Raw genomic sequence first — 89,213 nt, 5'->3', positions numbered from 1 at the left:
CAGCGGCTGTGAGTTGGACGGCTACGGTCCCATCCCGGCTGCGGTGGCGCGGGAGATCATGACCAATACCGACAGTGTGTGGCGGAAGGTGGTCTGCGAGTGGGCCGCCGACAACGGGCCCACCTCCGCCGCTAACACCGCACCACGGTGTCGACGGCATCATCGAATGAAGAACGCGCCCGGGTGGATCACCCGCTACGACCCGCGTCACGGCACCTCGTCCATCACCACACCCCACGGCTCCACCTACACCGGCAGACGCCGACACGTGCTCGCGCCGACACAACCGCTCCCCGACGACCCGCCGTTCTGACGGCACCGTGTCGGCTGCCGCGCCCGGCGGCTACTCGATGCCGCCCTCGGCCGCAGGCTTGAGCAGGGGAGCGCCCGGGCCGAAACGGGCCAGGCGGTCGTCTACGTTGTGCAGGCCGCAGGAACGCAGCGACAGACAGCCGCAGCCGACACAGCCCGTCAGCTGGTCGCGGAGCCGCTGCAGGGCGTCGATGCGGGCATCGAGCTCATCGCGCCAATTGCGGGACAGGCGAGCCCAATCGGCCTTCGTCGGCGCGTGGTCGTTCGGGAGGGTCGCCAACGCCTCGCCGATGTCCTCCAAACTCAAACCTACGCGCTGAGCAGCACGAATGAACGCGATCCGGCGCAACACCGTCCGCGGATAACGCCGCTGGTTCCCGCTCGAACGCTCCGAGGAAATCAGCCCGCGCTCCTCGTAGAACCGCAGCGCCGTGTGGGGCACGCCGCTGCGCTGAGCGACTTGCCCAATGGTCAGATGATCGGCGAGCCTCGTGGTCACGAAACCCACAGTAACCGCACCGACCCGCCGACTTCCACCTAACTCGAGGTAACCCCGGTCCGGGCGGAGTCGGCGAGCCGGCCGCGGTCAGCGGGCCGCGACGTGCTCACGGTAGGCCTCGATCACCTGGTCGAGCACCTGGTCGCCGGGCTGGCGCCACAACTCGGCGTCGAACACCTCGACCTCGATCGGCCCCTGATAGCCCGCGGCCTCGACGCACTCGCGCAACCGACGATGCTCGATCGGCCCGGTCCCCGGCAGCGAACGGGCCATCAAACCGTCGGTGATCGGCACCTGCTGATCGCACACGTGGAACCCGACGATGCGCCCCGCAGCCTTCGCGATCGACTCCTCGACCCGCGGATCCCACCATACGTGGAACTCGTCCACCACCACTCCGACGGCGTCCGACGGATGTTCCTCGGCGATCGCCAGCGCCTGATCCACAGTGGACAGCACCGAACGCTCCGCGCACTGCATCGGGTGCAGCGGCTCCAAGCCGAGCCGGACACCCCGCTCGCGCGCGTAGGGGGCGAGCTCACCGACCGCGTCCGCCACGCGCTGACGCGAGCCCACCAGATCGCCGCCCGCGATGCCACCCACCACCAGCACGAGCACCTCGGCCCGGACCGTGGCGGCCTCGTCGATCGCCTCGCGGGTCTGGGTGAGGCCGTCCACGGCGGCGCCCTCGGGTGTCACGCCGGTGAAGAAACCACCGCGGCACAACGACGACGCCCGCACGCCGTGCTCGCGCAGCAACCGAGCCGTCTCGTCGGCGCCCACCTCCGCGACCTTGTCGCGCCACAGGCCGATCCACTCGACGCCCCGCTCGGCGCACCCACGCACGGCCTCGGGCAACGACCAGCTCTTCGTCGTGATCTGATTGAGACTGAGGCGGTTCATCGGCGCACCCCCGCCACGTCGAGCAGCGCACCCATCCGCGCCACCGCGCGATCCGGATCCGTGATCAGACCCGCCGCATCGGCCAGGCGCAGCACCTCGGACAGATGCACGATCGACCGCGCCGACTCCAAACCGCCGACCATGCGGAAATGATCCTGGTGCCCGTTCAGATAGGCCAGGAACACCACCCCGACCTTGTAGTGCTGCGTCGGAGCGCGGAAGATCTCCCGGGACAACGGCACGGTCGGGGCGAACAACTCGTGGAACCGCGCCACATCGCCCGCGTCCAACGCCGCCAGTGCCGCACCCGCGACCGGCGCGATCGGATCGAAGATGCCCAGCAACGCCTCGCTGTGGCCCTGGTCATCGCCCGCGATCAGCTCCGGATAGTTGAAATCGTCGCCCGTGTAACACGCCACGCCCTCGGGAAGGGACCGCCGGAACTCCCGCTCCACGTCGGCGTCCAGCACCGACACCTTCACGCCCGCCACCGTCGACGCATGCTCGGCGCACAACCGCGCAAGCTCCCGCGCCGCAGCGCGCACGTCGGAATGCCCCCAGTAACCGGCCAGCGCCGCGTCGAACGGTTCGCCCAGCCAGTGCAGCAACACCGGGCCGTCGGCCTCGGACAGCAGCTTGCCGTAGGCGTCGTGATACGCCTGCGGACCGTCGGCCTGCGCCGCCAGCGCACGACTGGCCATCACGACCGGAACCGCGCCCTCACCCGAGACCAACTCCAGCTGCTCACGCCACGCGTCCACGACGGCGTCCACAGTGGCCGGACCGGGAGGCAGCTGGTCCGTGCCGACCCCCGCCACCCACGGCCTGCCCTCGGCGCGCGCCGCGACCCCGGTACGGCGGATCAACTCCTGGGTCGTCGCCCAGTCGAGGCCCATGCCGCGCTGCGCGGTGTCCATCGCCTCGGCGACGCCGAGACCGCACGACCACAGGTGCTCGCGAAACGCCAGCGTCGCGTCCCAATCGACCCGGACCACGTGCGTCGGATCGCCCGCGGACAACGGATCCGCGACCACGTGGGCCGCCGCGTAGGCAACCCGCGAGGTCGGGGCGGTGGTCGGCGGCGTGGGTGCGCTCGCGCCGGACGGGCTCCACTGCTCGAGCGTGCCGTCGGCGGACGGGAGCGGCAACGAACTCATGATCACTCCTTCGTGGCCGGGACGTCTGTGGCCTGGCATCGACGCGGCCGACCCCGCGGCCGCATCGCGGCCGTCGGGCGCGCACCACGCCAGCTGAAAGCGCTAACTGAAAGCGTTTTCAGGCAACCATAGACGTCGCCGCAACCGCCGACAAGGCGTGCCCGCGGACCGGTCCCAGTCGTCGATCGGTAGCAGCCGCCTCGGTCTCAGCCGGCGATCGGGCGGGTGCTCTCCCGGACGACGACCTCGGCGGGCATGCGGAGGATGCGCCTGCGCTTGCCGTGGTTGTCGCGCACGGCAAGCTCCATTGCCCGCTCGCCGAGCTCCTCGAGGGGCAGCGCCACGGTGGTCAGCGGGGGAGTCAGGTCGCGCACGACCGGGATGTCGTCGAAACCGGCGAGCGAGACGTCCTCCGGCACCGACTTGCCCGCCTCTCTCAGTGCGGTGATCGCGCCGATCGCCATCACGTCGGTCACCGCGAACACGCAGGTCGCCTCGAGTCCGCGGGCGAGCAGCTCCGACATCGCGGCGTGCCCGCCGTCGCGGGTGAACGTGCCCTCGACGATCTGGTCCTCGGCGAGGTCGATGCCCGCCTCGGCCAGACCCTCCCGGAAACCCTTCAGCCGGTCGACCACCGTGGTGAGTGCGTGCGGGCCGGTGAGGACGGCGAACCGCCGGTGGCCCTGTGCGGCGAGCGTGCGTGCCAGCTGCGCGGCGCCCTCGCGGTTCTCCGGCTGGACGCTGTCGACCCGGAGGGTGCGGTGCCTGCTGACCACCGCGACCTGGCCACCGCCGCGCTGGTACGGCTCGATCTCGGCCGCGAGCGCGCGTTCCCACTCCTTGTCCTCGAACCCGGAGCCGACCAGCAGGATCGCCGAGGCGCGCTGGGCCCGCAGCATGGAGATGTAGGCGATCTCCTTCTGCGGATCGCGGAACGTGCTGGCCAGCATCACCAGCAGCCCCGCCTCGTCGGCCGCGCGCATGACGCCGCGGGAGATGGCGGCGAAGTACGGGTCGCTCACGTCGTGGCAGATGACGCCCACCGTCCGGTGCGCGCCGCCGGCGAGCGCCTGGGCATGCGCGTTCGGCGTGTAGGAGAGCTGCTGGGCGGCCGCGAGGACACGTTCGCGCAGGTCGGGCCGCACTTTGGTGGTGCCGTTCAGTGCGCGTGACGCGGTGGCGAGGGAGACCTCAGCCTCGCGTGCGACGTCCTCCAGTGTGACGTGCGGCCGACCGTCCATTCGCGACTCTCCAGGTTCGTCTCGTGAGCACCGGCCAGCGTAGGCCATCCGGTGGTCGGACTCGGTGCTTGACCGGCTGAGTCCGCTCTGCCTACGCTGTGCCCACCTTAGCGTGAAAGCGCATTCAGAAAGCGCATTCACACACGTGTGCCGGATCTCGATCAGGTGCTGGTACTGACACGTTCGACGGTGAACGGAGGGTCATGGTCACGCACACACAGTCCGCGCGAGCCGGGCAGCAGGAGCGGGACGGCGAGTCCTCCGGCATCGCCGAGCGCAGCCGCCCGGGGACGCTGCAGCGGCTGGGCGGTTTCCTGGAGCGGTCCTGGCGGCCGTTCGCGCTGCTCGCGGCGTTGTTCGTCGCGTGGTGGGCGGTGACGGCGGCCGAGCTCGTCGAGCCCTATCTCGTGCCCTCGCCCGCCGACACCTTCGACGCGATCGCCCAGCGTCCCGAGTACTTCTGGGAACACACCTGGACGACCTCGTACGAAACACTGCTGGGCTTCGCCATCGCGATCGCGATCGGCGTCATTTCGGCCGTGTTGATGGTGCAGTCGTCGACGCTGGAGAAGACGCTGTACCCGCTCCTGCTGTTCGCACAGGTGATCCCGAAGATCGCGATCGCACCGCTGTTCGTGGTGTGGCTCGGGTTCGGACTGGGGCCGAAGATCCTGGTGGCCGTGCTGATGGCGTTCTTCCCCGTCGTCATCTCGATGGTCACCGGGCTGAAGTCGGTCGACCCGGAGATGCTGCAGCTGTCGTCGACGATGGGTGCCAAACCGGGGCAGACGTTCTGGAAGATCCGTTTCCCCGCGTCGTTGCCTCATCTGTTCTCCGGACTGAAGGTCGCGGCCACGATGGCCGTGACGGGCGCGGTCGTCGGCGAGTTCGTCGGCGCGGACGCCGGCCTCGGGTTCGTCATCCTGCAGGCCAACGGCAACCTCGACACCCCCGTGCTGTTCGCGGGGCTGCTCATCATGTCGCTGCTCGGCGTGCTGCTGTTCGTGCTCGTCGAGTGGCTCGAGCAGCTCCTGCTGCCGTGGCACGCCAGCCGCCGGGACGAGGGCGCGACCACGACGATGTGATCGCCGGCCTCCCGTCGTCCCGGAACGTTCCACCGTTGGTTTCTCATCCCTGAGTTCCCCACCAAGAGCCCTGTGAGTCAAAGGAGAGCAATGAAGCTACGCGCACTCACCGCCGGCACCGCCTCCGTGGCGCTGCTGCTGGCCGCCGGATGCGGCGGCGGATCCGAAGGCGAGACGGTCACCGGTGCCGACGGGCAGGAATTGGACAAGGTCACGCTGACCCTGAACTGGTACCCGTACGGCGAGCACGCGCCGTTCTACTACGGCAAGGCGAAGGGGATCTTCGAGGAACACGGGATCTCCCTCGACATCCGCGCGGGCCAGGGCTCGCAGAAGACGGTGCAGGCGACCGCGGCCGGGCAGACCGACTTCGGCTGGGCCGACACCCCCGCGGTGCTGTCCGGCGTCTCGCAGGGCCTCGACGTCAAGAGCGTCGGCGTCTACCTGCAGACCACGCCGTCGTCGGTGCAGTTCTTCTCCGAGGAGGGCATCTCCTCGCCCGACGACCTGAAGGGCAAGACGGTCGCCAGCACCGCGGGAGATGCGCTGACGGACGTGTTCCCGTTGTTCCTCAAGGAGAACGGTCTGTCCGAACAGGACGTCGAGGTGCAGAACACCGACGCCGCGGGCAAGATGGCCGCGGTCATGTCCGGCCAGACCGACGCGCTGCTTGGCTACGCGACCGACCAGGGCCCGACGATGCAGGAGAAGGCGGGCAAGGACGTCTCGTACCTCAAGTGGGCCGAGCACGGCCTGAACTTCTTCAGCAACGGCCTGCTCACCGCCCAGGACGTGCTGGACGACCAAGGCGACCTCGCCCAGCGCATGGTCGCGGCGACGACCGAGTCGTGGGAACAGGCCGCCGAGGACCGCAAGGCCGCCGTCGATGCGATGGAGGGCTCGTCCGAACAGCTGCCTTCCAAGCAGGTGCTCACCGAACAGTTCGACGAGACGCTCGAACTGCTCCACACCGACGCCACCGAGGGCGAACGTCCCGGCGTGAACACCGCCGAGGACTGGAAGAAGACCATCGGCATCTTCGCCGACGCCGGGGTCATCGACGAGGCGGGCCAACCGTCCGAGTACTGGGTGAGCGACGTCGCCCCCAAGGCCAAGGAATAAGGCCCCCACGGCCAAGGAGTAGCGCCTGCAGGCCGAGCAACAGGTCGCGGTGAGAGCAACGAGGCCCCCGAGGAGTAGGGAAGGCACATGGCTGGCTACGCGGTCGAGATCGAGGACGTCTCGGTGCGGTTCCGCAGCAAGAAGCGGGACGTGACGGCGCTGGCCGACGTGACGATGCGCGTCGAGCCCGGCGAGTTCGTCTCCATCGTCGGACCGTCGGGATGCGGCAAGTCGACGCTGCTCAAGCTCTCGTCGGGGTTGCTGAAGCCGTCGACCGGCGACGTACGCCTGTTCGGTGAACGGGTCGACGGTCCACGCAAGGACATCGGCTACGTCTTCCAGAAGGCCGCACTTCTGGAGTGGCGTTCGGCGCGCAAGAACATCCTGCTGCAGGCGGAGATGCGCAACATGCCGTCCAAAGAAGCAGCCGCGCGCGCCGACGAACTCATCGAGATGACCGGACTCTCCGGGTTCGAGGACGCGTTGCCGCACGAGTTGTCCGGGGGTATGCAGCAGCGCGTGGCGCTGTGCCGCGCGCTGCTGCATCGCCCTCCGGTACTGCTCATGGACGAGCCCTTCGGCGCACTCGACGCGCTGACCAGGGAGCAGATGAACGTCGAGCTGCGGCGGATCTGGCAGGAGACGGGCACGACGGTGCTGCTGGTGACGCACTCGATCGCCGAGGCCGTGTACCTGGCCGACCAGGTCGTGATGATCTCCGCCCGTCCCGGCACGGTCGCGGGCGTCATCGACGTCAATCTCCCCGTCGAACGCGACTACGGCCCGACGATGGCCGAACCGGAGTTCGCGAAGGCCACCCGGCACATCCGGGAACACCTCGGAGCCGCCGCCGCGTCCGAATAGGACGGCTTCCGAACACGAGGTATCGCGTCACCGCGCGGGGTGTCCGCAGTGGACACCCCGGCGGCACGACGTCCAGCACACCGAATCGAGAAGGGGCCATCATGGTCAACGAGCAGCGATCCATCGGGATCGTGATGAACGGCGTCACCGGCCGCATGGGGTACCGGCAGCATCTCGTCCGGTCGATCCTCGCGATCCGGCAGCAGGGCGGACTGAGCCTTCCCGACGGCACGGTGCTGTGGCCGGAACCGATTCTCGTGGGCCGTAGCGAGTCCAAGCTCCAGACGATCGCGAAGGAGCACGGACTCGACCGCTGGACGACGGACCTGGACGAGGCCCTGCGTTCGGGCGCCGAGATCTACTTCGACGCGCAGGTCACCAGCATGCGCTCCGAGGGCGTGCGCAGGGCGATCGACGCCGGATTGCACGTCTACACCGAGAAGCCGATCGCCGAGGACACCGAGGGAGCGCTCGAACTCGGCCGCCTGGCCAGGTCGGCGGGCATCAAGGCAGGTGTGGTGCAGGACAAGCTGTTCCTGCCGGGGCTGCGGAAGCTCAAGCGGCTCGTCGACGGCGGGTTCTTCGGGCGCATCCTGTCGGTGCGCGGCGAGTTCGGCTACTGGGTGTTCGAGGGTGACTGGCAGGAGGCCCAGCGCCCGTCGTGGAACTACCGCGCCGAGGACGGCGGCGGGATCATCGTCGACATGTTCTGCCACTGGCGCTACGTGCTCGAGGACATCCTCGCCCCGGTGCGTTCGGTCCAGGCGCTGGCGGCCACGCACATTCCCGAACGCGTCGACGAACAGGGCAGGACCTACCCGGCGACCGCCGACGACGCCGCGTACGGGATCTTCGAGCTCGACGGCGGCATCGTCGCGCAGCTGAACTCGTCGTGGGCGACCCGGGTGTTCCGCGACGAGCTCGTCGAGTTCCAGGTCGACGGCACGGAGGGCAGCGCGGTCGCCGGCCTGCGCCGTTGCCGGGTGCAGCACCGGTCCATGACCCCCAAACCCGTGTGGAACCCGGACCTGCCCGCCACGGAGGACTTTCGCGGCCAGTGGCAGGAGGTGCCCGACAACACCGAGTTCGACAACGGGTTCAAGGTGCAGTGGGAGATGTTCCTGCGCCACGTCGCCTGCGACGAGCCGTTCCCGTGGGACTTCCTCGCGGGCGCGCGCGGCGTGCAGTTGGCCGAGCTCGGACTGGAGTCGGCCGCCGAGGGCCGCCGCGTGGAGGTCCCCGAGCTGACCCTGTAGGCAGGCGTGCGGGCAGACTGCGGGGTATGCAGCTCGTTTCCCTCGACGACATCCGTGCCGCGGCCGGCCGCGTCCGTGGCCAGGTCCTGCGTACCCCGCTCCTGCCCGCACCCTGGGCCGACTCCGACCGCCCACTGTGGCTGAAACCCGAGCTCCTGCAGGTGATCGGCGCGTTCAAGCTGCGCGGTGCGGTCAACGCCCTCGCGGCGCTCGGCGAACGCGCCACGGGGCAGGGTTCCGCGCGCCAGCACGTCGTGGCGTACTCGAGCGGGAACCACGCGCAGGCGATGGCCTACGCCGCACGGCAGCTCGGCGCTCCCGCCCACATCGTCATGCCGGAGGGCACGCCGCAGGTGAAGGTGGACGGCACCCGCCGGTACGGCGCCGAGGTCGTGCTCGTGCCGCTGGCCGAACGCGAGTCGACGGCCTATCGCCTGGTGGACGAGCTGGGCGCGGTGCTCGTACCGCCGTTCGACCACCCCGACATCATCGCCGGTCAGGGCACTGCCGGCCTCGAGATCGGCGAGGACCTGCCGGACGTGGAACTCGTGCTGGTGCCCGTCAGCGGTGGCGGGCTCGCCTCGGGCGTCGGCACGGCCGTGAAGGCGCTGTGCCCGAACGCCACCGTCATCGGCGTCGAACCGGAGCTGGCCGCCGACGCCGCCGACAGCCTGCGGGCCGGACACATCGTCGAGTGGCCAGCGCAGGACCGTGCCAGGACCATCGCCGACGGCCTGCGCGCGCAGCCCTCGGAGCTGACGTTCGCCCACCTGCAGGCCGTCCTCGACGACATCGTCACCGTCAGCGACGACGAGATCCGCGAGGCGATGCGCGTCCTCGCCACCGGCAGCCGCCTGATCGCCGAGCCGTCCGGTGCGGTACCGCTCGCCGCCTACCTTTACCGAGCCGACGACCTGCCGCGCGGTCGCACCGTCGTGGTCCTGTCCGGCGGCAACGTCGACCGCGCGATGCTCGCCGACGTCCTAGGCTGACGAAGGACCAGGCAGTCGAGGTGCGACGAAGGGGCCAGTGATGAGCGACGTGCTGTTCGGTGACGAACACGTCCGCAAGTACGAGGAGACCGACGGCGAGGTCGGGCACGTCTGGCAGGACGGGGTGCCGACCCTGGTGCTGACCACGACCGGCCGGAAGACCGGCCAGCCGCGCAAGTTCGCGCTGATCTACCAGACCCACGGGGATTCGTACGTCGTCGTGGCCTCCAAGGGCGGCGCGCCGGACCACCCGGGCTGGTACAAGAATCTCGTCGCCGACCCGCACGTCACGGTGCAGGTGGGCGCCAAGAGGTTCGACGCCGTCGCCCGCACCGCGAGCGCCGAGGAGAAGGCCGAGCTGTGGCCCACGATGGCCGCCGTGTGGCCCGCGTTCGACGACTACCGGGCCAAGACCAACCGCGACATCCCCGTCGTCGTGCTGGACCCGGCCTGACCTGCTGATTCGCTCCGCCGGGCGCCCGGGTGGCCCGGCGGAGCGACTCACGTCACGCCCGTGGCCGGGGTGGCGGCCACGACGTGTGGTGCGGGGCATAATCGCGACCATGAGCGAACACTTCGACGTTGTGGTCCTGGGTGCGGGGCCCGGCGGATACACCGCCGCCGTCCGCGCGGCCCAGCTCGGGTACGACACCGCGATCATCGAGGAGCGCTACTGGGGCGGTGTGTGCCTGAACGTGGGCTGCATCCCGTCGAAGGCGCTCCTGCGGAACGCGGAGCTGGCGCACCTGTTCCACACCGAGGCCAAAACCTTCGGTATCCAGACGACCGGCGAGGTCACGTTCGACTACGGCGCCGCGTACACGCGCAGCCGCAAGGTCGCCGACGGCCGCGTCAAGGGCATTCACTACCTGATGAAGAAGAATGCCATCACCCAGTTCAACGGCAGGGGCAGCTTCACCGGTCCGAACGCCATCGACGTGCGCCGGGAGGACGGGCAGGTCGACACGGTGACGTTCGACCACTGCATCATCGCCGCCGGCGCGAGCCCGAAGCTGCTGCCCGGTACGCAGCGCAGCCAGAACGTCGTCACCTACGAGGAGCAGATCCTCGCCGAGGAACTTCCCGGCAGCGTCGTCATCGCTGGTGCGGGTGCCATCGGCGTCGAGTTCGCCTACGTGCTGCACAACTACGGCGTCAAGGTCACGATCGTCGAGTTCGCCGACCGCATGGTGCCCGCCGAGGACGAGGAGGTGTCGGCCGAACTGGCGCGCCGGTACCGCCGTCTCGGTGTGGAGGTCCTCACGTCCACGAAGGTCGAGTCCATTGAGGACAACGGGACCGGCGTGCGCGTGACGGTGTCGGCCGATGGCGAGCAGAAGGTGCTCGAAGCCGACAAGGTGCTGCAGGCCATGGGATTCGCGCCGAACGTCGAGGGCTACGGGCTCGAGAACACCGGCGTGCGGCTGACCGAGCGGGGCGCCATCGACGTCGACGGCAGGGGCCGCACGAACGTGCCGCACATCTTCGCGATCGGTGATGTCACGGCCAAGCTGATGCTCGCGCACGCCGCCGAGTCGATGGCGATGATCGCGGCCGAGACGATCGCCGACGCCGAGACGATGGAACTCGACTTCCGCATGATCCCGCGTGCGACGTACTGCCAGCCGCAGGTCGCCTCGTTCGGCCTCACCGAGCAGCAGGCCCGCGACGCGGGACACGACGTGCAGGTGCAGAAGTTCCCGTTCACCGCGAACGGCAAGGCACACGGCCTCGCCGACCCGGTCGGCTTCGTCAAGATCGTCGTCGACGCCAAGTACGGCGAGTTCCTCGGCGCGCACATGATCGGCCCGGAGGTCACCGAGCTGCTGCCCGAGCTCACGCTTGCCCAGCAGTGGGATCTGACGGTGCACGAGGTGGGACGCAACGTGCACGCCCACCCGACCCTGGGCGAGGCCGTGAAGGAAGCGGTCCACGGCCTCGCCGGCCACATGATCAACATGTGAGCGGTCCGGAGCGAAACGACACGGGAGCGCGGGCACGCCGCGCTCCCGTGTCGTGTTCCCAGGGCCGCGTGTTGCGCCCTGGGGGACGCGTGTTGCGTTCTCAGGGGCCCGTGTTGCGCCCTCGGGGGCTCGTGTTGCGCCCACGGGTCGCTGGGACACCGCGTCCAACGGTGCCGGCGCGCAAGCCGCCCGCGCCGTGGCCGGCCCTCCGGGGCGGCTCAGTAAGCCACCCGGCGCACGGACTCCGGATGGAGGACGACCCGTAGCCACTGGACCGTTCGCATCTCGGCGAGTTCGGCGGCGCGTGCGGGATCGCGAAGATCCCAGTAGCGGGCGGCGAGTCGTTCCAGAAGATCGCCTGCGCCCTCGGTCGTCGTGGTGGTGCCCGCGACCGAGACCCAGTGTTCGCGTTCCCCCACCGGGGACGCGACGACGATCGACGCGCGTGGATCCCGGCGCAGCGCGCGCACCTTGGGTGCGTTCCGGTCGGTGAACAGCTCGATCGTGCCGTCGTCGGTGGCCTCGAACCACACGGGCCGGGGCTGCGGCGGCACCGGCCCGGCCGCGACGGACAGGAAACCCTGCAGCGGGCGCCGGAGGAATGCGAGGTCGTCGGCCGTCAGCAGCGAGGCCTGCGTGGTGGATTCGGTCGTCATGTCGACGAGTCAACCGCAGTGTTCCGGACGATCCCATAGGTAAGACGCCGAACCGCCTGCGTATTCGTCTACGCTCGACAGGGTGGACGTCTTCGACGATCTGATCCGCGGCGTGCGGGCACACGGTTCGTTGTTCGGCAGTGCGATGTTGACGCCGCCGTGGTCGTTGGACTTCGTCGACGGCGCGCCGCTGACCCTGTGCACCGTGCTCGGCGGGTCGGGGTGGATCGTGCCGTCGCGCGGCAGGCCCGAACCGTTGCGTGACCGCGACACCGTCGTCGTCCGCGGACCCGTCACGTTCCGCTTCGTCGACGAGATCGGCACCCTCGCCGAGCCGGTCGCGTGCGGGCAGCACTGTGCGGTCCCCGAGCAGGGCGGCACGCGCCATCGCCGCGGATGGCACGACGCGGGGGAGGGCGGCGGCGCGACGCTGATCGTCGGTTCCTACCCCGCGCACGCCGAGACCAACCGCCGCCTGCTGGACGCCCTGCCCGATGTGTTGCGTGTGGACGGTGGCGGGAGCGGCGATGCCGTGCTGGACCATCTCGCGGAGGAGGTGCTCGTCGACCGTCCCGGTCAGCAGGTGGTGCTCGACCGGTTGCTGGACTGGATGCTGGTCTGCACCTTGCGGGCGTGGTTCGGCCGGCCGGGCGGGGAGGCTCCCGCGTGGTGGGCCGCGCAGCGGGACCCGGTGGTCGGTGACGCGCTGAGGCGGATGCACGCCGAGCCGCAGCGGCCGTGGACGGTGGCCACGCTGGCGCGCAGCGTCGGCGTGGCGCGGTCGACCCTGGCGAAGCGGTTCGCCGACGTGCTGGGCGAGCCGCCGCTGGCCTACCTCACCCGTTGGCGCATGACGCTGGCGGCCGAACTGTTGACCGAACGCGACTCGGCCACCGTCTCCGACGTCGCCCATGCGGTGGGCTATGCCGATCCGTTCGGGTTCAGTGCCGCGTTCAAGCGTGTGCGCGGTGTCAACCCCAGCGAGTTCCGCAGGGCCGCGCTGGGTGCCGGTGGTGTGGACCCTCGACCGGCGCCCGCGCCGGGTGCCGACCGTACGCAGCACACCCACGGCTGAGCGCGGCGCTCGCGGGCATCGGCGCACGTCGCGCCGGGCTGGTTGGCAGGTCGGCTCAGCGGGTAGCCCTGCCGGGCAGAATCCGCCCACGGTTAGGAGGAGGCTGTAGATGTCCGGCTTCTTCGGCGAACCCGGTCCGAGCCCGTTCGACCAGTTCCTCGCCCAGTTCTTCGGTGGTTCCGTGCCGGGCAGGCGGGCAGGGCCGGTCGGTATCACGCGGTTGATGAGCGAACAGGCACTCGCGCTCCTGTCGGCCGCGGTGAAGCAGGTCGGCGAGCAGGGACGCGCCGAGCTCGACACGACGCACCTGCTCTGGGGCGCGACCCAGGTGCCGAGCAGCCGCGAGCTCATCCAGCGTGCGGGCGGCGACCCCGACGCGCTCGCCACGCAGATCGGCGGTCAAGGCACCGACGACGAGACCCGTAGGCAGAGTGGTCCGGCCACGGCACCGATTCTGACGCCGGGGGCCAAGCGCATCCTCATGGATGCGCACCAGATCTCGCGCCAGTTGCGCAGCAGCTACATCGGCCCCGAGCACATCCTGCTGTCGCTCGTGGCGCATCAGGACTCGGCGGCGGGACGCATGCTCGGGGACGCGGGCGTGACCCCCGAGACGATCCGCAGGGCGCTGGCAGGTCCCGAGCCGGGTACGACGGCGCAGGCCGGCGCGAGCGCCGGGCGCGGATCGTCGGGCACGAGTGCGACGAGCGGGGGCGGCGACACCCCGACGCTGGACCAGTACGGCCGCGATCTGACGGCCATGGCCGCGGGAGGCGAGCTCGATCCCGTCGTCGGTCGCGACAACGAGATCGAGCAGACCATCGAGGTGCTGTCGCGGCGCACGAAGAACAACCCGGTACTCATCGGCGAGGCAGGCGTCGGTAAGACGGCCATCGTCGAGGGGCTGGCCCAGCGCATCTCCGACCGCCAGGTGCCCGACATCCTCGGCGATCGCCGGGTGGTGCAGCTCGACCTCACCGCGATGGTGGCGGGAACGCGCTATCGCGGCGACTTCGAGGAGCGGATGACGGCGCTGCTGGCCGAGATCAGGGAGCACCGCGACGAGCTCATCGTGTTCATCGACGAGCTGCACATGGTGGTCGGCGCCGGTTCGTCGGAAGGATCAATGGGCGCGGGCAACATGCTCAAACCCGCGTTGGCGCGCGGTGAGCTCCACATCGTGGGTGCGACGACGCTCGACGAGTACCGCTCGAACATCGAGACCGATCCGGCGTTCGAACGGCGGTTCCAGCCGATCCTCGTGCCGGAACCGAGCGTCGAGGACGCGTTGACGATCCTCTACGGCCTGCGTGACCAGTACGAGGCGCACCACCAGGTGCGGTTCACCGACGAGGCACTGAGCGCGGCGGCCACCATGTCGGATCGGTACATCACCGACCGGCACCTTCCGGACAAGGCGATCGACCTGATCGACCAGGCGGGCGCGCGGGTGCGCATGCGCTCGGCGCAGCGTCCGGAAGGGCTGACCGAGCTGCAGGACCGCCTCGACCAGCTCTCGCGGGACCGCGACCAAGCCGTGAGCGAGGAACACTACGAACGGGCCTCGGCGCTGCGGGACGAGATCAACGAGTTGCGGGAACGGATCGAGCAGACGCGCAACCAGGACCGGCCCGCGGGCGAGGCGGAGGTCGGCCAGACCGACATTGCCGAGGTGGTCTCCCGGCTCACGGGCATTCCGGTCGCGCAGTTGACGCAGGAGGAGCGCGAACGGCTGCTCAAACTCGAGGAACACCTGCACAGCCGGGTCGTCGGCCAGGACGAGGCGGTGGAGGCGATCGCCGAGGCCGTCCGCCGCACGCGAGCGGGTCTGGCCGAGCCCGACCGTCCCTCGGGCAGCTTCCTGTTCCTCGGGCCCACGGGTGTGGGCAAGACGGAACTGGCCCGCGCGCTGGCCGAGGCACTGTTCGGCGGGGACGACCGCATGATCCGCCTCGACATGTCGGAGTACGGCGAGCGGCACACGGTCTCCCGGCTGATCGGTGCGCCGCCCGGTTACGTCGGCTACGAGGAGGCCGGTCAGCTGACCGAGGCGGTGCGGCGCACGCCGTACTCGGTGGTGCTGCTCGACGAGATCGAGAAGGCCCACCCCGAGGTGTTCAACGTCCTGCTGCAGGTGCTCGACGACGGCAGGTTGACCGACGGCCGGGGCCGCACGGTGAACTTCACGAACACGGTGCTGATCATGACCAGCAACATCGGCTCCGAACTCGTGCTCAGCGGCACGCAGGGCGCGCTGGGCTTCACCGCCGCGGCCGGCGACGAGGACGAACAGCCCCTGCGGGAGCGGTTGATGCGGCGGCTGAGGGAGAATTTCCGTCCCGAGTTCCTCAACCGCATCGACGAGATCATCGTGTTCCGCAAGCTGAGCTCGGAGCAGTTGGAGCAGGTGACGTCGCTGCTGCTCGAGGAGACGCGGCGCAAGGCCAGGGCGCAGGACGTCGAGGTCGAGGTCGGTCAGGACGCGGTGCGCTGGCTCGCCGACGCGGGATACCAGCCCGAGTACGGTGCTCGCCCGCTGCGGCGCACGATCCAGCGGGAGGTCGACAACGTGCTCTCGCGCATGTTGCTCGGCGGGCAGATCACCGAGGGGTCGACCGTGCGGATCGACGCGGGCGACGACGGCCTGACCTTCGACGTCGTCTCGCGCGCATCCGCCGGGGCCGAGTGACTACGGTGAGGACGTGTCCATCGCCGACGAGCACGTCCGCACCTTCGAGGCGGCGCGGCCTCGGCTGCAGGCCATCGCCTACCGCATGCTCGGCACGGTGGCCGACGCCGAGGACGCGGTGCAGGACACGTACGTGCGCTGGTCGGGTGCGGACCACGGCGGCGTGTGCGAGCCGGCCGCGTGGTTGACGCGGGTCCTGACCAATGTGTGCCTGAACCGGTTGACGTCGGCCAGGGCCCGGCGTGAGGAGTACGTCGGGCCCTGGCTGCCGGAGCCGGTCGTCACCGAGCACGCACTCGCGACGCTCGCCGAGCGCGAGTCGGTGTCGATGGCGATGCTCGTGGTCCTCGAACGCCTGACTCCGCCCGAGCGCGCGGTGTTCGTGCTGCGGGAGGCCTTCGGGTATCCGCACGCGGAGATCGCGGAGATGCTCGAGGTGACCGAGGCGCACAGCCAGCAGCTGTACCGGCGTGCCCGCGGGCACGTGGCGCAGGGCAGGGCGCGGTTCACCACGTCGGTCGAGCAGGCGCAGCGGATCACCGACCGGTTCCTGGAAGCAGCGCGGGGCGGCAATCAGGAGCGGCTGCGCAGCCTGTTCGTCGACGACGTCGTGGCGTGGGCCGACGGCGGAGGCCGGGCCACCGCGGCGCGCAAGCCGGTGTCGGGTGCCGACCGGGTCGCTCGCTACCTGGGCTGGATGAGCCGCGACATCCCCGGGCTGGGCGTGCATCGACTCGAGGTCAACGGTGCGCCCGGGATCGTGGCGACGTTCGACGGCGTTCCCGCGCTCGCGGTGTCGCTGCACGTCGTGGAAGGCCGGATCGCCGACATCTACCTGGTGGCCAACCCCGACAAACTGGCGCGGCTGACGCTGCCGTGACTCGCCGCGGTTCGTGAGGTAGCACACACTCCGGAGGTGTCAGCTTCCGGGCCGCTGCGCGGTTCATGAGGTGACGTCTTCGGGTGGAAGGAGTCCCTCATGGGGCATCGGATCGTGGTGATCGGCGGCGGCTACGCGGGGGTGACGGCGGCGAACCGGCTCGCCCGCAGGATCGACGGTGCCGAGGTCATGCTGGTGAACGAACGTGCCACGTTCGTCGAACGGGTGCGGTTGCATCAGGTGGCGGCGGGGGAGTCGATCGTCGTGCGCCCCCTGCGTGAGCGGGTGCGGTCCGGCGTGTCCGTTGTCGTGGACCGGGTGCGGGGCATCGACCTCGACCGACGTGAGGTCGCTCTTGCCGGCGGCGGGGGAAATAGCGCCGGGGGAAATGGCGCCGGGGGCGGTGGGGCCGAAGGTGCCGGTGGCGGGGGAAATAGCGCCGGGGGAAATGGCGCCGGGGGCGGCGGGGTGCTGCGTTACGACACGCTCGTGTACGCGCTCGGCAGCGCGGCCGCGCCTGCGCCGGACGCGGCGATGGCACTGGCCACGGCGGAGGACGCCGAGCGGATCCGCGATCGTCTCGTCGAACTCGCTGCCGAACGCGCCGCCGTCGCGGTCGTCGGCGGGGGACTGACGGGCATCGAGGCGGCCAGCGAGATCGCGGAACGGTTCCCGTCCCTGCGGGTCCGCATGGTGTCCGAAGTGGACCCGGGGCCAGGACTGTCCCCGCGTGGGCGCAGGCACGTGCGCGCCGTGCTCGACCGCCTGGGCGTCGAGGTGATCTCCGGATCGGTCGCCGACGCGCGGGACGGGGCGGTGCGGCTGTCCGACGGGCGTAGTGTCGGGGCGGCGTTGACGGTGGCGTGCACGGGCTTCGTGGTGCCCCCGCTGGCTGCCTGGGCCGGGCTGGCCGTCGACGAGGCGGGTCGTGTCCGCGTCGACCGAACGCTGCGGTCGGTGTCGCATCCGGACGTCTACGCGGTGGGGGACGCTGCGGTGCCGGATCTGCCGAGTGGCCGCATGCTGCGCATGGCCTGTGCCACGGCGTTGCCGATGAGCGGGGCCGCGGGTGCGGCGATCGCCGCACGGCTGGCGGGACGGAAGGCCTCAGGCCTGCGTTTCCGCTACGTCAACCAGTGCGTGAGCCTCGGCAGAAGGGACGGGGTGATCCAGGCGGTCGACGCCGACGACCGTCCTCATCGGATCGCGCTCACCGGCCGCAGTGCTGCCTGGTACAAGGAGGCGGTGGTCAAGGGCGCGTTGTGGTTCGCGGCGCACCCCGGGCCGTACCGCCCCGTTCGCCCGGCCGCCGTCTGAGGAGCGAGGACCACGCCGCGAGGCCGTGATTGCGCCGATGTGTATCGGAGCAATCGGGACGTCGTCAGGAACGGTCTTCCTGGGGGCAACGCCGGCCTTCGCCACTGATGCGGTGCAATCAGAGCATTGATCTCGGTGCAATAATCTGCGACGGTGCGAGCATGGTCGGTTCGCAGATCGAGGACTATCGAGCCATCGCCGACGCCGTCGCCGCCGACATCCGTGCGGGCCGACTGCGCGTGGGGGAGAAGCTTCCGCCGCAACGCCGGTTCGCGCGCAGTCGCAGCATCGCCGGATCGACGGCGTCGCGGGTGTACGCCGAACTGGCGCGGCGCGGACTCGTCGTCGGCGAGGTGGGCCGCGGCACGTTCGTTCGTGCGTCCGGACCTGCGGTGGATCCGTCCGGGGGCGAACCCGCGCGGGCACGGGTCGATCTCGAGCTGAACTTCCCGTTGTTACCAGGACAGGACGATCTGCTCGCGAGGGGGCTGTCCGGGCTGTTGCGGCCGGAGGCGTTCGGGGCGGCCTCGGCGCCGGTGCCCGTCGGTGGGACCGCGGAGGCACGCCGGGTGGTCGCCGGTCTGCTCGGTGACGCCGATCCCGACGGGATCACGTTCGCGGGCAACGGCAGGCAGGCGATCGCCGCGGCTGTGTCCGCGCTCGTGCCGCGCGGCGGCCGGTTGGGGGTCGAAGCGCTGACCTATCCGATCGTGCGAGGTATCGCCGCGAACCGTGGCGTGACGCTCGTTCCGCTCGAACTCGACGACGACGGCATCCGTCCCGACGCGCTCGACGGCGCCGGTCTCGACGCGGTGTACGTACAGCCTGCGTTGCACAATCCGCTCGGGCTGACGATGCCGGAAAGCCGGAAACGGGCATTCGCCGACGTCGTGGGCCGCCTCGGGATTCCGGTGATCGAGGATGGCGTGAACGCATTTCTCTGTGACGAACCGCGATTGGCCGACCACATTCCGGAGTATTCGATCGTGGTCGACAGTATGTCGAAACGTCTCTCGCCCGGCTTGACGCTCGGGATCCTCTCCGTGCCCGAATCGCGAAGGGAGGACATCGCGAGGGCGCTGCGGTGCGGGGGATGGGCGGCAACGGGTTTCGCACTGGAGGCGGTCACGCGCTGGATCGCCGACGGCACGGTCGGTGAACTCGTCGCGGGCAAGCGCGCCGACGCGGCCCGACGCCAGGAACTCGTGCGGCGCAAGCTCGACGGCTTCACGGTGCAGGCGGATCCGCGTGCCTACCACTGCTGGTGGGAACTTCCGTCGCCATGGCGGGCGGACACCTTCGTCGCCGCCGCGGCGCGGCACGGCATCGCCGTCAGCCCGGCGGCCTCGTTCGCGGTGGACGAATCGCAGGCACCGTCGGCCGTTCGCTTGGCACTGGCCGCCCCCACCGAGTCGGCGCTGGCCGCCGCGCTCGACACCCTGGCGAAACTCGCGGCCGGGCGGCCCGACGACACCGATCCCAGCTGACGACGGGTCTCACACACGGCTCGCACACACGGGTCTCACACACGCGATTCGACGCGGGGTGGCGCCGGTGGAATCCACGGAATTCGATCTTCACGGCGCAACTTGAGCTTCGCCACACCGGGGCAGGAAATCGGCTACCGCGGCGTTAACGTGGGACGAGACCGGATTTACCGGAAAATGCGTCCGGTTCGGTCGAGTTCACGCTTTTCGTTTTCGTCATCCGTAGAGGGATCCGTCATGACCGCATCCGGCAACGCCGAGCAGAGCAACGCGAGCACCCCGGCAGACCCCGGCGTGCTGGCCGCTCGCGCCGAGGACGCGACGCGCACCCTGCAGCAGTGGGCGGCGCGCCGCGGCACGCAGGAGCGCGCCGAGCACGAGTCGGAGCTGCACGAGGTGCTGGCCTCCCTGCGGCAGCTGTCGGAGAACCTCGCCCGGTTCCTGCCGGAGGCGGGATCGTGGCTGGAACAGCAGCTGTGGTCGGGAAACCTCGGGGACGACGCGGCCTACTCGGAACTCACGCAGTCGACCTTCGAGGCGGCGGCTGCGCTCGCGCGCGCCCAGCGCATGGCCTCGCAGCTGGGCCGGGAGCTGCACACCGCCGAGCTGGCGAGCAGGAGCCTCATCCGCCAGTGACGGGCGCCGGTGGATCGACGGCTTCACCTTCGGCGCGCAGCACCGCGTTGGTTTCGCGTTGTTGCCGAATGGCCTCGATCAGTTCGGCCTCGCTCATGTGGGCCGTCGAGATGATTCCGAGCTTGCGCGCCAACGCAGCGAGTTCGGCCATGTTCGTCTCGTCACGAAGCGCGCCAGGCTGCCGAAAAGCGTCCGTCTGCTGAAACGCGTCCGTCTGCTGAAATACGTCCTGCTGAAATACGTCCGTCTGCCGAAGCGTATCGGCCTGCCGGGGAACATCCACCATGCCCTGCGCATACCCGGTAGACGGACCGGTAAACCCACCTCGTTCCGAACCATCCACAACGGACAGAAGGGGCGGGGGGGGGGGGGGGGGCCCCCCCCCCCCCCCCCCCCCCCCCCCTTCGTGGATTCTCACGCGCTCACGAGATCTCGATCCGGCGCGTTCCGGTGTCGGGCCGCTTCGGTACGTTGACCGTCAGCACGCCGTCGGCCAACTCGGCACCCACCTGCTCGGTGTCGATGCCCTCCGGCAGGCTCACGGAGTAGCGGAACTGCCCCGTGCGGCGCGTGCGGCGGCGGAACCGTCCCTCACGCTCGTTGACCTCGCCGCTGACCGTGAGCACGTTGTCGGCCAGGTCGACGGTGATGTCGTCCCGCTTCACGCCGGGAACCTCGACCTCGACGACGTAGGCCTCGTCGGTCTCGCGGACGTCGGCCGCGGGCGCGAAGGCGTGCGACTCGCCGTTCGGGCCCGTGGTCAGCAGTCGGGTCAGCTCGTCGAACTCCCGCAGGCTCCAGCCCGGGTTCCAGACGTCGAACGGGCGCAGGGTGCGGTTGTTCCGCAGAACCGGCAATGCCATTGCTCATCCCTCCTGTGACTTCGGCCCGCGGCTCGGGCCTGTCATCCCGTCCAACGGAGTTGAGGGGTCCTTTGTTCCCAAAGTTGAGTGCTGATTACTCAAGTTGGTGTTCGCCGAGGTGGAAGACCTGTGGTTGCCGCATACGGGTAGGGGGTATACGGTGGAGGCGTTGGACAGAGAAGGAGAGGTCATGCGGGGCTACAGCGGCGACAAGGACGTCTACCTGAAGAGGCTGCGCCGGATCGAGGGGCAGATCCGCGGGCTGCAGCGGATGATCGACGACGACGAGTACTGCATCGACATCCTGACGCAGATCTCCGCCGCGACGAAGGCGCTGCAGTCGGTCTCGCTCGGCCTGCTCGACGAGCACCTCAAGCACTGTGTCGCCGAGGCCGTGGCCGAGGGTGGCGACGCGGCCGAGGAGAAGGTCCGCGAAGCCAGTGAGGCCATCGCGCGGCTCGTGCGCTCGTGAGTGCCTGTGTCCCGGCGGACCCCGCCGAGTTCTTCCTGTCGCGTCCGGAAGCTCTCTGATCGGAAAGGCGGAAGCGATGTTCGAGAAGACCTACACCGTCAGTGGAATGACCTGTCAGCACTGTGTCGCCTCGGTGACCGAGGAGGTCGGCGAGCTCGCCGGCGTGCGTGGGGTCGACGTCGACCTCGATTCCGGGGCCGTGACCGTGACCAGTGACGACGAACTGTCGACCGACGCGGTGCGTGCGGCCGTCGAGGAGGCCGGGTACACGCTGTCCGTGTGACCCGGCCGCGACACCCACGCGACCATGAGGAGGCGGCCATGACGGCCGATGCCGGAACCCCGGTGCCGGGGCCAGCGCGTGACGGGCAGGCGGCTGCCGACGCCACGACGGCGGCCGATCGGGAGATCGAACTCGCCATCAGCGGCATGACGTGCGCCTCGTGTGCGCATCGCATCGAACGCAAGCTCAACAAACTCGACGGCGTGTCCGCCTCGGTGAACTACGCCACCGAGAAGGCCCGGGTGGCATACCCGGAGGGGGTGTCGCCGGAGCGGCTTGTCGAGACGGTGGAGGCCGCCGGATACCAGGCTGTTCTGCCTGCTGCGCCCGAGTCGGGGCACGCGGGTGCGGAACACGGCGACACCCCGGAGTCCGCCGACCGGGAGGCCGACACGCTGCGGACGCGGTTGATCGCCGCGCTGCTGCTGTCGGTGCCGGTGATCGTGCTGGCCATGGTGCCGCCGCTGCAGTTCGACAACTGGCAGTGGGCCTCGCTCACCCTCGCCTCGCCCGTCGTGGTGTGGGCGGCGTGGCCGTTCCACCGCGCGGCACTGGTCAACCTGCGCCACGGCGCCGCGACGATGGACACCCTCGTGTCGATGGGGGTGTCGGCGGCGTACGCGTGGTCGGTCTACGCGCTGTTCTTCGGGCACGCGGGCATGCCCGGAATGACCCACGCCTTCGAGTTCACGATCGAGCGGGGCGACGGCGGTGCCAACATCTACCTCGAGGTCGCCGCGGGCGTGACGACGTTCCTGCTCGCGGGGCGGTACTTCGAGGCACGCGCCAAACGGCGTGCCGGTGCGGCGTTGCGTGCCCTGCTCGAGCTCGGCGCCAAGGACGTCGGGGTGCTGCGCGACGGCAGGGAGGAGCGGGTCCCGGTGGACCGGCTCGCCGTGGGAGACCGGTTCGTCGTGCGGCCGGGGGAGAAGATCGCCACCGACGGCGTGGTGGTCGACGGTGTCTCGGCGGTCGACGCGAGCATGCTGACCGGCGAGTCCGTCCCGGTCGAGGTCACCGAGGGCGACAGCGTCGTCGGTGCGACCGTCAACCAGGGCGGCCGTCTGGTCGTCGAAGCGACCCGCGTCGGCGGGGACACACGGCTGGCGCAGATGGCCAAGCTCGTCGAGGACGCGCAGGCGGGCAAGGCCGAGGTGCAACGACTGGCCGACCGGATCTCGGGCGTGTTCGTGCCCGTGGTCGTGGTGCTGGCGCTGGGAACGCTGATCGGCTGGCTGGTCGCGAACGGGGACGTGCAGGCGGCGTTCACGGCGGCCGTGGCGGTGCTGATCATCGCCTGCCCCTGCGCGCTCGGGCTCGCGACGCCGACCGCGTTGCTGGTCGGCACGGGCCGCGGGGCACAGCTGGGCATCCTGATCAAGGGCCCCGAGGTGCTGGAATCGACGCGCAGGGTGGACACCGTCGTTCTCGACAAGACGGGCACGGTGACCACGGCGGCAATGGCGCTCAGCGCGGTGCACGTCGCCGGCGGCGCCGATCGCGCCGAGGTGCTGCGTCTGGCGGGTGCGGTCGAGAACGCCTCGTCGCACCCGGTGGCCCGCGCGGTGGCCGACGCAGCCGAGCGGGAGGTGGGCCCGCTGCCCGAGGTCGTGGAGTTCGCGACGTCGAACGGCCTCGGCGTGCACGGCGTGGTCGAGGGACACGCCGTGGTCGTCGGGCGCGCGGCGCTGGCCAGGGACTGGGCGTTGACGGTGCCGGATGAACTGGCCGCCGCGCAGGACGCCGCGGAACGCGACGGCGGCACGGCGGTGATCGTGGGCTGGGACGGCCGCGCTCGCGCCGTGCTCGTCGTGCGCGACGAGGTGAAGGCGACCTCGGCCGAGGCCGTGCGCCGGATGCGCGCGTTGGGACTGCGTCCGGTGCTGCTGACCGGCGACAACGAGGCCGTCGCGCGGTCGGTGGCCACGCAGGTGGGGATCGACGCACCCGGCGACGTGATCGCCGAGGTGCTGCCCGAGGACAAGGTCGCCGTCGTACGGCGGTTGCAGTCCGAGGGACGGGTCGTGGCGATGGTCGGCGACGGTGTCAACGACGCCGCGGCACTCGCCGCCGCCGACCTGGGCCTGGCGATGGGCACCGGCACCGACGTCGCGATCGAGGCGGGGGACCTGACCCTGGTGCGCGGCGACCTCACCGCCGCGGCCGACGCGATTCGGCTCTCGCGCCGAACACTGCGCACCATCAAGGGAAACCTGTTCTGGGCGTTCGGCTACAACGTCGCCGCCCTGCCGCTCGCCGCGGCGGGCCTGCTGAACCCGATGCTCGCCGGTGCCGCCATGGCCCTGAGTTCGGTGTTCGTGGTGACCAACAGCCTCCGCCTCCGCCGGTTCTCCTGAGCGCGGCCGGTTCCACCGAGGTGACTTCGGCTATGTCCGGCGCAGCCGAAGTCACCTCGGTGCCACGTCGATCAGGTCGGTGCGACGTCGATCAGGTGCTGCGCCAGTGCGGTACGCCGACGAAGATGAGCCGGAGGGTGCGTTCGGCCGCGGCCACGATCTCGGTGTCGGCGCCGGGGCGGGCCTCGAGCAGTTCCAGCACCGTGGTGAACATGGCCGACACGATGAGGTCGGCGAGCAGGCGCAGGTCCTCTGTGGACCAGTCGCGCAGTCCGTCGAACCGGGCCAGATCGACCGCGAGTTCGCTCGTCAGCAGTCGCAGTTCCACGCCGATGGTCTGCCGGACCGCGCCGGTCCCGCCGTAGCGTTCGCGCACGAGGAACCAGTAGTGCTCCTCGTGTGAACGGACGTGCTCCGAGAGGGTGCGCACCGAGGCCCGGATGAGGTCGGAGGAGGCGCCAGGCGTTCCGCGCGCCTCGCGGATCATCGTCCGCAGCGTGCGCATCGACTCCTCGACGAGCGTGACGCCGAGCTCGTCCATCGACGCGAAGTGCCGGTAGAACGCGGTCGGGACGACACCCGCCTGCTTTGCGACCTCGCGCAGGCTCAGACCGGCGAATCCGCGTTCGGATGCCTGGCGCAGCGCGGCGTCGAGCAGCGCGCGGCGCGTCCGTTCCTTGCGCTCGTTCCTGGTCTCGGGTGCCGTCATGGTCGCCCAGCTTACGTCGGTGCCCACCGCCGCCGTCGGTGTAAGCCCGTTCACATCGCTTCCGCTCACCTTGCGCCTCCGACCTCGCGTCTCCAAGATTGAGTGTACATCCGTTCACCGAAATCGAGAGGCGCTGACGAAGATGGCCGCACTGCCCTCGATCCCCGCGCTGCGCACGCTGCCCCGCCTGGCCGAGCGGCTGCTGACCCCGCACGGGTTCGACCGGTACGTCGAGCTGATCGACCCGATGCTCGTACGCCGCGAGATCCGCGGGCAGGTCGTCGGGTTGCGCAGGCAGACCGCCGACTCGGTGACGCTGACGGTCCGGCCGAACAGGGCGTGGCGTGGATTCGCGGCGGGTCAGTTCGTGCGCGTGACCGTCGACATCGACGGGGTGCGGCGCACCCGGTGCTACTCACCGGCCGGTAGCGCACACCGCGACGACACACTCGAATTCACGATCAAGGCTCACGAGGACGGGCTCGTGTCCCGGCACCTGCACCGCTGCGCACACGTCGGCATGGTGCTCGGCCTCTCGCCCGCCGACGGCACCTTCACGCTGCCGTCGCCGCGGCCGGAGGCGATCGTGCTCATCGCGGCGGGCAGCGGGATCACCCCCGTGCTGTCGATGCTGCGCACCCTCGTCGACGAGCGGTACCGGGGCGAGGTGTCGCTGCTGTACTACGCGCGCACCCCCGACGACGTGCCGTACGCCGACGAGCTCGCGCGGTTGGCGGCCCGCCGCGGCGTCCGTGTCCACGTGCGACACACCGCATCCGACGGCCACTTCACCGCCGCGCACCTGTCCGACGTCGCCCCGTGGTTCGCCGAGGCGCCCGCCTACCTGTGCGGACCGCCCGCACTGAGGGACGCGGTCGGCGAGCTGTACACGCGCTCCGGTATCGGCGATCAGCTGCACACCGAGGAGTTCACTCCGCCCGTGCTCACCGTGCCCGCGGCCGGCGTGGGCGGGCGCATCCGGTTCGTGCGCAGCGGGGTCGAGGTCACCGGCGACGGGCGCACCCTGCTCGAGCAGGCGGAATCGGCGGGCCTGACGCCCGAGCACGGGTGCCGCATGGGCATCTGCTTCTCCTGCACCCAGCGCAAGGTCTCCGGCCTCGTGCGCACCGCCACGGGTGAGGAGTCCGCCGAGGACGACGAGGAAATCCAGCTGTGCGTCACCGCCGCGGCCGGTGACGTCGAGATCGACTGTTAGGAGCCACCCATGACGGGCTTGCAGGACCGGCTCACGCCGGAACAGGTCGAGGAGTTCGGCCGCGAGATGGACGAGCTGCGCAGGCGGATCGTCGACGACCTCGGTGCCGAGGACGTCGAGTACATCCACAACATCATCAAGACCCAGCGCGGTCTCGAGGTCACCGGCAGGGCGCTGATGTACGCCGGGTTCTTCCCGCCCGCATGGCTCGCGGGCGTGGGCGCGCTGTCCCTGGCGAAGATCCTCGACAACATGGAGATCGGCCACAACGTGATGCACGGCCAGTACGACTGGACGCGCGATCCGGCGCTGAGTTCGCAGCGTTTCGAGTGGGACAACGTGGCACCCGCCGAAAACTGGCGGCACTCCCACAACTACATCCACCACACCTACACCAACATCGTCGACAAGGATCGCGACGTCGGCTACGGCATCCTGCGGATCGACCCCGCCCAGAAGTGGCACCCGTACTACCTCGGCAACCCGGTGTACGCCACGCTGCTGGCGATCTTCTTCCAGTGGGGCGTCATGCTGCACGACCTCGAGGTCGACCGGCTCGTGAAGGGCGAACGGAAGTGGTCGGAGTTCGCCGAGGAACGCCGCCGCATCGCGCGCAAGATGGGCAGGCAGATCGGCAAGGACTACGTGCTGTTCCCCGTGCTCACCGGCCCGTTGGCGCCGCTGACGCTCGCGGGCAACGCCACGGCCAACCTGGTGCGGAACCTGTGGGCGTTCGGGATCATCTTCTGCGGCCACTTCCCGGCCGACGTCGAGAGTTTCAGCGAGGAGGAGACCGAGCAGGAGAGCCGAGGACAGTGGTACCTGCGGCAGATCCTCGGCTCGGCGAACATCACCGGCGGCTCGCTGTTCCACATCCTGTCGGGCAATCTCTCGCACCAGATCGAGCACCACCTGTTCCCCGACATCCCCGCACGCCGCTACCCGCAGATCGCGGGCGAGGTGCGCGCCATCTGCGAGAAGTACGGCCTGCCGTACAACACCGGGCCCTTGCGCAAACAGCTGTGGTCGGTGGCCAAGAAGATCGTGAAGTTCGCGCTGCCGGGCAGCGGGGACGACAAGCAGGAACCGGCTACGCTCGAGCGTGACCGGAAACCCGCGGCCGCGTGACGTGCGGCCCGCGGATCGGCAACCCAGCAGGGAGCGGTGACATGGTCGGGCGGTTCGAAGCGGGCAAGGACACCGTGCAGGTGCTCACCGAACAGGCGGCCACGCACGTCGGCAACATCGCGGGGATCATCACCGGCGCCGTCCGCGACGTCGCGCGCGAGACCGGCGAGTGGATGACCGAACTCATCGAGATGCGCGAGGCCTCGGACAAGGCCGTCGCCGACCACGAGCGCACCGGCGACGGGGCCGAGCGGGACGCGGGTTCCGCCGGGCGCTGAGCGCGCGCGGATCGCCCTCCGGTGTGGTGTGTGCCTCCCCGTCGGGACCGGGCGCACGTCGCATGGTCATGATGTCCGGCGTGAGTGACGTCAGGAGTACCGCAGACCTCGTCGACGAGCACGGCGACGCGCTGCGCGTGTGCGATACGCAGTTCCGGCAGTTCGGTTCCCACCGGGAGTTCTCCGGTGCGGTGCGCACCGTGTCGTGCCACCAGGACAACGGCCTGGTGAAGGAGCTGCTGAACTCGCCGGGAGAGGGCTGTGTCCTCGTCGTCGACGGGCGCGGCTCGCTGCACACGGCGCTGACCGGCGACCTCATCGCGGGCGCCGCGGTGCGCAACGGCTGGGCGGGGCTGGTCATCCACGGAGCGGTCCGCGATTCGGCGGTGCTGGCCGGACTGCCCCTCGGCATCAAGGCGCTCGGCACCAACCCGCGCAAGAGCAGCAAGGCAGGCGCGGGCGAGGTCGACGTTCCGGTGGAGTTCGGTGGCATCACGTTCCACCCCGGCGATCAGCTGTACGCCGACGACGACGGCGTGGTGCTCCTGCCGCAGGGATAGCGTGACCGCCACGATGCGGGCCGTCGTCTACACCGGATACGGACGGCCGCTCGAACTGCGCGACGTGCCCGAGCCGGAGTGCCCCGCCGACGGGGTCGTGCTCGACGTGCGCGCGACCGGGGTGTGCCGTTCCGACTGGCACGCGTGGAAGGGGCACGAACAGGTTCCGCTGCCGCAGATCCCCGGACACGAACTGTCCGGAGTGGTGGTCGACACCGGACCCGAGGTGCGGCGCTGGCGACCGGGAGCGCGGGTGACCGTGCCGTTCGTGTGCGGCTGCGGCCGGTGCGAGTTCTGCGCCGCGGGCGAGGCCCAGGTGTGTCCACAGCAGACACAGCCGGGGTTCACCGGACCCGGTTCGTTCGCCGAGCGTGTCGCGATCCACGCGGCGGATCTGAACCTCGTAGCGCTGCCCGACGACGTCGGCTTCGTGGCTGCGGCCTCGCTCGGGTGCCGGTTCGCGACGGCGTTCCGGGCACTCACCGCGCACGGACAGCTCCGCGACGGCGAACACCTCGTCGTGCACGGGTGTGGGGGAGTGGGCCTGTCTGCCGTGCAGATCGGCGTGGCTCTCGGTGCGCGGGTCGTGGCCGTCGACGTGGCGGAGGAGTCGCTGGCCCGTGCCCGCGCGCTCGGCGCGGAGGCCGGTGTCCGTTCGGCGGGCATGTCCGTCGGTGACGTGGCCGCGGCCGTGCGCGAGCTGACCGGTGGCGGTGGCCACGTGTCGGTCGACGCGTTCGGTGCCGCCGAGACCTGTGAGGCCTCCGTGCGCTGTCTTCGCCGACGCGGCAGGCACGTCCAGATCGGACTGCTCTTCGGACCCGCAGCGACGCCACCGATCCCGATGGACGTCGTCACCGCGCACGAACTCGCGATCCACGGTTCACACGGCATGCCCGCGCGGGACTATCCGCGGCTGCTCGAGCTGGTGTCGGGCGGTGCGCTGCGCCCGGACGCGCTGGTCGAGAACGTGCTCACGCTGGCCGAGGCGCCCGCCGCGCTGGCGGCCATGGACGCCCCTTCCGGCTCGGCGGGTATGACCGTCGTCGAGCCCGGCCGCGGGCTCAGTCGTTGAGTTTCACCAGTCCCAGTGCGGCTTCGGCGGCCCTGGTCACCTCCGGTGAGTCGGCCGACCCGCTGCCCCGCGGCGTCGCCAGCACCAGGCGGACGGTGGTGCCCTCGAGGTCGCTGACGTAGGCCGCACCGGACCAGCCGGGCGCCGGCGGCGACCACCGGTTCGACTCGGTCGCCAGGTCGCGGACGGTGCCGGTGCCGGGCGTGTCGGCCACTTCGAGGAATCGCTGTGCCGCCTGCTCGTCGGTGAACGTCAACGCCGCCACGGACACGGCGACGTCCACTCCGTTCACGGTCGTGTCGAAGCTGCCGCGCCGCAGTTCCGTGCACCCGCCGTCGGCCAGTTCCACGCGCAGGTCGCCGACGGCGTGGGTGGCGCACTCGTCGACGAGCTGCGCCGCACGCTGCGTGAACTCCAGTCCGCCCGCGCGGGTGCGGATGGGCTCACCGTCCTCGTCGCCGCCCACGGTGCTGAACACGATGATCACGACCGCCGCGACGAGGAACGCACCGCCCACCGTCAGCCACCGCCATGCCTGCGGGGACAGGCGACGCCACCAGGGCGGCCCTCCGCGTCCGGGCCGCCGCTGCTTCGGCGCGCGGGGTGGCTTCGGTGCTCGGGTCGGTTTCGGTGGCCCGGGAGGCGCCGGTGCGCGGGACGGTGGTGTGGGTGCCGGGTACTGCTGGGGGGGCGGGTGCGTCGGGGGCGCGGAGTGCGGGACGGCCCCGGGCGGGTTCGTCCGGGGTGCCGTGGGCGCCGGCGCCGTGGAAGCCGGGGCGGTGGGTGCCCCCGCTGTGGGGCCGCTGGGGGCGGGCGCCGCCGTTGCCGTGGCCGCTGCGGGGACCGGGGCGCCGGGTGGGGTGGCGGGTGCCGCGAGCGTGCCGGCCGTTGGTGGGCCGGTGGCCGGGCCGGCCGGTTCGGTTGTCGATGCCGGAGCGGCTGTGGACGCCAGGGGAGGAGCGGAGGTCGGGGGAGTGCTGGGCGCCGCGGATGACGCGGTCGGCGTGGTGGATGCGGTCGTGGCTGCCGTGGCCGTCGGGGAGGTCGCGGCCGGTGCGGGCGCCGCCGGGGAAGCCGGCGGTGACGACTCCGTGGCTGCTTCGGGGACGGCCTCGGGGGTGGGCTCGGCCGCTGGGCCGGTCTGCAGGGTGAGGGGAGTGGTGACGGGGCCGTCGGGATCCGACGGAGTGTCCAGCGCTTCGGTGTCGGCCTCGTCGGTCAACGGATCGTCGGACCCAGAACTGCCGGAGCCGGCGGGCGCGCCCGAGGTTCCAGGCGCACCGGAGATCCCAGGCGCGCCGGAGATCCCGGGCGCCCCCGAGCCGGCGACCCGGCCGGGGTGCGCGGTGTCGCCCCCCACGGCGGCCGACGTCGGACCCGGCGCTGCGGACGCCGGGCCGGGCGCAACGGACGCCGGACCGGAAGACCCGCCGGCCTTCGCCGAGAAACCCTCGGTGGTCAGTGCGGCGTCGTCGAGGTCGGTGTCCGGCGCCAGTGCGGTGAGCACGGCCCTGGCCTCGTCGAGGGTGCACCGCCGGGACGCCGAGGCGAGGGACACGAGCGAGGCCAGCAGGCTCGTCGACGTCGGGTAGACGACCCGGACGGGGCCGCCCAGCTCGTCCGCGGGCTGTTCGACGTGCTCGACGAACGGGCCGACGGCGACCACGGTGCCGACGGTGAGGTCGGGGGCGGTCCGGCGGATCCGGTCGCCCACCTGCCGGGCGAGTGCCAACGCGTCGTCGGACGGGTTCGTCGTCTCGTCGCCGCGCACGAGCGGCCAGCCGTCGGCCTTCCACACGCCGTGCAGCGGCGCCTCGAGGCGAATGGCCGGGTCGGGCAGGTCGACACCCACCACGACCACTGCGCCGTGCGGGGTGAGCACCACGGCGTCGACGGCGGAGGACACCTCGGGCGGCTCCACGCCCACGAGGCCGACGCCCTCGACGGCCTGGTCGCCGCGCCCGATCGCGGTCAGCGCCGCACGGATGTCCGGCGAAATCTGCGCGGGTCGGGTCGAGAACCGGACAAGTCGCACCCCGCACGCCTCCCCTGCGCCACCGGAACTGGGCACGGGGAATCTACCGCGGAGCAGGTCGGCGCGGGTGCCCGCGGCCCGGATACGGTCCAGACTGCACTGTGATCTGTGGGGTCTGTGTGGCGCAACGGACGCCTGCGGTGCAAAATGTGCAGGAGAAAACTGATGCGGTGCTCATGCACTGGGCTCGATGTGGTTCGCGAGGTCGTAGGGGAAGACGCCCCTCGTCGAACCAGCGGAGGTCAGCAGTGAGCACTCGTGGCGTTGTGTACGTCCACTCGTCGCCGTCTGCGGTGTGCCCGCACGTCGAGTGGGCGATGTCAGGCACGCTCGGAACGCGTGTCGAGCTGCGCTGGACCGCGCAGCCGGCCGCGCCGGGCCAGTTGCGTGCGGAATGCGAATGGCGCGGCTCGGCCGGTACCGCGGGCAAACTCGCGAACGCGTTGAAGGCCTGGCCGATGATCCGGTTCGAGATCACCGAGGAACCCAGTCCCGGTGTCGACGGTCAGCGGTTCTGCTATGCCCCCGGCCTCGGTCTGTGGCACGCCCGCACCAGCGCCAACGGCGACATCGTGGTGCCCGAGGACCAGCTGCGCACGTTGGTGGCCAAGAGCAGGGCCTCCGAGCAGCTGGCCCACCGGATCGACGAACTGCTGGGCGCCGGATGGGACGAGGCGCTGGAGCCGTTCCGGCACGCCGGCGACGGTGCTCCGGTCACGTGGTTGCACCAGGTCGGCTGATCCGGCCCGGACCACCGGCGAGGACGTGCGCAGTAGTCTGAACCGGTGCCGACCACGACTCTTCCGCATCGGCGCTGGCTCGTGCCGGTGCTCGTCGCGGTCGTGGCGCTCACCGTGGGAGGCGGCCTGGTCGCCCGCGAGATCTACCAGGTGCCGCAGTCCGCGGCCGATGCCACGGCCCCGGCGACGTCCACGGCGCCCGCGTCGGCGCCTCCCGAGGAGCAGCCGGGCCCGACCCGCGTGCAGATGGCGGGCGATGCCGCTGCACATCCCGAGGCCGACGCGGTGCGCCAGGTGCTGCAGGACTACTTCGACGCGATCAACGACCGCGACTACGACCTGTGGGTCACGACCGTCGTCGGCGACCGCGCCGCGGTCCAGCCCGAGGACGTGTGGCGGGCCAATTACCGCAGTACCCGGGACGGCAGCATCCGCGTCTACCGCATCGAGTCGGCCCCCGAGGACCAGTTGACCGCGCTGGTCGGCTTCACCAGCGTGCAGAGCGCCACCGACGCGCCCGACGACCTGCCGTCCGAGTGCATCCGCTGGCGGCTCGCGTTCCCCCTGACCGCAGAGGAGGGAGAATGGCGGATCGGGACGGTCCCGCCCGGAACGGTCCCGGAACAGGCCCGTTGCTGACGGTCCGCCGGCCGCTCCTACGCACGCGCTGATCCCGGCGAGCAGGCATACGAAAGGGCCGGCGGCCGGATGGTGAGATCCGGCCGCCGGCCCTTCTCGCCTGTGTGCGGACCGCGTCGAGTGGTCGGCTCAGGCTGCCGCGAACAGCAGGGCGGTGTTGTGCCCGCCGAAGCCGAACGAGTTGCTGATCGCCGCGGTCAGCTCCGTCTTGCGGGGCTCACCCGCCACCACGTCGAGTTCGACCTTCGGGTCGAGCTCGCCCAGGTTGAGGGTCATCGGCACCACGCCGTGGTAGATCGCCAGCAGTGTCGCGATGCCTTCCACCGCTCCCGCACCGCCGACCAGGTGGCCCAGGGCGCTCTTGGGCGCCGTGACCACCGGGTGGTCGCCGAGTGCCTTGCGGATCGCCGCGGCCTCGCCGACGTCACCGACGACCGTCGAGGTGGCGTGGGCGTTGACGTGGCCGACGTCCTGCGCCGTCAGTCCCGCCTGTTCGATCGCTTCCCGCATGGCCGCGACCTGGCCGATGCCCTCCGGGTGGTTGCCCGTGATGTGGTAGGCGTCCGACGTGATGCCCGTACCGGCCAGCCTGCCGTAGATGCGGGCGCCACGTGCCTTGGCGTGGTCGGCACGCTCGAGCACCAGCACGCCCGCGCCCTCGCCGAGGACGAACCCGTCCCGGTCGACATCGAACGGCCGCGAGGCGTGTTCGGGGTCGTCGTTCCGGGTCGACACGGTGCGTGCCTGGGCGAAACCGGCGATGGTGATGGGCGCGATGCACGCTTCGGCACCGCCCGCGACCACCACGTCGGCCTTGCCGGAGCGGATCATGTCGAAGCCCTTGGCGATGCCCTCGGCACCGGAGGCGCACGCCGATGCGGGCGAGTGCACCCCGGCGCGGGCCCTGAGCTCGATGCCGACGTGGGCGGCGGGCCCGTTCGGCATGAGCATCGGCACGGTCAGCGGAGACACCTTGCGGATGCCGTGCTGTTCCAGGTTGTCGTCCTGGTTCAGCAGCGTCATCGGCCCGCCGATGCCCGTGCCGATCGACACGCCGAGGCGTTCGGGTTCGACGTCCTCGCGCTCGTCGGAGGGGAGTTCGAAGCCCGCGTCGGCCCAGGCCTGCCAGGCCGCGATCAGTGCGACCTGCTCACACCGGTCGAGGCGCCGCGCCTGCACCCGCGGGATCCGCTCGGTCGGCTCCTCGGCGAGAGTGGCGCCGATCCGGACGGGGAGGTCGTAGGTTTCCGCCCAGTCCGCCTCGATGGCGCGCACACCGCTGCGTCCGGCGAGAAGTCCATCCCATGTGGACGTCACGTCCGGGCCGAGCGGCGTCGTCGCACCGATCCCGGTGATCACGACGTCGGTGTTGCTCATGTGGAGTCTCCCCCCGAGGTAGCCGGCCGAATGCGTTACTTGGAGTTCGCGGCGACGTAGTCCACGGCGTCGCCGACGGTCTTCAGGTTCGCCAGCTCGTCGTCCGGGATCTTCACGCCGAACTTGTCCTCGGCCTGCACGGCGATCTCCACCATGGACAGCGAGTCGATGTCCAGGTCGTCCACGAACGACTTCTCGCTGGTGACGTCGTCCTTCGCCACGCCGGCGACCTCTTCGACGATCTCGGCGAGACCGGTCAGCAGCTCCGCTTTGTCGGCCACTTCGGTGTTCCTTTCGGTTGTGTGGATGGTTGCGTGCGACGAACTCTAACGACCCGGTTCCAACCGGATGCCTTCGCCGACGTTAAGGACAGGTGATGACTTGTCCCGCGTACGAGAGGCCGGCGCCGAAGCCGACCGCCAGCACGACATCTCCCGACGACACGGTGCCCGCAGCGCGCATGTGGTCGAGCGCGATGGGGATGGACGCCGAGGACGTGTTGCCCGAGTACCGGATGTCGTCGGCGACCACCATGTCCTCGCGTGCGCCCTGGGCACGCAAACGCTTGGCGATCGCCTCGACGATCCGCAGATTCGCCTGATGCGGAATCAGGACATCCACATCGGACAGTTCGAGGCCTGCGCGGGCGACGGCGTCGGCCGCGATCGGCGCGATCTGGGTCGTGGCCCAGCGGAACACCGACTGCCCCTCCTGGAACAGGTACTTCTGCTCGCGCATGTAGATCATGTCGACGAGGTCGCCCGCGCTGCCCCAGGAGACCGGGCCGATGCCGGGTTCGTCCGCAGGGCCCACCAGCGCGGCACCCGCACCGTCGGCGAAGATGATCGCGGTCGACCGGTCGGTCGGGTCGACGACGTCGGTCAGCTTTTCCGCGCCGATGACCAGCACCTTGTGCGCCGAACCGCCGCGGATCAGGTCGGAGGCCAGCGCCAGGCCGTAGCAGAAGCCCGCGCACGCGGCGTTGATGTCGAACGCGCCCGCGGCCTTGATCCCGATCCGGTCGGCGACCTGCGCCGCGGCGTTCGGGATGGGGGTGGGCATCGTGCAGTTGGGCAGGATGACCGTGTCGACCTCGGACGGGTCGGCCCCCGCGTCGGCCAGCGCCTTGGCACCGGCGGTGACGGCCATGTCGACCAGCCGCTCGTCCTCGCCCGCGAACCGCCGCTCGATGATGCCGACGCGGTCGCGGATCCACTGGTCGCTGGTGTCCATGTACTGGGCGAGCTCGTCGTTGGTCACGGCGCGGTCGGGCTGGGTGCTTCCCACGCCGAGCACGCGCGTGGCGGCCGGGCCCTGGCTGAGCTTCAGAGTGGTCATGCGCTGGGATCCAAGTCGCCGAGGTTGTCGGGGGTCTTCAGGGCGAACGTCGTGGTGACGGTGCCCTTGAGCTCCCGTCGCACGAGCCCGGTCAGCGTGCCGGCCGGCGGCAGTTCGGCGGTGGCCGTCACGCCGAGGTCGGCGAGTCCGCGCATCGTCAGGTCCCAGCGCACTGGGCGGGTCACCTGCCCGACGAGCCGTTCGAGGTAGTCCTCGCCACTGGTGACCACGGCGCCGTCGGCGTTCGACAGCAGCGGACGCACCGGGTCGGCGGGCGTGATCCCGGCGACGTGCGTGCGCAGCGCCTCCTCGGCCGGTGCCATGAAGCGGGTGTGGAAGGCGCCTGCGACCTGCAGGGGCCGCACCTTCGTACCTTCCATCGGTTCGGCGACGATCGTCTCGATGGCCTGGGCCGACCCGGAGGCCACGATCTGGCCTGCGCCGTTGCGGTTGGCCGCCTCGAGGCCGTGCTCGGCCAGCCACGCCACGACCTGCTCCGGATCGCCGAGCATCACGGCGGCCATGCTGGAGGGCTCCAGTGCGCAGGCCTTCGCCATCTCGGCACCGCGGACCGCGGCCAGCGCGACGGCGTCCTCGGGCGAGAGCACGCCCGCGATCGCCGCGGCGGCCAGTTCGCCGACGGAGTGGCCGGCCACGGGGGCGTCCCCGGGCAGTTCCGGCAGGTATTCGGCGGCCAGCAGGGACGCGGCGACCGTCAGCGGCTGCGTGATCGCGGTGTCCCGGATCTCCTCGGCCCCGGCTTCCGTGCCGAGCCGGACGAGGTCGAGACCTGTCGTGGACGACCAGTGGTCGAGGCGCTCGCGGGCGCCGTCGAGTTCGAGCCAGGGGGAGAGCATGCCAGGGCTCTGCGCGCCCTGGCCGGGACATACAAGCGCGATCACGCCACCAGACAACATGTCGCGGCCTCCTGCCGGGATGCTGACGGCTCACGAACTCGCGGCGCCGCCGTTGTGGAACTCCTACAAATGATGTGTGTCCGTGCCGATGTCCTGCGAGATCTCCTTGTCGGATCTGCGCAGTCCGATCGTGAAGGTGATCGTTCTCACCGCCCGGCCGGTCACCACTGTCCGCGGGAGCGGGCGAGCCTGCCCGCGGCCAGCGCGACGCGCAGCACGAGTGCGTCGCGCGGGTCGGCGGCGTTCCTGCCGGTGAGCTCGGCGGCCTTCTTGAGCCGGTAGCGGACCGTGTTCGGGTGCACGAACAGCTGCCGCGCGCACATCTCCAGCACGCCACCGACCTCGAGATACACCTCGACGGTCTCCAGTAGTGCGGGACCGGCTTCCTCGAGCGGCCTGGCGATGTGCTCGATCAGATGACGTTCGGCCGACGGATCGCCCGCGAGCGCGCGTTCGGGCAGCAGGTCGGCCGAGCGGACCGGTCGTGGCGCGGTGGGCCAGGCCACCACGGCCCGCATCGCCGACAGCGCCTCCGCGGCGCTGATATGAGCCTCGGCGAGGCTGCCGACGGTCGGCCCGGCCACGATCGGCCCGTCGCCGAAGGCTGCCGAGAGTGTCTCGAGCAGCGAACCGTCGCGGGCCTGTCCGTCGTCGGCGCCGCCGGCCACGACCACCAGCCGGGTGCCCTGGACACCGAGCAGGACGGGACAGCCCGCGCGTGCGGCACGGCTGCGCACCTCGAACACCACGGTCGGCGGGTCGTCGGACGGGGAGGTGCCCACGAGCACGGTGGCGTTGGCGGCCGGGTCCCAGCCGAGTGCGGCGGCGCGGGACAGCACGGACTCCTCGGCATCGCCGCGGACGATGCCGTCGACGACGAGCGCCTCCAGCCGGGCGTCCCATGCACCGCGGGCCTCGGCGGCCGCCGCATACGAGCTGGCGGCCGCGAACGCCACCTCGCGGCCGTAGCGCAGGATTCCCTCGACGAGCGCGGCCCGTTCGGCCTCGTCGGCGGCGAACGGCGGCAGCTGCTGTTCGAACACCTCCACCGCGAGGCGCACGAGGCTGACCGTCTGCCGCAGGCTGATCCAGCGCGACAGATCGCGCGGCGCCCCGCGGAACGCCTCGGTGGTGAGTTCGAGGGCGTGCTCGGGGTTGCGCAGCCAGCGGACGAACCCGGCGGCCCCGGTCTGGGCGATCAGCAGCACGCTGGCGCGCTGGTCAGCGGGCATCCGGCCGAACCACGAGAGCTCGTCCTCCATCGCCGCCACGCTCGCCTGAGCCAGGCGGCCCGACGCCCGCTCGAGGTCGCGCAGTGTCTTCTCCGACACGGCCTTCTCCGGCACGGCCTTCTCGGAGGTGGCGTGCTTCGGTGCTGACGCCTTCCGCGTGGACGTCGAGGACGTCTTGCGGGGCGGGGTCGCCTCGTCGCCGGTCTTCTTGGCGGTGGTCTTGTTCGGCTGCGTCTTCTTCGTCGGAGTCTTCTTCCCTGCGGTGGGAGCGGCCCCGCTCGAGTCGCTGCCCGCCTGTGCGGCGCCGCGTGCGGCGCGACCGGCGCTCGCCGGTGTCGTGGCGCGACGCGGGGCGTTCTCGCGTGTCATTTGTCAGCGATCGTACGTCGCCGCGCCCGCGATTGCCCTGCGCCCGCGATCGCCCCCCCGCGCGGTCGCCCCGCGGTCGTGAGGTCCGGTCCGCGGCGGCCAGGCCCCGCACCAACCAGCCAGCGCCGCGTACCAACCAGCCAGCGCCGCGTACCAACCAGCCAGGGCCTCATACCAACACGCAGGGCTCCCGTACCAACGAAACCGCCCGGCGCTGCGACGGATCGCTGCGCCGGGCGGTTTCGTTCTCCCCGGTCCCCACCGGTGATTCCACTATGGACCCCGTGGATCATGCCTGACCAGGGGCATCACTCGTTCGTGGTTCACCCTCACGCGAACGGCAAACAACCTCGGTGATCCGTACACGCTGAGTGTCTGCCGGGGTCGGTGTTTCTTCGCCCGTCAGGCGACACCCGAGTCGGACGTCTGCGGGCCGGCCGCGCCGACGTCGTCGATGCGGTACTGCTGTGCCGCGCGCGTGACCGTTTCCTTGTCGACCTTGCCCTGCTTCGCGAGCGCGGTGAGCACACCGACGGTGATCGACTCGGCGTCGACGAGGAAGTGCCGCCGCGCCGCCGGACGGGTGTCGGAGAATCCGAAGCCGTCGGTACCGAGCGTGAGCATGTCGCCGGGAACCCACGGGCGGATGAGGTCCGGAACGGCCCGCATCCAGTCCGACACCGCCACGAACGGGCCGTCGGCGCCCTGGAGCGCCTGGGTCACGTACGGCACCCGCGGCTCGTCGTCGGGGTACAGGAAGTTGTCCCTGTCCACGTCGACCGCTTCCCTGCGCAGCTCCGTCCACGACGTGGCCGACCACACGGCCGCGCGCACGCCCCACTCGTCGAGCAGCATCTGCTGGGCCCGCAGCGCGTCCGGCATGGTGACGCCGGAGACGAGGATCTGCGCCTCCGGCCCGTCACCGGCGGGCGCCTCCGCGTAGCGGTACAGACCCTTCAGCAGGCCGTCGACGTCGAGGTTCTCGGGCTCGGCGGGCTGCTGGTACGGCTCGTTGTAGACGGTGATGTAGTAGAAGACGTTCTCCCCGTTGCCGTCCGGGCCGGTCTCGCCGTACATGCGGCGCAGGCCGTCCTTGACGATGTGGGCGATCTCGAACGACCACGCCGGGTCGTACGTCACGGCCGCCGGGTTGGTGGCCGACAGCAGGATCGAGTGCCCGTCGGCGTGCTGCAGGCCCTCGCCGGTGAGCGTCGTGCGGCCGGCCGTGGCGCCCAGCACGAAGCCGCGCGTCATCTGGTCGGCGGCCGCGTACAGGCCGTCGCCGGTGCGCTGGAACCCGAACATCGAGTAGAAGATGTAGATCGGGATCATCGGCTCGCCGTGCGTGGCGTACGACGTGCCGACCGCCGTGAACGACGCCGTCGACCCGGCCTCGTTGATGCCCTCGTGCAGCAGCTGACCCTGTTCGGACTCCTTGTAGGCCAGCATGAGCTGCGCGTCGACCGACGTGTAAGTCTGCCCGTGCGGGTTGTAGATCTTGTTGGTCGGGAACATCGAGTCGAGGCCGAAGGTGCGGGCCTCGTCCGGGATGATCGGCACGATGCGCTTGCCGAGCTCGGCGTCCTTGGCCAGTTCGCGCACGAGCCGCACGAAGGCCATCGTGGTGGCGACCTCCTGCTTGCCCGAGCCCTTGCGGATCGCGTCGTAGACCTTGTCGCCCGGCAGCACGAGCGGCTTGGCGCGGCTGGGACGCCGTTCGGGGACGTAACCGCCGAGCGTCTTGCGCCTGCCCTGCATGTACTCGATCTCGGGCGAGTTCTCGCCGGGGTGGTAGTACGGCGGCAGCTTGGGGTCGCGCTCGAGTTCCTCGTCGCTGATCGGGATGCGCTGGGCGTCGCGGAACAGCTTGAGGTCGTCGAGGGTGAGCTTCTTCATCTGGTGCGTCGCGTTGCGGCCCTCGAACGCCGGTCCCAGGCCGTATCCCTTGATCGTGTGGGCCAGGATCACGGTCGGCTGGCCGTGGTGCTCCATCGCCGCCTTGTAGGCCGCGTACACCTTGCGGTAGTCGTGACCGCCGCGCTTGAGGTTCCAGATGTCGGCGTCGGAGAGGTCCTTGACGAGTTCCTTCGTGCGCGGGTCGCGGCCGAAGAAGTGCTCGCGGACGTAGGCGCCGTCGTTGGCCTTGTAGGTCTGGAAGTCACCGTCGGGGGTGACGTTCATCAGGTTGACCAGCGCGCCGTCGCGGTCGGCGTGCAGGAGCGCGTCCCATTCGCGGCCCCAGACGACCTTGATGACGTTCCAGCCCGCACCGCGGAAGTAGGCCTCGAGCTCCTGGATGATCTTGCCGTTGCCGCGGACGGGGCCGTCGAGGCGCTGCAGGTTGCAGTTGATGACGAAGGTCAGGTTGTCGAGGCCCTCACCCGCGGCGACGTGGATGAGGCCGCGGGATTCGGGCTCGTCCATCTCGCCGTCGCCGAGGAACGCCCAGACGTGCTGGTCGCTGGTGTCCTTGATGCCCCGCGCGTGCAGATAGCGGTTGAACCGGGCCTGGTAGACGGCGTTCATGGGGCCGAGGCCCATGGACACCGTCGGGTACTCCCAGAACTCCGGCATGAGCCGCGGGTGCGGGTACGACGGCAACCCGCCGCCCTCGCCCGCGTGGGAGAACTCCTGGCGGAAGCCGTCCATCTGGTCCTCGGTGAGCCTGCCCTCGAGGAACGCGCGGGCGTAGATGCCGGGGGAGGCGTGGCCCTGGATGAAGACGTGGTCGCCGCCGCCGGAGTGGTCCTTGCCCCGGAAGAAGTGGTTGAAGCCCACCTCGTACAGCGCCGCCGACGACGCGTAGGTCGAGATGTGGCCGCCGACGCCCACGCCGGGACGCTGGGCGCGGTGCACCATGACCGCCGCGTTCCACCGGATGTAGGCGCGGTAGCGGCGTTCGATCTCCTCGTCGCCGGGGAACCACGGCTCGTTCTCGGTGGGGATCGTGTTGACGTAGTCGGTCGTGGTGAGGGGCGCGACGCCGACGTTCCGCTCACGCGCGCGCTCGAGTACCCGCAGGAGCAGGTACCGGGCGCGCTGCTTACCGCCGGTGGCGAGCGCTGCGTCGAAGGAGTCGAGCCATTCGCCGGTCTCCTCCGGGTCGATGTCGGGCAGATGAGCCGCCAGACCGTTGCGGATCACGTGTACGCGAGCCGGGGCTCCCTGGCCGGCGGCGGTGTCACTGTCGCGCGCGGCCTTGTCGTTCTGCGGGGCCAAGGGATCTCCTCGCCGAGTCGTCGCTGTTGTCTCTGCTGTTGCTCTGGATGTTGCTGTTAGCTGTTGCTGTTAGCTGTGTTGTTGTCTCTGCTGACGCTTGTGGTCGATTCCGGTACCGCCGGTCTCGGGAACTCGTGCAGGTGTGCGCACGTGCTCGGCCGAGGGATCGGTGGCCGCCGGTCGTAGGCCATCGTCGTCGCGCGGGCGGCCGGTGTCATCGCTACTCGGCGGTAACGTGAAACCGGCGCCGGAAACGGCGAACGGCCCAGGTCAGCCCGTGGTCCGGGCGTCGCCTCCCACCCTAGACCCGACCGCTCGGCGCGCGACGCGCGAGCCGGTTCTATACCCTCTTAACGCGCGCGCGTGCGCGCGCGACGTGCCCGTGACCGGCGGATTCGCTGTGGGATGCTGGGCACAGGCGAACGGGTGATCCGGTGTGGACGGTTGCGTACGCGCCGTCGTCAGTGTTCGCTGAACGCATCCGTGTAAGCAGTGCGGCCGAGAGCGAACGGGTCGCACACCGTTGTTCGTTGGAGGAGTGAAGTCGTGGTCGCCGCGGGAGACGCTGATCAGCACAGCGTCGCCGAGAGGCTTGGCATCAAGCCGGACATGGTGGTCCAGGAGATCGGCTGGGACGAGGACGTCGACGACGACCTGCGCGCGGCCATCGAGTCGCACACCGGCACGGAGCTGCTCGACGAGGACGCGGACGAGGTGATCGACGTGGTTCTGCTGTGGTGGCGGGACGGCGACGGCGACCTCGGTGACGCGCTCGTCGACGCGCGGACTCCTCTGGACGAGGACGGCGTGGTGTGGGTGCTCACCCCGAAGACGGGGCAGCCGGGACACGTCGAACCCAGTGAGATCGCCGAGGCGGTGCCGACGGTCGGCCTGTCGCAGACCTCCAATCTGTCGGTCGGCGACGGCTGGACGGCCACCCGACTGGTCCCGAGGTCGACGTCACGTCGATGAGATCACCGGCGGGCTCGCCGCAGGCCCGGCCTCCCGCGCTAGGGTGGACGGGCACACGCGGTCCCGCCGGTGTCCGGCGGGCCGGACGAGCACGCGCGAGAGGGAGCTCTGTATGGCGGTCGAGGTCGGTTCCGAAGCCCCGGACTTCACGCTGAACGACTACAACAAGCAGGAAGTCACCCTGTCGTCGTTCCGTGGGGACAAGCCGGTGCTGCTGGTGTTCTACCCGTTCGCGTTCAGCGGCATCTGCCAGGGAGAGCTCTGCCAGCTGCGGGACGAGTTCGCGGACTACGACAACGAGGGCGTCCAGGTGCTCGGCGTCTCGGTGGACACGCCGTTCTCGCTGAAGGCGTGGGCCGAGCAGCAGGGCTACCAGTTTCCGCTGCTGTCGGACTTCTGGCCGCACGGTGAGGTCGCGAAGGCCTACGGCGTGTTCAACGAGCAGGCCGGTCTCGCGGTCCGTGGCACCTTCCTGATCGACAAGGAAGGCATCGTGAGGTTCGCCGAGGTCAACCAGCCCGGCGAGGCGCGTGACCAGGAGGCCTGGAAGAAGGCCGTCGCGCAGCTCGGCTGAGGCCGATCGATTCATCCCGGACGTCGCCGCGTCCCACGTGGCGACGCCGGTTCAGGGCGCATAGCTCAGCGGAAGAGCACCTGCCTTACAAGCAGGGGGTCGCTGGTTCGAACCCAGCTGCGCCCACCACATGGCCCCTCACCAGCGAAAACGCGGGTTTCGGGCTCGACCCGATAACTTGCACAGCGCACAGCGACACGATAACTTTGGGTCCCATGCGTGAGCAATGGGAGTCGCTGATCCGTGATTTCGGCAAGGTCTTGGCCGCTGAGAACAAGGCCCAACGCACCATCGAGGCCTACTTGACCTCCGCCCGTTCGTTGGCCGACTGGCTCGACGAACGCGACCGACTCCCCGCGCCCGACGAAGTCACGCGACACGATGTCGGCGATTGGATCGCCGATCTCGTGGAGACCCGCTCGGCCGCCACGGCGAATGTGCGCTACCGCAGCGCGCAACAGTTCTTCAAGTTCCTCGTGGTCGAGGAGGAGCTCGAGCGCTCCCCGATGGAGCACATGAAGCCGCCCCACGTGCCCGAGAAGCCGGTTGACGTGCTGCCGCTCGAGACTGTGCGGGCGCTGCTCAAACAGTGCGACGGGCGCGACTTCATCTCGCGGCGCGACGCGGCGATCATCCGCCTGCTGATCGACACTGGCGGACGCCTGTCGGAGATCGGGGAACTGACCGTCGATGATGTCGATCTCGAACAAGATCAGGTGCAGGTGCTCGGCAAGGGCCGGCGGCCCCGGGTGCTGTCGATCGGCTCGAAAACCTCGCTCGCGCTCTCGCGGTACCTGCGGGTACGCAGCAAGCACCGGCACGCCGACCGGCCGGCGCTGTGGCTGGCCGACAAGAACCGCCCGCCCATGACCGGCAACGGACTCAAACTCATGCTCCGCCGGCGCGGGCGCGAGCTCGACCCGCCGATTCAGAACCTGCACGCCCACCAGTTCCGCCACACCATGGCGCACGAATGGTTGGCGAACGGCGGCAGCGAAACCGACCTCATGCGGAACGCGGGCTGGCGCTCGCCGCAGATGTTGCGCCGCTACGGCGCCTCCTTGGCCGACGAACGCGCCCGCGAGGCACACCGGCGGATGGGGCTCGGCGACCGGATCTAACGTCGCGGATCGATCAGCTCGACGACCGCTCCGACAAGGGAGAGCACCAACGACTGCCGCGGCTCATGATCGGGTCGCTCACGTTCGAGGCGGTCACCATCGGGCTGCTCACTGTCGGGGCTATCGCGTCCGGGGCGCGTGCCGGGCTGGGAATGCTCGGACTCCTCGCCCGCGCCGCCATCGGTGGGATCGGTCGTGCTCGTCGCGGTCGTGGTGGGTGGGGTGTCGGGTGGGTCGCTGCTGGTCGTCGTGCGCGAGGTCGTGCTCGCCTCCGGGTTGCTCGTCTCTGCCGGCGGGCTGGGTGGCGTCGTGTGGCGCGTGGTGTCGGTGGTGGTCGGGTCGTTGGAGCTGCGCGGCGCGGCGGGTGGCGCTGGGTTCGGGGCGGGCTGGCGCTCTACGGGCAATCGTGTGAGCACTGTTCCGGAGATCGCGGGGTCGCTGTCGCCGGACTCATCGGGGGTCGGGGCGCCATTGGGTCGGACGACGAGCAACAGCGTGGCGACTGCCGCGGCGACGGTGACGCCGCCGAGTGCGAGGGGGCGGGACCCGGACGACTGTGGCGGTGGGGGCTCGGACTCGGGTTGTGGTGGGGAGTCGAGGGCCCGGTCAATCTCAGCGGCGGTCAAAGCGAGCGGGTGCCGCTCGACATAGGCGCGTTCGATGTCGCGCGCCTCGCGCCGGCGGCGGAGGTGTCGCCAAAGGAAGAACGCGGCCAGACTGGCCACGGCGGCAGCCGCGACGGTCAGTAGCAAGGTTGAAAGTTCAGGCACACATCCGGGCTATTGGGCGTCGTGCGGCCCGGTCCAATTGATCATGACCGTGTGCCTCAATCGTTACTGCGCGCTGCGCTCTCCGGGGATCGGAACTGACAGCGGCAAGGAGTTGAACGTCCCTGAGAACCACGTCTATGCGTGGGAGGCGCGCGAGGACGCCATCGCGAACATCCCCGATGCGGTCGAGAGGTACGGCAAGGATGTCGTTGAGCAGGACGGCATCCACCACATGTCCACCGAGGAATACCAACCTGCTCCCGGTCAACGCACCGAGGCGTCGACCGGGCACAGCGAGTACATGAAATCGGAGCGGAACCAAGGGCAGAGCTCGGAGGTCTACCAGACGAGCGAGTACGCAATGGCCCGGATAATGATCGGTTCGCCTGACTTTACGCCTGTTCCCGAGCCATAGATGGGTAGAAGTAGTGCACCAGCAACCGTCAGCCGTCTGCCGTTCGAAGTTCGCCATGCCGTTCTTCTTGGCCTTAGTCATGATTCTGACGGCATGCGGGAGCGGATCCTCCACAGGAGGTCAAGGGGAAGACATGGACGCTGAGCCATCACAGAGTGCGTTCGACGAGCTTGCAGCGCGCCCGAACATCGAGACCGCGATCAGTGAGCACGCGGAGATCGAGCGCGAGATCCAACGTCGTCTAGCCGCCGAGGTCGGTTTGCCTGACTCCTGGGAGACAACCGACGAAGAATCCGAGAACTGGTGTACCGGGGAGTATGGGGATCTCGATGCCGTGACGATCCATATGCCCAACTGGGCCAACTTCGATCATCCCATCTCGGAGGCGGACTGGCCACGGGCGTTGGAGATCTTCACTGAGGTGACCGGCAAGCACGGTTTCGGCAAACCGAAGGCTGTTGTCGACCGACCGAACGACCACCTCGTCAGTGCTCACCACGACAACGGGGCGGAGTTCTCGTTCGGGACGAAGAAGGCCACCTCGCTGTCCTCGGTCACTGGCTGCCACCTGACCGAGCGTTCACACCCGAAGAGTGCGAATGGTTCGTGACCGGCAAACAGGCACCAGGTGTCGCTCGTGCTCGATCGAGTTACGAGCCGCCATGGGCTTGCGCGCATCGCAGCCGGTGCAACTTTCACCACACCCTGTCCTCTGGGGTGTCTCGATCGGGCAGGTCTGCCGCGAGCCACGCGCGCACGCGGGAGTGCAGGCGACGGAGCACGGCGATCATTGCTGTCTCTTTGCCTCGTGGGACGGCGTGAACTCGATCAGCGCGAGAGCTTCGGCGAGCTCCGGACCGGTACACGCGACCCCGCGGGACTCGGCCATGCGATCCCGGTACGGCGTGGCGTCAGCGCCGAGTATCCACGATCCGCAGTCGGCGACGATCTCCTCGTGGTCACCCCACGCGGGCACGTCGCCGTACTTGCGCACCTGTTGCAGGTGCATCCACTCGTGGCGAACCACGCTGTCGACGAGCTCGCAATCGATGGTCGGGTCGACGATGCCGACCGGCGGGTCGTAGCGGTCGTCGATAGTGCCGGACAGGTTCGGGATGCGCCGGACCGTCCAGTGCTTCGGGTCCTCGCCGAGGTCGGACAGGGCGCGGGTCCACTGGTCGTCCCAGGTGCACCCGTCGGCGCTGGCATCGGGTGCGTCGGCGACGGCCGGGCTGATGAGCACGAGCGCGACGAGCGTGAGCGCGGTAGCGAGGGCGGTGGACAGCACGCGGTGGGTCGCGGTGATCACTCGATCACCCGCACCCGGATGCCGTCGACGATGTTGTCGGTGAAGATCGCCGGGTCACCGGCGCCCGCGATGGCGACCACGCCGAACGCGGCCAAGATCGGGTAACAGATCAGGCGTGCAGCGATCCAGCGGAAATCACGCGTAACCCGGGTGTGGGGGCGGCGATAGGCTCGGATGAGTGCGTCGAGCATGGCGAGTGCGCTCCGATGTCGAGGGACAAGGAGTGCGTCATGCAAGGAAGATCGTTTAGCGACCCGATAACTTTGGGTGCAGCGCTCGCGGATGACCAGTGTTTATGCAGGTCAACCACGCCGCTCGGGTCATCATGCCTTACAAGCAGGGGGTCGCTGGTTCGAACCCAGCTGCGCCCACCACATGGCCCCGCAGCGGCGTGCGTGTCGATCAGTCGATGCCGAGCCACACGTGCCAGCAGGCCGAGCAGTCGAACAGCAACGGCGAGGTGCGCTGTCTCCGCCGCGGCAGGGTGAACAGGCGGCCGCACAGCATTTCCGCAGTCGAACCCGACGTCGGTTCGTGCGCGGTGCCGCCGATATGGCGCACGCCGCCGACGACCGGACGCCACCCGGGCACGATGTCGAGATCCGGAGCGTCGGGGTCGGCCTCGACCGGCCAGCCGTCCGGGCCGACGGCGACCAGCGCGCCATCGACGTGCTGTACGAGCCACATGGCCACACCATCGGCGGCCTGACCAGGAAAGTGAGGTGTTGCGCCATGCGCATGCCCAGGCGCATAGGCAACGTGGCTACCGAGCTTCGCGGGCCGCGTCCCATGCCAGCCGGTACTCGGCCGTCCACTCGGCTCGCTGTTGGTCTTCCGGCAGCCCGGCGAACCCGGCCGCGAAGTGGTCTGCGGCGGTCGCGTGGTCGGCCAGCGCGAGGTGCGTCAGCCCGAAGTTCAGGCGGTGGAACGTGGGCGTGAGCCAGTACGCGGTGCGGGGCGGATCGAGTCGGGCGGCTTCATCGAGCAGGCGGCCCGCGACGTCCATGAGACGGAGAGCCTCGTCCCGCTCGCCGAGCCGGGCGTAGCCGTGCGCGGCCTGGGCGGCGGCCCCGACTCGCTGGGCGACGTGCGCGCCCGGCGTGTGGTGTTCGGCGAGGAACCAGCGCACCACGCCGCGAGCGTTGCCGCGTTGGCGGGCCACGTAGCCCCGGAAGTTCGCCGCCTGTGCCGCGAGCTCACCCGACCCGGCCTCGTCGGCGAGTTCCTCGGCTTGGCCGAGTAGCGCCACTGCGCGTTCGTCGGCACGCGTCTCGGCATACAACCAGCCGATGAACTGCACGTACTCGGCGACGACCTCGGCCAGCGCGGCACGGTGTGGCCCGCGGGCATGCGGTAGTAGCCCGCGCAGGATTTCCATCTGCGAGATGGAGCCGGGGATGATGATCTCGGGGCCAAGGACGTCGTCGAGACGGCGCTGCGCGGCCAGCAGATCACCCAGAGCCGTCACCGTGCCGCCGTCGATCCGTGACGGGTGTTCGAGGTGTCGGGCGATGCGCTCTCGGTCGTCGTCGGTGAGCACCAGTTCGGCCGCGTTCGGATACGCCAGCGCTCGCAAGGTGCCGGCTGCGCCGAGGAGCTCGTCGAGCCGGGCGGCCACAGCCTGATCGTCGACCGCCTGCGTGTCGGATTCGGAGCGGGACAGGCTCGACTGCGAGATGGGCACGAGGCGGGCCAACTGCGATTGCGACAGCCCTGCCGCGCAGCGCAGTCGCCGCAGGCGCTGGCCGAACGTCTCCGACATCGCGACCACTCTATCGCCGGTGACGCCGCGAGGGTGATCACGCTCACGTCGTCACGGTCCGTCGATGCGGTTCCACAGTGGCTCGTTCTGCCAGTCGTGGGGGAATCCCATCTCGGCCACGTGCCGGTCGGGCAGCGGTGTGAACGCGTCCTCGACGAGCGCGCGCACCTTGGCGGCCCAGCTCGTTCCCGGCGAGGTCTGCTGCAGCAGATGCGCCATGACCAGCATGGCGCCGTAGAGACGTTCGCTCTGCCCCTCGGGCAGGCTGCGCAGCGACGGCACGGTCCGCAGCGCCGTGGTGCTGACCGGCGCGAACGAACGGTTCCAGATCCGCGCGTGGTGGGCGCAACTGTTGCGCAGCACCGTGAGCTGCTCGAGCCACCGCGCGAGCGGGTGCGTCCTGAGGACCTTGGCGCGCTGGTTCGACGACAACGCCGTGTGGTCGACCACGATGCCGAGCCGCTCGGCCACGGTCCACTGGCCGCGGGCGAACAGGCTGTCGTAGAGCTTGGAGACGTCGGAGAAGTCCAGCACCTCCGTGAGCACCCACACCGGCAACTCGCCGTTGTACTTCGTGCGGTGGTGGCGGATCGGTTCGCTGTGCCGCATCGCCCGTTCGGCGCGGCGGCGCGCCGTGGCCAGCCACGCGCCGTGCCGGAACGTGGGCCGGAAGTTGGCGGCGTCCCGATACGCGAGCGGGTCGTGGGAACCGACGTGGTAGCTCACGTGGCTGCGCAGGGCGACCTCGATGCGCTCGATGCCGTCGTGGATCAACGTGCGCAGCTTGCGGTCGAACTCGTACAGCCGGACCACGTCGTCGAAGGCGGCGTGCTCGACGAACCGGTCGGTCCGCTCGTACGGCGGGTGGAGCTCCCGGGCGCGGTACGGATACCAGTAGCCGCTGAGCCGGTAGTAGCCGACGCTGCGCAGCCACTGCGCGGCCGTAGCCGTGTCCAGGGCGAGACCTCGGGAACGCAGCAGCCGGATCTGGTCGTCGATCGTGGCGAACGGCTTGGTCCGGGCCACCGAACCTCCCGTCGCCCGCCGGCACACGACCCTCAACAGAGATCCAGCCCGCACCGGGCGAACCCGGGCGGGCTGAACGATTGTCCTCGAGTCTACCAGATCGACGGGATCCGCAGGGCTCCCTCGAGCGCCGCCGGCTTGCGGCCGGTCCCGGCGCCTGCTCAGCGGGCGACCTTCCGCGGGAAGATCAGGGCCGCCAGCCACACCGCGACGGCGATGAATCCGGCACACCACAGTAGTCCGATCCACCATTCGTCACCCGGCCCGGTGCCTGCGATCAGAGCGCGGGAGGCGTCGATGATCGGCGTCATCGGCTGGTGCTGGGCGAACCCCTGCAACCAGCCCGGCATGGACTCCACCGGGGCGAAACCCGACGAGACGTAGGGCAGGAACAGCAGGACGAACCCGTAGCCGCTGGCCGCCTCGGCCGAGCCCGCGACCATGCCCAGTACGGCGAAGACCACCGTGATGACCAGGATCCACAGTGCGATGAGCCCGAGCGCGCCCAGCAGCTGCCCCGCGCCCGCGTCGGTGCGGAAACCCAGGGCGAGCGCGACACCGAACACGACGGCCGTGGCCAGCAGGTTGCGCACCATGGACGACACGGTGTGTCCCAACAGGACGGTCACGGCGGGGAACGGCATGGTGCGCAGGCGATTCATGAACCCGGTCGTCATGTCGTTGGAGACGACGACGGCGGTGTAGGACGCGCCGAACCCCGCCGCGGTGAGTGCCACGGCCGGGAGCACGTAGGCCAGGTAGTCGCCGCGGTCGCCGCCCTGTCCCGTGGCGATGGACTCGCCGAAGATGAACACGAAGATCAGCATGAGCATGACCGGCAGAAGCACGGCCATGAGCAGGGATTCACCGTCGCGGAACGCATGCTTGAGGCTGCGGGCGCTGAAGACCTTCAGTGCCGTCCACGCGCCGGCGCCGGGCATGACGGCTGCGGTCTGCCGGGTGTGTTCGGCCGTGGGGGCCGGTGTCATGGTGCTCATGCGGCGACCTCCTTCCGCCCGGTCCGGTCGCCGCCTGTCGGGTCCTCATCGGCCTCGTCCTGTTCGCCGGGACTGCCGGTGAGTTCGAGGAAGACCTCGTCGAGCGTCGGGCGGCGGACGGTGACCTCCACGTCGGGGTGGGCGTCGGCGATCGCCGCGAGGTGGTGTGCGACGTCGGCGGCCGAACCGCCGGTGGGGATCTCGTCGAGGATGTGGCCCGCGTGGTCGTGCAGCTGGATCGTCGATCCGCCGACCCGCGACTTGAGCTCGGCCGCCGTGCCGTCGGCGACGATGCGCCCGCCGTGCAGCACCATGATCCGTTCGGCGAGCACGTCGGCCTCCTCGAGGTACTGGGTGGTGAGCAGGATCGACGCCCCGGACTCGGCGAGCGCGGTGATCTCGTCCCACAGCGCCTGCCTGCTGCGGGTGTCCAGGCCGGTGGTCGGCTCGTCCAGGAAGATCAGCTGCGGTTCGGCGATCAGGCTGGCTGCGATGTCGAGTTTGCGCCGCATGCCGCCGGAGTAGGTCTCGGCCCGCTTGCCCGCCGCGGCGGTCAGGTCGAACCGCTCCAACAGCACGTCGGCCCTGCGCCGGGCGGCCCGGCGGGACAGGCCGAACAGCCTGCCCATCATCAACATGTTCTCCATGCCGCTGAGCCGTCCGTCGACGGCGGCGTACTGCCCCGTCAGCGAGATCCGGCCCTGCAGTGCTGTGCGGTCCCGCCGCGGGTCGAGGCCGAGTACGCGAACCTCGCCCGAGTCGTAGGGGATCAGCGTGGACAGGATGTTGACCAGCGTCGTCTTGCCTGCCCCGTTCGGTCCGAGCAGCGCGTGAATACCGGGTGGAAGGGTCAGGTCGAGGTCGGTCAGTACGTCGTGGGTGCCGTAACTCTTGGAGAGCCCTCTGAGCTCCACGAGCACGGAATCTGTGTATGACATAAACCGAGTATGACATAAACAGTGTATGTCGCACACGGTGTATGCCGTACGCGGGCCGAAGGGGAGGTGCGCGAGAATTCCGCGCATGGACGAGCGCACCGAGACCGGGCTGCCGCGAGCGGTGGCCATCGCGTGGGGGATGCACGAGGTGCCCCAGCGCGGGCCCAACCGCGGGCTGAGCCACGAGCGGATCGTGGCCGCCGCCATCGAGATCGCCGATGCTCAGGGACTACCGGCGGTCACCATGCAGGCGGTGGCGAAGTCGCTCGGCTTCACCACGATGTCGCTCTACCGGTACGTCTCCGGCAAGGACGAACTCCTGCGGCTCATGCAGGACGCCGCGCTCGCCGTTCCGGAGGAGGCCGACCTGCCCGACGACTGGCGTGCGGCGCTACGGGTCTGGGCCGGGTTCGTGCGCGAGGCCTACCACGACCACCCCTGGGTGCTGCAGATGCCGCGCGGCCAGATCTCCGTGCTGATGCCCAACAGCGTGCGGATGGCCGACCTCGGGCTGCGCGCGCTGCGCGACCTGCCGCTGGACAACGAGGAGAAGATCGGCGTCATCCTCGTGGTCTCGCAACACGTGACGTCCACTGTGGAACTGCAACTCAACCTCGCCGACGAGGGGGAGTTCGTCATGTCGGCCGACGGTCTGGACGTGTTGGGCCAGGTCGTCACGCCGGAGCGGTTCCCCGACATGGCCCCCGTGCTCCGCGCGGGCCAGTTCCTCGAGACCGAGGACACGCCCGCCCGCGAGGCCGACGACGTGCAGGTGGAGTACGACCTCGGCCTCGACCTGATCATCTCCGGCCTCGAGCAGCGGATCGCCCGGGCTTCGGCGCCTGAGTGACACTCCGGGCGCACCGGCTCCGGCTCGCGCCGTGCCCGCGTGGGGACCGACACGGTGCCGGAAGCGGGTTACGCTCGAGGGGCAACCCGGCCGTTTCCCCCGGCGGCCGCACCCCGACCCGAGGTTGTTCGTGGACCCCGACGACGAACGCGCCGGACCGTCCGGTCCGGACCGCCCCGCGCCCGTGCGCGCCGACCACCGGCGCGTGCGTTGGCTCCCCGTCGCGATCGCCATGGCGGCCGCGCTGGTGATGCTCGGCGCCGTGGTGGTGGTCAGCGACGTCGTGGCGGGCGACACCGACTCCGGGTCGGCGATCCCCCCCGCCGCCGATCCGGCCGCACCCGACTCGGCCGCGACCGCACTGCGCGACAGCGGTGCGGACCTCGACACGGTCGACTGCCGGCCCGCCGAACTCGGTCCCGGCCGCGAATCGGCCCGCGCCTACTACGAGGACGTGCTCGCCTGCCTCGACCGTGCGTGGCGACCCGTGCTCGACGAGACGGGGGCATCGGCCGAACCGGCGTCGGTCGACCTGTCCGAGACGACGTCCACCGCGTGCGGGCCGCTCCCGCCCGCCGACCGCGCGCTCGGCCTGTACTGCGACTCCGACCGCACGATCCACCTGCCGTATTCGCGGCTGTCGACCGCGGCGGGGGAGGCGAACGAACCGGCGTACCTGGCGACCCTCGCGCACGAGTACGGCCACCACATCCAGGCACTCACGGGCGTGTTCGCCGAGGCCGGCAACGCCCTGTCGGATGCGAGCACGAGCCGCGAGAGCGAGGTCGGCAGGCGCCTGGAACTGCAGGCCACCTGCTTCGCCGGACTGTTCCTCGATGCCGCACGGGACACCTCGCTCGGCGATGCCGAGCAGGGCCCGGCGGCCGCCGTGCGCGACTTCGCCAACTGGAGCGGGGTCGAGAGCCACGGCGGTACCCGCCTGCAACAGCGGTGGGCCTCCACCGGATTCACCGAGGCGTCGGTCGCCGCGTGCGACACGTGGGGCGCGCCGGCCTCCGAGATCGGCGGAGCGAGCGACGACCCGAGCACCCCGCAGGAGAGCGGCGCCGCCGGTGAGGCCGGCGCCGAGCCGTCACCCTGAGAGCCGCTTCCCGAACGTCAGGCCGACTCGTCCTCCCGCGCCTCCTGCTGCGCCGCGGCCGCGTCTGTGTCGGTATCGGTATCTGCGTCTGCGTCTACTTCTGCGTCGGAGCGCTCGTCGCCGGCCGACTCGGCCGCACTGGACTCGGCCGCACTGGATTCGGAGGACGAAGACGACGAGTCGAGTACGTGCACCACGACGCACGTGATGTTGTCCGGACCGCCCGCCTCGTTGGCGAGTTCGATCAGGGTGGCGACCGCGTCGGAGGGCTCGTCGTGGGAGCCGAGCACCTCGCCGAGCTCCACCGGGGACACGACGTCGCTGAGCCCGTCGGAACACAGCAGGTACCGGTCGCCGGGCTGCGCCTCGTGCATCTCGAGGTCGGGCTCGGCCACCTGTCCGGCAAGCAGTGCCTTGATCAGCACCGAGCGTGCGGGGTGGACCGCGGCGGTCTCCTCGTCGAGCTTGCCCTCGTCGACCAGGGACTGGACGAGCGTGTGGTCGCGGCTCAGCTGCGTCAGCTCGGCACCACGCAGGCGGTAGGCACGCGAGTCGCCGATGTGCCCGAGCGCGAAGCGCGAGCCGACCCACAGCATGACGGTCAGCGTCGTGCCCATGCCGGACAGTTCGGGGTCGGCGCCGACGCGCTCGTCGAGCACGCCGGAGGCCGTGGCGAACACGGTCGCCAGCTCGTCGAGTGGGGCGAAGTCCTCGGCGTCGGAGAGGCCGTCGGCCAGGCGCGCGTCCAGCTCGCCGACCGCGTCGATGGCGATCGCGCTCGCGACCTCACCCGCGGCGTGCCCGCCCATTCCGTCGGCGACGGCGAGCAGGCGCGACGTCGCGAGCGCGGAGTCCTCGTTCCCGCTCCGCCTGCGGCCGACGTCCGAGCCTGTCGCACACCGCAGCTCGAGCACCTCGTCACGTGTCATGACAGCAGTGAACCATCACCGCCCGACGCGTGTGACGGTGGCGGGTGGGAAACGGTGCATTCCGCGCACATCACCGACCGTGGTGGGTGAGTGCGCGGCCGCGGTGGTCGCGTTCGGAGGCTACTCGGACGCGCTCGGTGATCATCGGCGGCGGGGTCTTCCCGTGGTGTCGGTCTTCACCCGAGTCGCACCGCGGCGGGCGGAAGGCGGGGAGCTAGGGTGGGCGTCTCACCGAGTTCGCGGGCCCGCGCGCAGGCGCGGAAGGGGAGGTTTCGCCGGTGTCCAACGATTCCTTCGTCCACCTGCACGTTCACACCGAGTACTCGATGCTCGATGGTGCGGCGAAGATGGCTCCGTTGTTCAAGGAGGCGTCCCGGCTGGGGATGCCTGCCGTGGGGATGACCGACCACGGCAACATGTACGGCGCCGACGAGTTCTACCAACAGGCCAAGAAGGCCGGCATCAAGCCGATCATCGGCATCGAGGCCTACATCGCGCCCGAGAGCCGCTTCCACAAGAAGCCGGTGTTCTGGGGGCAGAGCAGCCAGCGCGGCGCCGACGACTCGGGTGAGGGCGGCGACGTCTCGGGTGGCGGTGCCTACACCCACATGACGATGCTCGCGCAGAACTCCACCGGGCTGCGGAACCTGTTCAAGCTCTCGTCGCTGGCGAGCATGCAGGGCTACTACCGCAAGCCCCGGATGGACCGCGAGCTGATCGCCGAGAACGCCGAGGGCATCATCGCCACCACCGGATGCCCCTCCGGTGAGGTGCAGACCCGGCTGCGACTCGGCCAGCCTGAGAAGGCCCTCGAAGCCGCGGCCGACTACCGCGACATCTTCGGCAAGGACAACTTCTTCCTCGAGCTGATGGACCACGGCCTGGCCATCGAACGTTCGGTGCGTGAGGGCCTGCTGAAGATCGGCAAGGAACTCGGACTGCAGCCCCTTGCCACCAACGACTCCCACTACGTCACCAAGGACCAGGCCGACGCCCACTCGGCGCTGCTGTGCGTGCAGTCCGGCAAGACCCTGTCCGACCCCAACCGGTTCCAGTTCAACGGCGACGGCTACTTCCTCAAGTCGGCCGAGGAGATGCGCGAGTACTGGGACTCCGAGGTGCCGGGGGCCGCGGACACGACGCTGCTGATCGCCGAGCGCGTCGAGTCCTATGAGGACGTCTACGCGCACAAGGATCGGATGCCGCGGTTCGACGTGCCCGAGGGCTATGACGAGTCCAGCTGGCTGCACCACGAGGTCATGAAGGGCCTCGAGTGGCGTTTCCCCGAGGGCATTCCCGACGGGTACGTCGAACGCGCCGAGATGGAACTCGGTGTCATCGCGCAGAAGGGCTTCCCCGCCTACTTCCTCGTCGTCGCCGACCTCTGCAACTACGCGCGCAGCGTCGGCATCCGCGTCGGCCCCGGCCGTGGTTCGGCAGCGGGCGCGCTGGTGGCCTACGCGCTCGGTATCACCAACCTGGACCCGCTGCCCCAGGAGCTGCTGTTCGAGCGGTTCCTCAACCCGGAGCGCGAGTCGATGCCCGACATCGACATCGACTTCGACGACCGCAGGCGCGGCGAGATGGTGCGCTACGCCACCGAGAAGTACGGCTCCGACAAGGTCGCCCAGGTCATCACCTTCGGCACGATCAAGACCAAGGCGGCCATCAAGGACGCCGCGCGCGTGCACTACGGGCAGCCCGGGTTCTCGATCGCGGACCGCATCTCCAAGGCTCTGCCGCCGCCGATCATGGCCAAGGACATCCCGCTGTCCGGCATCGTCGACCCCGAGCACGAGCGCTACGGCGAGGCCGCCGAGGTGCGGTCGTTGATCGAGAGCGACCAGGAGGTCGCGACGATCTTCGAGACGGCCCGCGGTCTCGAGGGCCTGATCCGCAACGCCGGTGTGCACGCGTGTGCGGTCATCATGTCCAGCGAGCCGCTGCTCGACACCATCCCGTTGTGGCAGCGCGACGACGGCTCGATCATCACCGGCTGGGACTACCCGTCGTGTGAGGCCATCGGCCTGTTGAAGATGGACTTCCTCGGCCTGCGGAACCTCACCGTCATCGGCGACGCCATCGACAACATCAAGACCAACCGCGGCGAGGAGATCGACCTCGACCGGCTCGGCATGGACGATCCCGAGTCGTACAAACTGCTGGGCCGCGGCGACACGCTCGGTGTGTTCCAGCTCGACGGCGGGGCCATGCGGGACCTGCTGCGCCGCATGCAGCCCACGGGCTTCGACGACATCGTCGCCGTGCTCGCGCTGTACCGGCCGGGTCCGATGGGCGTGAACGCCCACAACGACTACGCCGACCGCAAGAACGGCCGGCAGGAGATCACCCCGATCCACCCCGAGCTCGAAGAGCCCCTGAAGGAGATCCTGGCCTCGACGTACGGCCTGATCGTCTATCAGGAGCAGATCATGCAGATCGCGCAGAAGGTCGCCGGCTACTCCATGGGCCGAGCGGACGTTCTGCGCCGGGCGATGGGTAAGAAGAAGAAGGAGGTCCTCGAGAAGGAGTTCGAGGGCTTCCACGCCGGTATGCGTGAGCAGGGCTTCTCCGACGAGGCGATCCAGGCCCTGTGGGACACGATCCTGCCGTTCGCCGGCTACGCGTTCAACAAGTCGCACGCCGCCGGGTACGGCCTGGTCTCGTACTGGACGGCGTACCTCAAGGCGAACTACCCCGCCGAGTACATGGCCGCGCTGTTGACCTCGGTCGGCGACAACAAGGACAAGTCGGCGGTGTACCTGTCGGAATGCCGCAGGCTGGGCATCAAGGTGCTGCCCCCGGACGTCAACGAGTCGGGCCCGCGGTTCACGGCCGTCGGCGACGACATCCGCTTCGGCATGGGCGCGGTGCGCAACGTCGGGGCGAACGTCGTCGACTCGATCATCAAGACCCGTGAGGAGAAGGGGAAGTACACCTCCTTCACCGACTTCCTCGACAAGTCCGAGCTCGTCGCGTGCAACAAGCGCGTCCTCGAGTCGCTGATCAAGGCGGGTGGCTTCGACTCGCTCGGCAACACGCGGCTGTCGATGGTCCAGGTGCACGAGGACGCGGTCGAAGCGGTCGTGCCGCTCAAGCGGCAGGAGGCGATGGGCCAGTTCGACCTGTTCGGCGCCGGCTCCGCCGACGACGACGCCGGAGCGTCGGCCTCGGCGTCCTCGCCGCTGGCGCACCTGAAGTTCGACGACGAGGAGTACCCGCGGAAGCAGAAGCTCGCCTACGAGCGGGAAATGCTGGGCCTGTACGTGTCCGGCCATCCGCTCGACGGTGCCGAGCGGATCCTGCGCAAGCACGCCAAGAAACCGATCGCGGCGATCCTCGCCGACCCGCCGAAGGAAGGCGAGATCGAGGTCTCCGGGCTGCTGACGTCGGTCGAGCGCCGGGTGAACAAGAAGGGCGAACCGTGGGCGATCTGCACGATCGAGGACATGGACGCCTCGCTGGAGGTGCTGTTCTTCCCGAAGTCGTACGCGATCTTCGCGGCCGACCTGGTGGAGGACAACGCCGTGGTGGTCAAGGGCCGCGTCAACTGGCGTGAGGACAAGATGTCGGTGTTCGGCGGCGGGCTCGTGCCGCTCGACCTGTCCGACATCGCCGCCGGCGACGAGGAGGCACCGCTGATGCTGGTGGCCTCCGCGGAGAAGCTCAACCAGAGCGCGGTGATCGAACTCAAGCAGACCCTGAAGGCACACCCCGGTGACACGCCGGTGCGGGTCAAGCTGCAGGGCAAACGCGAGACCGTGTACGCGCTGTACGACTACCCGGTGAAGGTCACGTCGATGCTGATGGGGGAGCTCAAGGGCATCCCGGGCATCATGGCCGGCTGAGCGACACCGCCGTCTCCGCCCCGCACCGAGCAGGCCGCGGGGCGGAGACGGGCTCTCACGTGATGCGGGGGAGCACCTCGTCGAGGGGGCCACTGAGCACCACGTCGGCCACCTCGTCGTAGGGCGTCGGCGAGGCGTTGCAGATCACCACGGAGGCGCCGGCCTGCGCGGCGATCTCGACCAGGCCGGCGGCCGGGTGCACCGTCAGCGAGGTGCCCGCGGCCAGGAGCACGTCACAGGTCACGGCCGCGATCCGCGCCGCCTCCAGCACCGCACCGTCGAGGGCCTGGCCGAACGAGATGGTCGCCGACTTCAGCATCCCGCCGCACACCAGGCACGGCGGATCGTCCTCGCCGGCACGCACCCGTTCCAGCGCCTCCTGCATGTCCCTGCGGTCACCGCAGTCGAGGCACTCGGTGTGGAACATCGTGCCGTGCAGTTCGATCACCGCGTCCGGGCTCGACCCGGCCCGTTGGTGCAGTTCGTCGATGTTCTGCGTGACGATCGCCCCGAGCCTGCCCGACCGCTCGAGCGCGACGAACGCCTCGTGCGCCGCGTTGGGCTGCGCCCGCCACGCCGGGTGGTCGAGGCGGGCCCGCCAGGCACGGACCCGCACGTCCCTGCTGCCGACGTAGGCCTGCAGGTTCGACAGCTTCTCCGCCTCCGGGTCCTTGGTCCACAGCCCGTTGGGGCCGCGGAAATCGGGAATGCCCGACGCGGTGGAGACGCCGGCTCCGGTCAGTGCCGTGACCCGGGACGCGCCGGTGACGAGTTCCCGCGCCCGGCGGAGATCGGTGTCGCTGTCCATACCGGTGTCCATGCCCTCATGATGCGGGCCCGGCCACGGGCGTGTCAGCGCCCGGTCAGGATGCCGTGGTGGGCCCGTCGTCGGACTCGCGTGCCCGCTTCGTGGCGGTCGCCGTCTCGGACCGCGCGGAGGTCTCGCCCGAGCCGTCGCCGCCGCCCGCGTCGACGTCAGCCGTTGCGGCGTCCGCGCCGGGCGCGGCCGAGGGCATCGCCCCGAGCGTCTTCTTGCGCTTGTACCGCAGCAGCGCGATCACTGCGATCGCAGCCAGGACACCGACGACGATCATGCCGCCGGTGCTCATCGCGTCCTCGATCTGTTTGGCGGCCTCGCCCATCGCGGCGCCGAGTGCGATGTGCAGTGCCGACCAACAGATCGCCCCGGCCACGGCGGCCGGGAGGAACTTGCGGTACGGCAGCTTCGACGTACCCGCCGCGGCGGGGGTCAGGGTGCGGACGACCGGGAGGAAGCGGGCGAAGAACACCGCCCATGCGCCGCGACGCTGCAGAATTCCGGTGGCCTTGTCCCACGCGTCGGCGCCCGACTTCTGGACCACCTTGGTTTCCCGCAGCCTCGGCCCGAACTTGCGGCCGATCGTGTAGCCGATCGTGTCGCCGACGCCCGCGCACACCGTCACCACGGCCCACAGGATGAGGAACCGCGGCACGGTGTTGGCGGTGGTCGCCGCGATCAGCAGTCCCGATTCGCCCGGCGCGATGAACCCGAGACCGATGGTGCACTCGGCCAGCACCAGCAAGCCCGCCGCGGCGACCAGCGCCGGCTGCGGCAGGCTCTGTAGCCAGTTGAGAAAGTCGGTGACCACCTGTCACACCCCTGTTCGTCGATCCCCCGTGCGGTCCGCCGCGCGAACGCGGCGGACCGTCAGCGCCTGTGTGCGTGACACTAGCCGCTCCTGCATCAGGGATGCGTCAGGGTTCGCCCGGGTCGTCGGATGCCTACGACGATTCGCGGGCCAGCACGCTGCTGGCCTCCTGCGCCGCAGGCGCGGAGGCGGCCAGGTGCTCCAGGTTCTCGGGCAGCTGCTCGCCGCGGTGCTCCTTCGTCTTCGCGTAGAGCTTGCCCGCCCGGTACGACGAGCGCACCAGCGGTCCGGCCATGACGCCGGGGAAGCCGATCTCCTCGGCGGCCTTCGTGTGCTCGACGAACTCCTCCGGCTTGACCCACCGGTCAACCGGGTGGTGCCGCGGCGAAGGTCGCAGGTACTGCGTGATCGTCAGGATCTCGCAGCCCGCGTCGAACAGATCCTGCATTGCGGGGCGAACCTCGTCGGGAGTCTCACCCATGCCCAGGATCAGGTTCGACTTGGTCACCAGGCCGGCCTTGCGGGCCTCCGTGATGACCTTCAGGGACCGTTCGTAGCGGAAGCCGGGGCGGATGCGCTTGAAGATGCGCGGCACCGTCTCGACGTTGTGCGCGAGCACCTCCGGCTCCGAGCTGAACACCTCGGCCAGCTGGTCGGGTTCGGCGTTGAAGTCCGGGATCAGAACCTCCACGCCGGTGCCCGGGTTGAGCCGGTGGATCTGGCGGACGGTCTCGGCGTAGAGCCACGCGCCGCCGTCGTCGAGGTCGTCACGCGCGACACCGGTGACGGTCGAGTAGCGCAGGCCCATCGCCTGGACGCTCTCGGCCACCCGGCGCGGCTCGTCGGTGTCGAGCTCGGCGGGCTTACCCGTGTCGATCTGGCAGAAGTCGCACCGCCGCGTGCACTGGTCACCGCCGATGAGGAACGTGGCCTCGCGGTCCTCCCAGCACTCGTAGATGTTCGGACAGCCCGCCTCTTCGCACACGGTGTTCAGACCTTCGCGGCGGACGAGGCCCTTGAGTTCGGTGAACTCCGGGCCCATCCGGGCGCGGGTCTTGATCCACGACGGCTTTCTCTCGATCGGCGTCTGGCTGTTGCGGACTTCGAGACGCAGCAGCTTCCGACCTTCCGGCAACGCAGTCACGGCACCCACCCTACGCCCTGAAATCGGGCGGACAAGGTCACTCCGGGTCGGGCGTGACGCCCGTCAACTCGGCGGTGAGATTCCACAACTCGGTGGCCGTCGCCTCGTCCGTCGCCGCAGCCAGTGGACGCACCGTGCCGGGGTGGCCGCGCGTCTGGGCGAGGCCGGTCGGGCCGATGTAGTCGCCGCCGCGCACGCCCGGTGCCGTGGCGGCGTAGAGCTGGGGAAGGGTGCCCATCCGGGTGTTCTGTGCCAGCACCACGCCGCCGATCCTGCCGCCGACGTCCATGACGGTTCGCAGCACGCTGTTGCGCTGCGAACGTGCCATCGCGCCGGCCAGGTCGGTGTCGGTGTAGCCGGGGTGGGCTCCGAGGCTCAGCACGTCGTCGCCCGCCGCCCGGAGCCGACGGCTCAGTTCCAGTGCGAACATCTGGTTGGCGAGTTTGGACTGGCCGTAGGCCGCCACCGGGTTGTAGCGGCGGCGCTCGAAGTTCGGATCGCCGGTGTCGATGCGGCCCGCGCGGGCGGCCAGGCTCGACACCGTGACCACGCGCGCGCCGGGCCGGGTCCGCAGCGCGGGCATGAGCAGCCAGGTCAGCGCCGCGTGCCCGAGGTGGTTGGTACCGAACTGCAGCTCGAACGCGTCGCGGGTCGTCTCGTGCGGTGGTGCCATCAGGCCGGCGTTGTTGATCAGCACGTCGAGCCCGTCGCCGGTGCGGTCCCGCACGTCGTCGGCGGCGCGGCGCACCGAAGCCAGATCGGCGAGGTCGAGGCTGACCAGTGCGGGCTCGGCGGCTGCCTGCTCGGCAACCCTCGCGAGCGCGCGCCGGCCGCGTTCGGCGGAGCGGCAGGCCAGCAGCACCGTGGCGCCGCGGGCGGCCAGCACCTCGGCGGTGCGCAGTCCCAGTCCGGAGTTCGCTCCGGTCACCAGCACCGTCCGCCCCGTCTGGTCGGGGATGTCCGCCTCGGTCCACCTGTCCGCCGTGCGTGTCATGGCGGACAACCTACGCCGATTGGCTGTGCGCCAACAACGCGTTCGTCCTGAGGTACGGGTGGTGCGGCTCAGCCGGTCGGGGCGAGCTTGCGGAGCAGCTGGCCGACCGGGTTCCGCCGCGGCGCGGTGAGTCCGCCTGCCGTGCGGGCCCGCATGAGCGCCACGAGGGCGTTGCCTGCCTGCGTGATCTCCTCGTCCGGCTCGCCGGGCTCCGCGACGCCCGCGGTGAGGGCGAGCATCCGCAACTCGGCCTCGTGCGCGCGACGCAGGTCCGGGTGGTCGTCGACGTGGGCGTCGAGTACGGCGCGGAGCGTCGGGTTGTCGGCGACCGTCCTGCGCCACGCGCGCGAGACGGCGTCGAGGTGGTCCTGTTCGCCACCGCCGGGCACGCCTGCGGTGTCCTCCGGCCCGCCGACCTCGGCGCGCAGCCTGCCGCCGAGGGTTTGCTGCCAGCGGTAGTGCATGGCCAGCAGCAGGTTCTCGGGCGTGCCGAACAGGTCGGCCGCACCGGGGATCTCGTCGAACGGCAGCGGCCCGTCGGGGTCACGTCGTGCGTGGCGCAGGACCGCGTCGATGACGTCGCGCCGCCGGTAGTAGTCGTTCCAGCTCATGAGGTCCCCCTGCTGCGTGTGTCACGCGGGTGTGTTCCGGGAAAACGGTCCTACCGCGGGTTTGCGGCATACCGTGGGTATGGAGCTGACACGACCGAACATACCACCGGTATGGACGGCGGAAACCCGAGTAGAGTTGTGAGCGTGGTGACAATGCGGTCCAGGCGTGAGGACTATTCGGAATCGACCAGATCTGCGCTGGTCAGAAGTGCCGTCCGGCTGTTCACGGAACGTGGTTACGCGGGCACGTCGCTCGACGAGATCGCGAAGCGGGCACGCGTCACCAAAGGTGCGCTGTACCACCATTTCAGCGGAAAGCAGGCCGTGTTCGAGGCGGCTTTCGACGAGGTCGAGGCCGAGGTCAAAGGTCGCCTGGAGAAGATCCTGACGGGCTCGCAGCCGCCGTGGGAGCGCGCGCTGGCCGGGTTGCGCGAGTTCATCGGCAGCTGTCTCGACCCCGCCTACCAGCGGATCGCGCTGCAGGAGGCGCCGGTGGTCATGGGCTGGGCGCGCTGGCGCGAGGCCGAGGACCGCTACAGCTTCGGGCTCATCAAACAGGCACTGCAGGACCTCATCGACGCCGGCGAGGTGCTGGCCGTTCCCGTCGAGGTGACGTCGCGGTTGCTGTTCGGCGCGCTGTGCAGTGCCGCCACCGAGATCGCCCATGCCACCGACCAGCGCAAGGTCGGCGAGGAGATCGAGGACGTCGTCGTGCGGCTGCTGAACCAGGTCCGCAGCGCGGCGCCGGGCACGTAGTCGTCGCGGCCGCGGTCCGGACGAGACTCCGAGCCCAGACGTCACCGGTCCGGGTGCGGCTCGCGCGGGGCAGTGGGCGCGCTTCGTCGCGCGATTAGTCTGTGCATTGTGGAACTCAGGATCTTCACCGAACCTCAGCAAGGCGCCGACTACGAGGACCTGCTGCGCGTCGCGAAAGCCACGGAGGCGGGTGGCTTCGGCGCGTTCTTCCGGTCCGACCACTATCTGAAGATGGGCGACGCGTCGGGGCTTCCCGGACCCACGGACGCGTGGCTGACGCTCGCGGGGCTGGCCCGCGAGACCTCGACGATCCGGCTCGGCACGCTCGTCACGGCGGCGACGTTCCGACACCCGTCCGTGCTGGCTATCTCGGTCGCACAGGCCGACCGCATGTCCGGCGGCCGCATCGAGTTCGGCTTCGGCTCCGGCTGGTACGTCGACGAGCACACCGCTTACGGGATCGACCTGCCGGCCACGAAGGAGCTGTTCGACCGCTACACCGAACAGCTCGCCGTCATCACCGGCCTGTGGGACACGCCCGAGGGCGAGACGTTCTCCTTCTCCGGTGAGCACTACACGCTCGACGGCGCGCCCGGGCTGCCCAAGCCCGCCCAGCGTCCGCACCCGCCGGTGATCCTCGGCGGTGGCGGCAAGAAGCGCACCCCCGCACTGGCCGCGCAGTACGCCGACGAGTTCAACATCCCCTTCAAGGACGCCGACTCGGCGCTCGCGCAGTTCGAGCGCGTCGACGCCGCCGCGAAGGAGATCGGCCGCACCACGCCGATCCGGCGATCGGCCGCACTCGTCGCCGCCGTCGGCAGGGACGACGCCGAGATCTCCCGCCGCGCCGACGCCATCGGCCGCGAGGTCGCCGAGCTCAAGGAGAACGGTCTCGCCGGAACTCCCGCCGAGGTCGTCGACAAGATCGGCACGTGGCGGGAGAAGACGGGCGTCGAGCGGCTGTACCTGCAGGTGCTCGACCTGTCCGATCTCGACCACCTGGAGCTCATCGCCTCCGAGGTCGCCCGCCAGCTCGACTGACCGGCACTGCTCCCAAGGGCCCCATAGTCGCGTTCAACGCGACTATGGGGCCCTTGGGAGCATCAGGACGGTGCAGTCCCTCCGAAGGGGCCCGACGGGCGATTCAGTTCTGCAGGGCGAACGTGACGCCAGGGGCGGAGGGCTCCTGGCGTGGAATCCAGCGATCGGTCACCGGCAGTTCGCCGTCCAGTGCGGCCAGCACGGCCTCCCGCGCAAGCGGCAGCGCCTCGGACACCGGCACATCGCGCCCGAGCTCGGCCGACAGCGACGTCGTGCCCGCGTCGCTGATACCGCACGGCACGATCCGGTCGAAGGCGCTGAGGTCGGCGTTGCAGTTGAGTTCGAAGCCGTGCATCGTCACGCCTCGCTGCACTCGGATGCCGATCGCGGCGATCTTGCGTTCGGGTCCGCGGTCGTCGGCGGGAAGCCACACGCCGCTGCGGCCGTCGACCCGGCCCGCGTGCACACCGAACCGGTCGCACACGTCGATGAGCGCCTGTTCGATGCGCCGCACGTACTGCACGACGTCGATCGGATCGGCCAGTTTCACCAGCGGATAGCCGACCAGCTGGCCAGGCCCGTGCCAGGTGATGCGCCCGCCGCGGTCGACGTCGATCACCGGCGTGCCGTCGGCGGGCCGGTCCTCCGGCTGGGTGCGCTTGCCCGCCGTGTACACGGACGGATGTTCGAGCAGCAGCATGGTGTCGGGCCGCGTCTCGTCGGCGCGCGCCTCGGCGTACTCGCGCTGCAACTCCCACGCCTCGAGATAGTCGATCGTGCCGATCTCGCGGACGTCGACGGATGCGGAGGAGGCGCGGCAGGACAGGTTCGCGTTCGCAGTCACGGCGCCGACTCTACTCCCGCCCGTCGCCTCGGCAGGGGGATGAGCCGCAGCGCCGCTGCGGTCGCCAGGCCCGCGCCGGTGACCCCCAGCACCGCGCCGACGGTGTCGGTCAACCAATGGACGTCGAGGACCACGCGGCTCGCCGCGCACAACGCCGTCGCACTCACCGCCGCGGCGAGGGCCGTGTGCCACAACCGGGGCGCCAACCATCCGACGAGCAGCACCGCGGCGAAGCACGTGGCCGCCACCGACGTGACGTGACCGCTGGGGAAGGCGAAATCCGGATACTCACGGGGCCGGTCGCGGGCGAACAACGGCTTCGCCACGGCACTGGTCGCCCGGCACACGACCAGCACGAGCAGCACCCTGCCCAGCAGCCGTGCGCGGTGCGGCCTGCGGCGCCGATCGGCGAACGCGGCGACGGCCAGGCCGACGGCGGCCAGGACGGGCAGCACCGGACCGAGTACCCAGCTCGTGATCTCGGCGGCCCGGCCCGCGGGCCCGCGCCACACGTCGTGCAGCCGGTCGCTGACGAGCACGTCGAGATCGGTGCCGTTCCTCGCGAGCAGGCCGAGGACCACGAACGCCAGGAGCAACGTCGCGGAGACGAGGAGCACGCCGCGCGGTCGTGCGCGCACTGGTTCGGACGCGTGGTCAGACGGCTGTTCGGACACGTCGTCAGACGACGGCCGCGAGTGCATCGTCGATCCGCGGGTGCGTGAACGCGAAGCCCGCACGGGACAGGCGGGTGGGCACCGCACGCGGGCCGGACAACAACATCTCGTCGGCCGCCTCGCCAAGCAGGACCCGCAGCGGTAGGCGCGGTGCCCGCCACGGGGCCGGACGGTGCAGTGCCCGCCCGAGTGCGCGGGTGAACTCGGCGTTGGTGACCGGGACGGGCGCCGTGAGGTTGACCGGACCCGAGAGGTCGCCGCCGCGCAGCAGCAGTTCCGTCGCGGCGAGGTGGTCGTCGAGTCCGATCCACGGGAAGTACTGCCTGCCGTTGCCCAAGCGCCCGCCGAGGCCCGCGCGGAACAGGACCTTCAGCGGCCCCAGGATTCCACCGCTGGGTGAGAGCACCGGTGCGGTGCGCAGCAGGACCACGCGCGCCCCCGCGCGTTGCGCGGCGCCGGTCGCGGCCTCCCACGCGGTGCACAGGTCGGCCAGGAATCCGGTGCCGGGCGCGGCGGTCTCGTCGACCTCGCGCTCACCGGTGTCGCCGTAGACGTTGATCCCGGACGCGTTGAGCAGCACGGGAACGCCGTGCCGCGCGACGGCCTCGGAGAGCACCTCGGTCGGTTCGAGACGGCTGTCGACGATGTGCTGCTTCCGCGCGCCGCTCCACCGTCCGGAAGCCAGCGGGGCGCCGCACAGGTTCACCACGGCGTCGAGACCGTCGAACGCATCGTCGTCGATGTGCCCGGCGGGCGGGTCCCAGCCGCGTTCGTCGGCGGCTTCGGGCCGGCGCCGGACCAGGCGCACGACGTCGTGACCGGCCGTGCGCAACCTGGACACCAGCGCACCGCCGAGCAGTCCGCTGGAACCGGCGACCAGAACTCGCATGCCGCTCACCTTAACGGTGGGCGCGGGAGACGGGGCCGTGTCGGCGCGTGCCCGTCGTGGCCGAGGTGGGCGGCCGCAGGGCCGGGACGGCCAGGGGAGTCGCTGCGGCCAGGGGAGTCGCTACGTCAGGCCGGCGCGATCCAGGGCGTCGGCGAGGAAATCGGCCCACGGCTCCATGTCGTCGGGATACAGCTGCCCCGCACGCCACGTCACGGCGTCGTTGCCGGTGACGAGGAGATGGGCGGCGTGTTTGGTGCTGAGGAGGTAGGCGCGGACCTCCTTGTTGAGCACCGTCGCGGTGAATCCGTCGTCCTCGGAACGGACGGCGTATCGCCGGTCGAAGTCGGCGTCTCCGGTGGTGTTACCGACACCGGCCCGCACCGCGAGCCGCCCGAGCGTGCCCCGAGGCCCGACTTCCAGGGTCGGTGCCTTCTGGGCGAGGGTGAACGCGACGACCTGCCAGTGTTCGCGTCCCGGTGCGTCTTCTGATTCTCCCGCCACCGCACGGCGAAATACGCTGCGACGACGACCGCCGCGAGCACATACCAAATCCAATGCGGCATCGACTCCGCCCTCCGCCCCTCGTTTTCGACACGTACGCCCTGGACAAGCAAGGCGCCCGGGGTATCGCGTGACGGATACCCCGGGCGCCTTGGCTGGCTTGCTCGTTACAGACCCAGCTCGCTCTCGAAGTTGCCTTCCTCGAGGCGCTGCTTGATCGTCGTGAGGAACCGGCCTGCGTCGGCGCCGTCGATCAGCCGGTGGTCGTAGGTCAACGGCAGGTACGACATGGAGCGCACGGCGATCGTGTCGTTGCCCTCCTCGTCGGCCACCACGACCGGCCGCTTGACGACGGCACCGGTGCCGAGCATGCCCGACTGCGGCTGCACGATGATCGGCGTGTCGAACAGGGCACCGTTGCTGCCGATGTTCGTGATCGTGAACGTGCCGCCGGTCAGCTCGTCCGGCTTGATCTTGTTGCTGCGCGCCCGCTCGGCCAGGTCCGCGATGCGGTGGGCCAGACCGGACAGGCTCAGCTCACCCGCGTCGTGGATGACCACCGACAGCAGGCCACGCTCGGTGTCCACGGCGATGCCGAGGTTGATCGAGCCGTGGTAGGTGATCTCCTTCGTCTCCTCGTTGTAGGAGGCGTTGACGTTCGGGTGCTGCTTCAGCGCCTCGACCGTGGCCTTGGCGAAGAACGGCAGGAACGTCAGGTTCACACCTTCGCGCTCGCGGAAGGCCGCCTTCGCGCGCTGGCGCAGCTTGGCGATCTTCGTGACGTCGACCTCGTGCACCTGCGTGAGCTGCGCCGAGACCTGCAGCGACTCCTTGGTCTTCTCCGCCGTGATCTGGCGGATCCGGTTGGCCTTCTGCACGGTGCCGCGCAGCGCCGCCTTCTCCGCGTCCGACACCGGGCCCGGAGTGGACGCCGACGCGGGAGCCGACGCGGGGGCCGACTGCTGCTGTGCCGGTGCCTGCGCGGCGGGCGCCTGCTGCTTGGCGTCGACCGCGGCGAGCACGTCCTGCTTGCGGATGCGGCCGCCCACACCCGAGCCGGTCAGCGTCGAGAGGTCGATGCCGTGCTCGGCGGCCAGCTTGCGCACCAGCGGCGTGACGTACGGCGTGCTGTCGCCCGAACCGGACTGGGCCGGAGCCTGCTGGGCAGGAGCCTGCTGTGCCGGAGCCGACTGGGCAGGCGTCTGCTGCTGCGCCGGCTGCTGGGCGGGCGGCTGCTCGACCGGGGCCTGCTGAGCGGGCTGGGCGGGAGCAGCGGGGGCCGCCTGTGTGGGCGCGGGCTCAGGCTCGGGCTCAGGGGTCGGCTCCGGCGCCGGCTGCTGGGCGGGCGCGGACGGTGCCGCGTCGGCCGACCCGATCACCGCGAGCTGGCCACCGACCTCGACGGTCTCGTCCTCGCCAGCGGTGATCTCGAGCAGCGTGCCCGCGACTGGGGAGGGCACCTCGGTGTCGACCTTGTCGGTGCTGATCTCCAGCAGCGGCTCGTCGACCTCGACCGAGTCGCCGACCTGCTTGAGCCACCGGGTGACGGTGCCCTCCGTGACGCTCTCGCCCAGCTCGGGCAGGGTCACCGGGCTCCCGGAGGCGGAACCGCCGGACTGTGCGGACGGGGCCGGTTCGGCGGCGGGCGCCGGGGCGGACTCGGCCGGGGCCTGCTGCTCGGCGGGTGCCGACTCGGCGGGGGCGCTCTCGGTGCTCTCGGCAGGTGCGGCGGGTGCGGCCTCGCCGCCGCCCGAACCGTCGTCGATCAGCGCCAGCTCACCGCCGACCTCGACGGTGTCGTCCTCCTTGGCGATGATCTTCTGGACCGTGCCCGCCACGGGGGAGGGCACCTCGGTGTCGACCTTGTCGGTGCTGATCTCCAGCAGCGGCTCGTCGACCTCGATCGACTCGCCCTCCTGCTTGAGCCACCGGGTGACGGTGCCCTCCGTGACGCTTTCCCCGAGCTCCGGCAATGTGACGGAGTACGCCATCGCTTCCTGACTCCCTTGGTTCGTTGTCGATGTTGGTCTGGTGCGAGGCGTCAGCCGTGGACGTGCAACGGCTTGCCCGCGAGCGCGAGGTGTGCCTCGCCGAGCGCCTCGGATTGGGTCGGGTGGGCGTGGATCAGCGGTGCGACGTCCTCGGGGAAAGCCTCCCAGCTGTAGATCAGCTGTGCTTCGCCGATGAGTTCACCGACGCGGTCGCCCACGAGGTGCAGACCGACGACCGGTCCGTCCGGAGCCTTGACCAGCTTCACGGCTCCGGAGGTCTTGAGGATCTGGCTCTTGCCGTTGCCGCCGAGGTCGTAGGTGAAGGTCTGGACCTCCGCACCGTAGGTCTCCTTGGCCGCGGCCTCGGTGAGACCGACGGAGGCGACCTCGGGGTGCGAGTAGGTCACGCGCGGAATGCCCGCCTCGTCGATCGGCGAGGGGTTCAGACCGGCGATCTCCTCGGCGACGAACACACCTTGCTGGAAGCCGCGGTGGGCCAGCTGCAGACCGGGGACGATGTCGCCGACCGCGTACACGTTCGGCTGGTTCGTGCGCAGCCGCTCGTCGGTGACGACGAAGCCGCGGTCGAGCTGGATGCCCGCTTCCTCGTAGCCGTGGCCCGCGGTGTTGGGGCCGCGGCCGACGGCGACCAGGAGGACGTCGCCCTCGAGCGTCTCGCCCGATTCGAGCGTCACGGTGACACCCGAGTCGTCCTGCTTGGCCTCGGTGAACTTCACGCCCGTCTTGTAGCCGATCTTGCGGCGGCGGAACGCGCGCTCGATCTGCTTGGAGGCGAACTCGTCCTCGTTCGGAACGAGGCGGGGCAGTGCCTCGACGATCGTCACGTCCGTGCCGAACGAGGCCCACACGCTGGCGAACTCGACACCGATGACACCGCCGCCGAGGACGATGGCCTTCTTCGGCACGTAGTCGAGCTTGAGCGCGTCCTCGCTGGCGATGATGCGCCCGCCGAGCTCGAGGCCCGGCAGCGTCTTCGAGTACGAACCGGTGGCCAGGATGACGTTCTTGCCGGTGTAGCGGGTGCCGTCGACGTCGACCGACGTGCCGCCCACGTACGTTCCGGTGCCCTCGACGAAGTTCACCTTGTGGGCCTTCGCCAACCCCTGGAGGCCCTTGTACAGGCGGGTCACGATCCCGTCCTTGTACTTGTGGACCCCCGCCATGTCGACGCCCTCGAGCGTCGTCTTCACGCCGAACTGCTCGCCGTCGCGGGCCGAATCGGCGACCTCGGCGGCGTGCAGCAGCGCCTTGGTCGGAATGCACCCTCGATGCAAGCAGGTGCCGCCCAGCTTGTCCTTCTCGATCAGCGTGACGGACAGTCCCAGCTCGGCGGCTCGGAAGGCTGCCGCGTAACCGCCGGATCCGCCACCCAGGATCACCAGGTCGGCTTCAGCGTCGCTCACTTGTCCAACTCCCTCGCGAAGATCTCCTCGGGCACCCGGTCGACCCTGTGAACACTACGCGGCGCTGTGGTGCCCCGGATGTCCACGCGGCCTCCAAGAGGGTGTCTGTGGTGTACGCACGCGCACGCGCGCGCGGTTGTCATGCCTCATCTTGTCACTTCACGTCGATGGCATGCGAAGCGTGGTGGCAGAGGCCGTCCCGCCCACTCCGGAAATAAGGGACAATGATCGTCGGAGGCGACCGTGAGGGTCGTCCACGGCGAGTGGACGACGGTCCTTCCGGAGGCACGGTGAAGAGGTGATCGACGTGGGGCTGTTCGACCGGCTGCGAGGCAAGCGCGGCGGTGGGAAACAGCGGCCCGGCACGCTGCGCGGCGCCACCGACGCCGACACGAGCCACCTCGACACGTGGGCGGCCAGCCGCCGCGGGGTCGAGGCGTACGTGGAACCCAGGACGAACGTCACCGAGACGACGGTCGTGCTGGTCGCCCACGACGGTGAGTGGACGCGCAGGCGAATCGGCAGTCTGGGGCAGGCACAGGACTTCGGCCGCAAGCGGTCGATCCCGGTGTACGAGGTCAAGCGCACCGGATATCCGCAGCGCATGAGGGATTACACCCAACGTCAGCGCATTCTGGAGAAGCGCAGGCGCCAGGACGAACAGGCCTGAGCACCGGTCAGCGTTCGCCGGGCTCGCCGAGATCGGAGATGCGGGCCTCGCTGGCCTCCAGGAGCCGGAGGTGCTCCTCGAGCACCGCGCGGAAGCCGGTGTGGACGGTGCGGCCGAACAGCTCGTCGTCCTCGGTGACCTCGCCGGAGGGCCACAGCGTCAGCGACGGCGGATCGCTGATCGTGACCGTGCCCGGTTCGGCGCCCGGCGTGAGATCCGCCACGCCCAGCAGCCGCGGGAAGACCACGTCCGCCCGCAGGCCGTCGCAGGTCAGCAGGAACGCGCGGAACTCGTCGGACAGCGGAAGGCCGAGCGTCTGCTCGGCACGGTCGATGGCGGCAGGCGAAGCGGGCGGCGGCGTCGCGCCCGGCTCGCCGCGCAGGCGCATCACGGCGTCGACGAGATCGCGCCAGCTTCCCCGCGGCCGGTCCACGCGGTATCGCTGGTCGAGCGCCGCGACGAGGGCGGCGGTGTAGTTCCACGCCCAGTCGGGCTCGACCGCCAGTACGCCCGACACCAGCAGGGGAGCGACGTGCCGGCAGGCGGCCAGCGTCGCGGCGTCCGGCTTCGGGATCTCCCTGGCGATCTCCGCCCAGCGCTGCAGCGCCTCGGTGGCGGCCTCCGTGTCGCCGGTGGCCGCCGCGTGTTCGGCGTCCGCGGCCGCCGCACGTTGCCGCCGCCCGCGTGGCGGCAGGGGATCGCGCTCGGCCAGGACCTTCTCGTGGGCCTGCTGCTCGGCGTCGAGGTCGAGCGGGGTCAACTCCTCTGCCCAGTCCGGCTGCGGGTCGCGGGCGGCCAGCAGCATGGCCCAGGCGCGGGCCGTGACGGCGGTGGCGGCGAGCCGGTCGGCGGACCGTCCGGTCGCCGCCACCCAATGCCGCACGAGGCGGTCGGAGTCGTCGAGAGCGCCCGCGCACGCGAGCAGGAGCGCCTCGTGGGTGACGGTGGCGTCGACGGCCTCGTCGGTCCCGGTGAGCAGGGTGCGCACGGCACCTTCGGGATGCTCCCGGGTACCCGACGTCACCGACACCACCTCACGTGCGTTGCAGACTCACCGACGCTGCGGGGTCAGCCGTTGTCTGCGATGTCGGCGAGCACGGCGGCGATGGTCCGGACCGGAACGCCCGTGCCGCCCTTGCCGGTGTAGCCCCACGGCGAAGCGGTGTTGTACGAGGGGCCCGCGATGTCGATGTGCGCCCAGGCCACGTCCTCCGGGACGAACTCGCGCAGGAAGATGCCCGCCGCGAGCATGCCGCCCCAGCGCGATCCCGTCACGTTGGCCAGATCGGCCAGCTTGGAGTCCAGTTCGGACCGGAGCTCCTCCGGCAGCGGCATCGGCCAGGCGTTCTCGCCGGTGGCCTGGCCCAGCTCGGCGACGCGGTCGCGGAACTCGTCCGAACCCATGACGCCGGCCGTGCGGTTGCCGAGCGCGACGACCTGCGCACCGGTGAGGGTGGAGGTCTCGATCAGGTAGTCCGGGTCGTCCTCACCGGCACGCACGATCGCGTCGGCGAGCACGAGACGGCCTTCGGCGTCGGTGTTGAGCACCTCGACGGTCTTGCCGCCGTACATGGTGAGCACGTCGCCCGGCCGGTAGGCGCTGCCCGACGGCATGTTCTCCGCGAGCGGGATGTAGGCGGTGACCTCGAGCGGGTACTTCAGCTTCGCGGCCAGCAGCACCGACGACAGCACGGCGGCGGCACCGGACATGTCCGAGGTCATGCTGTCCATGCCCGCGGCTGGCTTGAGGGAGATGCCACCGGTGTCGAACGTGATGCCCTTGCCGACCAGCGCGACCTTCTTGCGCGCCTTCGGGCCCTTGTAGGAGATGCGGACCAGCCGCGGCTGCCGCGTGGAGCCCGTGCCCACGCCGAGGATGCCGCCGAAACCCTTGCGCTTGAGCTGCTTCTCGTCGAGCACCTCGACGGCCAGGTTCTCGGCGTCGGCGAGTGTGCGGGCGCGGTCGGCGAACGAGGCGGGGAACAGGTCGTTGGGCGGGGTGTTGATGAAGTCGCGGGTCGTGCACACCGCGTCGGCGATGGCCGTGGCGGCCTTCAGCGTCGCGCGGTGCTGCTTGGCCGATCCCTCCGCGGGAGTCGCGACGTCCACAGAGGACACCGGCTTGTCACCCTTGTCGGACTTGTACTCGGTGAACGTGTACGCACCCAGCGCGATGCCCTCGACCGCGGCCTGCAGGTCCACGGCGGACAGTGTCGTCAACGCCCGCTTGGTGCCCGCGAGCGCGCGGCCCGCGGCACCCGAGGCGCGGCGCACCTGTTCGGCGGTGACCTCCGGCTTGCCCAGTCCGACCGCGAGCACGACGTCGGAAGCCAGCCTGCCGAGCGAAGGGACCTTCACGACCTCCTCGGCCGCGCCCGTGGCCCCGAGCGTGGCGAGCACGTCGGCGAGCGTGCCGCCGAACGCGGCGTCGACCGCTTCGGCTCCGGGGGCGAGCTCGAGGCCGCCCGTGCCCTGCACGGTGCCGACCACGACGGTCTGTGCGCGGGTCTTCGCCAGCGACGCCTCGGTCACCTCGGTCAGGGCAAGCTTCGGTACGGCCACGTCGGACTCCTCATCTCGGTGTTCTTCCTCGTAGGCCATGCTATTGGCGTTTCGGGAATCCGGCGGAGGTAGGGGGAATCAGCGGTGCGGATCGCACTCGGCGTGCTCGGCGGACTCGCGGTCGCGGTGGCGGGCGCGGGCTGGTGGGCGCCGGTGGGGATCGTGCTGGCCGCGGTGTTCGTGATGGCCTGCTCCGCCGTGCCGACCGAGCCCTCCGAGTCCCCCGAGTTCTCGGAGCCCTCAGAGCCCTCAGAGCCCTCAGAGCCCTCAGAGCCCCGGATGCGGGTCCTCGACGGGGTGCAGCGTGCCGCGCGGCTGGGCGTGGTGGTCTTCGCCGCCTCGACCTTCGCCGAGTACGTGGTCCCCGACCACCGCCAGGCCGCGGCGGTGCTGCTGGTGGCCGCGGTGGCGCTCGCCGACGTCGCGGGGCTGCGGCTCGATGCGTACTGGAAACGGTGGATCGGTGCCGCACTGGCGGTGGCGGGCGTGGCCTTCGTGGCGGTGTGCCTAGGCATCACCCCGGCCACGGCCCCGGCGATGCAACCGGCACCCGCGGCCGCCGACCCCGGAGCCGCTTGGGGTGTACCGCTGGCCGCCGCGGTGTTCGTGCCCGTGTTCGCCGACACGGCGCGGCGCGTGGTGATCGCGGGCGGAGCGCTGGCCGTGGTCGTGTCGGCGGCCGCCCTGTACCAGCTCGGCCCGGTGCGGCTCGGCCTGTCGCCGACGGCGCTGCGCGACGTGTTCGCCGCCGCCGACGCGCAGGCGCTGACGCCGGTGCTGGGCATCGTGGTCGCGCTGGCGTGCGTGCCGGCTGCGCTGCTGGCGTTCACCGCCGCACGCCGCGGCGCGCACCCCTCGCCCGTGATGCGCACGGTCATCCCTGCCGCCGTCGCCGCGGTGCCCGCCGCCGTGCTCAGCCCCGTCGGAGCGGTGACCGTGGCCGCGGCGCTGGCGGTCGCCGACCTGACCGCACGGACCGTGGTGACCGGGTCCACCGCGCCGCATCGCATCGGCCGGATCGCCGTCGTGACGGCCGCCGGGGTGTTGCTGGCCGGGGTGTTACTGGCCGGGGTGGTGACGGGACTGTGACCAGCGCGTGGGCCGCGGGCGACGACGTGCTGCTGACGTTCGTGCGCCCGGACGGAAGCGTCGGGCAGCGACATCCGCTGCGGGTGATCGACGACGACGGGTCGCGGCTGCTCGGTTGGCTGCCGATCGACACCCCGATCGTGGGCAGCAGACTCGCCGACGGCCGTTCGATGCGGGACGCGCCGCTGGCCGAGCGGTTCACGGTGCCGCGGGTCGCGGTCCACGACGTGTGGCGGGGCACCTCGACGCTGCGGCTCGTCGACAACGAGCGGTGGTCGTCGGTGTGGTGGTTCTTCGACCGGGACGGCACGTTCACCGGCTGGTACGTCAACCTCGAGATCCCGTGCGGCCGGGACGACCACGGACCCGTGCGGATCGACGGGGTGCTCGACGTGGTGGTCGCGCCAGACGGCTCCTGGGGCTGGAAGGACCTCGACGAGGCCGACGCCGCGGTCGAGGCGGGCAGGCTCACCGCCGAACAACGCGACCGGTTACGGGACGAAGGGGAGCGCTGCGGCGCGCTCGCCGCACGCGGCCGGTTCCCCTTCGACGGCACGTGGACCGACTTCCGGCCCGGTCCCGGCTGGCCCCCGCCGCGGATGCCGGCCGAGGTGTTGCGCGCGGTCGGTACGTGACAGTCGCGTCCGAGTCGCAGGCGCGCCCGGGCGCACACGTGCCCGCTGTGACGTGCCTGCTGTGAGGAAGAGCTGCTGTGAGGAAGAGCTTGTGAGGAAGAGCTGCTGTGAGGAATCTCAGCTCATGAGCGCGGCGAGCCCGAGCAGCACGGCCGAGGCCACCGCGGCGCCGACGAGCGACTGCGTCGGGAACCCCTCACGCGGGAACACCTTGCCGCCGTGCACGCCCGCCAGCCAGACGATGCCGAAGATGGCGCCGAAAATGCCGATGAACGCGCCGAATCCGCCGATCATCAGGTAACCGATCAGCACGACCATCCCGCCCGCGAACGTCAGCAGCGCAGCGCCGGCCAACGTCTTCAGGTCCGTCTGCAGGCCTCCCGCGGGAACGGGCTGCGTGGAGCCCTCCCGGCTCGGCGGCGGGAACGGGTTGCCCTGGTGCTGCGGGTGCATGCTCACACCGTGATGGTAGCGACCGGGTATGGCGCTGTGGGCCACTCGGGGAGATATGCTCAGCGCATGACGACGACAACCCTCTTCACCCGTATCCCCAGCACGCAGCCCGCTTCCGCGGAGCGCGTAGCGGAGGTACTGGCGAAGCCTGGGTTCGGCGTCCATTTCACCGACCACATGGTGACCGTGAAGTGGAACGCCGAGCAGGGTTGGCACGACGCCGAGGTGCGCGCCTACGAGCCGCTGACGTTCGACCCCGCCTCGCAGATCCTGCACTACGGCCAGTCGATCTTCGAGGGACTCAAGGCCTACCGGCAGCCGGACGGCACGATCGGCGCTTTCCGGCCGGAGGCGAACGCGCAGCGGTTCCGCGACTCGGCGCGGCGGCTCGCGATGCCCGAGCTGCCGGACGAGCTGTTCCTCGGGTCGATCGCCGAACTCGTCGACATCGACGAGCGGTGGGTTCCGACCCGTCAGGGCGACGCGTTGTACCTGCGTCCGTTCATGATCGCCACGGGCGAGGGGCTCGGCGTGAACAGCCCGTCCTCGGAGTACCTGTACCTGCTGATCGCCTCGCCTGCCGGGTCGTACTTCTCCGGCGGCGTGAAGCCGGTGACGGTGTGGCTGTCGACCGAGTACGTGCGGGCCGCACCCGGCGGGACCGGAGAGGCCAAGTGCGGCGGCAACTACGCGGCGGCGTTCGTGGCGCAGGCGCAGGCCGTGGAGAAGGGCTGCGACCAGGTGGTGTGGCTCGACGCCGCGGAGCGCCGCTGGGTCGAGGAGATGGGCGGGATGAACCTGTTCTTCGTCTTCGGCTCCGGGGCGGACGCGACGGTCGTGACCCCGGAACTGAGCGGTTCGCTGCTGCCCGGCGTCACCCGCAAGTCGCTGCTGCAGCTGGCCCGCGACCACGGGTACAAGGTCGAGGAGCGGCGCATCTCCACCGAGGAGTGGGAGAGCGCGGCGACGTCCGGTGAACTCACCGAGGTGTTCGCGTGCGGTACGGCGGCGGTGATCACGCCGGTCGGCCACGTGAAGCACAACGACGGCGAGTTCGCGATCGGCGGCGGCGAGCCGGGTCCGATCACGATGGAGCTCCGCGAGCACCTGGTCGGCATCCAGGAGGGCACGCGCGGCGACGACCACGGCTGGCTCCACACCTTCGGCTGACCGAACGAACTCACGCCCCGTAACCACCTTTGTGCTCCCGAGGGCCCCATAGTCGCGTTCAACGCAACCATGGGGCCCTCGGGAGCTTTGTGCGTCGGGGCCCTGTGGGCCGGTCAGGTGATGTCGGCGTCCGCGGGCAGCGCGGGTCGGGCTGCCACCTCGGTCAGCAGCCGTACCGAGGCGGCCACCATCGGCAGCACCGTGGCGGCGCCGGCGCCCGTGCCGAGCCGGATGTCGAGGTCGACCACCGGGTCCAGGTCGAGGTGATCCAGCGCCAGCACCTGTGCGGGTTCGGCCGAGCGGTGGGCAGCCAGCCACCACGAGCGCGCGCCGGGGGCGAGTTCCTCGGCCAGCAGTGCCGCGGCGGCCGCGGCGAGCCCGTCGAGCACGACCGGGGTCCGCCGCACCGCCGCCTGTGCCAGGAATCCGGTCATCGCGGCGAGATCGGATCCGCCCGCGGTGCGCAGCAGGGCCAGTGGCTCTCCGGTGACGGGGCGACAGCGCCGGAGCGCGTCGCGTACGACGGTCGCCTTGCGCATCCAGGCGTTGTCGTCGATGCCCGAGCCGCGGCCGATCGCCGCGACGGGTTCGGTGTCGGTCAGCGACGCCACGAGCGTCGAGGCAGGGGTGGTGACGCCGGCCCCGATGTCGGCGGGCACGAGCAGGTCGGCGCCCTCGTCGATCTCGGCGTCGGCGGCGCGTACGCCTGCGAGGACGGCGGCTTCGGTCTCGTCGCCGGTGAGCGCGTCCTCGGTGTCGATCGATCCTGATCCGCGCCGCACGTGGTCGGGCCCGGGTGTGTCGGTGTCGGTCCCGACGTCGACGACGCGGATGCCCGCGCTGGCCGTGTCGGCCAGGACGTTGAGGGCCGTGCCGCCCGTCTCGAGTGCGGCGAGCAGCTCGCGGGTGGTGCCCGGGCCGCCGCGCGAGACCCCGTGGGCGGTCACGCCGTGGTCGGCGGCGAAGACGACGACGCGCATCCGTCGCAGCGGCTTCGGCGGCGTGCGCCCCTGGCAGGCCGCCACCCACGCCCCGATGCGCTCGAGTCTGCCCAGCGACCGTTCGGGCGTCAGGAGTGAGGCGTGCCGCTGGAGCGCGCCGGCACGTGCGTGTTCGTCGGGCAGGGAAACGGGACCGAACTCGATGCTCACGCGCTCAAGCTACCGGGCGGTGCGTGTGGTCGGCGTCCAGGTAGGACACCGCGCCGGAATCGTATGCTCGTGCCCGTGATGCGAGGGAACGCGGCGGGTGTGGTCCTGGCCAGTGGGTCGGGGTCACGGGTCGGTGCCGCCGTCAACAAGGTGTACCTGCCGATGGCCGGACGTCACGTCCTGACGTGGTCGTTGGACGCGTTCGCGAGTGTGCCCGACATCGGTGTGCTCGTGCTCGTGACGCGACCTGGGGACCGCGACCTGGTCGACGCGGTGCGAGCGGAGACCACGGCCACTGACCTCGAGATCGTGCACGGCGGGCAGACGCGTCAGGACTCCGAACTCGCGGCTTTGCGGAGTCTGGCGGGAAGAATCTCGGACGGCACTGTGGACACCGTCCTCATCCATGACGGAGCGCGGCCGCTCGTTCGGCCGGAGTTGATCGCCGGCGTACTCGACCACGCGCGCGCCCACGGCGGTGCGATTCCGGCGCTGGAGGCCGACGACGTCGTCGCTGTCACGCCCGAGGGGGCGGTGGCGAGCGAACCCGGTCCCGGCCGCAACGTACGGGTCCAGACCCCGCAGGGATTCCGCGCTCGGCCGTTGCTGGAGGCCTACGAGAACGCCGCCCGCGAGGGTTTCGTCGGCACCGACACCGCGTCCTGCATGGAGCGGTTCTCCGCGGTGCCGGTCGGTTGTGTCGCGGGGGAGGCCGAGAACATCAAGGTGACGTACCCGCACGATCTCGCGATCGCCGAACACGTGCTGGCCACGCGCTGACGCTGCGCGGTGCGCCGGCCCGGCCCGCCGATGCCCGTCGTCGCCGTTCGGACGGCGACGACGGGCGACAGGCGGGCGGGCACTGAAGGTGCCCCGGGCGCCGAAAGGCACCGACCGGCACCGAAAGGCACCGACAGGCACCGACAGGCACTGACCGGGATGGTCAGAGCGATTCGGGGCTCTTGGTGTGCCTCGGGTCGGTTTCGACGACGTCGCCGAGGGTGTCGTCGATGGCGGCCATCAGGTCCGCGTCGAGCTTCACACCCGCGGCCTTGACGTTCTCGTGCACCTGCTCGGGCCGCGAGGCACCGATGATCGCCGAGGCCACGTTGCGGTTCTGCAGCACCCACGCCACCGCGAGCTGCGCGAGCGACAACCCGGCCTGCTCGGCCAGCGGCGTCAGCTTCTCGACACGCTCGAGCACCTCGTCCCGCATGAAGCGCCGCACCGCGCCTGCGCCACCCTTCTCGTCGGTGGCGCGGGACCCGGCCGGCGCGGGCTGACCCGGCTTGTACTTGCCGGTGAGCACGCCCTGAGCGATCGGCGACCAGACGATCTGGCTCATGCCCTCGCGCTCGGAGGCGGGCACGACCTGGTCCTCGATCACCCGCCACAGCATGTTGTACTGCGGCTGGTTCGACACGAACGGGATCTTCAGCTCGCGGGCCAGTTCGGCGCCGCGCGTGATCTGCTCCGCGGTCCACTCCGAGACGCCGACGTACAGCACCTTGCCCTGCCGCACCAGGTCCGCGAACGCCAGCATCGTCTCCTCGAGCGGAGTCGTGTGGTCGAAGCGGTGCGCCTGGTACAGGTCCACGTAATCGGTGCCGAGCCGCCGGAGCGAGGCGTGGGCCGACTCCATGATGTGTTTGCGGCCGAGGCCCTTGTCGTTCGGGCCCTTCGGGCCGGTCGGCCAGAAGACCTTGGTGAAGATCTCCAGGCTCTCGCGGCGCTGGTCCCTCAGGCCGCGGCCGAGCACCGACTCCGCTGCGGTGTTCGCGTAGACGTCAGCGGTGTCGAAGGTGGTGATGCCGGCGTCCAGCGCCGCCTTGATGCAGGCGTGCGCCTGGTCCTCCTCCACCTGCGAACCGTGCGTGAGCCAGTTGCCGTACGAGATCTCACTGACCGAGAGGCCGCTGCGGCCGAGCCGTCGAAATTCCATGTCGCCACCCTACTCCCGGTGCTTTGCATAGCTAACGAACCGGAAGGGGTGGCATCGATCTCGCTTACGGAATCGGGTCGCCCGGCTTGACGCGCGGCTTCGGGACGCGCAGGCGACGCAGCTGGCTGGCACGGACGAACGCGTACCAGCCCAGCGACGCGCCACGGATGTGCTCGTTGGGGAAGCGCTCCCGCGCCGCCTTCGCGACCCGCCTGCCGTTGATGAAGCCCTCCACCAGCATGCCGAGCAGGAAGATCGTCGTGACGAGCGTGGCGTACTGCTGGATCGCCACCACCGGCACCAACAGTGAGACGAACACCAGCACGGCCAGCGGCATGAACAGGCCGAGCACGTTGCGGCGCGAGTCGATCAGGTCCCGCACGTACGCCTTCACCGGACCACGGTCGCGGGGGAGCAGGTAACGCTCCTCGCCTGCCAGCATGCGCTCGCGGCGCTCCCTGGCCGCGGCGCGGCGCGCTTCCTTGTCCTCCTTGGTGACCGGGTTCTGCTTCTTCAGCTCCCGGTTACGGCGGATGGCCTCCCGGGTGGTCGTGGGAGGCGGGGCCACCGGACCGCGGCGCTTGCCCTCGGCCTCGGCACGTTTGGGCGTCGGCCTGCCCTTCGCCGGGGTGTAGCCCTTGGGCGTGTGAGATCCGTCGGACTCGTCGACGCCGACGGCGGTCTCGTCGGCGGGGTCCGATTCGGTCTTGTCGGCGTTGTTGCGGCGCAGGAACCTCACACCGCCAGGGTATTGCAGTGCTCACTGCCGATGTTCAGCCGGTCGAAACATGTGACACCATGACGGGAGCAGAACAGGGAACAAGACGGACGTCCTCCGTGTTGGCTCCGGTAGAGACCCCGAGCCCTGCATAGATTTGAGGAGTGCCATGACGACCGCTGAGCAGACCGGCAACACCGCAGCCGAGGAGGCCACGCACGGCGTCATCCTGACCGAGTCGGCCGCGTCGAAGGCGAAGGCGCTGCTCGACCAGGAGGGTCGCGACGACATGCACCTGCGCATCGCGGTGCAGCCGGGCGGCTGTGCTGGCCTGCGCTACCAGCTGTTCTTCGACGAGCGTGAGCTCGACGGCGACCTGTTCCGTGAGTTCAACGGCCTGCGGGTCGCCGTGGACCGGATGAGCGCGCCGTACGTCGAGGGTGCCCAGATCGACTTCGTCGACACGATCGAGAAGCAGGGCTTCACGATCGACAACCCGAACGCGGGTGGCTCCTGCGCCTGCGGCGACTCGTTCCACTGAGTCTGCGCTCCGCGCAGTCCACGGACGCGAGAGTTCGAATACGCCACGAGCGCCGGCCCTACGGGGTCGGCGCTCGTGGCGTATTCGAATCGATGGTCGTCCCCTCCGGCGCGGGACCGCTTCCGCGCCGTGGCCCATCGGGGGTGTCGTGGCCTGCGGGGAGTGAGGGGCCGCGATCGCCGTTGATCGCGGCCGTCTCAGAGCTTGCCTTCCGTCACACGTACGCGTCCAGCTCTGCAACCTGAGCGTGACATGCTTCGTCGACCGTCCACGGCTGTGCGGCGGGCGCGGCACGCGGCGTGGGGACCTGGGACGTGTCTTCGGGGCGGGGGATCTGGCGGCAGTCGGAGACGAGTTCGTCGATCGACTCGGGCTCCGACCTGCGTTGGATGCTGTTCACCGCGCCGAAGGTAGGGATCGAACGGCGGCGCCGACAGCCCTACCGCCGGGTAGTCGTGTCTTACCGCTCGGTAGTCGCTCGGCGGGGTTACGAGCAGGGCCGGCGCGTGCCGGAACCACGCATCAGAACCACGCACCAGAACCACGCATCAGAACAAGGACGCCTTGCTTTGGGCGAAGAAGGCGTTGTCCACCGCGATGATCCCGGCCAGTACGAGCGTGCCCAGCGGTTCGGGCGTCTGGTACGGCCTGGTGAGGATGTAGGCGTCCTCGCGGCTGAACGCGGGCGGTTTGCGCTGGCAGTCGACGACCTTCTGCCCGCTCGCGTCCGTCAGGTTGAGCACGTTGTTGCGCATCCCGCCGAGCTTGAGCTGTCCGATGCGGGCGTGACCGGAGTACAGACCCAGCGTGATGCGGCCGACGAGTTTCTCCGACTCGACGTGTCCGATCGGCGTGCCGTTGGGCAGCGTGACGTCGAACCGCGGTTTTGCCGCCGACCGGAACCGCAGCGCACGCGCCACGTGGAAATACGGCGTGCCCGCTGCGTCGAGCAGCTCGAAATGCTGGGACAGTCCCAGCCCGCCGCCGTCGTCGCTGAACGTGCGGTCCTGCTTCGCCTCGTCCGGCTGCACCTGGGCGATCACGCCGATGGCGGAGCCGTTCTGATCGGTGATCGCGTAGCTCGCCCTCGCCAGCATCCCGACGAACAGACGTTTGTCCTGGACGATGGTGATGGCCGGTGCGCCGTAGATCGGCCCCGCCCCGAGCTGGGCCATCGCCTGCCCAGCAGGAGCCTGCTGGGTAGGCGTCTGCGCAACGAGACCGCTCTGCCCCGGTTGCGGGCCGAACTGGGACGCGGCGTGCGCAGGCGGCTGAGGCGGCTGCTGAGACTGCTGGGGCGGCTGCTGAGGTGGTGACTGCTGCGGGGCCGGGTGGAGTGCTGGCTGAGGCGTGGCCGGTGGCTGCTGCGCCGCGACGGGCGGAGCCCCAGCCTGCCCCGCACCGCCGTACTGCCCCGCACCGCCGTACTGCGCCGCGCCGCCGGGCTGGGACGTATCGCCGGGCTGGCGAAGACCGCCGTACTGGGAAACACCGCCGTACTGGGGCGGGTACTGCTGCCCGCCGTGGGGCGCCCCGTACTGCGCAGCTCCCTGCTGGGGTCCTGATGGGGGCTGCTGCGGTGGTACCGGCTGGGTGTGTGAGGTCCACCGATACCCGTCCCACCAGCGGACGAGATGCGGATTGGCCTGGTCCGGATACCAGCCCGGTGCCGGCTGCGACATGGCCCGCAGTGTAGGCGCCCGATCGCCGCACCGCCCGCGTTACGGGCGGGTGCGCCGGCACCGGGAACGGCGTCAGGGATGGACCTCAGAGAGGAACGTCAGAGGTACACGGGGTACTGCGGCTCGGGAACCTCGGGCTTGATGCGGTTCTCGATGAAGATGCCGTGCCAGATCATGAACACCAGCAGGGCCCACAGCCTGCGGCTGTGGTCGAGCGTGCCCGCCCGGTGCTCGTCGAGCAGGGCGCGCACCGCCGCCTTGTCGAGCAGGTGGCCGGTCTGCGAGTCGGCGATGATGCCGCGGGCCCACTCGTACATCTCGTCGCGCAGCCACAACCTGATCGGCACCGGGAAGCCGAGCTTGCGCCGGTTCAGCACGTGCTGCGGGACGATGCCGTCGAGCGCCCTGCGCAGGGCGAACTTGGTCGTCTCCTTGGTGATCTTCTGGTCGAGCGGGATGCCGGAGGCGACGCGGAACACCTCGGAGTCGAGGAACGGAACGCGCAGCTCCAGCGAGTTGGCCATCGTGACCTTGTCGGCCTTGACCAGGATGTCGCCGCGCAGCCACGTGAACAGGTCGACGTGCTGCATCCGCGAGACCGGGTCCCAGCCGCGGGACAGCTCGTACCAGGGGCGCGTGACGTCCTGGTGGCCCACGCCCTCGGTGAACACCGACAGCACCTCGCGCAGCTGGTCGTCGCGGAAGAGGCGCGCGTTGCCGTAGTAGCGCTCCTCGAGGGGCAGCGAGCCACGGCGCAGCAGGTCCTTGCCCCGTTTGCCCTCGGGGATGAGGTTCGACACGCTGCCCGCCAGCTTGCGCAGCGCGCCGGGCATCTTCTCGAACGGAGCCAGCGACAGCGGCTCGCGGTAGATGGTGTAGCCGCCGAACAGTTCGTCCGAGCCCTCACCGGACAGCACGACCTTCACGTGCTTGCGCGCCTCGCGGGCGATGAACCACAGCGGTACGAGTGCGGGGTCGGCCACCGGGTCATCGAGGTACCAGACGATCAGCGGGAGCGTCTCCATCATCTCCTCGGCGGAGACGGTGCGGACGACGTGTTTCACCCCGATCGCGGCGGCCGACTCGGCCGCGACGTCCACCTCCGAGTAGCCCTCGCGCTCGAAACCGGTGGTGAACGTGATCAGGTTCGGGTTGTGTTCCTTGGCCAGCGCGGCGATCGCGGTCGAGTCGATGCCACCGGACAGGAACGCCCCGACGGTGACGTCGGCACGCATGTGCTTGGCCACCGAGTCGCGCATGACCTCGGCCACCTCCTCGTGCAGCGACGCCGTCTGCGCGGGGCCCGAGACCTCCTTGGTGCGGAACTCGGGGGAGAAGTAGCGGTCGGTCCGCAGCTCGCCGCCCGGCGACACCGTGAACGAGGTGCCCGACTCGATGCGGCGCACGTTGCGGTGCAGCGACTCCGGCTCGGGCACGTACTGGAGCACCAGGTAGTGCTGCAGCGCGGTGCGGTCCAGCTCGTTGGAGAGGCCGAGCGTGTCGGTCAGCTCGAGCAGGCTCTTCTTCTCGCTGGCGAACGCGACACCGTTCGGCCCGGAGGAGACGAACAGCGGCTTGATGCCGAACGGGTCGCGCGCACCGAAGACGACCTTGCTCTCCGAGTCCCAGATGAGGAACGCGAACATGCCGCGCAGCCGGCCCACCGCGGCGGGACCGAGGTGGTGGTAGGCCGCCACGATGGCCTCGGTGTCGCCCTCTGTGGTGAAGGTCGCACCGTGCTCGCGGGCGAGCTCCTCACGCAGCTCGACGTAGTTGTAGATCTCGCCGTTGAAGTTGATGGTGTACCGCGTCGGGTTCTCCGGCGGCCCCCAGGTCAGCGGCTGATGCGAGTTGTCGACGTCGATGATGGCGAGCCGGTTGAACCCGAAGACGATCTCGCCGTCGGCCCAGGTGTCGGTCTCGTCGGGGCCCCGATGACGTTGACAGCGCAATGCCTGACCCACGGCGGGCCGTGCCTTCGCCGCCTCGTCTTCACTGGGACACACCAGTCCAAGCAGGCCGCACACGCGTCTTCACACACCCTTTTCGCTCATCGTGCTCGCTGATCAGACCCCACCTGCCGCCCGCGACCCGGCCCTGCGCGGGACCGGTGCGAACCGGCGGCGGAGGCGACGCAGCGCTGGAGTCGCCAGTATGCCCGGCATGTGTGCGGGGTTACGGCGGCGGGGGCAGGGATACCCCTTGGGCGCCGATCCGGTTCAGCTCGGCTAAAGTCCCCCTACGTCACGTAGTGATCGGGCGAGGAGGCATCGCGCAGTGGGCGTTCCAGAACGCACCCGGAACTCAGGCCGGGGCAAGGTCGCCAAGGTGGCCGTGCTCGCCGGGCTCGTCGCCGTGCTGGCGAGCGGGTGTTCCGGCGAGGAGGTCCTGCGGTTCGGGTGGCCGGAGGGCGTGACCCCCGAAGCCGACAGCATGCGGACCTTCTGGACCTGGTCGGTCGTCGCAGCTCTTGTCGTCGGCGTCATCGTGTGGGGCCTGATGTTCTGGACGATGGCCTTCCACCGGAAGAAGCCGTCCGCCTCCGGTGAGGACGCGCTGCCGCGGCAGTTCCAGTACAACGTGCCGCTCGAGCTCTTCTGCGTCGTCGTGCCCGTGATCATGGTCTGCGTGCTGTTCTTCTTCACGGCCACCACCGAGAGCAAGGTGCTGGCCAACGAGGAGGAGCCCGACGTGACCGTCGACGTCATCGGGTTCCAGTGGAACTGGGAGTTCGCCTACCCCGAGGAGGCGAAGACCGACGACGGCCAGACCGTCTCGACGGTCGGCAGCTCCTCGGAGATCCCGCTGCTGGTCCTGCCGACGGACCGGAAGATCCAGTACAACCTGCGGTCGACCGACGTCATCCACTCGTTCTGGGTGCCCGAGTTCAACTTCAAGCGGGACGTCATGCCGTTCCCGGAGAAGAACAACCAGGACAACGTCTTCCAGAACACCATCGACAGGGAGGGCGCGTTCGTCGGCCGCTGCGCCGAGCTCTGCGGCACCTACCACGCGATGATGAACTTCGAGGTGCGCGCGCTGTCGCCGGAGCTCTACGACCGGTACATCGAGCTGCGCACCGAGACCAACCAGCAGACGGGTCGCCCGAACACGGCAGCCGAGGCGCTGCAGAAGCTGCAGGACGAGGGCTGCGACGAGGAGCTGTGCAGCCCGACCGCCACGACGACCCAGCCGTTCTCGACGGACCGCACCCTGCGGACCGCGACGGGCTGACCGGCCTCGCCGGCGCGGCCCCGCGGAACCACCTGAAGCAACCGGATCCACTCAGTACTCTGATCACGAACGCTGAGCTACCAGTAAGGACACAGGGCACATGAAGAACGAAGCCAGGCTGTTCGACATCGTCATGGTCTTCGCGTTCTTCGTGGCGGTCGTCTACGGCGTGATGACGGGCGTCATGACCGACGACGGGGTCGAGCCGATCGGCACCGTCGCACTGATCCTGACCGGCGGGTTGACGCTGCTGGTCGGCAGCTACATCCGCTTCGTCGGCCGCCGCATCCCAGCCCGCCCCGAGGACAACGAGGAGGCCGAGGTCAGCGACGGTGCCGGTGAGCTGGGCTTCTTCAGCGCCGGCAGCTACTGGCCGTTCGGGCTCGCCGCCTGCGCGGCCCTCGGCGGTGTGGCGCTGGCGTTTTTCCAGATCTGGCTGCTGATCTTCGCGATCATCGGCCTGCTCATCACGATCGGCGGCCTGGTGTTCGAGTACCACACCGGACCCAGCCACCACTGATCTCACCGCTCATACGGCAAGCCCCGCTCCGGACGGATACGGAGCGGGGCTTGCTCTATGTGGCGTGTTTGTGCGCGGTGGTCTGTGCGGAGCGCCGGGCGCCGGCGGAAGCGGTGTTCAGTCGTTCGCGGTCGTCGCCGAGAAGGAGATCCACTTCTGCAGCAGCTCGGCGGCCGAGCCGGAGTCGATGACCTCGGCAGCCCGGGCCAGCTGCCCGCGCAGCTCCTCGGTCAGGTCCGCGTCCGCGGAGAATCGGGGGAAGCCCTCGTAGGCCGCCAGTGCGCCGGCCGCGTTCAGCAGGACGGCGTCGCGCACGGGGCCCGGTTTGCCGCTGACGAGCTCGTGGACGACCTTGGCGTTCACCTCCGGGCTTCCGCCCTTCAGATCGGCCTCCGTGCTCAGAGGAAGGCCCAGAGCCCGCGGATCGATCGTGGTCTCGTGGATCCGCCCACCGGAGATGACCCATGCCGTCGTGGTGGTCGTGTTGGTGATCTCGTCGAGACCGTCGTCACCCCGCACGAGCAGCACGTCGTGGCCACGCTGGGCGTACACCTCGGCGAGCACCCGGGTCTTGTCCTTGTAGGCGCAGCCGATGAGGCTCGCCGACGGCTGGGCGGGGTTGCTGAGCGGACCCAGCATGTTGAACGTCGTGGGCACGCCGAGTTCCCTGCGCGTGGCGCCCGCGTACTTCAGCGCGGGATGGAACGCGGGGGCGAAACAGAACCCGATACCGACCTGTTCGACACACCGCAGGACGTTCTCCGGCGACATGGTGATTGCCACACCCATGGTTTCGAGCACATCCGCGGCACCGGACTTCGACGAGGCCGCGCGGCTGCCGTGCTTGACGACCGGCGCTCCCGCCGCTGCCACGACCAGGGACGACATCGTCGAGATGTTCACCGAGCCCGCGCGGTCGCCCCCGGTGCCGACGATGTCGACGGCCCGGTAGTCGATGTCGAGCGTGCGCGCGTGGGCGAGCATGGCCGAGGCCATGCCCGCGATCTCGGCGGGCGTCTCACCCTTGGCCCTCAGCCCGACGGCGAATCCGCCGATCTGGGACGGGGTCGCCGCGTCGGACATGATCTGGTCCATCGCCCATGCGGTCTCGGTCTCGGAGAGATCGGCGCGGTCGATGAGCCTGCCCAGGACGGAGGGCCAGGTGAGTTCGTCGGTCATGTGCGGTGATCAACCCTGTACTGGTGTGAGGTGCTGCGTGCGCAACACCTCGGCGATGGTTTCGGCTGCGGTGAGCGGGTCGAGCGGATGCACGAGGACGGCGTCCGCCTGTGACCAGGTGGCGAGCCATCGGTCGTCGGCACGCCGGACGGCGACGGCGATCGGCGGGCAGGGCTCGATCTCGTTCTTGAGCTGCCTGCACAGTCCGATACCGCCGGTGGGCTGGGCCTCCCCGTCGAGGATCGCGAGGTCGACGTTCCCCTCGTCCATCTCCGCGAGCACGTCGCCGACCCCGGAGACCTCGACGTAGGTCACGGTTCCCAGATCGGCAGCGGGCCTGCGGCCGATCGCGGTCATGATCGCGTCCCGGACCTCGGGGCGGTGGCTGAACACGAGGATCCGCCTCGCCTGGTCGGTCATGTTGCCGTCCTCCATGTCACCGGTTCGCGCGCAGCCTCGTCGCTGCCGCGCGTCGATGTTATGTCATGGCCCACGGCCGCGTCTCCTGCTCGCGGACGAGGATGATCACCGGTGGCCGACAACGCCCCGACCTGGAGCGACCCCGGCGATCATGAGGTTTCCACGACTCTCCGTAGGACCCGGCCTGCACAGCCCGGAGGGGAGCAGACATAATGCGACTCGTGACAACGGCAGCTCCCAACATCAGCCAGCGAGTGCACTCGCTCAACCGGCCGAACATGGTCAGCGTCGGGACCATCGTCTGGCTGTCCAGCGAGCTCATGTTCTTCGCCGGGCTGTTCGCGATGTTCTTCACGGTCAAGGCGCAGAACGACACCGGCCACTGGCCGCCGGTGAACGAGGCCACCGGCGAGCTGATCCACTTGGACATCGCCTACGCGCTGCCGTTCACCGTCATCCTGGTGGCGTCGTCGTTCACCTGTCAGTTCGGCGTGTTCGCCGCCGAACGCGGTGACGTCTTCGGCTTGCGCCGCTGGTACCTGATCACGCTGCTCATGGGCACGGTCTTCGTGCTCGGGCAGGCCGGCGAGTACATCACGTTGATCAGCGAGGGTGTGACGATCCCCTCCGGTGCGTACGGCACCGTCTTCTTCCTGACGACCGGCTTCCACGGACTGCACGTCATCGGTGGCCTGATCGCGTTCGTCTACCTGCTCATCCGGACGAAGCTGAGCAAGTTCACACCGGCGCAGGCCACCTCGGCCATCGTCGTGTCGTACTACTGGCACTTCGTCGACATCGTGTGGATCGGCCTGTTCGCGGTGATCTACATCGTCCCCTGACGCATTGACCACTGTGATCCGTTCTTCCAAGTACGGCCGAACTGACAGCAAGGGTTGCCGCAGAAGATGACCTCCACGAAGAAGCCCGCCACGACGGGCGACCGGCGAGCGGGGCGCCGCTCGAAGTTCCGTAGGCGTGTCGCCGGATTCGCCGCGCTCGCGATGGCGTTGATCGGCGCAGGCGGGCTGTACGCCGTGTTCGCTCCCGAGCCCCAGACGGCCCAGGCGCAGGCCGATCCCGCCCAGATGCGCAAGGGCGAGCAGATCTACAACAACACCTGCATCTCGTGCCACGGCTCGAACCTCGAGGGCGTCGAGGACAAGGGCCCGAGCCTCGTGGGTGTCGGCGAGT

88 protein-coding genes, 1 tRNA gene and 2 pseudogenes (1 of these 91 running past the window's edge) are annotated in these 89,213 nt (G+C 70.1%); 45 read left to right on the top strand and 46 right to left on the bottom strand.

The features are described 5' to 3' along the window. Nucleotides 1–313, top strand: a pseudogene (locus IF64_RS27720) (hypothetical protein); the annotation flags it as partial. A gap of 30 nt (nucleotides 314–343) precedes the next feature. Here the strand turns inward: IF64_RS27720 and soxR are convergent. The 4 genes from soxR to IF64_RS0117635 form a co-directional block, all read right to left on the bottom strand. Continuing rightward, nucleotides 344–811, bottom strand: a complete 468-nt coding sequence (soxR, locus tag IF64_RS0117650) for a redox-sensitive transcriptional activator SoxR (protein WP_030533242.1) — start codon at nucleotides 809–811, stop codon at nucleotides 344–346. Nucleotides 812–898: 87 nt separating this feature from the next. After that, nucleotides 899–1,714: a sugar phosphate isomerase/epimerase family protein gene (locus tag IF64_RS0117645; RefSeq protein ID WP_030533241.1), complete on the bottom strand. Its 816-nt coding sequence runs from the start codon at nucleotides 1,712–1,714 to the stop codon at nucleotides 899–901. Further along, entirely contained in the window at nucleotides 1,711–2,871 is a 1,161-nt protein-coding gene (locus tag IF64_RS0117640) for a dihydrodipicolinate synthase family protein (RefSeq protein ID WP_030533240.1), read from the bottom strand. The genes IF64_RS0117645 and IF64_RS0117640 overlap by 4 nt, the downstream gene beginning before the upstream one ends. A 206-nt stretch (nucleotides 2,872–3,077) precedes the next feature. Then, entirely contained in the window at nucleotides 3,078–4,112 is a 1,035-nt protein-coding gene (locus tag IF64_RS0117635; protein ID WP_030533239.1) for a LacI family DNA-binding transcriptional regulator, read from the bottom strand. Between the two features lie 203 nt (nucleotides 4,113–4,315). Here IF64_RS0117635 and IF64_RS0117630 point away from each other — a divergent pair, with 203 nt between their 5' ends. The 7 genes from IF64_RS0117630 to lpdA (IF64_RS0117600) all read left to right on the top strand — a co-directional run bounded on the left by IF64_RS0117630 (nucleotide 4,316) and on the right by lpdA (IF64_RS0117600) (nucleotide 11,395). Further along, entirely contained in the window at nucleotides 4,316–5,197 is an 882-nt protein-coding gene (locus IF64_RS0117630; RefSeq protein WP_030533238.1) for an ABC transporter permease, read from the top strand. 90 nt (nucleotides 5,198–5,287) lie between these two features. Next, on the top strand, nucleotides 5,288–6,319 hold the full coding sequence (locus IF64_RS0117625; RefSeq protein ID WP_030533237.1) for an ABC transporter substrate-binding protein: 1,032 nt from the start codon (nucleotides 5,288–5,290) through the stop codon (nucleotides 6,317–6,319). 87 nt (nucleotides 6,320–6,406) lie between these two features. Then, the gene (locus tag IF64_RS0117620) at nucleotides 6,407–7,183 is read left to right on the top strand and encodes an ABC transporter ATP-binding protein (RefSeq protein WP_030533236.1); all 777 of its coding nucleotides are present in this window, start codon (nucleotides 6,407–6,409) and stop codon (nucleotides 7,181–7,183) included. A 101-nt stretch (nucleotides 7,184–7,284) separates the two neighbouring features. Continuing rightward, entirely contained in the window at nucleotides 7,285–8,439 is a 1,155-nt protein-coding gene (locus tag IF64_RS0117615) for a Gfo/Idh/MocA family protein (protein WP_030533235.1), read from the top strand. Nucleotides 8,440–8,465: 26 nt separating this feature from the next. Next, nucleotides 8,466–9,431 (top strand): threonine ammonia-lyase, encoded by a 966-nt coding sequence (locus IF64_RS0117610; RefSeq protein WP_030533234.1) that lies wholly within the window; start codon nucleotides 8,466–8,468, stop codon nucleotides 9,429–9,431. Nucleotides 9,432–9,480: 49 nt separating this feature from the next. Beyond that, nucleotides 9,481–9,885: a nitroreductase family deazaflavin-dependent oxidoreductase gene (locus IF64_RS0117605; RefSeq protein ID WP_030533233.1), complete on the top strand. Its 405-nt coding sequence runs from the start codon at nucleotides 9,481–9,483 to the stop codon at nucleotides 9,883–9,885. A 109-nt stretch (nucleotides 9,886–9,994) separates the two neighbouring features. Then, a complete protein-coding gene (gene lpdA, locus IF64_RS0117600; protein WP_030533232.1) occupies nucleotides 9,995–11,395 on the top strand; it encodes a dihydrolipoyl dehydrogenase in 1,401 nt (466 codons plus the stop codon). 218 nt (nucleotides 11,396–11,613) lie between these two features. Here lpdA (IF64_RS0117600) and IF64_RS0117595 read toward each other — a convergent pair whose 3' ends face one another. Then, nucleotides 11,614–12,051, bottom strand: a complete 438-nt coding sequence (locus IF64_RS0117595) for a pyridoxamine 5'-phosphate oxidase family protein (RefSeq protein WP_030533231.1) — start codon at nucleotides 12,049–12,051, stop codon at nucleotides 11,614–11,616. Nucleotides 12,052–12,133: 82 nt separating this feature from the next. On the opposite strand from IF64_RS0117595, the gene IF64_RS0117590 reads away from it, so the two are divergent. The 6 genes from IF64_RS0117590 to IF64_RS0117565 all read left to right on the top strand — a co-directional run bounded on the left by IF64_RS0117590 (nucleotide 12,134) and on the right by IF64_RS0117565 (nucleotide 20,135). Beyond that, the gene (locus tag IF64_RS0117590) at nucleotides 12,134–13,126 is read left to right on the top strand and encodes an AraC family transcriptional regulator (RefSeq protein WP_030533230.1); all 993 of its coding nucleotides are present in this window, start codon (nucleotides 12,134–12,136) and stop codon (nucleotides 13,124–13,126) included. Nucleotides 13,127–13,235: 109 nt separating this feature from the next. Continuing rightward, nucleotides 13,236–15,815: an ATP-dependent Clp protease ATP-binding subunit gene (locus tag IF64_RS0117585; RefSeq protein ID WP_030533229.1), complete on the top strand. Its 2,580-nt coding sequence runs from the start codon at nucleotides 13,236–13,238 to the stop codon at nucleotides 15,813–15,815. Nucleotides 15,816–15,828: 13 nt separating this feature from the next. Beyond that, a complete protein-coding gene (locus IF64_RS0117580) occupies nucleotides 15,829–16,695 on the top strand; it encodes an RNA polymerase sigma-70 factor (protein ID WP_084705934.1) in 867 nt (288 codons plus the stop codon). 99 nt (nucleotides 16,696–16,794) lie between these two features. Beyond that, nucleotides 16,795–18,012: an NAD(P)/FAD-dependent oxidoreductase gene (locus tag IF64_RS0117575; RefSeq protein WP_030533227.1), complete on the top strand. Its 1,218-nt coding sequence runs from the start codon at nucleotides 16,795–16,797 to the stop codon at nucleotides 18,010–18,012. Between the two features lie 161 nt (nucleotides 18,013–18,173). Beyond that, entirely contained in the window at nucleotides 18,174–19,499 is a 1,326-nt protein-coding gene (locus tag IF64_RS0117570; protein ID WP_246134665.1) for an aminotransferase-like domain-containing protein, read from the top strand. Nucleotides 19,500–19,736: 237 nt separating this feature from the next. Next, nucleotides 19,737–20,135, top strand: coding sequence for a hypothetical protein (locus tag IF64_RS0117565; RefSeq protein ID WP_030533225.1), 399 nt, complete (start codon nucleotides 19,737–19,739; stop codon nucleotides 20,133–20,135). Here IF64_RS0117565 and IF64_RS27205 read toward each other — a convergent pair. Together IF64_RS27205 and IF64_RS0117555 are read right to left on the bottom strand one after the other, a co-directional pair. Next, a complete protein-coding gene (locus IF64_RS27205; RefSeq protein ID WP_145600262.1) occupies nucleotides 20,122–20,421 on the bottom strand; it encodes a hypothetical protein in 300 nt (99 codons plus the stop codon). The genes IF64_RS0117565 and IF64_RS27205 overlap by 14 nt on opposite strands. A gap of 136 nt (nucleotides 20,422–20,557) precedes the next feature. After that, entirely contained in the window at nucleotides 20,558–20,998 is a 441-nt protein-coding gene (locus IF64_RS0117555) for an Hsp20/alpha crystallin family protein (RefSeq protein WP_030533224.1), read from the bottom strand. A gap of 190 nt (nucleotides 20,999–21,188) precedes the next feature. Between IF64_RS0117555 and IF64_RS0117550 the strand changes: the two genes are divergently transcribed. The 3 genes from IF64_RS0117550 to IF64_RS0117540 all read left to right on the top strand — a co-directional run bounded on the left by IF64_RS0117550 (nucleotide 21,189) and on the right by IF64_RS0117540 (nucleotide 24,110). After that, nucleotides 21,189–21,470, top strand: a complete 282-nt coding sequence (locus IF64_RS0117550) for a metal-sensitive transcriptional regulator (protein WP_030533223.1) — start codon at nucleotides 21,189–21,191, stop codon at nucleotides 21,468–21,470. A gap of 76 nt (nucleotides 21,471–21,546) precedes the next feature. Further along, entirely contained in the window at nucleotides 21,547–21,753 is a 207-nt protein-coding gene (locus IF64_RS0117545; RefSeq protein WP_030533222.1) for a heavy-metal-associated domain-containing protein, read from the top strand. Between the two features lie 38 nt (nucleotides 21,754–21,791). After that, the gene (locus tag IF64_RS0117540) at nucleotides 21,792–24,110 is read left to right on the top strand and encodes a heavy metal translocating P-type ATPase (protein WP_084705933.1); all 2,319 of its coding nucleotides are present in this window, start codon (nucleotides 21,792–21,794) and stop codon (nucleotides 24,108–24,110) included. 91 nt (nucleotides 24,111–24,201) lie between these two features. On the opposite strand, the gene IF64_RS0117535 is transcribed toward IF64_RS0117540, so the two are convergent. Further along, a complete protein-coding gene (locus IF64_RS0117535) occupies nucleotides 24,202–24,819 on the bottom strand; it encodes a TetR family transcriptional regulator (RefSeq protein WP_051757947.1) in 618 nt (205 codons plus the stop codon). Between the two features lie 142 nt (nucleotides 24,820–24,961). Here IF64_RS0117535 and IF64_RS0117530 point away from each other — a divergent pair, with 142 nt between their 5' ends. The 5 genes from IF64_RS0117530 (at nucleotide 24,962) to IF64_RS0117510 (ending at nucleotide 29,076) form a co-directional block, all read left to right on the top strand. Continuing rightward, entirely contained in the window at nucleotides 24,962–26,035 is a 1,074-nt protein-coding gene (locus tag IF64_RS0117530; RefSeq protein ID WP_030533219.1) for a ferredoxin reductase, read from the top strand. Between the two features lie 9 nt (nucleotides 26,036–26,044). Then, on the top strand, nucleotides 26,045–27,163 hold the full coding sequence (locus tag IF64_RS0117525; RefSeq protein ID WP_030533218.1) for a fatty acid desaturase family protein: 1,119 nt from the start codon (nucleotides 26,045–26,047) through the stop codon (nucleotides 27,161–27,163). 41 nt (nucleotides 27,164–27,204) lie between these two features. Further along, nucleotides 27,205–27,441: a hypothetical protein gene (locus tag IF64_RS0117520; RefSeq protein WP_030533217.1), complete on the top strand. Its 237-nt coding sequence runs from the start codon at nucleotides 27,205–27,207 to the stop codon at nucleotides 27,439–27,441. A gap of 80 nt (nucleotides 27,442–27,521) precedes the next feature. Then, entirely contained in the window at nucleotides 27,522–28,001 is a 480-nt protein-coding gene (gene rraA / locus IF64_RS0117515; protein ID WP_246134666.1) for a ribonuclease E activity regulator RraA, read from the top strand. Between the two features lies 1 nt (nucleotide 28,002). Then, on the top strand, nucleotides 28,003–29,076 hold the full coding sequence (locus tag IF64_RS0117510) for a zinc-dependent alcohol dehydrogenase family protein (RefSeq protein ID WP_342779903.1): 1,074 nt from the start codon (nucleotides 28,003–28,005) through the stop codon (nucleotides 29,074–29,076). Here the strand turns inward: IF64_RS0117510 and IF64_RS26185 are convergent. After that, complete coding sequence (locus tag IF64_RS26185) at nucleotides 29,066–31,147, bottom strand: hypothetical protein (protein WP_157575522.1); 2,082 nt, start codon at nucleotides 31,145–31,147, stop codon at nucleotides 29,066–29,068. The genes IF64_RS0117510 and IF64_RS26185 overlap by 11 nt on opposite strands. Before the next feature lie 212 nt (nucleotides 31,148–31,359). Between IF64_RS26185 and IF64_RS0117490 the strand changes: the two genes are divergently transcribed. Both IF64_RS0117490 and IF64_RS0117485 read left to right on the top strand, forming a co-directional pair. After that, nucleotides 31,360–31,851, top strand: coding sequence for a DUF3145 domain-containing protein (locus tag IF64_RS0117490; RefSeq protein ID WP_030533213.1), 492 nt, complete (start codon nucleotides 31,360–31,362; stop codon nucleotides 31,849–31,851). A 45-nt stretch (nucleotides 31,852–31,896) separates the two neighbouring features. After that, nucleotides 31,897–32,490 (top strand): hypothetical protein, encoded by a 594-nt coding sequence (locus IF64_RS0117485; protein WP_030533212.1) that lies wholly within the window; start codon nucleotides 31,897–31,899, stop codon nucleotides 32,488–32,490. 129 nt (nucleotides 32,491–32,619) lie between these two features. On the opposite strand, the gene IF64_RS0117480 is transcribed toward IF64_RS0117485, so the two are convergent. From IF64_RS0117480 to aceE, 6 genes are all read right to left on the bottom strand, one after another. Beyond that, nucleotides 32,620–33,867 carry a beta-ketoacyl-[acyl-carrier-protein] synthase family protein gene (locus tag IF64_RS0117480; RefSeq protein ID WP_030533211.1) on the bottom strand — a complete coding sequence of 416 codons (1,248 nt, stop codon included), beginning with the start codon at nucleotides 33,865–33,867 and terminating at the stop codon, nucleotides 32,620–32,622. Nucleotides 33,868–33,902: 35 nt separating this feature from the next. Continuing rightward, nucleotides 33,903–34,148, bottom strand: coding sequence for an acyl carrier protein (locus IF64_RS0117475; RefSeq protein ID WP_030533210.1), 246 nt, complete (start codon nucleotides 34,146–34,148; stop codon nucleotides 33,903–33,905). An 82-nt stretch (nucleotides 34,149–34,230) separates the two neighbouring features. After that, a complete protein-coding gene (locus IF64_RS0117470) occupies nucleotides 34,231–35,205 on the bottom strand; it encodes a beta-ketoacyl-ACP synthase III (protein WP_030533209.1) in 975 nt (324 codons plus the stop codon). Beyond that, complete coding sequence (locus IF64_RS0117465) at nucleotides 35,202–36,122, bottom strand: ACP S-malonyltransferase (RefSeq protein WP_084705932.1); 921 nt, start codon at nucleotides 36,120–36,122, stop codon at nucleotides 35,202–35,204. Before IF64_RS0117465 ends, IF64_RS0117470 begins: the two co-directional genes overlap by 4 nt. A 161-nt stretch (nucleotides 36,123–36,283) precedes the next feature. Then, complete coding sequence (locus IF64_RS0117455) at nucleotides 36,284–37,723, bottom strand: PucR family transcriptional regulator (RefSeq protein ID WP_246134667.1); 1,440 nt, start codon at nucleotides 37,721–37,723, stop codon at nucleotides 36,284–36,286. 402 nt (nucleotides 37,724–38,125) lie between these two features. Continuing rightward, nucleotides 38,126–40,942, bottom strand: a complete 2,817-nt coding sequence (aceE, locus tag IF64_RS0117450; RefSeq protein ID WP_030533206.1) for a pyruvate dehydrogenase (acetyl-transferring), homodimeric type — start codon at nucleotides 40,940–40,942, stop codon at nucleotides 38,126–38,128. Nucleotides 40,943–41,488: 546 nt separating this feature from the next. Here aceE and IF64_RS0117445 point away from each other — a divergent pair. The 4 genes from IF64_RS0117445 (at nucleotide 41,489) to IF64_RS0117430 (ending at nucleotide 43,609) form a co-directional block, all read left to right on the top strand. Further along, entirely contained in the window at nucleotides 41,489–41,914 is a 426-nt protein-coding gene (locus IF64_RS0117445; RefSeq protein ID WP_030533205.1) for a DUF3052 domain-containing protein, read from the top strand. Nucleotides 41,915–42,026: 112 nt separating this feature from the next. Continuing rightward, nucleotides 42,027–42,488, top strand: coding sequence for a peroxiredoxin (locus IF64_RS0117440; RefSeq protein WP_030533204.1), 462 nt, complete (start codon nucleotides 42,027–42,029; stop codon nucleotides 42,486–42,488). A 54-nt stretch (nucleotides 42,489–42,542) separates the two neighbouring features. Beyond that, nucleotides 42,543–42,617, top strand: a tRNA-Val gene (locus tag IF64_RS0117435). 86 nt (nucleotides 42,618–42,703) lie between these two features. Beyond that, nucleotides 42,704–43,609, top strand: coding sequence for a tyrosine-type recombinase/integrase (locus IF64_RS0117430; RefSeq protein WP_030533203.1), 906 nt, complete (start codon nucleotides 42,704–42,706; stop codon nucleotides 43,607–43,609). Here IF64_RS0117430 and IF64_RS27200 read toward each other — a convergent pair. Further along, nucleotides 43,606–44,379, bottom strand: coding sequence for a hypothetical protein (locus tag IF64_RS27200; protein ID WP_145600263.1), 774 nt, complete (start codon nucleotides 44,377–44,379; stop codon nucleotides 43,606–43,608). The genes IF64_RS0117430 and IF64_RS27200 overlap by 4 nt on opposite strands. Nucleotides 44,380–44,422: 43 nt before the next feature. Here IF64_RS27200 and IF64_RS0117425 point away from each other — a divergent pair, with 43 nt between their 5' ends. After that, entirely contained in the window at nucleotides 44,423–44,794 is a 372-nt protein-coding gene (locus IF64_RS0117425; protein ID WP_030533202.1) for a hypothetical protein, read from the top strand. Nucleotides 44,795–44,927: 133 nt separating this feature from the next. Continuing rightward, nucleotides 44,928–45,404, top strand: coding sequence for an LppA family lipoprotein (locus IF64_RS0117420; protein ID WP_030533201.1), 477 nt, complete (start codon nucleotides 44,928–44,930; stop codon nucleotides 45,402–45,404). Between the two features lie 177 nt (nucleotides 45,405–45,581). On the opposite strand, the gene IF64_RS0117415 is transcribed toward IF64_RS0117420, so the two are convergent. The 7 genes from IF64_RS0117415 to IF64_RS0117385 form a co-directional block, all read right to left on the bottom strand. Next, the gene (locus tag IF64_RS0117415) at nucleotides 45,582–46,103 is read right to left on the bottom strand and encodes a hypothetical protein (RefSeq protein WP_030533200.1); all 522 of its coding nucleotides are present in this window, start codon (nucleotides 46,101–46,103) and stop codon (nucleotides 45,582–45,584) included. Further along, nucleotides 46,100–46,294: a hypothetical protein gene (locus tag IF64_RS0117410; RefSeq protein WP_030533199.1), complete on the bottom strand. Its 195-nt coding sequence runs from the start codon at nucleotides 46,292–46,294 to the stop codon at nucleotides 46,100–46,102. Before IF64_RS0117410 ends, IF64_RS0117415 begins: the two co-directional genes overlap by 4 nt. Before the next feature lie 211 nt (nucleotides 46,295–46,505). Continuing rightward, on the bottom strand, nucleotides 46,506–46,790 hold the full coding sequence (locus IF64_RS0117405) for a hypothetical protein (RefSeq protein WP_030533198.1): 285 nt from the start codon (nucleotides 46,788–46,790) through the stop codon (nucleotides 46,506–46,508). Nucleotides 46,791–46,866: 76 nt separating this feature from the next. Beyond that, nucleotides 46,867–47,874: an NsdA family TPR-like regulatory protein gene (locus IF64_RS0117400; RefSeq protein ID WP_484266848.1), complete on the bottom strand. Its 1,008-nt coding sequence runs from the start codon at nucleotides 47,872–47,874 to the stop codon at nucleotides 46,867–46,869. Nucleotides 47,875–47,916: 42 nt separating this feature from the next. Then, on the bottom strand, nucleotides 47,917–48,891 hold the full coding sequence (locus IF64_RS0117395) for an Abi family protein (protein WP_030533196.1): 975 nt from the start codon (nucleotides 48,889–48,891) through the stop codon (nucleotides 47,917–47,919). Between the two features lie 161 nt (nucleotides 48,892–49,052). Next, on the bottom strand, nucleotides 49,053–49,889 hold the full coding sequence (locus IF64_RS0117390; protein ID WP_211252606.1) for an ABC transporter permease: 837 nt from the start codon (nucleotides 49,887–49,889) through the stop codon (nucleotides 49,053–49,055). Then, nucleotides 49,886–50,827: an ABC transporter ATP-binding protein gene (locus IF64_RS0117385; RefSeq protein ID WP_048807147.1), complete on the bottom strand. Its 942-nt coding sequence runs from the start codon at nucleotides 50,825–50,827 to the stop codon at nucleotides 49,886–49,888. The genes IF64_RS0117390 and IF64_RS0117385 overlap by 4 nt, the downstream gene beginning before the upstream one ends. A gap of 85 nt (nucleotides 50,828–50,912) precedes the next feature. Between IF64_RS0117385 and IF64_RS0117380 the strand changes: the two genes are divergently transcribed. Together IF64_RS0117380 and IF64_RS0117375 are read left to right on the top strand one after the other, a co-directional pair. Then, entirely contained in the window at nucleotides 50,913–51,677 is a 765-nt protein-coding gene (locus tag IF64_RS0117380; protein WP_036876974.1) for a TetR/AcrR family transcriptional regulator, read from the top strand. A gap of 130 nt (nucleotides 51,678–51,807) precedes the next feature. Beyond that, nucleotides 51,808–52,779 (top strand): neutral zinc metallopeptidase, encoded by a 972-nt coding sequence (locus tag IF64_RS0117375; protein ID WP_051757945.1) that lies wholly within the window; start codon nucleotides 51,808–51,810, stop codon nucleotides 52,777–52,779. 17 nt (nucleotides 52,780–52,796) lie between these two features. On the opposite strand, the gene IF64_RS0117370 is transcribed toward IF64_RS0117375, so the two are convergent. Continuing rightward, nucleotides 52,797–53,708 (bottom strand): PP2C family protein-serine/threonine phosphatase, encoded by a 912-nt coding sequence (locus IF64_RS0117370; protein ID WP_084705929.1) that lies wholly within the window; start codon nucleotides 53,706–53,708, stop codon nucleotides 52,797–52,799. A gap of 278 nt (nucleotides 53,709–53,986) precedes the next feature. Here IF64_RS0117370 and dnaE point away from each other — a divergent pair, with 278 nt between their 5' ends. Beyond that, on the top strand, nucleotides 53,987–57,556 hold the full coding sequence (gene dnaE / locus IF64_RS0117365) for a DNA polymerase III subunit alpha (RefSeq protein ID WP_030533190.1): 3,570 nt from the start codon (nucleotides 53,987–53,989) through the stop codon (nucleotides 57,554–57,556). A 55-nt stretch (nucleotides 57,557–57,611) separates the two neighbouring features. Here dnaE and IF64_RS0117360 read toward each other — a convergent pair whose 3' ends face one another. From IF64_RS0117360 to IF64_RS0117340, 5 genes and pseudogenes are all read right to left on the bottom strand, one after another. Beyond that, a complete protein-coding gene (locus IF64_RS0117360; RefSeq protein WP_030533189.1) occupies nucleotides 57,612–58,376 on the bottom strand; it encodes an SIR2 family NAD-dependent protein deacylase in 765 nt (254 codons plus the stop codon). A 181-nt stretch (nucleotides 58,377–58,557) separates the two neighbouring features. Further along, nucleotides 58,558–59,184, bottom strand: a pseudogene (locus IF64_RS0117355) (DedA family protein); the annotation flags it as partial. A gap of 133 nt (nucleotides 59,185–59,317) precedes the next feature. Beyond that, on the bottom strand, nucleotides 59,318–60,328 hold the full coding sequence (lipA, locus tag IF64_RS0117350) for a lipoyl synthase (RefSeq protein ID WP_030533187.1): 1,011 nt from the start codon (nucleotides 60,326–60,328) through the stop codon (nucleotides 59,318–59,320). A gap of 37 nt (nucleotides 60,329–60,365) precedes the next feature. Next, on the bottom strand, nucleotides 60,366–61,322 hold the full coding sequence (locus tag IF64_RS0117345) for an oxidoreductase (RefSeq protein WP_030533186.1): 957 nt from the start codon (nucleotides 61,320–61,322) through the stop codon (nucleotides 60,366–60,368). 68 nt (nucleotides 61,323–61,390) lie between these two features. After that, nucleotides 61,391–61,933 (bottom strand): hypothetical protein, encoded by a 543-nt coding sequence (locus tag IF64_RS0117340; RefSeq protein WP_030533185.1) that lies wholly within the window; start codon nucleotides 61,931–61,933, stop codon nucleotides 61,391–61,393. A 153-nt stretch (nucleotides 61,934–62,086) separates the two neighbouring features. Between IF64_RS0117340 and IF64_RS0117335 the strand changes: the two genes are divergently transcribed. Both IF64_RS0117335 and IF64_RS0117330 read left to right on the top strand, forming a co-directional pair. After that, nucleotides 62,087–62,689: a TetR/AcrR family transcriptional regulator gene (locus IF64_RS0117335; RefSeq protein WP_030533184.1), complete on the top strand. Its 603-nt coding sequence runs from the start codon at nucleotides 62,087–62,089 to the stop codon at nucleotides 62,687–62,689. Between the two features lie 108 nt (nucleotides 62,690–62,797). Further along, on the top strand, nucleotides 62,798–63,730 hold the full coding sequence (locus IF64_RS0117330) for an LLM class F420-dependent oxidoreductase (RefSeq protein ID WP_030533183.1): 933 nt from the start codon (nucleotides 62,798–62,800) through the stop codon (nucleotides 63,728–63,730). A 103-nt stretch (nucleotides 63,731–63,833) separates the two neighbouring features. On the opposite strand, the gene lipB is transcribed toward IF64_RS0117330, so the two are convergent. From lipB to lpdA (IF64_RS0117300), 6 genes are all read right to left on the bottom strand, one after another. Further along, the gene (gene lipB / locus IF64_RS0117325) at nucleotides 63,834–64,574 is read right to left on the bottom strand and encodes a lipoyl(octanoyl) transferase LipB (protein WP_030533182.1); all 741 of its coding nucleotides are present in this window, start codon (nucleotides 64,572–64,574) and stop codon (nucleotides 63,834–63,836) included. After that, nucleotides 64,571–65,191 carry a phosphatase PAP2 family protein gene (locus IF64_RS0117320; RefSeq protein ID WP_036877003.1) on the bottom strand — a complete coding sequence of 207 codons (621 nt, stop codon included), beginning with the start codon at nucleotides 65,189–65,191 and terminating at the stop codon, nucleotides 64,571–64,573. Before IF64_RS0117320 ends, lipB begins: the two co-directional genes overlap by 4 nt. A 61-nt stretch (nucleotides 65,192–65,252) precedes the next feature. Further along, a complete protein-coding gene (locus IF64_RS0117315) occupies nucleotides 65,253–66,137 on the bottom strand; it encodes a TIGR01777 family oxidoreductase (protein WP_030533180.1) in 885 nt (294 codons plus the stop codon). Between the two features lie 120 nt (nucleotides 66,138–66,257). Next, entirely contained in the window at nucleotides 66,258–66,638 is a 381-nt protein-coding gene (locus IF64_RS0117310; RefSeq protein WP_030533179.1) for a hypothetical protein, read from the bottom strand. A 167-nt stretch (nucleotides 66,639–66,805) separates the two neighbouring features. Next, entirely contained in the window at nucleotides 66,806–68,629 is a 1,824-nt protein-coding gene (gene sucB, locus IF64_RS0117305) for a 2-oxoglutarate dehydrogenase, E2 component, dihydrolipoamide succinyltransferase (protein WP_030533178.1), read from the bottom strand. A 50-nt stretch (nucleotides 68,630–68,679) separates the two neighbouring features. Next, nucleotides 68,680–70,053 (bottom strand): dihydrolipoyl dehydrogenase, encoded by a 1,374-nt coding sequence (lpdA, locus tag IF64_RS0117300; protein WP_030533177.1) that lies wholly within the window; start codon nucleotides 70,051–70,053, stop codon nucleotides 68,680–68,682. A gap of 307 nt (nucleotides 70,054–70,360) precedes the next feature. Here lpdA (IF64_RS0117300) and IF64_RS0117290 point away from each other — a divergent pair, with 307 nt between their 5' ends. Then, nucleotides 70,361–70,723, top strand: coding sequence for a hypothetical protein (locus IF64_RS0117290; protein WP_030533176.1), 363 nt, complete (start codon nucleotides 70,361–70,363; stop codon nucleotides 70,721–70,723). A 7-nt stretch (nucleotides 70,724–70,730) separates the two neighbouring features. Here IF64_RS0117290 and IF64_RS0117285 read toward each other — a convergent pair whose 3' ends face one another. Then, on the bottom strand, nucleotides 70,731–71,747 hold the full coding sequence (locus tag IF64_RS0117285; protein WP_048807673.1) for an SMI1/KNR4 family protein: 1,017 nt from the start codon (nucleotides 71,745–71,747) through the stop codon (nucleotides 70,731–70,733). Between the two features lie 44 nt (nucleotides 71,748–71,791). Next, the gene (locus tag IF64_RS0117280) at nucleotides 71,792–73,285 is read right to left on the bottom strand and encodes a leucyl aminopeptidase (RefSeq protein WP_030533174.1); all 1,494 of its coding nucleotides are present in this window, start codon (nucleotides 73,283–73,285) and stop codon (nucleotides 71,792–71,794) included. Between the two features lie 84 nt (nucleotides 73,286–73,369). On the opposite strand from IF64_RS0117280, the gene IF64_RS25540 reads away from it, so the two are divergent. Continuing rightward, nucleotides 73,370–74,374: a hypothetical protein gene (locus tag IF64_RS25540; RefSeq protein ID WP_051757943.1), complete on the top strand. Its 1,005-nt coding sequence runs from the start codon at nucleotides 73,370–73,372 to the stop codon at nucleotides 74,372–74,374. After that, nucleotides 74,371–75,009 carry a ribonuclease FAU-1 family protein gene (locus IF64_RS0117270; RefSeq protein WP_051757942.1) on the top strand — a complete coding sequence of 213 codons (639 nt, stop codon included), beginning with the start codon at nucleotides 74,371–74,373 and terminating at the stop codon, nucleotides 75,007–75,009. Before IF64_RS25540 ends, IF64_RS0117270 begins: the two co-directional genes overlap by 4 nt. 117 nt (nucleotides 75,010–75,126) lie before the next feature. Here the strand turns inward: IF64_RS0117270 and IF64_RS25535 are convergent, their stop codons facing one another. After that, nucleotides 75,127–75,462, bottom strand: a complete 336-nt coding sequence (locus IF64_RS25535; RefSeq protein ID WP_048807676.1) for a hypothetical protein — start codon at nucleotides 75,460–75,462, stop codon at nucleotides 75,127–75,129. Between the two features lie 66 nt (nucleotides 75,463–75,528). On the opposite strand from IF64_RS25535, the gene IF64_RS0117260 reads away from it, so the two are divergent. Beyond that, nucleotides 75,529–76,632: a branched-chain amino acid aminotransferase gene (locus IF64_RS0117260; RefSeq protein ID WP_030533170.1), complete on the top strand. Its 1,104-nt coding sequence runs from the start codon at nucleotides 75,529–75,531 to the stop codon at nucleotides 76,630–76,632. A gap of 113 nt (nucleotides 76,633–76,745) precedes the next feature. Here the strand turns inward: IF64_RS0117260 and IF64_RS0117255 are convergent, their stop codons facing one another. Beyond that, entirely contained in the window at nucleotides 76,746–77,783 is a 1,038-nt protein-coding gene (locus tag IF64_RS0117255; protein ID WP_036876969.1) for a nicotinate-nucleotide--dimethylbenzimidazole phosphoribosyltransferase, read from the bottom strand. Nucleotides 77,784–77,861: 78 nt separating this feature from the next. Between IF64_RS0117255 and IF64_RS0117250 the strand changes: the two genes are divergently transcribed. Beyond that, nucleotides 77,862–78,563: an IspD/TarI family cytidylyltransferase gene (locus IF64_RS0117250; RefSeq protein ID WP_145600672.1), complete on the top strand. Its 702-nt coding sequence runs from the start codon at nucleotides 77,862–77,864 to the stop codon at nucleotides 78,561–78,563. Between the two features lie 163 nt (nucleotides 78,564–78,726). On the opposite strand, the gene IF64_RS0117245 is transcribed toward IF64_RS0117250, so the two are convergent. Next, nucleotides 78,727–79,725, bottom strand: coding sequence for an aldo/keto reductase family protein (locus IF64_RS0117245; RefSeq protein ID WP_030533167.1), 999 nt, complete (start codon nucleotides 79,723–79,725; stop codon nucleotides 78,727–78,729). A 64-nt stretch (nucleotides 79,726–79,789) separates the two neighbouring features. Continuing rightward, nucleotides 79,790–80,464 carry a DUF3043 domain-containing protein gene (locus IF64_RS0117240; RefSeq protein ID WP_030533166.1) on the bottom strand — a complete coding sequence of 225 codons (675 nt, stop codon included), beginning with the start codon at nucleotides 80,462–80,464 and terminating at the stop codon, nucleotides 79,790–79,792. A gap of 148 nt (nucleotides 80,465–80,612) precedes the next feature. Between IF64_RS0117240 and IF64_RS0117235 the strand changes: the two genes are divergently transcribed. After that, nucleotides 80,613–80,984 (top strand): HesB/IscA family protein, encoded by a 372-nt coding sequence (locus tag IF64_RS0117235; protein WP_030533165.1) that lies wholly within the window; start codon nucleotides 80,613–80,615, stop codon nucleotides 80,982–80,984. A 214-nt stretch (nucleotides 80,985–81,198) separates the two neighbouring features. Here IF64_RS0117235 and IF64_RS0117230 read toward each other — a convergent pair whose 3' ends face one another. From IF64_RS0117230 to asnB, 3 genes are all read right to left on the bottom strand, one after another. Further along, complete coding sequence (locus IF64_RS0117230; RefSeq protein ID WP_030533164.1) at nucleotides 81,199–81,384, bottom strand: hypothetical protein; 186 nt, start codon at nucleotides 81,382–81,384, stop codon at nucleotides 81,199–81,201. A gap of 148 nt (nucleotides 81,385–81,532) precedes the next feature. Continuing rightward, complete coding sequence (locus IF64_RS26675) at nucleotides 81,533–82,666, bottom strand: DUF2510 domain-containing protein (protein WP_036876967.1); 1,134 nt, start codon at nucleotides 82,664–82,666, stop codon at nucleotides 81,533–81,535. 98 nt (nucleotides 82,667–82,764) lie between these two features. Continuing rightward, entirely contained in the window at nucleotides 82,765–84,693 is a 1,929-nt protein-coding gene (gene asnB, locus IF64_RS0117215) for an asparagine synthase (glutamine-hydrolyzing) (RefSeq protein WP_030533161.1), read from the bottom strand. A gap of 250 nt (nucleotides 84,694–84,943) precedes the next feature. Between asnB and ctaC the strand changes: the two genes are divergently transcribed. Beyond that, nucleotides 84,944–85,900: an aa3-type cytochrome oxidase subunit II gene (gene ctaC / locus IF64_RS0117210; protein WP_030533160.1), complete on the top strand. Its 957-nt coding sequence runs from the start codon at nucleotides 84,944–84,946 to the stop codon at nucleotides 85,898–85,900. Nucleotides 85,901–86,000: 100 nt separating this feature from the next. Next, nucleotides 86,001–86,420, top strand: coding sequence for a cytochrome c oxidase subunit 4 (locus IF64_RS0117205; RefSeq protein ID WP_030533159.1), 420 nt, complete (start codon nucleotides 86,001–86,003; stop codon nucleotides 86,418–86,420). A gap of 117 nt (nucleotides 86,421–86,537) precedes the next feature. Here the strand turns inward: IF64_RS0117205 and trpD are convergent, their stop codons facing one another. After that, a complete protein-coding gene (gene trpD / locus IF64_RS0117200) occupies nucleotides 86,538–87,599 on the bottom strand; it encodes an anthranilate phosphoribosyltransferase (RefSeq protein ID WP_030533158.1) in 1,062 nt (353 codons plus the stop codon). 9 nt (nucleotides 87,600–87,608) lie between these two features. Next, nucleotides 87,609–88,019, bottom strand: coding sequence for an amidohydrolase family protein (locus tag IF64_RS0117195; RefSeq protein ID WP_030533157.1), 411 nt, complete (start codon nucleotides 88,017–88,019; stop codon nucleotides 87,609–87,611). A gap of 212 nt (nucleotides 88,020–88,231) precedes the next feature. Here IF64_RS0117195 and ctaE point away from each other — a divergent pair, with 212 nt between their 5' ends. Both ctaE and qcrC read left to right on the top strand, forming a co-directional pair. After that, nucleotides 88,232–88,861 carry an aa3-type cytochrome oxidase subunit III gene (gene ctaE, locus IF64_RS0117190; protein WP_030533156.1) on the top strand — a complete coding sequence of 210 codons (630 nt, stop codon included), beginning with the start codon at nucleotides 88,232–88,234 and terminating at the stop codon, nucleotides 88,859–88,861. 66 nt (nucleotides 88,862–88,927) lie between these two features. Beyond that, nucleotides 88,928–89,213 carry the start of a cytochrome bc1 complex diheme cytochrome c subunit gene (gene qcrC, locus IF64_RS0117185; protein WP_030533155.1) on the top strand. 542 nt of this gene lie beyond the right edge of the window, so the window shows 286 of its 828 coding nt (coding positions 1–286); it begins with the start codon at nucleotides 88,928–88,930; its stop codon lies beyond the right edge, outside the window.

Origin of the sequence: Prauserella rugosa, from assembly GCF_000719975.1 — a bacterium.
Classification (GTDB): domain Bacteria; phylum Actinomycetota; class Actinomycetes; order Mycobacteriales; family Pseudonocardiaceae; genus Prauserella; species Prauserella rugosa.
Note: the sequence above shows the minus strand (reverse complement) of the source record. Positions and strands in the feature narration are given on the sequence as shown.

What these genes read in the sequence shown, in the direction of transcription:
- IF64_RS0117645 (WP_030533241.1), bottom strand. Translation starts at nt 1,714, where the DNA reads ATGAACCGCCTCAGTCTCAATCAGATCACGACGAAGAGCTGGTCGTTG.
- IF64_RS0117640 (WP_030533240.1), bottom strand. Translation starts at nt 2,871, where the DNA reads ATGAGTTCGTTGCCGCTCCCGTCCGCCGACGGCACGCTCGAGCAGTGG.
- IF64_RS0117635 (WP_030533239.1), bottom strand. Translation starts at nt 4,112, where the DNA reads ATGGACGGTCGGCCGCACGTCACACTGGAGGACGTCGCACGCGAGGCT.
- IF64_RS0117630 (WP_030533238.1), top strand. Translation starts at nt 4,316, where the DNA reads ATGGTCACGCACACACAGTCCGCGCGAGCCGGGCAGCAGGAGCGGGAC.
- IF64_RS0117625 (WP_030533237.1), top strand. Translation starts at nt 5,288, where the DNA reads ATGAAGCTACGCGCACTCACCGCCGGCACCGCCTCCGTGGCGCTGCTG.
- IF64_RS0117620 (WP_030533236.1), top strand. Translation starts at nt 6,407, where the DNA reads ATGGCTGGCTACGCGGTCGAGATCGAGGACGTCTCGGTGCGGTTCCGC.
- IF64_RS0117615 (WP_030533235.1), top strand. Translation starts at nt 7,285, where the DNA reads ATGGTCAACGAGCAGCGATCCATCGGGATCGTGATGAACGGCGTCACC.
- IF64_RS0117610 (WP_030533234.1), top strand. Translation starts at nt 8,466, where the DNA reads ATGCAGCTCGTTTCCCTCGACGACATCCGTGCCGCGGCCGGCCGCGTC.
- lpdA (WP_030533232.1), top strand. Translation starts at nt 9,995, where the DNA reads ATGAGCGAACACTTCGACGTTGTGGTCCTGGGTGCGGGGCCCGGCGGA.
- IF64_RS0117595 (WP_030533231.1), bottom strand. Translation starts at nt 12,051, where the DNA reads ATGACGACCGAATCCACCACGCAGGCCTCGCTGCTGACGGCCGACGAC.
- IF64_RS0117585 (WP_030533229.1), top strand. Translation starts at nt 13,236, where the DNA reads ATGTCCGGCTTCTTCGGCGAACCCGGTCCGAGCCCGTTCGACCAGTTC.
- IF64_RS0117575 (WP_030533227.1), top strand. Translation starts at nt 16,795, where the DNA reads ATGGGGCATCGGATCGTGGTGATCGGCGGCGGCTACGCGGGGGTGACG.
- IF64_RS0117570 (WP_246134665.1), top strand. Translation starts at nt 18,174, where the DNA reads ATGGTCGGTTCGCAGATCGAGGACTATCGAGCCATCGCCGACGCCGTC.
- IF64_RS0117565 (WP_030533225.1), top strand. Translation starts at nt 19,737, where the DNA reads ATGACCGCATCCGGCAACGCCGAGCAGAGCAACGCGAGCACCCCGGCA.
- IF64_RS27205 (WP_145600262.1), bottom strand. Translation starts at nt 20,421, where the DNA reads ATGGTGGATGTTCCCCGGCAGGCCGATACGCTTCGGCAGACGGACGTA.
- IF64_RS0117555 (WP_030533224.1), bottom strand. Translation starts at nt 20,998, where the DNA reads ATGGCATTGCCGGTTCTGCGGAACAACCGCACCCTGCGCCCGTTCGAC.
- IF64_RS0117550 (WP_030533223.1), top strand. Translation starts at nt 21,189, where the DNA reads ATGCGGGGCTACAGCGGCGACAAGGACGTCTACCTGAAGAGGCTGCGC.
- IF64_RS0117545 (WP_030533222.1), top strand. Translation starts at nt 21,547, where the DNA reads ATGTTCGAGAAGACCTACACCGTCAGTGGAATGACCTGTCAGCACTGT.
- IF64_RS0117540 (WP_084705933.1), top strand. Translation starts at nt 21,792, where the DNA reads ATGACGGCCGATGCCGGAACCCCGGTGCCGGGGCCAGCGCGTGACGGG.
- IF64_RS0117535 (WP_051757947.1), bottom strand. Translation starts at nt 24,819, where the DNA reads ATGACGGCACCCGAGACCAGGAACGAGCGCAAGGAACGGACGCGCCGC.
- IF64_RS0117530 (WP_030533219.1), top strand. Translation starts at nt 24,962, where the DNA reads ATGGCCGCACTGCCCTCGATCCCCGCGCTGCGCACGCTGCCCCGCCTG.
- IF64_RS0117525 (WP_030533218.1), top strand. Translation starts at nt 26,045, where the DNA reads ATGACGGGCTTGCAGGACCGGCTCACGCCGGAACAGGTCGAGGAGTTC.
- IF64_RS0117520 (WP_030533217.1), top strand. Translation starts at nt 27,205, where the DNA reads ATGGTCGGGCGGTTCGAAGCGGGCAAGGACACCGTGCAGGTGCTCACC.
- IF64_RS0117480 (WP_030533211.1), bottom strand. Translation starts at nt 33,867, where the DNA reads ATGAGCAACACCGACGTCGTGATCACCGGGATCGGTGCGACGACGCCG.
- IF64_RS0117470 (WP_030533209.1), bottom strand. Translation starts at nt 35,205, where the DNA reads ATGACCACTCTGAAGCTCAGCCAGGGCCCGGCCGCCACGCGCGTGCTC.
- IF64_RS0117465 (WP_084705932.1), bottom strand. Translation starts at nt 36,122, where the DNA reads ATGTTGTCTGGTGGCGTGATCGCGCTTGTATGTCCCGGCCAGGGCGCG.
- IF64_RS0117455 (WP_246134667.1), bottom strand. Translation starts at nt 37,723, where the DNA reads ATGACACGCGAGAACGCCCCGCGTCGCGCCACGACACCGGCGAGCGCC.
- IF64_RS0117440 (WP_030533204.1), top strand. Translation starts at nt 42,027, where the DNA reads ATGGCGGTCGAGGTCGGTTCCGAAGCCCCGGACTTCACGCTGAACGAC.
- IF64_RS0117430 (WP_030533203.1), top strand. Translation starts at nt 42,704, where the DNA reads ATGCGTGAGCAATGGGAGTCGCTGATCCGTGATTTCGGCAAGGTCTTG.
- IF64_RS0117425 (WP_030533202.1), top strand. Translation starts at nt 44,423, where the DNA reads ATGACCGTGTGCCTCAATCGTTACTGCGCGCTGCGCTCTCCGGGGATC.
- IF64_RS0117420 (WP_030533201.1), top strand. Translation starts at nt 44,928, where the DNA reads ATGGACGCTGAGCCATCACAGAGTGCGTTCGACGAGCTTGCAGCGCGC.
- IF64_RS0117410 (WP_030533199.1), bottom strand. Translation starts at nt 46,294, where the DNA reads ATGCTCGACGCACTCATCCGAGCCTATCGCCGCCCCCACACCCGGGTT.
- IF64_RS0117405 (WP_030533198.1), bottom strand. Translation starts at nt 46,790, where the DNA reads ATGTGGCTCGTACAGCACGTCGATGGCGCGCTGGTCGCCGTCGGCCCG.
- IF64_RS0117390 (WP_211252606.1), bottom strand. Translation starts at nt 49,889, where the DNA reads ATGAGCACCATGACACCGGCCCCCACGGCCGAACACACCCGGCAGACC.
- IF64_RS0117385 (WP_048807147.1), bottom strand. Translation starts at nt 50,827, where the DNA reads ATGTCATACACAGATTCCGTGCTCGTGGAGCTCAGAGGGCTCTCCAAG.
- IF64_RS0117380 (WP_036876974.1), top strand. Translation starts at nt 50,913, where the DNA reads ATGGACGAGCGCACCGAGACCGGGCTGCCGCGAGCGGTGGCCATCGCG.
- IF64_RS0117370 (WP_084705929.1), bottom strand. Translation starts at nt 53,708, where the DNA reads ATGACACGTGACGAGGTGCTCGAGCTGCGGTGTGCGACAGGCTCGGAC.
- IF64_RS0117360 (WP_030533189.1), bottom strand. Translation starts at nt 58,376, where the DNA reads ATGGACACCGGTATGGACAGCGACACCGATCTCCGCCGGGCGCGGGAA.
- IF64_RS0117345 (WP_030533186.1), bottom strand. Translation starts at nt 61,322, where the DNA reads ATGACACGCACGGCGGACAGGTGGACCGAGGCGGACATCCCCGACCAG.
- IF64_RS0117340 (WP_030533185.1), bottom strand. Translation starts at nt 61,933, where the DNA reads ATGAGCTGGAACGACTACTACCGGCGGCGCGACGTCATCGACGCGGTC.
- IF64_RS0117335 (WP_030533184.1), top strand. Translation starts at nt 62,087, where the DNA reads ATGCGGTCCAGGCGTGAGGACTATTCGGAATCGACCAGATCTGCGCTG.
- IF64_RS0117315 (WP_030533180.1), bottom strand. Translation starts at nt 66,137, where the DNA reads ATGCGAGTTCTGGTCGCCGGTTCCAGCGGACTGCTCGGCGGTGCGCTG.
- sucB (WP_030533178.1), bottom strand. Translation starts at nt 68,629, where the DNA reads ATGGCGTACTCCGTCACATTGCCGGAGCTCGGGGAAAGCGTCACGGAG.
- IF64_RS25535 (WP_048807676.1), bottom strand. Translation starts at nt 75,462, where the DNA reads ATGCACCCGCAGCACCAGGGCAACCCGTTCCCGCCGCCGAGCCGGGAG.
- IF64_RS0117260 (WP_030533170.1), top strand. Translation starts at nt 75,529, where the DNA reads ATGACGACGACAACCCTCTTCACCCGTATCCCCAGCACGCAGCCCGCT.
- IF64_RS0117250 (WP_145600672.1), top strand. Translation starts at nt 77,862, where the DNA reads ATGCGAGGGAACGCGGCGGGTGTGGTCCTGGCCAGTGGGTCGGGGTCA.
- IF64_RS0117245 (WP_030533167.1), bottom strand. Translation starts at nt 79,725, where the DNA reads ATGGAATTTCGACGGCTCGGCCGCAGCGGCCTCTCGGTCAGTGAGATC.
- IF64_RS0117235 (WP_030533165.1), top strand. Translation starts at nt 80,613, where the DNA reads ATGACGACCGCTGAGCAGACCGGCAACACCGCAGCCGAGGAGGCCACG.
- IF64_RS26675 (WP_036876967.1), bottom strand. Translation starts at nt 82,666, where the DNA reads ATGTCGCAGCCGGCACCGGGCTGGTATCCGGACCAGGCCAATCCGCAT.
- IF64_RS0117205 (WP_030533159.1), top strand. Translation starts at nt 86,001, where the DNA reads ATGAAGAACGAAGCCAGGCTGTTCGACATCGTCATGGTCTTCGCGTTC.
- trpD (WP_030533158.1), bottom strand. Translation starts at nt 87,599, where the DNA reads ATGACCGACGAACTCACCTGGCCCTCCGTCCTGGGCAGGCTCATCGAC.
- IF64_RS0117195 (WP_030533157.1), bottom strand. Translation starts at nt 88,019, where the DNA reads ATGACCGACCAGGCGAGGCGGATCCTCGTGTTCAGCCACCGCCCCGAG.
- ctaE (WP_030533156.1), top strand. Translation starts at nt 88,232, where the DNA reads ATGCGACTCGTGACAACGGCAGCTCCCAACATCAGCCAGCGAGTGCAC.